Annotated in this window: 106 protein-coding genes and 1 pseudogene (2 of these 107 running past the window's edge); 45 read left to right on the top strand and 62 right to left on the bottom strand. The window is 40.0% G+C overall.

Annotation, left to right across the window (positions count from 1 at the left end; all coding sequences use genetic code 11):
• On the bottom strand, positions 1-607 hold the 5' portion of the coding sequence (hda, locus tag FH971_RS08620; RefSeq protein WP_140234020.1) for a DnaA inactivator Hda. Its footprint begins 104 nt before the window's first position; 607 of the gene's 711 nt are visible here — the first part of the coding sequence; it begins with the start codon at positions 605-607; its stop codon lies off the left edge, out of view.
• A 153-nt stretch (positions 608-760) separates the two neighbouring features.
• Positions 761-1,858 carry a DUF2066 domain-containing protein gene (locus FH971_RS08615; protein WP_140234019.1) on the bottom strand — a complete coding sequence of 366 codons (1,098 nt, stop codon included), beginning with the start codon at positions 1,856-1,858 and terminating at the stop codon, positions 761-763.
• Positions 1,859-2,109: 251 nt separating this feature from the next.
• Between FH971_RS08615 and FH971_RS08610 the strand changes: the two genes are divergently transcribed.
• Positions 2,110-3,339 carry a uracil-xanthine permease family protein gene (locus FH971_RS08610; RefSeq protein WP_140234018.1) on the top strand — a complete coding sequence of 410 codons (1,230 nt, stop codon included), beginning with the start codon at positions 2,110-2,112 and terminating at the stop codon, positions 3,337-3,339.
• A 100-nt stretch (positions 3,340-3,439) separates the two neighbouring features.
• On the opposite strand, the gene grxD is transcribed toward FH971_RS08610, so the two are convergent.
• Positions 3,440-3,781, bottom strand: coding sequence for a Grx4 family monothiol glutaredoxin (gene grxD, locus FH971_RS08605; protein WP_011637214.1), 342 nt, complete (start codon positions 3,779-3,781; stop codon positions 3,440-3,442).
• Positions 3,782-4,016: 235 nt separating this feature from the next.
• On the opposite strand from grxD, the gene sodB reads away from it, so the two are divergent.
• On the top strand, positions 4,017-4,601 hold the full coding sequence (sodB, locus tag FH971_RS08600; RefSeq protein ID WP_137221002.1) for a superoxide dismutase [Fe]: 585 nt from the start codon (positions 4,017-4,019) through the stop codon (positions 4,599-4,601).
• A 300-nt stretch (positions 4,602-4,901) separates the two neighbouring features.
• On the opposite strand, the gene fadR is transcribed toward sodB, so the two are convergent.
• A complete protein-coding gene (gene fadR / locus FH971_RS08595) occupies positions 4,902-5,621 on the bottom strand; it encodes a fatty acid metabolism transcriptional regulator FadR (RefSeq protein ID WP_137227283.1) in 720 nt (239 codons plus the stop codon).
• A gap of 585 nt (positions 5,622-6,206) precedes the next feature.
• Here fadR and nhaB point away from each other — a divergent pair.
• Together nhaB and dsbB are read left to right on the top strand one after the other, a co-directional pair.
• Positions 6,207-7,799 carry a sodium/proton antiporter NhaB gene (nhaB, locus tag FH971_RS08590; RefSeq protein ID WP_137221004.1) on the top strand — a complete coding sequence of 531 codons (1,593 nt, stop codon included), beginning with the start codon at positions 6,207-6,209 and terminating at the stop codon, positions 7,797-7,799.
• Positions 7,800-7,958: 159 nt separating this feature from the next.
• Complete coding sequence (gene dsbB, locus FH971_RS08585; protein WP_140234017.1) at positions 7,959-8,468, top strand: disulfide bond formation protein DsbB; 510 nt, start codon at positions 7,959-7,961, stop codon at positions 8,466-8,468.
• Positions 8,469-8,561: 93 nt separating this feature from the next.
• Here dsbB and FH971_RS08580 read toward each other — a convergent pair whose 3' ends face one another.
• Genes FH971_RS08580 through FH971_RS08570 form a run of 3 tightly spaced genes read right to left on the bottom strand, consistent with a single transcriptional unit; the run spans position 8,562 to position 10,346 of the window.
• Entirely contained in the window at positions 8,562-9,008 is a 447-nt protein-coding gene (locus FH971_RS08580) for a YcgN family cysteine cluster protein (protein ID WP_140234016.1), read from the bottom strand.
• A 59-nt stretch (positions 9,009-9,067) separates the two neighbouring features.
• On the bottom strand, positions 9,068-10,036 hold the full coding sequence (locus FH971_RS08575) for a lytic murein transglycosylase (RefSeq protein ID WP_140234015.1): 969 nt from the start codon (positions 10,034-10,036) through the stop codon (positions 9,068-9,070).
• A gap of 31 nt (positions 10,037-10,067) precedes the next feature.
• Positions 10,068-10,346 (bottom strand): YcgL domain-containing protein, encoded by a 279-nt coding sequence (locus FH971_RS08570; protein WP_137221013.1) that lies wholly within the window; start codon positions 10,344-10,346, stop codon positions 10,068-10,070.
• 118 nt (positions 10,347-10,464) lie between these two features.
• On the opposite strand from FH971_RS08570, the gene minC reads away from it, so the two are divergent.
• Genes minC through minE form a run of 3 tightly spaced genes read left to right on the top strand, consistent with a single transcriptional unit; the run spans position 10,465 to position 12,230 of the window.
• Entirely contained in the window at positions 10,465-11,130 is a 666-nt protein-coding gene (gene minC / locus FH971_RS08565; RefSeq protein WP_137221015.1) for a septum site-determining protein MinC, read from the top strand.
• Between the two features lie 27 nt (positions 11,131-11,157).
• A complete protein-coding gene (minD, locus tag FH971_RS08560) occupies positions 11,158-11,967 on the top strand; it encodes a septum site-determining protein MinD (RefSeq protein WP_137221017.1) in 810 nt (269 codons plus the stop codon).
• 2 nt (positions 11,968-11,969) lie between these two features.
• Complete coding sequence (minE, locus tag FH971_RS08555; RefSeq protein ID WP_011637201.1) at positions 11,970-12,230, top strand: cell division topological specificity factor MinE; 261 nt, start codon at positions 11,970-11,972, stop codon at positions 12,228-12,230.
• 99 nt (positions 12,231-12,329) lie between these two features.
• Here the strand turns inward: minE and rnd are convergent, their stop codons facing one another.
• The 13 genes from rnd to FH971_RS08490 form a co-directional block, all read right to left on the bottom strand.
• Positions 12,330-13,442, bottom strand: a complete 1,113-nt coding sequence (gene rnd / locus FH971_RS08550) for a ribonuclease D (RefSeq protein ID WP_140234014.1) — start codon at positions 13,440-13,442, stop codon at positions 12,330-12,332.
• A gap of 88 nt (positions 13,443-13,530) precedes the next feature.
• Positions 13,531-15,204, bottom strand: a complete 1,674-nt coding sequence (fadD, locus tag FH971_RS08545) for a long-chain-fatty-acid--CoA ligase FadD (RefSeq protein WP_137221020.1) — start codon at positions 15,202-15,204, stop codon at positions 13,531-13,533.
• A 204-nt stretch (positions 15,205-15,408) separates the two neighbouring features.
• Positions 15,409-16,293, bottom strand: coding sequence for an alpha/beta hydrolase (locus tag FH971_RS08540; RefSeq protein ID WP_140234013.1), 885 nt, complete (start codon positions 16,291-16,293; stop codon positions 15,409-15,411).
• Between the two features lie 20 nt (positions 16,294-16,313).
• Positions 16,314-17,183, bottom strand: a complete 870-nt coding sequence (locus FH971_RS08535; protein WP_137221024.1) for a class I SAM-dependent methyltransferase — start codon at positions 17,181-17,183, stop codon at positions 16,314-16,316.
• Positions 17,180-17,857 (bottom strand): M50 family metallopeptidase, encoded by a 678-nt coding sequence (locus FH971_RS08530; protein WP_140234012.1) that lies wholly within the window; start codon positions 17,855-17,857, stop codon positions 17,180-17,182. Before FH971_RS08530 ends, FH971_RS08535 begins: the two co-directional genes overlap by 4 nt.
• The gene (locus tag FH971_RS08525; protein ID WP_137221028.1) at positions 17,850-18,179 is read right to left on the bottom strand and encodes a hypothetical protein; all 330 of its coding nucleotides are present in this window, start codon (positions 18,177-18,179) and stop codon (positions 17,850-17,852) included. The genes FH971_RS08530 and FH971_RS08525 overlap by 8 nt, the downstream gene beginning before the upstream one ends.
• Before the next feature lie 59 nt (positions 18,180-18,238).
• Complete coding sequence (tsaB, locus tag FH971_RS08520; protein WP_137221030.1) at positions 18,239-18,940, bottom strand: tRNA (adenosine(37)-N6)-threonylcarbamoyltransferase complex dimerization subunit type 1 TsaB; 702 nt, start codon at positions 18,938-18,940, stop codon at positions 18,239-18,241.
• 71 nt (positions 18,941-19,011) lie between these two features.
• Positions 19,012-20,937 (bottom strand): DNA repair helicase YoaA, encoded by a 1,926-nt coding sequence (locus FH971_RS08515; RefSeq protein ID WP_140234011.1) that lies wholly within the window; start codon positions 20,935-20,937, stop codon positions 19,012-19,014.
• 225 nt (positions 20,938-21,162) lie between these two features.
• Entirely contained in the window at positions 21,163-21,690 is a 528-nt protein-coding gene (locus tag FH971_RS08510; protein WP_140234010.1) for a hypothetical protein, read from the bottom strand.
• 34 nt (positions 21,691-21,724) lie between these two features.
• Positions 21,725-22,744 carry a YHYH protein gene (locus FH971_RS08505; protein ID WP_140234009.1) on the bottom strand — a complete coding sequence of 340 codons (1,020 nt, stop codon included), beginning with the start codon at positions 22,742-22,744 and terminating at the stop codon, positions 21,725-21,727.
• A gap of 515 nt (positions 22,745-23,259) precedes the next feature.
• The gene (locus FH971_RS08500; RefSeq protein WP_137221038.1) at positions 23,260-23,490 is read right to left on the bottom strand and encodes a thioredoxin family protein; all 231 of its coding nucleotides are present in this window, start codon (positions 23,488-23,490) and stop codon (positions 23,260-23,262) included.
• Positions 23,491-23,546: 56 nt separating this feature from the next.
• Positions 23,547-24,548 carry a permease gene (locus FH971_RS08495; RefSeq protein WP_140234008.1) on the bottom strand — a complete coding sequence of 334 codons (1,002 nt, stop codon included), beginning with the start codon at positions 24,546-24,548 and terminating at the stop codon, positions 23,547-23,549.
• A 382-nt stretch (positions 24,549-24,930) separates the two neighbouring features.
• Positions 24,931-25,293 carry a Fis family transcriptional regulator gene (locus FH971_RS08490; RefSeq protein WP_140234007.1) on the bottom strand — a complete coding sequence of 121 codons (363 nt, stop codon included), beginning with the start codon at positions 25,291-25,293 and terminating at the stop codon, positions 24,931-24,933.
• A 186-nt stretch (positions 25,294-25,479) separates the two neighbouring features.
• Here FH971_RS08490 and FH971_RS08485 point away from each other — a divergent pair, with 186 nt between their 5' ends.
• Entirely contained in the window at positions 25,480-26,823 is a 1,344-nt protein-coding gene (locus tag FH971_RS08485) for a hypothetical protein (protein ID WP_140234006.1), read from the top strand.
• Here the strand turns inward: FH971_RS08485 and FH971_RS08480 are convergent.
• Positions 26,810-27,712 (bottom strand): diguanylate cyclase domain-containing protein, encoded by a 903-nt coding sequence (locus FH971_RS08480; RefSeq protein WP_140234005.1) that lies wholly within the window; start codon positions 27,710-27,712, stop codon positions 26,810-26,812. The two genes, FH971_RS08485 and FH971_RS08480, sit on opposite strands and share 14 nt — an antisense overlap.
• A gap of 809 nt (positions 27,713-28,521) precedes the next feature.
• Here FH971_RS08480 and hisG point away from each other — a divergent pair.
• From hisG to hisIE, 8 genes are all read left to right on the top strand, one after another.
• Entirely contained in the window at positions 28,522-29,421 is a 900-nt protein-coding gene (gene hisG, locus FH971_RS08475) for an ATP phosphoribosyltransferase (protein ID WP_137221048.1), read from the top strand.
• 5 nt (positions 29,422-29,426) lie between these two features.
• Complete coding sequence (hisD, locus tag FH971_RS08470; protein WP_140234004.1) at positions 29,427-30,716, top strand: histidinol dehydrogenase; 1,290 nt, start codon at positions 29,427-29,429, stop codon at positions 30,714-30,716.
• Positions 30,717-30,794: 78 nt separating this feature from the next.
• Positions 30,795-31,883 carry a histidinol-phosphate transaminase gene (gene hisC / locus FH971_RS08465; protein WP_140234003.1) on the top strand — a complete coding sequence of 363 codons (1,089 nt, stop codon included), beginning with the start codon at positions 30,795-30,797 and terminating at the stop codon, positions 31,881-31,883.
• 104 nt (positions 31,884-31,987) lie between these two features.
• Positions 31,988-33,055, top strand: a complete 1,068-nt coding sequence (hisB, locus tag FH971_RS08460) for a bifunctional histidinol-phosphatase/imidazoleglycerol-phosphate dehydratase HisB (RefSeq protein ID WP_140234002.1) — start codon at positions 31,988-31,990, stop codon at positions 33,053-33,055.
• A gap of 9 nt (positions 33,056-33,064) precedes the next feature.
• Positions 33,065-33,727, top strand: coding sequence for an imidazole glycerol phosphate synthase subunit HisH (gene hisH, locus FH971_RS08455; protein WP_137221056.1), 663 nt, complete (start codon positions 33,065-33,067; stop codon positions 33,725-33,727).
• Positions 33,724-34,461, top strand: a complete 738-nt coding sequence (gene hisA / locus FH971_RS08450; protein WP_140234001.1) for a 1-(5-phosphoribosyl)-5-[(5-phosphoribosylamino)methylideneamino]imidazole-4-carboxamide isomerase — start codon at positions 33,724-33,726, stop codon at positions 34,459-34,461. Before hisH ends, hisA begins: the two co-directional genes overlap by 4 nt.
• Positions 34,443-35,216: an imidazole glycerol phosphate synthase subunit HisF gene (gene hisF, locus FH971_RS08445; protein WP_140234000.1), complete on the top strand. Its 774-nt coding sequence runs from the start codon at positions 34,443-34,445 to the stop codon at positions 35,214-35,216. Before hisA ends, hisF begins: the two co-directional genes overlap by 19 nt.
• 57 nt (positions 35,217-35,273) lie before the next feature.
• A complete protein-coding gene (hisIE, locus tag FH971_RS08440; protein WP_137221062.1) occupies positions 35,274-35,900 on the top strand; it encodes a bifunctional phosphoribosyl-AMP cyclohydrolase/phosphoribosyl-ATP diphosphatase HisIE in 627 nt (208 codons plus the stop codon).
• Positions 35,901-36,005: 105 nt separating this feature from the next.
• Here the strand turns inward: hisIE and lpxM are convergent, their stop codons facing one another.
• From lpxM to speA, 13 genes and pseudogenes are all read right to left on the bottom strand, one after another.
• Complete coding sequence (gene lpxM, locus FH971_RS08435) at positions 36,006-36,941, bottom strand: lauroyl-Kdo(2)-lipid IV(A) myristoyltransferase (protein WP_140233999.1); 936 nt, start codon at positions 36,939-36,941, stop codon at positions 36,006-36,008.
• Between the two features lie 319 nt (positions 36,942-37,260).
• Positions 37,261-37,560 carry an integration host factor subunit alpha gene (gene ihfA / locus FH971_RS08430; protein ID WP_137221066.1) on the bottom strand — a complete coding sequence of 100 codons (300 nt, stop codon included), beginning with the start codon at positions 37,558-37,560 and terminating at the stop codon, positions 37,261-37,263.
• 3 nt (positions 37,561-37,563) lie between these two features.
• Positions 37,564-39,951, bottom strand: a complete 2,388-nt coding sequence (gene pheT, locus FH971_RS08425) for a phenylalanine--tRNA ligase subunit beta (RefSeq protein WP_140233998.1) — start codon at positions 39,949-39,951, stop codon at positions 37,564-37,566.
• 15 nt (positions 39,952-39,966) lie between these two features.
• Positions 39,967-40,950, bottom strand: a complete 984-nt coding sequence (gene pheS / locus FH971_RS08420; protein ID WP_137221070.1) for a phenylalanine--tRNA ligase subunit alpha — start codon at positions 40,948-40,950, stop codon at positions 39,967-39,969.
• Between the two features lie 864 nt (positions 40,951-41,814).
• Positions 41,815-42,702, bottom strand: a complete 888-nt coding sequence (locus FH971_RS08415; protein ID WP_137221072.1) for a putative ATP-dependent zinc protease — start codon at positions 42,700-42,702, stop codon at positions 41,815-41,817.
• 53 nt (positions 42,703-42,755) lie between these two features.
• The gene (locus FH971_RS08410; protein ID WP_137221074.1) at positions 42,756-43,106 is read right to left on the bottom strand and encodes a DUF3802 family protein; all 351 of its coding nucleotides are present in this window, start codon (positions 43,104-43,106) and stop codon (positions 42,756-42,758) included.
• A gap of 82 nt (positions 43,107-43,188) precedes the next feature.
• Positions 43,189-43,764, bottom strand: coding sequence for a YceI family protein (locus FH971_RS08405; RefSeq protein ID WP_140235552.1), 576 nt, complete (start codon positions 43,762-43,764; stop codon positions 43,189-43,191).
• Positions 43,765-43,814: 50 nt separating this feature from the next.
• Positions 43,815-44,312, bottom strand: a complete 498-nt coding sequence (locus FH971_RS08400; protein ID WP_137227285.1) for a YaiI/YqxD family protein — start codon at positions 44,310-44,312, stop codon at positions 43,815-43,817.
• Positions 44,312-44,950 (bottom strand): pyridoxamine 5'-phosphate oxidase, encoded by a 639-nt coding sequence (gene pdxH / locus FH971_RS08395; protein WP_140233997.1) that lies wholly within the window; start codon positions 44,948-44,950, stop codon positions 44,312-44,314. Before pdxH ends, FH971_RS08400 begins: the two co-directional genes overlap by 1 nt.
• A 102-nt stretch (positions 44,951-45,052) precedes the next feature.
• Complete coding sequence (locus FH971_RS20525) at positions 45,053-45,181, bottom strand: hypothetical protein (protein WP_338055595.1); 129 nt, start codon at positions 45,179-45,181, stop codon at positions 45,053-45,055.
• A gap of 60 nt (positions 45,182-45,241) precedes the next feature.
• Positions 45,242-45,402: pseudogene (locus tag FH971_RS20705) on the bottom strand (agmatinase); the annotation flags it as partial.
• 31 nt (positions 45,403-45,433) lie between these two features.
• Positions 45,434-46,363 carry an adenosylmethionine decarboxylase gene (locus FH971_RS08385; protein ID WP_140233996.1) on the bottom strand — a complete coding sequence of 310 codons (930 nt, stop codon included), beginning with the start codon at positions 46,361-46,363 and terminating at the stop codon, positions 45,434-45,436.
• A gap of 246 nt (positions 46,364-46,609) precedes the next feature.
• Positions 46,610-48,520, bottom strand: a complete 1,911-nt coding sequence (gene speA, locus FH971_RS08380; RefSeq protein ID WP_137221078.1) for a biosynthetic arginine decarboxylase — start codon at positions 48,518-48,520, stop codon at positions 46,610-46,612.
• A gap of 585 nt (positions 48,521-49,105) precedes the next feature.
• On the opposite strand from speA, the gene FH971_RS08375 reads away from it, so the two are divergent.
• From FH971_RS08375 to FH971_RS08360, 4 genes are all read left to right on the top strand, one after another.
• The gene (locus FH971_RS08375) at positions 49,106-49,939 is read left to right on the top strand and encodes a CvfB family protein (RefSeq protein WP_140233995.1); all 834 of its coding nucleotides are present in this window, start codon (positions 49,106-49,108) and stop codon (positions 49,937-49,939) included.
• A gap of 107 nt (positions 49,940-50,046) precedes the next feature.
• Positions 50,047-50,700 (top strand): YceH family protein, encoded by a 654-nt coding sequence (locus FH971_RS08370; RefSeq protein WP_140233994.1) that lies wholly within the window; start codon positions 50,047-50,049, stop codon positions 50,698-50,700.
• A gap of 35 nt (positions 50,701-50,735) precedes the next feature.
• Positions 50,736-51,569, top strand: a complete 834-nt coding sequence (locus FH971_RS08365; protein WP_140233993.1) for an ABC transporter permease — start codon at positions 50,736-50,738, stop codon at positions 51,567-51,569.
• Positions 51,566-52,465 carry an ABC transporter ATP-binding protein gene (locus FH971_RS08360; protein WP_140233992.1) on the top strand — a complete coding sequence of 300 codons (900 nt, stop codon included), beginning with the start codon at positions 51,566-51,568 and terminating at the stop codon, positions 52,463-52,465. The genes FH971_RS08365 and FH971_RS08360 overlap by 4 nt, the downstream gene beginning before the upstream one ends.
• Before the next feature lie 746 nt (positions 52,466-53,211).
• On the opposite strand, the gene FH971_RS08355 is transcribed toward FH971_RS08360, so the two are convergent.
• From FH971_RS08355 to FH971_RS08345, 3 genes are all read right to left on the bottom strand, one after another.
• On the bottom strand, positions 53,212-53,418 hold the full coding sequence (locus FH971_RS08355) for a cold-shock protein (protein ID WP_011637160.1): 207 nt from the start codon (positions 53,416-53,418) through the stop codon (positions 53,212-53,214).
• A 257-nt stretch (positions 53,419-53,675) separates the two neighbouring features.
• Positions 53,676-54,497 carry a 23S rRNA (guanine(745)-N(1))-methyltransferase gene (gene rlmA / locus FH971_RS08350; RefSeq protein WP_137221088.1) on the bottom strand — a complete coding sequence of 274 codons (822 nt, stop codon included), beginning with the start codon at positions 54,495-54,497 and terminating at the stop codon, positions 53,676-53,678.
• A gap of 24 nt (positions 54,498-54,521) precedes the next feature.
• Positions 54,522-55,328 carry a hypothetical protein gene (locus tag FH971_RS08345; protein WP_137221090.1) on the bottom strand — a complete coding sequence of 269 codons (807 nt, stop codon included), beginning with the start codon at positions 55,326-55,328 and terminating at the stop codon, positions 54,522-54,524.
• Positions 55,329-55,492: 164 nt separating this feature from the next.
• Here FH971_RS08345 and sbcB point away from each other — a divergent pair, with 164 nt between their 5' ends.
• The 5 genes from sbcB to FH971_RS08320 all read left to right on the top strand — a co-directional run bounded on the left by sbcB (position 55,493) and on the right by FH971_RS08320 (position 62,000).
• Positions 55,493-56,908: an exodeoxyribonuclease I gene (gene sbcB / locus FH971_RS08340; protein WP_137221092.1), complete on the top strand. Its 1,416-nt coding sequence runs from the start codon at positions 55,493-55,495 to the stop codon at positions 56,906-56,908.
• 45 nt (positions 56,909-56,953) lie between these two features.
• Positions 56,954-57,850 carry a cytidine deaminase gene (gene cdd, locus FH971_RS08335; protein WP_137221094.1) on the top strand — a complete coding sequence of 299 codons (897 nt, stop codon included), beginning with the start codon at positions 56,954-56,956 and terminating at the stop codon, positions 57,848-57,850.
• A gap of 410 nt (positions 57,851-58,260) precedes the next feature.
• Complete coding sequence (locus FH971_RS08330) at positions 58,261-61,431, top strand: intermembrane phospholipid transport YdbH family protein (protein WP_140233991.1); 3,171 nt, start codon at positions 58,261-58,263, stop codon at positions 61,429-61,431.
• 63 nt (positions 61,432-61,494) lie between these two features.
• Entirely contained in the window at positions 61,495-61,653 is a 159-nt protein-coding gene (locus FH971_RS08325) for a YnbE family lipoprotein (protein ID WP_137227286.1), read from the top strand.
• A 14-nt stretch (positions 61,654-61,667) separates the two neighbouring features.
• Positions 61,668-62,000, top strand: coding sequence for a YdbL family probable chaperone protein (locus tag FH971_RS08320; RefSeq protein WP_140233990.1), 333 nt, complete (start codon positions 61,668-61,670; stop codon positions 61,998-62,000).
• Between the two features lie 49 nt (positions 62,001-62,049).
• Here FH971_RS08320 and FH971_RS08315 read toward each other — a convergent pair whose 3' ends face one another.
• From FH971_RS08315 to FH971_RS08300, 4 genes are all read right to left on the bottom strand, one after another.
• Positions 62,050-62,454 carry a hypothetical protein gene (locus FH971_RS08315; RefSeq protein ID WP_140233989.1) on the bottom strand — a complete coding sequence of 135 codons (405 nt, stop codon included), beginning with the start codon at positions 62,452-62,454 and terminating at the stop codon, positions 62,050-62,052.
• Between the two features lie 19 nt (positions 62,455-62,473).
• Positions 62,474-63,094: a GNAT family N-acetyltransferase gene (locus FH971_RS08310; RefSeq protein WP_140233988.1), complete on the bottom strand. Its 621-nt coding sequence runs from the start codon at positions 63,092-63,094 to the stop codon at positions 62,474-62,476.
• 173 nt (positions 63,095-63,267) lie between these two features.
• Positions 63,268-63,891, bottom strand: coding sequence for a 2OG-Fe(II) oxygenase (locus FH971_RS08305; RefSeq protein ID WP_137221104.1), 624 nt, complete (start codon positions 63,889-63,891; stop codon positions 63,268-63,270).
• A 216-nt stretch (positions 63,892-64,107) separates the two neighbouring features.
• Positions 64,108-65,847 (bottom strand): SulP family inorganic anion transporter, encoded by a 1,740-nt coding sequence (locus tag FH971_RS08300; RefSeq protein WP_140235551.1) that lies wholly within the window; start codon positions 65,845-65,847, stop codon positions 64,108-64,110.
• Between the two features lie 421 nt (positions 65,848-66,268).
• Here FH971_RS08300 and FH971_RS08295 point away from each other — a divergent pair, with 421 nt between their 5' ends.
• The 3 genes from FH971_RS08295 to ilvN all read left to right on the top strand — a co-directional run bounded on the left by FH971_RS08295 (position 66,269) and on the right by ilvN (position 70,096).
• Positions 66,269-67,438, top strand: a complete 1,170-nt coding sequence (locus FH971_RS08295; RefSeq protein WP_137227287.1) for a multidrug effflux MFS transporter — start codon at positions 66,269-66,271, stop codon at positions 67,436-67,438.
• 445 nt (positions 67,439-67,883) lie between these two features.
• A complete protein-coding gene (locus tag FH971_RS08290) occupies positions 67,884-69,602 on the top strand; it encodes an acetolactate synthase 3 large subunit (RefSeq protein ID WP_137221108.1) in 1,719 nt (572 codons plus the stop codon).
• A complete protein-coding gene (gene ilvN / locus FH971_RS08285; protein WP_140235550.1) occupies positions 69,602-70,096 on the top strand; it encodes an acetolactate synthase small subunit in 495 nt (164 codons plus the stop codon). The genes FH971_RS08290 and ilvN overlap by 1 nt, the downstream gene beginning before the upstream one ends.
• Before the next feature lie 245 nt (positions 70,097-70,341).
• Here ilvN and FH971_RS08280 read toward each other — a convergent pair whose 3' ends face one another.
• The 3 genes from FH971_RS08280 to pdsO form a co-directional block, all read right to left on the bottom strand.
• The gene (locus tag FH971_RS08280; RefSeq protein ID WP_137221110.1) at positions 70,342-70,968 is read right to left on the bottom strand and encodes a class GN sortase; all 627 of its coding nucleotides are present in this window, start codon (positions 70,966-70,968) and stop codon (positions 70,342-70,344) included.
• Positions 70,969-70,982: 14 nt separating this feature from the next.
• Complete coding sequence (locus FH971_RS08275; RefSeq protein ID WP_140233987.1) at positions 70,983-73,148, bottom strand: marine proteobacterial sortase target protein; 2,166 nt, start codon at positions 73,146-73,148, stop codon at positions 70,983-70,985.
• 88 nt (positions 73,149-73,236) lie between these two features.
• Complete coding sequence (pdsO, locus tag FH971_RS08270) at positions 73,237-73,998, bottom strand: sortase-associated OmpA-like protein PdsO (RefSeq protein WP_140233986.1); 762 nt, start codon at positions 73,996-73,998, stop codon at positions 73,237-73,239.
• Between the two features lie 248 nt (positions 73,999-74,246).
• On the opposite strand from pdsO, the gene pdsR reads away from it, so the two are divergent.
• The 5 genes from pdsR (at position 74,247) to FH971_RS08245 (ending at position 79,485) form a co-directional block, all read left to right on the top strand.
• Positions 74,247-74,936: a proteobacterial dedicated sortase system response regulator gene (pdsR, locus tag FH971_RS08265; protein ID WP_140233985.1), complete on the top strand. Its 690-nt coding sequence runs from the start codon at positions 74,247-74,249 to the stop codon at positions 74,934-74,936.
• A gap of 3 nt (positions 74,937-74,939) precedes the next feature.
• Positions 74,940-77,111 carry a proteobacterial dedicated sortase system histidine kinase gene (gene pdsS / locus FH971_RS08260; protein ID WP_140233984.1) on the top strand — a complete coding sequence of 724 codons (2,172 nt, stop codon included), beginning with the start codon at positions 74,940-74,942 and terminating at the stop codon, positions 77,109-77,111.
• 164 nt (positions 77,112-77,275) lie between these two features.
• Positions 77,276-78,466 (top strand): cystathionine beta-lyase, encoded by a 1,191-nt coding sequence (locus tag FH971_RS08255; RefSeq protein ID WP_140233983.1) that lies wholly within the window; start codon positions 77,276-77,278, stop codon positions 78,464-78,466.
• Positions 78,467-78,546: 80 nt separating this feature from the next.
• Positions 78,547-78,972: a hypothetical protein gene (locus FH971_RS08250; protein WP_140233982.1), complete on the top strand. Its 426-nt coding sequence runs from the start codon at positions 78,547-78,549 to the stop codon at positions 78,970-78,972.
• A 246-nt stretch (positions 78,973-79,218) separates the two neighbouring features.
• Positions 79,219-79,485 (top strand): hypothetical protein, encoded by a 267-nt coding sequence (locus FH971_RS08245; protein WP_140233981.1) that lies wholly within the window; start codon positions 79,219-79,221, stop codon positions 79,483-79,485.
• 38 nt (positions 79,486-79,523) lie between these two features.
• Here the strand turns inward: FH971_RS08245 and FH971_RS08240 are convergent, their stop codons facing one another.
• Positions 79,524-80,378, bottom strand: coding sequence for a hypothetical protein (locus FH971_RS08240; protein ID WP_140233980.1), 855 nt, complete (start codon positions 80,376-80,378; stop codon positions 79,524-79,526).
• A gap of 225 nt (positions 80,379-80,603) precedes the next feature.
• Positions 80,604-80,975, bottom strand: a complete 372-nt coding sequence (locus FH971_RS08235) for an NAD(P)H-dependent oxidoreductase (protein ID WP_140233979.1) — start codon at positions 80,973-80,975, stop codon at positions 80,604-80,606.
• Positions 80,976-80,993: 18 nt separating this feature from the next.
• Between FH971_RS08235 and FH971_RS08230 the strand changes: the two genes are divergently transcribed.
• A complete protein-coding gene (locus FH971_RS08230; protein WP_206194449.1) occupies positions 80,994-81,536 on the top strand; it encodes a LysR substrate-binding domain-containing protein in 543 nt (180 codons plus the stop codon).
• Between the two features lie 127 nt (positions 81,537-81,663).
• On the opposite strand, the gene FH971_RS08225 is transcribed toward FH971_RS08230, so the two are convergent.
• From FH971_RS08225 to FH971_RS08205, 5 genes are all read right to left on the bottom strand, one after another.
• The gene (locus tag FH971_RS08225) at positions 81,664-82,344 is read right to left on the bottom strand and encodes a class I SAM-dependent methyltransferase (RefSeq protein ID WP_240778460.1); all 681 of its coding nucleotides are present in this window, start codon (positions 82,342-82,344) and stop codon (positions 81,664-81,666) included.
• A gap of 1,017 nt (positions 82,345-83,361) precedes the next feature.
• Entirely contained in the window at positions 83,362-85,038 is a 1,677-nt protein-coding gene (locus FH971_RS08220) for an AMP-binding protein (RefSeq protein WP_140233977.1), read from the bottom strand.
• Between the two features lie 537 nt (positions 85,039-85,575).
• Positions 85,576-87,285, bottom strand: coding sequence for an amidase (locus tag FH971_RS08215; protein ID WP_140233976.1), 1,710 nt, complete (start codon positions 87,283-87,285; stop codon positions 85,576-85,578).
• A gap of 78 nt (positions 87,286-87,363) precedes the next feature.
• Positions 87,364-88,476 (bottom strand): agmatine deiminase, encoded by a 1,113-nt coding sequence (aguA, locus tag FH971_RS08210; protein WP_140233975.1) that lies wholly within the window; start codon positions 88,474-88,476, stop codon positions 87,364-87,366.
• Between the two features lie 475 nt (positions 88,477-88,951).
• Positions 88,952-89,854: a LysR family transcriptional regulator gene (locus FH971_RS08205; protein ID WP_140233974.1), complete on the bottom strand. Its 903-nt coding sequence runs from the start codon at positions 89,852-89,854 to the stop codon at positions 88,952-88,954.
• Between the two features lie 221 nt (positions 89,855-90,075).
• Between FH971_RS08205 and FH971_RS08200 the strand changes: the two genes are divergently transcribed.
• Positions 90,076-90,753: a glutathione S-transferase family protein gene (locus tag FH971_RS08200; RefSeq protein ID WP_140233973.1), complete on the top strand. Its 678-nt coding sequence runs from the start codon at positions 90,076-90,078 to the stop codon at positions 90,751-90,753.
• Between the two features lie 140 nt (positions 90,754-90,893).
• A complete protein-coding gene (locus FH971_RS08195; protein WP_140233972.1) occupies positions 90,894-92,021 on the top strand; it encodes a zinc-binding dehydrogenase in 1,128 nt (375 codons plus the stop codon).
• Between the two features lie 387 nt (positions 92,022-92,408).
• On the opposite strand, the gene FH971_RS08190 is transcribed toward FH971_RS08195, so the two are convergent.
• Together FH971_RS08190 and FH971_RS08185 are read right to left on the bottom strand one after the other, a co-directional pair.
• Positions 92,409-92,978, bottom strand: a complete 570-nt coding sequence (locus tag FH971_RS08190) for a hypothetical protein (protein WP_140233971.1) — start codon at positions 92,976-92,978, stop codon at positions 92,409-92,411.
• Positions 92,979-93,076: 98 nt separating this feature from the next.
• Positions 93,077-93,550 (bottom strand): hypothetical protein, encoded by a 474-nt coding sequence (locus tag FH971_RS08185; RefSeq protein WP_140233970.1) that lies wholly within the window; start codon positions 93,548-93,550, stop codon positions 93,077-93,079.
• Between the two features lie 872 nt (positions 93,551-94,422).
• On the opposite strand from FH971_RS08185, the gene FH971_RS08180 reads away from it, so the two are divergent.
• Positions 94,423-95,439, top strand: a complete 1,017-nt coding sequence (locus FH971_RS08180; protein WP_140233969.1) for a substrate-binding domain-containing protein — start codon at positions 94,423-94,425, stop codon at positions 95,437-95,439.
• Positions 95,440-96,415: 976 nt separating this feature from the next.
• Here the strand turns inward: FH971_RS08180 and FH971_RS08175 are convergent.
• From FH971_RS08175 to FH971_RS08165, 3 genes are all read right to left on the bottom strand, one after another.
• Positions 96,416-97,189: an abortive infection system antitoxin AbiGi family protein gene (locus FH971_RS08175; RefSeq protein ID WP_140233968.1), complete on the bottom strand. Its 774-nt coding sequence runs from the start codon at positions 97,187-97,189 to the stop codon at positions 96,416-96,418.
• A 158-nt stretch (positions 97,190-97,347) separates the two neighbouring features.
• On the bottom strand, positions 97,348-99,270 hold the full coding sequence (locus FH971_RS08170) for an ORC-CDC6 family AAA ATPase (RefSeq protein ID WP_140233967.1): 1,923 nt from the start codon (positions 99,268-99,270) through the stop codon (positions 97,348-97,350).
• Between the two features lie 120 nt (positions 99,271-99,390).
• Positions 99,391-100,128, bottom strand: coding sequence for a hypothetical protein (locus FH971_RS08165; RefSeq protein ID WP_140233966.1), 738 nt, complete (start codon positions 100,126-100,128; stop codon positions 99,391-99,393).
• Positions 100,129-101,364: 1,236 nt separating this feature from the next.
• On the opposite strand from FH971_RS08165, the gene FH971_RS08155 reads away from it, so the two are divergent.
• Positions 101,365-102,111, top strand: coding sequence for an HAD-IIA family hydrolase (locus FH971_RS08155; protein ID WP_137221145.1), 747 nt, complete (start codon positions 101,365-101,367; stop codon positions 102,109-102,111).
• Positions 102,112-102,385: 274 nt separating this feature from the next.
• The gene (locus tag FH971_RS08150) at positions 102,386-104,044 is read left to right on the top strand and encodes a M28 family metallopeptidase (protein ID WP_140233965.1); all 1,659 of its coding nucleotides are present in this window, start codon (positions 102,386-102,388) and stop codon (positions 104,042-104,044) included.
• Between the two features lie 107 nt (positions 104,045-104,151).
• Here FH971_RS08150 and FH971_RS08145 read toward each other — a convergent pair whose 3' ends face one another.
• Entirely contained in the window at positions 104,152-104,550 is a 399-nt protein-coding gene (locus tag FH971_RS08145; RefSeq protein ID WP_140235548.1) for an ACT domain-containing protein, read from the bottom strand.
• A 444-nt stretch (positions 104,551-104,994) separates the two neighbouring features.
• On the opposite strand from FH971_RS08145, the gene asnB reads away from it, so the two are divergent.
• Positions 104,995-106,659 carry an asparagine synthase B gene (asnB, locus tag FH971_RS08140; protein WP_140233964.1) on the top strand — a complete coding sequence of 555 codons (1,665 nt, stop codon included), beginning with the start codon at positions 104,995-104,997 and terminating at the stop codon, positions 106,657-106,659.
• Between the two features lie 398 nt (positions 106,660-107,057).
• Positions 107,058-107,576 (top strand): GNAT family N-acetyltransferase, encoded by a 519-nt coding sequence (locus tag FH971_RS08135; RefSeq protein WP_140233963.1) that lies wholly within the window; start codon positions 107,058-107,060, stop codon positions 107,574-107,576.
• Between the two features lie 3 nt (positions 107,577-107,579).
• Here the strand turns inward: FH971_RS08135 and FH971_RS08130 are convergent, their stop codons facing one another.
• The 4 genes from FH971_RS08130 to FH971_RS08115 form a co-directional block, all read right to left on the bottom strand.
• Positions 107,580-107,783 carry a DUF1289 domain-containing protein gene (locus tag FH971_RS08130; RefSeq protein WP_140233962.1) on the bottom strand — a complete coding sequence of 68 codons (204 nt, stop codon included), beginning with the start codon at positions 107,781-107,783 and terminating at the stop codon, positions 107,580-107,582.
• The gene (locus tag FH971_RS08125; protein ID WP_137221155.1) at positions 107,758-108,108 is read right to left on the bottom strand and encodes a VOC family protein; all 351 of its coding nucleotides are present in this window, start codon (positions 108,106-108,108) and stop codon (positions 107,758-107,760) included. Before FH971_RS08125 ends, FH971_RS08130 begins: the two co-directional genes overlap by 26 nt.
• A gap of 211 nt (positions 108,109-108,319) precedes the next feature.
• On the bottom strand, positions 108,320-109,021 hold the full coding sequence (locus tag FH971_RS08120) for a DUF445 domain-containing protein (RefSeq protein ID WP_137221157.1): 702 nt from the start codon (positions 109,019-109,021) through the stop codon (positions 108,320-108,322).
• A gap of 156 nt (positions 109,022-109,177) precedes the next feature.
• Positions 109,178-109,555 carry a GNAT family N-acetyltransferase gene (locus FH971_RS08115; RefSeq protein WP_140233961.1) on the bottom strand — a complete coding sequence of 126 codons (378 nt, stop codon included), beginning with the start codon at positions 109,553-109,555 and terminating at the stop codon, positions 109,178-109,180.
• A gap of 312 nt (positions 109,556-109,867) precedes the next feature.
• On the opposite strand from FH971_RS08115, the gene FH971_RS08110 reads away from it, so the two are divergent.
• The 4 genes from FH971_RS08110 to FH971_RS08095 all read left to right on the top strand — a co-directional run bounded on the left by FH971_RS08110 (position 109,868) and on the right by FH971_RS08095 (position 114,705).
• Positions 109,868-113,197 (top strand): DUF748 domain-containing protein, encoded by a 3,330-nt coding sequence (locus tag FH971_RS08110; protein WP_167495998.1) that lies wholly within the window; start codon positions 109,868-109,870, stop codon positions 113,195-113,197.
• 120 nt (positions 113,198-113,317) lie between these two features.
• Complete coding sequence (locus tag FH971_RS08105) at positions 113,318-113,674, top strand: glutaredoxin family protein (RefSeq protein WP_140233959.1); 357 nt, start codon at positions 113,318-113,320, stop codon at positions 113,672-113,674.
• Positions 113,675-113,843: 169 nt separating this feature from the next.
• Complete coding sequence (locus tag FH971_RS08100) at positions 113,844-114,290, top strand: hypothetical protein (protein ID WP_140233958.1); 447 nt, start codon at positions 113,844-113,846, stop codon at positions 114,288-114,290.
• Positions 114,291-114,507: 217 nt separating this feature from the next.
• Positions 114,508-114,705 (top strand): DUF2986 domain-containing protein, encoded by a 198-nt coding sequence (locus tag FH971_RS08095; RefSeq protein ID WP_137221165.1) that lies wholly within the window; start codon positions 114,508-114,510, stop codon positions 114,703-114,705.
• A gap of 113 nt (positions 114,706-114,818) precedes the next feature.
• On the opposite strand, the gene FH971_RS08090 is transcribed toward FH971_RS08095, so the two are convergent.
• Positions 114,819-115,343, bottom strand: the 3' portion of a protein-coding gene (locus FH971_RS08090) for an MATE family efflux transporter (protein WP_140233957.1). 966 nt of this gene lie beyond the right edge of the window; only the last 525 of its 1,491 coding nucleotides appear in the window; its start codon lies beyond the right edge, outside the window — the gene reads right to left on this strand; it ends in the stop codon at positions 114,819-114,821.

Here is a 115,343-nt window from a genome sequence, read left to right as displayed (position 1 = left end):
CACGAGCCATACGTGTTAGCAAAAAGCGCCCTACTTCATCAGATAACTGTAAGCCACGCATAGCTGCACGGCGTTGCAAAGCAACCAGTTTTTCTTCATCCGCCATTGGTTGCAGTTGGTAAATCAATCCCCACTGCATACGAGAGACCAGATCTGGCAATAAAAAACCCGTTTCAGAAGGTGAAGCTTTACCGCTGACAATCAAGCGACAATCTTGTTGCTCTGCAATACGATTATACAAGTGAAAAATAGCCTCTTCCCATACCGGATGGCCAGCTATGGCTTCAATATCATCAATACAAATCAATTCAAGAGATTCTAGACCTTCAAATAAGGCTGGGGATATACTTGCATGGATACCCAATGGAATATATAAAGTGCGACGTTCTAAATCGTTGGCAAGAGCACAAGCTGCATGCATTAAATGAGTTCGGCCAGATTTTTCTGGGCCATAAATATATAAAGAAGAAACCAATGTTCCTTCAGCAACCGACTGAAGTTTTTGGATCAACTCATCATTACCCGAGGCAGGATAATAACTTTGAAAGGTTTCATCGTCAGGTAAATAAACGGGTAAAGATAATTGTCTCGGTGAGTTTTGTGTCACTCAGATAGGTCTCAAAATCATAAACGAACTAACATCATTATACCTAAGTCATTTCATTATGCGAGTTTAGGTAATAAGACTACACATAACACTAACTAGATATAGCATTTCACTCTGTACAAATATACTGCACAGAGTGACTATTGATAAACCTTATAGGCTTAACCATTGATAAATCAACTTTGGTTTAGAGTCGCCATCTTTAGGCTCATAAAATGAATCTACGTTACCCACAGTATCCAATTGTGATAGTCGACTATCAATATTAAGTAAGCGTTGTAAGTCATCTACACTGCTAAATAATTCTATTGTATATGTAGCAGAGTCCCCCTTAAACTGGCTGATTTTTATCGACTTTACCGCACTTAATTGACGAAGATAAGTTTCAACATGTACCAATTGAGTCATGTTATTTACCCCAGTAAAGCTAACTCGGGTTGCAACATCACGGCCTGTAGAGGCAATAGCATATTGACTAATATAATAATCAGCCAATGCATTCATCATTCGCTTAGTTGCTTGTTTATAATCAACAGCATTATCTTGCAATGAAACTAATGGTTGTAACACACCATTAGTTCTATTTTTATCAAATAATTTGATAGAAAAACGCACTTCATTGCCAAATGCATCTATATTTGCAATAGCAAAATAATCCGCTTGATAACGAGTCGATGCATTGGCTAATACATCAGTAAACATACCGCGCACATCAGTAATACTGACTCGCATAACATCATCTAAGTCCATAATAGGCAGTAATAATGGTATACCTTTATTACTGGATTCTTGAGCCAACTCAGCGCGAATATCAGCCGAGGACCCATCCGCTAAAATAGTGGGTTCATTGTTTTCTTCAACTGACATCCACAATAGGGTTAATGGACGTTGGCTCCCCCAAACAGGTAAGCCTGCTTGGCGTAATGTTGAAATGACTCTTTGATGATCAAAATTAGCCTTTAGCATTAATTGACCATTTTTTTCATAATAACCATATTGAGTCAGAATAACTTCAGGTGTATCAATTTGAGCTTTAATTAATGGATTTAATACAACACTCGGCAAACCTGAATTTTTCAAAAAAATGGCCGCTAACGCCTCTTTTAAGGCATTATTTTTAACATCGTTTGCACGTGAACTGACCGCAATATCGGCTTCATCCAGTTTGCCAACTTCAGCAGCATGTACAGTCGCAATAGCAGTTAATGCAACCAAAGATAACACAATGAGATTAATTAGTTTTTTCAGCATCTGATAACATAAACGCAGCAAATATAAGTGGACAAATTATATCATAATAAAATTCTATCGAGTAATGAAGAACGTAAACTCTTTTTCATAATACGATTGCAGTAAGGTCACTTTGACCAAACATTGTAGCCATATCGAATAACTATAATCGCTACAGAGTCCTCAAAGTTGTTATGAATATTAATGTTTTTATGTGACAATTCGCGCCGTTTAACCACACGCTAACTTTCTAAATAATGATGGAGAACAATATGAAACGCGTGTTAATTCCGCTACAAGGCGCACAAATGCTATTTGTCGCTTTTGGTGCGCTAGTGCTAATGCCGTTATTAACCGGTTTGGATACAAGTGTTGCCTTATTCACTGCCGGTTTCGGTACCCTACTGTTTCAATTAGTCACTAAACGTCAAGTCCCTGTTTTTCTAGCCTCCTCCTTTGCCTTTATCGCTCCTATTTTATATGGTGTACAAACATGGGGTATTCCCGCCACCATGGGCGGTTTAATGGCTGCCGGTGGCGTCTATATGCTACTGGGATTAACAGTAAAACTTCGTGGTACAGGGTTCATTCATACCTTACTCCCTCCCGTTGTAGTGGGGCCAGTGATTATGATCATTGGTTTAGGTTTAGCCCCTGTTGCAGTTAATATGGCATTAGGTAAAAGTGGCGATGGCGGCATTATCATTGTTGAACAAAATACTGCATTAATGATTTCTCTTTCGGCATTAATAACAACGATAGTGGTGGCCATTTTCGCTAAGGGATTGGTTCGTTTAATGCCTATTCTTGCCGGTATTCTTGTAGGTTATGGTGTCAGCCTTGCTTTTGGTATTGTCGATTTTACCCCAGTAAGCCAAGCAGCTTGGTTAGCTATGCCAAATTTTGTTGCCCCAGAGTTTAACTGGCATGCCATTTTATTTATGATCCCTGTGGCTATTGCGCCTGCGGTAGAACATATTGGTGATATTTTAGCCATTTCCAATGTAACGGGTAAAGACTATTTTAAAAAGCCAGGTTTACACCGTACTCTTATGGGAGATGGTATTGCTACAGTTGCAGCATCGGCATTGGGTGGTCCACCAAATACAACATACAGTGAAGTCACTGGTGCAGTCACATTAACTAAGAGTTTTGATCCTCGGATCATGACTTGGACTGCTATCACTGCTATCACGTTGGCATTTGTCGGCAAATTAGGCGCCATGATGCAAACTATTCCCGTTCCGGTAATGGGCGGTATTATGTGCTTATTGTTTGGTTCAATTGCCGCTGTAGGATTAAATACCTTAATTCGTAATCAAGTCGATTTATCAGAACCCCGTAATCTGAGTATCGTCGGGGTCACGTTAGTATTTGGTATTGGCGGAATGGCGTTTGGTATTGGCTCATTTAGCCTAACAGGTATTAGCTTATGCGGTATCGTCGCTATAATGATGAACTTGATTTTACCTGCGGTGAAAAAGCCACAAACTGAGGCGTAAATTTTTCACCGTTGTACCATGAAATAAATATTAAAAAAGCCCCAACGCTATATGCATTGGGGCTTTTTATTGAGAGTGCAATACACTCGTTTATTGGCAATTACTCTGCGGCATCTTCTGTACGAAATTTGTCAGCAGTTGCTTTAATAATTGGTTGAAGTTCACCTTTTTGGAACATTTCGGTGATAATGTCACAACCACCAATCAACTCGCCTTCTACCCATAATTGTGGGAATGTTGGCCAGTTAGCAAATTTTGGTAATTCAGCACGAATATCTGGATGCTGTAAAATATCTACGAACGCAAATTGTTCACCACAGTTGATCATCACTTGAGCAACTTGAGATGAAAATCCACAGCTTGGTAATTTAGGTGAACCTTTCATGTACACAATAATTGGGTTTTCGCTAATTTGCTGTTTAATCTTTTCTACAGTTTCCATTTGATTTCCTAAGTACGACGACTGAACACATAGTAGCTATTGTACGACACCTAGACAAAGAACAAAATGCCACTGTTTGTAAGGTTAATCTAAAATCCATAAAATCGATTAGTGCAATCCACATAATTCCCTAAACAATGATTCACATCACAAAAATAATCAGTACAATAGCAGTAGAGCAATGTTACCTGATGGGTAAACAAAAACGATAACCTGAATCCATGGAGAGATACTAATGGCTTTCGAACTACCAGCATTACCTTTTGCAAAGAACGCACTTGAACCGCACATTTCACAAGAAACCCTTGAATACCATTATGGTAAGCATCACAACACGTATGTGGTTAAACTAAATGGTTTAGTTGAGGGAACTGAATTCGCTGGCAAAACATTAGAAGAAGTTATTAAAACTTCAACTGGTGGTATGTTCAACAATGCAGCTCAAGTTTGGAACCACACTTTTTACTGGAACTGTTTAGCACCTAACGCTGGCGGCGAAGCAACTGGCGATATCGCTGCTGCTATCAATGCTTCTTTTGGTTCTTTTGAAGAATTTAAAGCTAAATTTACTGATTCTGCAGTCAACAACTTCGGTAGTGCTTGGACATGGCTAGTGAAAAAAGCTGACGGTTCGTTAGCTATTGTTAACACAAGCAATGCAGCAACACCGTTAACTGATGAAACGGTAACACCTTTATTAACTGTAGATGTGTGGGAACATGCATACTACATTGATTACCGTAACGCGCGTCCAGAGTATTTAGCTCACTTCTGGCAGCTTGTTAACTGGGAATTTGTTAATAAAAACTTTGCTGCTTAATTTAGATTAACAGCAAAAACTAAAGGAGCCTTTTAGGCTCCTTTTTTTGTGCTGTTCCGACCATAAGTACGATGACTTATCCGCTTATATTAACATTCACCACAGTACTTCCCGGTTAAATGCTTTAATCAGCATACACAATCCCACTGTTTGTCGACTACTCAAGTACTAGCTCAACATTAATCACATAAAAAAACCAATCAATGTGATTGGTTTTTAGATATGAATTGATATCCCAAGCGGGTAAATCAAAAAGTAATATTCGTAATTAACAATTAATGCATCACGATTAACGACTCGTTAACTGTTGTCATGACCCATTTCAGCGGGTAAATCATCACGTAGCTTTTGCCACATTTTACCGCTTTCAATACCATTAGTGCGCATTAATGCGGGCACATCTAGATAATTTTTATCCTGAGCCAATTTTTCTAATTTAAGATAAAAACGCATTGTTAATTCACGGGCTTCTTGGCTTGAAAAATAATAGCGGCCGACTCGATTATAAAGACCTTTGAATCCGTTTAAAATTAACACATATAGAGGGTTTCCAGATGCGAAAGCTAATGTATGGTGAAGCTTGTAATCGAATGCGGCATACGCTTCTGCATCATTTTCTAAGCTGTGAATACCAGCCAATACATCAACCACTTTTTCAGGATTGTGACGGATTGATGCACGGAAATATATGTTACTTACATTACCTCGCGCAGCCATCAACTGATCGACTAATAATGGAAAACCATCAGGATTTAAATCTGCAATGGTTTCTAAAATATTTAATCCAGATGTTTCCCAAAAGTTGTTCACCTGGGTAGGTTTACCATGTTGAATTTTCAACCAGCCGTCACGTGCTAGGCGCTGCAGTACTTCTCTTAAGGTTGTACGAGTAACACCGATAAGTTCAGAGAGTTCACGTTCAGCAGGTAAAATTGATCCGGGTGGAAATTTATTTTCCCATATAGAACGAACAATATATTTCTCGGCAAAACTCGCGGGCCCTTTGGCATTGATGATCATCAACCTTTATATCCTATTGCAAAAGAATGGCGAACTATTACATCTGATCATACCAGAGCGGTAGAAAATAAAAACCATTGTTTATCTCCATGTTCATTACGGCTGATTTTCGAACAGCTCTGTTATTTAAATATCACAAAAGTTGAATACTTATCACATTACACCATCACTATCATCAACAGATATTCAATTTTAGTGATAATAGTCAATAAGTTTAGTATATACTCATGTAGTTGTTTTGTTAGCATTACGTAATGTTCCCCACAGTGACAACAAGGTTACAAATTATTTTTTTACGTTATATGACAAAAAATACAATATAACCGTTGTCAATTTAGGCAAATTTGTTGTTAACACATTATTCGCTATAACAAGATATTTTATTAATAAGAGAAAAAGTTGGCTAAAGCCCTCAATTCGATTGAATTGAATGTTTAAACTCATTTAACGAAAAGTTGATATTTATCAAGTTTTCAATGTTAAGTTGCCTCTATTCTCCCAAACCTGTTGAAAATAATAATGTGTTGTTAGTTATCAAAACTGGTTGCTATACAAACTTTCACAATCATAATATCGGAGACTGCTATGCAGGTAACCAAAAGCCAGGCGCTATTTGTCAATTTTTTAGGTAATTCACCTGGATGGTACAAATACGCAATTTTGGCATTTTTAGTCATTAATCCCCTGCTGTTCTTTTATGTCAGTCCATTTGTTGCTGGATGGGTGCTGGTGGTTGAATTTATTTTCACCCTTGCTATGGCATTGAAATGTTACCCACTTCAACCTGGTGGACTATTAGCCATTGAGGCCGTCATCATAGGAATGACCTCGCCTTCGCAAGTGTTACACGAAATAGAAGCCAACTTAGAAGTGCTTTTACTTTTAGTGTTTATGGTTGCGGGTATTTACTTTATGAAACAGCTATTGCTGTTTGTATTTACTAAAATGATCACTAAGGTACGCTCAAAAATCATTGTGTCTTTGATGTTTTGTATCGCATGTGCATTTCTCTCCGCGTTTTTAGATGCACTTACTGTCATCGCCGTCATTATCGCTGTTGCTGTTGGGTTTTATTCTATTTACCATAAAGTAGCGTCAGGCATGAGCTATAGCGACACTGATGCACATGATCACACCTCCGATACTAGCGCTCAGCTTAACGAAGAAGAATTAGAATCATTTCGTGCATTTTTACGTAATTTGTTAATGCACTCTGGTATTGGTACTGCGTTAGGCGGTGTTTGCACTATGGTTGGCGAACCACAAAACTTAATTATTGCAGCACAGGCCCATTGGCAATTTGGTGAGTTTTTCTTGCGTATGTCACCCGTGACGATGCCGGTATTATTTGCGGGTATATTCACTTGTTTTCTGGTAGAAAAATTCAAAGTCTTTGGATATGGTGCGCAATTACCTGATGTAGTACATCGTATTCTTTCTGATTACGCCGCTCATGAAGACGCAAACAGAACTAACCAAGATAAAATGAAACTGGTTATCCAAGCCCTTATTGGTGTGTGGTTAATTGCAGGCTTAGCGCTTCACTTAGCCTCTGTTGGTCTCATTGGGTTATCGGTCATTATCTTAGCAACTGCTTTTAACGGTATTACAGATGAACATTCGTTGGGTAAAGCGTTCGAAGAGGCTTTGCCATTCACAGCGTTGTTGGCAGTATTTTTCGCCATTGTTGGCGTAATTATTGACCAAGACTTATTTGCTCCAGTTATTCATTGGGCATTAGGTTATGAAGGCAATATGCAGTTGGTGATTTTCTATATTGCAAACGGTTTACTATCAATGGTGAGTGATAACGTGTTTGTGGGTACGGTGTACATTAATGAAGTGAAATCTGCATTAATGAGTGGCCAAATTACTCGAGACCAATTTGACTTACTAGCAGTGGCAATTAATACCGGTACTAACCTGCCTTCTGTGGCAACCCCGAACGGGCAAGCGGCATTCTTGTTCTTGCTAACCTCAGCCATCGCCCCACTGATCCGTTTATCATACGGTCGGATGGTATGGATGGCATTACCTTATACCATCGTATTATCTCTTGTTGGCGTAATGGCAATTGAGACTGGGTTTTTAGTCGACATGACGGATATGCTTTACGAAACTCAATTAATTATCCATCACTCGGCCAAAGACCTTAGTGGGTTAACTAACGGGCATTAACTACCTGTTACCTTTACGAAACAATTGTTTTGATAGAGTGTAAAAACGATAGGGTATTGGACTTAATAGATAAATTATCTTAAAGTCTTGACTACTCACTCAAACACCCTCACTTGAGGGTGTTTTTTTATCTATTAATACGTTTATTAGGAACTGAAATTGTCGGAATTACAGCAGTTTTGTCATAGTCGTCTCTCTTGGGGATTATTGTTATTATCCGCTATAGGGCTGGAACTAGCGGCCCTATTCTTTCAATATGGTATGGAGTTAGCGCCGTGCGTGATGTGTATTTATATTCGTGTTGCGGTACTCAGTATTATGCTGGCAGGGCTCATTGGTATATTACAGCCTAAGGTGTGGTTACTACGCTTAATCGGTATGGCTGGTTGGGGAGTTGCTGCGATTTGGGGCTTAAAACTTGCGTATGAACTCAACAATATGCAAGTTAACCCATCACCTTTTGCCACATGTTCTTTTTACCCAGAATTCCCTAATTTTATGCCATTAGACACTTGGTTGCCTTCGGTATTTTCTCCAACGGGCATGTGCAGTGATATACCATGGACTTGGCTGTCAGTTAGCATGGCGCAGTGGATGATGGTTGGTTTTGCGGTTTATGGTGTGATTTGGCTATTAATGTTATTGCCTGCACTTAAACTAAAAAAATAAATTGAAAATATTATTGCGAAGATTGAATAAAAAAAGACCTCAATGAGGTCTTTTTTTATTCAACTTAACACCCAATCGATAGATATACTTACATCATTCAATATCCAACATCGGCCACAAAACAATACAGTCTTCTAAATACTTCACTTTCATTTCGTTAACGGTTTTGCCTTGAACAGAAATACCAGCTGCATGCATGGCATCTTTACTCCCTGTGATCAACGGATGCCAGCTAGGTAAACCTTTGCCAACATGCAAGCGACGATACGCACAACTGTCCGGCAACCAAGTAAGCTCTGCGATATTGTCAGGCGTAATGGCGGTACATTCAGGAACATAAGTAAAACGATCAGGGTATTGACGGCAACTACAACTCTCATCATCTAATAAATGACACGCAGCATTGGTGTAATATAACTTGTCAGTATCATCATCGATAATTTTATTTAAACAACATTTACCGCAGCCATCACAAAGTGACTCCCATTGCTCAGGTGTCATATTGTCTAAAGGCGTTGAGGTCCAAAACTGAGTCATCATTTTTATCTAAAGTGGTTTTATTAATATTTGCTCGCATTTTACACATAAACCACGGCAATTTATGGTTTAATTTTTTCAGACAGATAGGTTATTGCTAAAGTATCGTGCAATGTGTCTGTAAATTGGTTCAATAAACGAAAGTTGTCATACACCAAATAAAAGCGGCCTTGGACTCCATCTGGGGCAATTAAAGACACTTTCATGTCATTGCGTTGAGGTAAATCATTACCATCAAAACGCCTGACACCAAAGGCTTGCCACTGTAAAAATGAATACTGAGACTCTAAGCCAAGTAAATTTGGATCTAACTTGATGGTGATTTTTACTTGTCGCCCCCATGTAGAATCATATTGCCACCCTTGTTGATGCAACATGTTGGCGGTAGACGCAAATGCGTCATCCATGCTGTTCCAAACATCAATAACACCGTTTTTATCCGCATCGACACCGTATTTCAGTAATTGGCTTGGCATCATTTGCATCTGCCCCATTGATCCTGATGAGGTACTACGCAATAAATTTTCACTTATTTTTTTCTGTTCGATTAATTTAAGTGCGGCAATAAACTCATTAATATACTGCGCTTCGTTATCACCTTGATATGCAAGTGAAGCTAATACCGATAAACCAGAGAAACGTCCTGAACGTTCTCCAAAATGGGTATTCATGGCCCACAACGCCATCAAAAAACGTGATTGAACTTGATAAGTTTGACTCAGAAGTTTTATTTGAGATTCATGTTGCTGAAACATGGCTCGAGCAGTACTGACAGTAATAGCAGGGACAACTTGGGGAATAAAATTTTCTAGTGTTTTTGATTTGTCTAAATGGGTGGTGAGATTGGCTTTCTTGAAGGTTTTAATATTGGCAATATAACGTTCAGCAATACGTTGATTTACACCAGCGGCTATCGCCTTCTGTTGAAGTTCCAACAGATAGTCAGAAAAATCACGAGTGCTATCATTAGCCATAACCAAGCTAGCAAAAAAGAAGTAACAAAATACGCTTAAAATGATTTTTTTAATCATATTCGTTTCGATTACTCCTTTAAGATTGCGCTTATTTATTAAGCCCTAATTCTTGTTTATGTTGCTCAAGTAAATTAATTTGTGGAGGTGGTATTTGTAAATAATAGCCTTGTTCAATTAAAGCCGACTTCACTTTAGTAATATCTGCAATACCTAGATGATCTCGTTTAGATAATGGCACAACCATTATTAATGCTGGAGTACCAAACATTTCCATTAACTGCTCAGGAACCTCATCAAAAACATCGCGTTTTTTGACAAAAAGGTAAGTATCTGCTCTACGACCGCTTTTATATACTGCACATATCATTTTAGTGTAAATTTCCAAAGGTTCAAACTTGATAGTCAACTAAGCACACTATAACATGGTGGCACTAAAAAATAATTGTAAATCAGTTATCGCTCAAGCATTGGAGAATCACGCCGAGATGGCTAAACAAAATCTCGAATTAAAGGCCACGTCTTTTACATTATCAGTGCTGCATATTAATCATAATGATCTTGATATCATTGCGACTGAATTAGACAACAAATTGGCTCAAGCACCGCAGTTTTTTTTAGGTGCACCATTGGTATTGAACCTATCAGCTGTTAAACAAGCTCACGTAGACTTTAATGCGTTAAAACAATTATTAATTGATCGAAACCTTATTATTGTGGGCATTACCGATGCCAGTCCTGCGCAAGCTGAACAAGCTAAGAGTATGGCTATTGCGGTCGTTAAGTCGGGCAAACAAGCTGCTAAAGCTGAGTTACCCAAACGAGCGACTAAAATTGTTAAACAAAATGTGCGTTCTGGACAACAAATATACGCAAAAAATGCAGATTTAGTCATTTTTGGTGCGGTTGGTAATGGCGCTGAAGTCATTGCTGATGGTAGCATTCATATATATGGCGCTCTTCGTGGCAAAGCCATGGCGGGAGCCGCGGGAGATAATCAAAGTGTGATTATCGCTAACTCGTTAGAAGCAGAATTAGTGTCGATTGCGGGACAGTATTGGTTGACTGAGCATTTGCAACAATACGATCTAAGTCAAAGAGGTTGTGTTCGCCTTGAAGGCGCATCCCTCACTGTTGAAACATTGCCCCAATAATCGGCAAATACAAGGATATTAAAATAAATGGCGCAAATTATTGTTGTCACATCAGGTAAAGGCGGTGTGGGTAAAACAACATCCAGTGCAGCAATTGCTACCGGGTTGGCCTTAAAAGGAAAGAAGACTGTCGTTATCGATTTTGATATTGGTTTGCGAAATCTCGATTTGATAATGGGTTGTGAACGCAGAGTCGTATATGACTTTGTTAACGTTATTAATGGTGAAGCCAATTTGAACCAAGCGTTAATTAAAGATAAACGCTGCGACAAACTGTTTATTTTACCTGCGTCGCAAACACGCGATAAAGATGCTTTAACAAAAGAAGGCGTGGGCAAAGTACTTGAAAATTTAGCTAAAGACTTCGACTACATTGTTTGTGATTCGCCAGCAGGGATTGAACAAGGTGCAATGATGGCACTTTACTTTGCCGACATAGCGATTGTAACCACAAACCCAGAAGTGAGCTCTGTTCGCGATTCAGACCGTATTCTAGGAATGTTACAAAGCCGTTCACGTAGAGCAGAGCTATCGCTTGAACCGATCAAAGAATATTTATTGTTAACTCGCTACTCACCAGCAAGAGTTAAAACAGGTGAAATGCTCAGTGTTGAAGATGTGAAGGAAATTCTGGCAATTGAATTACTCGGTGTTATCCCCGAGTCTCAATCAGTACTCAAAGCGTCAAACTCTGGTATTCCTGTCATTATTGATCAAGAAAGTGATGCCGGTTTAGCATATGGCGATACGGTTGCGCGCTTATTAGGTGACGATGTGCCGGTTCGATTTATTACAGAAGAGAAGAAAGGATTCCTTAAAAGGATATTTGGGAGCTAATTATGTCGATACTTGATTATTTTAGAAGCAGTAAAAAGCCCAATACCGCATCATTGGCAAAAGAACGATTACAAATTATTGTGGCCCATCAGCGTGGAGAGCGCGGTGCACCTGATTACTTCCCAAAGATGAAACAAGAAATCATCGAAGTGATCCGCAAATATGTACAAATTTCAGATGACCAAGTTTCTGTGCAACTTGATCAAAACGATGACAATTTATCGGTACTCGAGTTAAACGTCACCTTACCTGATTCAAAGTAATTAGCTAAGCTAGCGAGTTAGCACCGCTAAATATAAAAAGGATACTGGCATTATGCGAGTATCCTTTTTATTGGGCGTTATTTAATTAAATCATTATCGTTAACTAAAACGCACATCTGCAAGTAAGTCTCCAATAAGTTGACCTCGCCACCCCGTTAGCAATAGCGGCGTCGGCGTTTGTTTATTGTGATACAACCAGAGTAAAAATTCATGAATATGGCGTTTAGATCCCACAAACTCTAATGCAACATCTTCACGTTCACACAATTCAGTTAATGTTGTTTTAATTTCTTTAAATGCCGATTTATAACCAGATTTAAGTGCAACAACATCGACTTCTTCGGGTAAATTAGTTAAATCGGCTGTTGCCATTACCGTTAATAACTCTTTGCCATGAATGCGTTTCTCTTGCTCAGTTAAATCATTTAAACTACTTAATTCTGCTAATGTGGTCGGTTGTTTTTTGGCTAATGCAATTAATGCATGGTCCTTTACCACAAAACCAAGCGCGAGATTACGACTTACCGCCTTGTTTAAGCGCCATTTAGCCAATACTTTTAAGTAAGCTAACTGTGGGCTCGATAACTGGAAAGCATTTTTTACTTTAAGGTAAACACTGTCACCTTCTGGTAATGACAAACGCCCTTCTGTCATACGTTGGCTTTCTTCAAACAACCATTCTAGGCGATTATTGGCAGCAAGCTTCTCTTGTAACTGTGGGTATAATTGGTACAAATAATACACATCATTAGCCGCATACTGTAATTGTGCATCCGACAAGGGGCGTTTCATCCAGTCGGTACGCGATTCGCCTTTATCAATTTCAACTTGTAAACAGGTTTCAGCTAATTTGGCATAACCTAAGCCATACCCCAACCCAGATAGACTAGCAGCAATTTGACTGTCAAAAAGTGGGTTTGGTTGACAGTCACCATAATGAGCAAACACTTCAAGATCTTCACTACAAGAATGTACTAATTTAACAATCTTAGGATCAGTCAATAACTTCCAAAATGGGCTAAGATCTGAAATGGCAACAGGATCTATCAAAGCCAATGTTTTCCCATCGTAAGCTTGAATAAGCCCCAATTTTGCATAGTAAGTACGAGTGCGGACAAATTCAGTATCGAGCACCAATAAGGTGCTTTGTTGGTATTGTTCAACTAATGATAATAAGCTGGCGTTATCACTGATATATTCAAACGTTAACAAAATAGGCTCCGCTATAATATGAATGAGGGCGGTGACAGGTTATCAGATTAACCTCAATAAAAAGCCGGCTAAAGTGCCGGCTATCATTTTACGCTTGCTTAACTTCGTCTCGAAGCTCTCGGCGTAAAATTTTACCCACATTGGATTTTGGTAATTCGTCCCTAAATTCTACCAGCTTAGGTACTTTATATCCCGTTAATTGATGTCGGCAATGCTTAATCAACTCTTCAGCGGTCAGAGATTTATCTTTTGCGACCACAAAAATCTTCACTAATTCACCACTAGCCTCATTTGGAACCCCTACAGCGGCAACTTCAATAACTTTTGGGTGCATGGCGACGACTTCTTCTACTTCATTCGGAAACACGTTAAAACCAGACACTAAAATCATGTCCTTTTTACGGTCAACAATGTAAAACAAGCCCTTTTCATCCATATAACCAATATCACCCGTCGCTAACCAGCCATCTTTATCAATAACTGTCGCCGTCTCTTCTGGTCGCTGCCAATACCCTTTCATCACTTGTGGGCCTTTAGCAAATAATTCGCCAGTTTCACCTTGAGGTAACACATTAGATTCATCGTCACGAATTTGGATCAATGTTGAAGGCGCAGGGAAACCAATAGAACCGTTATAACCGGCTAAGTTGTATGGACAACAAGTCACCAAAGGTGATGCTTCCGTTAAACCATAACCTTCTAGCAAACGTGTTTTAGTGATTTGTTGCCATTTATCAGCAACTGCACGCTGAACAGCCATGCCTCCACCAATTGAAAATTTCAAACCTGAGAAATCAAGTTGAGCAAATCCATCATTATTAACCAAGGCATTAAATAACGTATTAACACCCGTTAACGCGGTAAATGGATATTTCTTAAGTTCAGCCACAAATGCAGGAATATCACGTGGATTTGTGATCAGTAAGTTTTTACTGCCTTTATGTAAAAACAGTAAGCAATTAACCGTTAATGCAAAAATGTGATAAAGCGGCAGTGCAGTTACCACAAACTCGACACCGTCTTTTAATGCTGGTGAATACGCGCCATTAGCTTGTAACACATTACTGACGATATTTTCATGAGTTAACATTGCACCTTTAGACACACCGGTTGTACCGCCTGTGTATTGTAAGAAGGCTAAATCATCGCCGGTAATTTCAGCTTTGATATATTGTAAACGTCGCCCTTTTGTTAAGGCATCACGAAATGATAATGCATGTGGTAAATGGTATTTAGGTACCAGTCTTTTGATGTACTTTACGACAAAGTTAACTAAGGTGCGTTTAGGTGCACTAAGTTGATCACCCAAGCTAGTAATAATCACTGACTCTACCGGAGTTTGATCAACGACTTCTTCCAAAGTATTAGCAAAGTTTGACACCACAATGATGGCTCTGGCGCCAGAGTCGACTAATTGATGCTTTAATTCTCTTGGTGTATACAGCGGGTTAACATTAACTACCACCATACCTGCGCGAAGAATACCAAATAGTGCAATAGGATATTGCAATAAATTAGGCATCATAATGGCGACACGGTCACCTTTGTTTAAATGCAGTTCGTTTTGTAAATAAGCTGCAAATGCTCTACTTCTCTCTTCAAGTTTGCGGTACGTTATCGTTGCACCCATATTTATAAACGCAGGTTGATCGGCATATTTTGCCACTGCATTTTCAAACATATGTACTAAAGAGCTGAATTGAGATGGGTCGATTTCGGCCGGCACATTTTCAGGTAAGTTATTAATCCAAGGCTGGTCCACAGGTGTCTCCTAATAATTACCACTGTGCTAAGACGTGCATTCCCCGTCAGTGGTAAAATTTTTTAGCTACTGCGTATCATTAATTTTGTTATCGCAGGCTTTTTTATGTTTCTTGTAGTGATAAAAATCATACAAGCGTTTTAATTTTTGACCATAATCACATAAATGAATTAAAAATAACAGCGATTTCAGTTAACAGACCGACTAATTTAGAATAAAAGCTCCAATCGTTTCTGCGACTTGATTGGCATTCCCCATATGTAAATGGTGATCCCCCATTAATGTTAGCATTTTAATGTTGGTAAACCAGGCATTTGCATGTTGTTCTGACAAAGTGAGTTGCTTGTAACCATCTTGCGCTGCAATAAATAAAGTATCGGTATCGCTAGTGGTCATTAATGCATCAACTTGTTCAAATGTGAAACGATTCAATGAATCAAGTTTTAACCTAGGGTCACTTCTCCAAGCATATTTATCACCAACTAATTGCATATTACGCTCTGTAATCAATTTACACCAAGGCAAGGCTAATCCGGTTAGTTGATGACGCGCATGAATTGCAACATCAAGAGAAGAATAAGTGGGAATGGGCCGAGCTAATTGACGATTAAAACGTTGTTGTTGCAGTAAACCTTTACGCAAACGGGATTTAGCATTATCTGCAGATTCTGATAATGGTGCTAAAGCTTCTATTAATACTAACTTAGCAATATTTTCACCTAAACAAGCGTTATAAGCGGAAGCAATAATGCCCCCTAAAGAATGTCCCATCAAAATAATAGGTTGATTATCAGAAACAAGTTCAATGACGGCTTGTAAGTCATAAATGTAATCAACCCAATGCAAAGGATAACGTCCAGGACGGTGTTCTGACAATCCATGTCCGGGCCAATCAATACATAATAATTGATACCGTTCAAACAACCCTTGTTGCGAAAAAGCCTCCGCTAAAGGGATGAAGCTGTCGGCATTATCAAGCCAACCATGCAAAGCCAGTATGATTGGCTTATCTGCTTGACCATAGCGTTTAGCTGCGAGCGTAATATGAGCCAACGGCAATTGAATTTGTTCTACGTTAACGTTCAACATTGTTGGCTCACTTTACAGATTTATTTAGCAGCAGTTTTAGTAAACTTAAGTGTCATGCGGTCACTTTCACCTATATCAAGATACTTCTGCTTATCTTGATCGCCCATGGCTAAACTTGGTGGTAATGTCCACACGCCTTTCGGATAATTTTTACTGTCTTTGGGATTGGCATTCACTTCAGAGCTAGCGGTCAGTTCAAAACCGTATTTGTTAGCCAGTTCGACCATTTGATTTTCATCCATATAACCACTTTCTGCAGCCATACCGATATTTGCACGGTGTTCAACAATGCCTAATGAACCGCCGACTTTTAACACATCATGAGCGGCTTTAAACACACCTTCTAACTCCCCTTTCATTGCCCAATTATGCAAATTACGGAATGTTAATACCTGGTCGGCAGAATTATCTTTACCCAGTGAAAGCTTAGCCGGTGGATCAAGGGTAACAAACTGAACATTACCAACGCTGGCTTTATTGTCATTGACCCACTTTTCAAATTTTAAACCTGCTGATTTGTAATAAGCTGCTCTAGGGCTATCTACTGTAGGCTTAGTTTCAAAATTAGCAGCCACATAATGGCCCTTATCAGCTAAGTAAGGCGCTAAAATTTCAGCATACCAACCACCACCTGGCCATAATTCAATAACAGTTTGATCTGGCTTTACATCAAAAAAAGCCAACGTTTCTGCAGGATGGCGATATTGATCACGCAGCTTATTATCTTCTGAACGAAATTGACTCGCGACGGCTTGTGCAAGCGCAGCATTAACCTGCGGCACTGCGACTGATTGGTTTTGCGTGTTATCTGTGCTCGCAGCAAATGCAGCTGCTGACATACCTAAACTTGATAAGCCAATTAAGGCTCCTAACATCATGTTACGTTTCATTTTGACACTCCCTTTTTTCGATCAACTTTACGCCAACAGAGCCACAACATAAACCCACTAAATGCGAGCCATGTCATTACCCACAACCATGCCGGCAACCATGTTATTTTCGCTAACATCACCGCATCGCCTTGGCCACTTAACCCTAATAACACCATAGGGCTGGCCATGGCGTTTAACATAATCATTAAGCCTAATATACGCAATAAACTATTGAGCAGACCACTGTTTTTTAATTTAAGTGGTAACAAAAAAAGTATTATCAAGACGCTAAGAATAATAATGGTTAGCACATCTCGAGCCCAGAAAAGTAGTGAAGCCGCCACCGTTAGGCCTAACAGAGACAAAGTAAATCTGATAGTGTGTTTTTGAGTCGCCAGTAGAAATATCGCATAACCCCATAACGCGGCGCCGAAATAGCCTGCATAAGCAATTAATATACTATTACCGCCTTGACTAAAACAAAGGCCTGCACCGTTTGGAAATAACTGGATATGACTCACAGTGCCACCCGTCAATAACGTCGCGATGCCATGAGATAATTCGTGAAAATAGCTTTCAAACCATTTAAAAGGAATAGAGATATAAGGAAATCGAGTCAGTAAAAAGGCCAATAGTAATTCGATCATAAAACGGCTACGACTGGGGATTGCAGACAAAGGCGGGTTAGGCATACAAATCAATACCAACCATTTGTTGAATTTCGTCTCTTTTAGCAGAATGTTGAGTAGACAAATATTGCGCTATTGCACCACGTTGGCCATTGGTATCACGATCATATTCAACGCGGGCTTGTTGTTTGGCTGACAAGGTTACATCATCAACAATGGCCACATCATTGCTTTCAATACTTTGCAGCTCAATATCATCAGCTGAAGTGTTAACAACTATGGGGTCTTGGGCTGGAGTAATCGGTCGATTTCCAGCAACAGCTTGACTCAAGCTGACTGGGCCAGATTGATTATTTGCCATTGATAATGCTGCATTTATCGTCATTAACGACACCGTTTACCTATAATTCTATTATACACTTTATGTCAAATTAACCTGAATGGCTATTCTCGACCCGGAAGTTTTTTCCATGTGACTGTGTCACGAAGGTAAACAGGGGCGAGTTCATCAACTGTAGTGTGCAAACCTTGTTGATATCCAAGTTGGGCTAACACCAGCATAGATTTAGCATCAGGATATGTAGCTTCGAAGCAACGACTGATACTTGGCGCCAGAGTTAATAACTGCGGATAAACGTCAAACCCAGTTCCACAAGCCGCTATGTTTTGTTGTGAGTCTAAAACCAATGTTACCATTTCTGGCGTTGTAACATGTTCTTCCCCAACCAAAATAGCAATACCGTCTTTAGCAATGTACTGAGCCCAATAGACTTCATTCATTCTAGCATCAATACAACACAATACCTGAGAAGCACCATGTTGACTGACGGCCATTTGAGCCATTGCTGTTAACGTAGAAATACCAATGACGGGTAAATCAAGTCCCAATGCTAACCCTTGGGTCATACTGGTACAAATACGGATACCCGTAAAACTGCCCGGGCCGCGTCCATAAGCAATCATATCGATATCGACGAGAGTCACTTTAGCCTCGGCTAAGACATCATCAACCATAGGCAGCAAACGTTGGCTGTGTTCACGCGGCGCATCTTCAATACGAGCATAAACATCACCATTAATGGTTAATGCAACAGAGCAAGTTTCGGTACAGGTATCAAGAGCAAGAATGGTTAACGGCTTTGGCATTGTGTTGGGTTACTCAATAAAAACGACAGATAATTTTGTAATGATAACTGATGAGCCGTGTTTTAAAAAGCTTAAGGGATGTGTTTTAAAAATTGCAGCGCTCGGTCTAAATCACGAGTACGCTGCATGGGGGGCAATGAATTAATAAATTCTTGTCCGTAAGCACGATTCACAATGCGGTTATCGCACAAAATAAGTACTCCACGATCTTTTTCATCACGAATTAATCGTCCAACGCCTTGCTTTAAACTAATAACCGCTTGCGGCAATGAAATAGAAGCAAAAGGATCAAGTCCTTGACGCTCAGCATTGGCCGCACGAGCTTTATATAATGCATCATCAGGGGACACAAACGGTAATTTATCTATAATCACACAACTGAGTAATTTACCGCGTACATCTACACCTTCCCAGAAACTGCTGGTACCTAACAGCACGGCATTACCTAGCTGCCTAAACTTATTTAATAAACTTTGCTTACTGGCTTGGCCTTGCACTAAAAGCGGATATTTCACCTTGCCTTGTAACATCATAGCCACCTGTTGCAACATCTGATGGCTGGTAAATAGAATAAACGTACGCCCTTGTGCGGCATTAATGGCTTGAACACTGATATCAACCAGTTGTTTTGCTGAATGTTTCGACTGCCCTACTTTACCTAAATGACGTGGTACACAAAATACTGCTTGGTTGGGGTAATCAAATGGGCTGTCTAAAATAAGTTGTTTAGCATCACCCAAACCCATCTCTTTGGCAAAAAGCGCTAGGCTACGATTAACTTGCAATGTTGCCGAGGTAAAAATCCAACGGGTGTTGTGATCAAATAATTGCTGACATTGTTTGGCGACATTAATGGGGCTCATGCGCAGCATAATAAACCGGGGACCAAGCTCAACGCTGTAAGCCGCCTGGGGGTCTTGGCACTCAAAATAATTGCGTAATGTATCAGCCAACGTGAGTAATTGCTCAAAGGCATTATCGAGCTGATCATCACGACCAAGATGATGTTGCATATTATTAGCTAAATCGACTAATGATTGATGCAAGGTCCATGAGGTGCTTGCAAGTATTTTTATTGTCAGTACTTTGCGCCAATCAGACACTTGATGTTCAAACATCATATTGTGCCATTCACTGAGTGCAATTAAGCCACGTTGAGCCAATTGTTCAAGCTGAATACTGTCGCGGATCACCTCTTTATGCAGTTTAATTATCGCGTTGAGTGATTTATCTATTTCGCGGCTGGAAATATGACTGCCAAAATAACTAATACAAATATCGGGCACTAAATGTGCCTCGTCAAATATCACCACATCAGGATTTGGCAGTAACTCCGCAAATCCAGTGTCTTTTAGTAATCGATCGGCAAAAAATAAATGATGATTAACCACCACCACTTTGGCATCCATTGCCCGAATACGCGCTTTACGAGTAAAGCAATCATCGTAATGGTCGCATTTTTTACCCGTACAACTCTCTTTAGTGCTCACCACAGTAGGGATAACCTCAGAATGTTCTGCCACCGAGGTTAAATTACCTATATCGCCGTCTTTGCTTAAATGTGCCCATTGGTTAATTTTTAGCAAGTCATCAATGTAATATTCGCTAAACTGACTGGCATTTTGCATTTGTTTTTCTAGGCGTAATTGGCATAAATAGTTGTTACGCCCTTTTAATAACGCTATAGGCACGTGTACATCTAACATGGTTAACAATGCTGGTAAGTCTTTTAAAAACAGTTGCTCTTGTAAATTTTTACTACCGGTGCTCACCACCACTTGCTTGCCGCTAAGCAATGCAGGCAGTAAATATGCAAAGGTTTTGCCTACACCCGTACCGGCTTCTAAAATCAGATTATGTTTTTTAGCAATAGCATCACTCACCGCAACAGCCATATCGGTTTGACTTTGTCGGTGGTGATAATGATGAACATGTTTTGCTAACGCACCGCGTTCGCTAAATTCATGGATAACGGATTGGGTAAGTGTCGAGCTCAAAGCGTCCTCAAATTATTGCGGTCATGATGGTGTGATGTAATTTGGGCTATTATGCTGATAACGGCTTCATCTTCCAACTCTTTATCGTCAAAAGCACAAAAGCATGTCGATTACACAACAAACATGATGCGCTTAAAAGGCGACATATCAAATAATAAAAAATGCTGACCACCTAAGTGAAACAGCATTTATTGGACTAACATAAAGGCGCGCTATCTTATTGGATTATAAAGAAAAAACTTTTTGCCTGGCATTATTCGGAGTAAGTTCAAATGCCATTTTTTGATTAGTTGCTTTGCGCTTAACACTCATATTCATGACTTTCTCCTCTGCAGATTCACCAAATAAGCCAAATAAAAAAGTCCAACCGGCTGATTTTTCATCAATAGCAAAGCGGCCCATCACAATCAATTGAGTTGCAGTATCTGCATTATGATGATCGTCGCCCAATGAAAACATTAACCCTTCTAAGGGACGCAAACCATTATTATCGTGCAATTGCACTTTTGCCAAAATTTGAGCCATTATTTCAGCTCGATGCGAATTAAACTCAACCGTTGATAAGTGGCCACTATTGTCATCATCGATATTATCAAATGCACTGATAGGCAATGACAACACCATAAAAGCACCATTGTTAACCATATTAATGGTGCCGTGTTGAGCCACCATCATGTGCGACTGCGCCTCTGTTGCCATCAATAAACTCACTATAAAAATAATCACCATGGAATGGTTTCTCAACACGCGCATTTGAGGTCCTCCTTAAGATTGATATAACGCATTATTAAGCTGGAGGTAATTGTCCTGTTGATTCAACTTCACCTTTTACGCAACGTTGAAAAAATGGATAACTATCTGTTGCATAATAATGATAAATGCCATTAGGAAACTCAGGAGTGACACCAACTCGGCCATTACATTCATCCAAATCGCCAGAGCCTTCTACATATTCCCAGTCTTGTTTAAACGTACCTAAGGCATATAAATCGGTTGAAGGTCTGCTATCACTTACCTCTGTGACCAACTGGTAACTGCCTGTGACAACTTTAAGTTCGGAAGTCGCATCATCTGCAGTGGTATAACCATAACGGGCATAAATAGGGAATCCATCAGAAGCCCATGCAATTAAGGTCATGGTGTCACTACTGCCGCCGTGGAGCGTAATAAAACCTTCTGGTATTCCATGGTAATGATATTCGCCACTAGGCTGAACATGAGCATTGTTGTCGTCAGTACCAAAATCAAAACTAGATTGACCCAGTGCCTCAATGTTCCAATTACCGACATTCATAGCTGCATCACAAATTAAACCTGAATCATCACAAGTACCGGCGGTACTGGCATCTATTTTCACCCCGTTTAATACATAACCCTGCGGTCCTGAAGGCCCACCTAATTGAGTAGCCACATCGGTTTGAACTGGCAACAAGGTAATACTCGCTGTGATCACTTGCTCTGTGATCATGTTGGGATTGCCATCATTAGGAAAGGTACCTACTTCGTGGTCTGGAATTCCATTGGCGACTAACTCACGCATATCATCAGCACATGTCCATTGCGATTCGCTGTTATAGCCAATTGACTCAGAATCGTTAAATTCGCTGTATGAATAATCACATATCACACCATCGGTGCTGTTGTCGGTACTCACACCATTATCTGTCGAAGTGTCTACCACAGTTGTACTGTCATCGGTTGACATTGTGTCATCATCACTGCTGTCACAGGCCGTTAATAAACCTGCTAATACCAAAGTACACAATATAGATTGAGTAAACTGACGATGTTTTACGAATAGTTTCATGTCATCGATTCCTTTTAGTGGATCGTAAAGTGGTTTAACGAACGAAATGCTTAATTACCTATCGATGATATAGAGACAATGTGCAGAAAGTGCGCAGAAAAACCACAATAGTGGTGGATATGGTAAATAAGATGTTAATGGAGTAATCCGGTGGGTAATTTTTATGGTTAAACGTCAGCAGTATGATAAACAATAGTTGACGATACTCCCAAGAATTAGCGGTAAATTAATATTAAAAACAATGGATTACAATTAAAAGTGGGTAGGCAGAATATTCACACACCTATTTTTATTTCTAATGGAATAAGATAGCCATAAATGTGAACCGCGTAGACTTGAGTAGAAAGTTTAAAACTAACTTGAGGGTCATCGTCATATCAGTAAGGTTTTAACTTCATAGCTCTGTAATTTAGTCATTGTGCAGCACAATGCCAAGGGCAATAACTGTGTTTTTACAGTTAATAACCCTTAGTCCTTTAATTGCTCAGTCACTCAATTAATGACTTTAGCAGCATTTATATCCACGCTGACATCTGTTCTTTAGTGGGTTTACTGCCTTTATGAACCACTTTCTCATCAACCACCACTGCTGGCGTACTCATAACGTCATAATCCATAATTTTAGCCATATCAGTGACTTTTTCGATTTTTATTGCAACACCCTTTTCATCCGCAACAGCTTGGGCAAGCTCTGCGGTTTCAAGACACTTTTTACAACCAGAACCCAAAATTTTAACCGTCTTCATTGTTTATCCTTATTGATGTTGTTGATGTTGTTGATGTTGTTGATGTTGATAAAAAATCATAATACCGGTGCTAACGCATTAAAGATCCAACCGACGAGAGTGAATGCTACTAATAACACACAAAATAATATTGCCAGCAAACGCCATTGCATCACTTGTTTTAACAAAATAAACTCAGGAAAACTGGCTGCAACCGTGCTCATACAAAATGCCAATGTAGTTCCTATCGGTAGACCATTAATAATCAGACTTTCCATAACCGGAATAACCCCAGTCGCATTGGAATAAAGTGGAATACCCAACAACACCGCAGCAGGAACTGACCACCATTGTCCGTCCCCCAAATGCTCGCCAATCCATCCATCTGGTACAAAACCGTGTAATGCTGCGCCTAAACCGACACCAATAATGACCCATTTCCACACTCGGCCAAAAATATCCAGCATTTCAGTTTTGGCAAACTGGTGTCTTTGTGGGAACGACATTTTTTGCGCATTGGCACCATCAGCAATCGTTGCTTCACCGCCCTTTTTCTGACCGCGCTTTAACGCTTCAGCCGCAAATGATTGCAGCCAACGCTCAGCCTTAATACTGTCGAGAAAGAAACCGCCTAACATACCCACACTCATGCCAACGACAATATAAAGTAAGGTAAACTTAAGCCCTAATAAACTCATCAACAATAATATCGCGACCTCGTTAATTAAAGGTGAGGTAATCAAAAAGCTCATGGTGATCCCCAAAGGGATCCCTGCAGACGTAAAACCTAAAAATACCGGGATACTCGAGCAAGAACAAAATGGCGTCACTACACCAAAGCCAGATCCCATTAAGTAACCTAATCCTCTGTGTTTACCGGCTAAATAATCCCTGACACGTTCCACATTTAACGACGCCCGCACTAAAGCGATGAGGTAAATCATTATCAGAAGCAAAGCAAAAATTTTAGTCACATCTTCAACAAAAAAATGTAGCGCGTCGCCGAGTTTAGTCTCTGCAGACAACCCTATTACACTGAAAACCAGCCAAGATGCAAAATCAGAAAAGATCTGAAACATAACTTTTACCTCAAAACTCACTTAGTACAAAGATAACGGATTTTAACGATACGAGATTAGAGTTAGATCTCGATTTTGTGGATGGTAGGATGAAACAGAGACGATAGTAATTAACATTTTATGATTTGCTTAATAGACTAGACAGTTTGTATCTTACGATGATTGAAATCTTTTTTAATTAGCATATTACAGCTATAGCTTGGATTAATTTTGCTGTCACAATAGAACTAAGTGGATACTGAGTTGTGGGCAATAAGCAATGAACAATAAACAATAATGATGCAGCCTAATGTATCTTAAACAAGATATTAATAGAGTAATACTTCATTAATAGGATCAAACAGCCTCTACAGTAAACATTACTACGGCTTAATGAAGCCGATTATTTAATGCTGTGGCTGCTGCCACTTAAGCGCAATGCCCAGTTACCATTATGTTGCTGTTCACAAGCCGTTTCGGTATCAAAGCTCACATGCTGACTGATATCTTTTAGGTCAATACCAAATTGACTGAGTGTGCGTTTAATCAAGTTTAATAACGTCGTTTTATGGTTCTCCTGATTAAACTGCCTGAGTTGCAGCTCAGTATCGAAAACACAAACAATGCGTAAACTTTTAGGAAATGCAGTGTAATCAACTTTATGGGTAATCCATGCAAAACCAGGATAAACCTCGATTGAATGATCGCACACAAGGGTTAATCCTTGTCTTAGTTGATTGTCTATCTTTTTGTCAGTTTTACGCATTATTACTCGCTTTGGGCCACATAAACCTAAGGTAAAAATATGAATTTATGTTAAAAGTTAATAAGTTAAAATATACTCTATCATATCAAGCACTGAACTATTCATTGCAATATTAACAGCATCATAATAACGTAAGCCAACGAATAGTGATTTGAACGCATGCAGCAAGCTTAAGGAAAAGCAATAATGAAATGGTTAATTGTGGTGGTATTAAGTTGGGGTATCGGATTTATCAGTTATCCTCTTATCTGGCCTAATGAGACTACTCTTGCAGCTGACAACCGACGAATAATCACCTCAACAATACAAAATAATGCCGCTGAATCTTTATCGAATACCAACTCTTCGATTACGTCAAGCAAAGCCCCCAGCCAAAAAGCTCATGACCGAGAAGCGTTTAAAGCTTCATTAAACATTGAAGAAACACCTTACATGTCGATTTTTCGCATCATGCAGTTGGCTGAACAAGATCCTCTGGAAGCATTACTCGTTGCTGAAGAGACTGAACATGAAGACTTATATGGTTTAATTTTAGAAATTGCCGGGAAAATGCAATTTTCAAACATAATGTCATGGCTAGAACAGTTTAAGTCGACACAACAATATGAATCATTACTCGACAGTTATTTGCGCGGCTTAGCATCGGTTAATCCGCAACAGGCGTTAAGCGATATTGAATTCCTAGCCGCAGAGCCGATGAAGTCATCAATAATGATGTCGATTGTTGATTCATGGGCCAGCAACGATGCAATTGCAGCATTTGAATGGTTAAAGCTACAACCAGAAACTCAATCAACATTAAAAATGTACTTAAATACCATGTATTATTATATTGAACAGTCTCCAAATGAAGCTGCAAATCTAATTTCATCGTTGCCATTAAATGAGTCGACTAATTACTTGATTACGTCAATGGTATATCAGTTAGTTGAAAAAAATACCCAAGAGGCTGTTGATTGGTTAGATAGTATTGCCGTTGAACAGCGTGCCAGTGGGGTATTTATTATTTCGCGTAAAATGGCAGAAACAGATCCCGAGGCGGCTTTAGTGTTTTTAAACAATCAAAAGCAAGCCTATGATTTAAATCAGGACTATTTTAACAGTGCCTTAGCTGAAATCGCCAGTGTGGAACCCAATATGATGCTAGCGCGAATTGATAATTACGATACCAATGTTCAACGAGATATTATCATCAATGCTAGCTACGCCCTCGCGGAAAAATCTGAAAGTGATTTTTTTCAAGTCATTAATTCACTATCTGACGACAATAAAGACATTGCCTTTAATCAACGCGCTGCTCAACTAAGCCAAACCGATCCGCAACAAGCTTTTAATGTATCCGAACGTATTAATGATGTTACGACCCGCTTTGAGTCCATTATGAGTACCGTTAATGTGTGGAGTAGTTTTGATAAACGTGCGGCATTATCGGCCATAGATAACTCAACCCAATTAACTGCCAGTCAAAAAGTCGAGATAAGCAATCAAATCCAATTGCAGCTAACATCATCGAATATTATTTACCCATAAATGGCTGTTTTATAGTTTGCTTAACAGCCTCAACTCGATTTCCACCTGCAATTTTTGCTCTATACATTGCTTGATCTGCATGCTTAAGTAATTGCTGCTCATCTTTACCGTTATCAGGGTATCGAGCAACACCAATGCTCGGTGAAAGTTGCAAATAAAGCCTATCTATTTGATAAGGTCTCTCAAGTTCTACACGGATAGTTTCCGCAATAATAAGTACATCATCAAACAAATCAATTCCATTTAACACCACAACAAACTCATCACCACCAAAACGTCCTACCGTGTCAGTTTGACGAACACAAGCATTTAACCTTTGGGCAATAATCTTAAGTAACTTATCACCGGCAAGATGTCCGTAACTATCATTTACATGTTTAAACCCATCAATATCAATAAATAACAATGAAAGATGACAACCTTCACGACGAGCTAATCCTAGCGACGTTTGTAAACGTCCAAACAACAATGCCCTATTGGGTAATTCAGTTAATGGATCGTGTCCTGCAATATAATGAAGTTGTTGCTCCATTAGCTTTCGCTCAGTTATATCGTGGGCAATTGCGATTCTAAACTGGTGATCTTCAGACCAACGAGCAGACCACAGCACGTGTATTATGCTGCCATCCTTACGGACCCAACGATTTTCAAAACGAGGTTGAAGGTTTCCGTTCAATAAACCTTTAACAACATTAAGCGTTACTTCACCATCATCAGGATAAACATAGTCAATCATAGGCTTACCAATAACTTCATCAGGGGGATAGCCAAAAATATCTTCAAATGCTGCACTGACAAAGACAAAGTCACCTTTTTTATCAACCACACAAACAGCATCAAGCATTAAATCCATAACATCTCTAAGCGCCACAAGATCAAAGGTCTTCATACTGTTCATATCTCGAGAAGTTAGTTTAATTAATAAAGCGTAATAAACGCCAGCTTATAAGCAGTGTTGAATAAATTCAATGACTTATAACGATATGGTCTAACCATTACGATGTGTAAAGTCGATGCTGATAAGGCTTCATCACACCAAAGCATAGTTTATTCATTCAATAAATGGCTAACACATGGCTTTAGCTGCATAAAAATCAACCGATTAATCAATACCTTTAACTTAATTGATGTAAAGTTCTAAATAAGAGGGCGTCATTACGTTAAAGTGTAACCTTTGTATTTTTTGACCTCTCAAAATCATTTACTGACAAACAATAGCCCGAGCTTAATACCCAAGACCATTAACAATTCGACTGTTAATCCATTTTATTTTTAATGATGCCTTAATAGCTAATTGGCTACAACAAACAACAATTCACATCTTATGCAAAAAAATTCGTAATAAAATGACATTAATGCTTTATCTGCTCTTGCAAACAAGCATAAATGCGGTTAAGTTAACTGCAAGTCGCTAAACACGACATAAATGAGTGCATAAAACCTCATCAAAACTGAATTAATTAAGATTATATAAAGAGAATTACCATGAACATCCAAGTGACTACATTCCACCATCATCACCATTTGCGGTAGCCTTCGGATGCTTACTGCCGAAGGACGTTATCCTTCTGGTGGTGAACAATATTTCACATAAACCCCTGGAAGGAATTTCAGGGGTTTTTTGTTTTTCTAAATTTATTTTTTTTTAAGCTTTTAAATTTACAACATTTTATATTTAATACATTAAGGAAGTATCACATGAGTGAATCAAAGCGTTTACGTATTGCCATCCAGAAATCGGGCCGTTTATCAAAAGAGTCTCAACAGTTGCTTAGAAGCTGTGGCGTTAAATTCAACGTTAATGAGCAACGCTTGATTGCACACTCAGACAACATGCCAATCGACTTATTACGCGTTCGTGATGATGATATTCCAGGCTTAGTCATGGACGGTGTTGTTGACCTAGGCATTATCGGTGAAAACGTACTTGAAGAAGAGCAAATTGAGCGTCAACTAGCAAGCAAACCCGCTGAATGCAGTAAATTGCGTGAGTTAGATTTTGGTTCATGTCGTTTATCATTAGCCGTACCCAATGAGTTTGCGTATAAAGATGCAACATCTCTTGAAGGTCTTCGTATCGCCACCTCTTACCCGAACTTACTGCGCCGCTTTATGCAAGAAAAAGGCATAAACTACAGCGACTGTATGCTTAAAGGTTCCGTAGAAGTCGCACCTCGCGCAGGTTTATCAGACGGTATTTGTGATTTAGTATCAACTGGTGCCACCCTTGAAGCTAATGGCTTATATGAAACCGAAGTGATTTACCGCTCAATGGCGTGCATCATTCAATCAAATAAAACTCAATCTACTGAAAAACAAGCTCTTATCAACAAAATCTTGTCTCGTATTAATGGTGTTATCCGTGCTCGTGAAAGTAAATACATCTTATTGCACGCCCCACTTGAAACCTTAGATCAAATCGTTGCCCTACTCCCTGGTGCTGAAAACCCAACAGTATTACCACTCAATGACGACACTAATCGTGTGGCTATCCACGTTGTCAGTACTGAAGATTTATTCTGGGACACAATGGAAGAGTTGACCGTATTAGGTGCAAGCTCAATTCTGGTCATGCCTATTGAAAAAATGATGGGGTAACACAAATGCAAATTCTCAATTGGGCATCTTTATCTACAGAGCAGCAACAACAAACCTTGGCACGTTCTCCACTCATTGGGGATGCCAGTGCCTTGCAAGGTGTTCGCGACATTATTGAGCAAGTTAACAGTCAAGGCGATACAGCCTTACTGAAATTTAACCAGCAATTCGATGGCGTTGATCTTACTGAATTGGCATTAACTGCAGCGCAAATTAGTGCCGCATGTTCACGAGTCAGTAGCGACGTGAAGCAAGCGGTAGCGCAAGCAGTAGCAAACATTGAAACCTTTCATAAAGCGCAAGTGTTTCAAGGTGTAGATATCGAAACTCAAGCGGGAATTCGTTGTGAACTCAGAAGCGAGCCTATCGAACGTGTCGGATTATATATTCCCGGTGGCACCGCACCATTAATTTCTACAGTAATGATGTTGGCCTTACCAGCAAGAATAGCTGGCTGCGGCAAACGGGTATTAGTCAGCCCACCACCGATTAATGATGCAATTATTTATGCCGCTAATGTTTGTGGTATTACCGATATTTTCCAAGTTGGTGGAGCACAAGCCATTGCGGCATTGGCTTTTGGTACCGAATCAGTACCCAACGTAGACAAAATATTTGGCCCAGGTAATCGCTACGTGACAGAAGCAAAGCGTTTAGTCTCTCAAGACAGCCGTGTTAGCGTATCTATAGACATGCCTGCAGGTCCGTCGGAAGTACTCGTTATAGCCGACAAAGATGCCAACCCTGCTTTTGTGGCATCCGATCTACTGTCACAAGCTGAACACGGCGTTGACTCACAAGTGATGTTAGTCACTGACTCATTAGCACTAGCAGAGCAAGTAAACCAAGCCTTAACGGAGCAATTAGCACAATTGAGCCGTAAAGATATTGCCGCAGAAGCGCTAGAATGCAGCCGTAGCATTATTGTCAGTAATATGGAACAAGCCGCTAAAGTATCTAACTTATATGGTCCAGAACATTTAATTATTCAAACAGCCGCGCCTCGTGAAGTACTAAAGCAAGTGCGCGGCGCAGGTTCTGTGTTTTTAGGCGCTTATACACCAGAGTCTGTTGGCGATTACGCGAGTGGGACCAACCACGTTTTACCAACTTATGGTTATAGCCGTTCGGTATCAAGCTTGTCATTGGCCGATTTCAGTCGTCGTTTTACGGTGCAAGAGCTCAACAAACAAGGACTGCAAACCTTAGGTCAAAGTGTCATGGTATTAGCTGAAAACGAACTGTTAGATGCGCATAAAAATGCCATTGCCATTCGTTTAGCCAGTTTGCAATAGGGACTATTGTTGAGCTTTAAGCTGAAACTGAAGTGATGAGTTAACACCTTATATAGAATAAAAGTAGAGAGCATAGCCATGAGTCAGACCCTAGCAGCGCCTTTTAATCCAAACACGTTAGCAAGACCCGAATTGCTGACGTTAACACCCTATGAAAGTGCCAGACGTATCGGCGGTAGAGGTGATATTTGGATCAATGCTAACGAATCGCCATTTAATAATAGCGATCTTGATAAAGTAAATCGTTACCCAGAATGCCAGCCTCCTGAACTCATCAATGCTTACAGCCGTTATTCCGGTGTTAAGACGAGTAACATTATTGCCAGCCGCGGTGCAGACGAAGCGATTGAATTACTCATACGTACATTTTGTATCCCTGGTGTCGACAGCATTGTTTGTTTTGGGCCAACTTATGGGATGTATGCTATTAGCGCTGCTACCTTTAATGTGGGGGTGACGGCGTTAAGTTTAACCGATGAATATCAATTACCAGATGCCTGGCCTTCCCTTATTAAAAAAGCACAAATAGGCAACCCCAAAATTGTGTTTATTTGTAACCCAAATAATCCAACCGGAACCGTTATTGCTAAAGATAAAATTGAACAAGCGATTCAAGCGGCACCTAATTCAATTGTAGTGGTAGATGAAGCCTATATTGAATTTTGCCCTGACTACAGCGTGGCTGATTTATTGGGTAAGTACCCTAACCTCGTTGTGTTACGCACCTTATCTAAAGCGTTTGCGTTGGCCGGTGCTCGCTGTGGTTTTATGCTCGCTAATGATGAGATTATAGATTTAGTGATGCGAGTAATCGCGCCGTACCCAGTGCCGTTACCAGTATCAGAGCTTGCGACTAAAGCCTTAAGCCAAGATGGTATTGACACCATGCAAACTCAAGTAGCGACGTTAGTTGTACAAGGTAAACGTTTAAGTGATGCACTACAGGCTTATGGTGCCAAAGTGCTACCAGCAAACGGCAACTACGTGCTGGCTAAATTTGACGATGTCGGCGCTGCCGCTAAACGCTTAAGTGATTCAGGCGTTGTCGCTCGCGCCTATAAAGATCCGCGTCTTGCTGACGCTATTCGCTTTAGCTTTACCAATGAACAACAAACAAATTTGATTATCGCTTTGTTTGAAAAAAGTCTCTCTGAGTCAGTAGCATAGCGTGCAAAAAATCGCTTCGACAGACCGAGTGAACAACAGATTGATAAACGCTTAAATTAATAGATTAATACTAATAAATTTACACCCTATTTAAGGCAGTGAACATGAAACAGAACATATTATTCATCGACCGCGATGGTACCTTAGTTGAAGAGCCAGCAATCGATAAGCAACTAGATAGTTTGGCTAAATTGGTGTTTGAACCACAAGTTATTCCAGCGTTACTTAAATTACAAAAAGCGGGCTTTCGCCTCGTAATGGTCAGTAATCAAGATGGTTTGGGCACGCCTTCTTTCCCAAAAGAAGACTTTGATGCACCGCACGACATGATGATGCAAATATTCGAAAGCCAAGGGGTTAAGTTTGATAATGTGTTGATTTGTCATCACTTTAATGACGAAAACTGCAGCTGCCGTAAACCGAAGCTAGGTCTAGTAAAAGACTATTTAACCCAAGGCAAAGTCGACTTTACGACTTCTGCTGTCATTGGCGATCGCGACACTGACGTTGAACTCGCCAATGCCATGGGCATTAAAAGCTTTAAATACCAACGTGACAGCTTAAACTGGGACGATATTGCCAATGCTTTACTCAGTAAAGGCCGTATTGCGACTGTTGTTCGCACCACTAAAGAAACCAACATCAAAGTCACCATCGATCTTGATAGTCAAACCAAAGGTGAAATTGAAACCGGAATTGGTTTCTTTGACCACATGCTTGATCAAATTCAAACCCACGGTAACTTTAGAATGGATGTGAATGTCGACGGCGATCTAGAAATCGACGACCATCACAGCGTAGAAGACACGGCATTAGCAATTGGTGATGCAATTCGCCAAGCTTTAGGTGATAAACGTGGTATCGCCCGTTTTGGTTTTAGCTTACCAATGGACGAAGCCAGCGGTGAATGCCTCATGGACATTTCTGGTCGTCCATTCATTAAGTTCAGTGCTGATTTCGACCGTCAAATGGTCGGAGAGATGGCCACCGAAATGGTGCCACATTTCTTCCGCTCATTTGCTGATGGCCTACGCTGCACATTACACATTGGCTCACAAGGCGATAACGATCACCATAAAGTTGAAGCCTTATTTAAAGTGTTAGGCCGTACACTTCGCCAAGCGGTGAAAGTTGAAGGTGACATATTGCCATCAAGCAAAGGTGTGCTGTAAGGAGTTCATGTGACACAAGTATCTAATGCTTCAAACGCTGCCAATGATCTTACGGTGATTATTGACACCGGTTGTGCCAATTTAAGCTCAGTACGGTTTGCTTTTGAGCGCCTAAAAGCGAATGTGATTGTCAGCGCTGACTTTGATGTTATTCGCAGCGCTGCAAGAGTGGTACTGCCAGGTGTTGGCACCGCTGGTGCGGCTATGGACGCCCTAAAACAAAAGAACCTAATAGAGCTAATTAAAAGCTTAACGCAGCCAGTTATGGGCGTATGTTTAGGCATGCAAATGCTAGCATCTTTGTCTAATGAACATGGCGGCCGTAGCGAGCAAAACATCGCCTGCTTAGGGCTAGTGCCCACTGACATTGGTGACTTAGACAGCAAAGGCTTACCTTTGCCCCACATGGGCTGGAATCAAATCGAAGTGAGCGATCATCCATTATTTGTCGGCATAGAAAATGGCAGCTACGTGTATTTTGTTCACAGCTACCGTGCGCCAATCAGCGAATATACTTTAGCTAGCAGCACATATGGAGAATCATTCAGTGCCGCCATTGGTAAAGGCAATTTTTTTGGGGTGCAATTCCACCCAGAGAAAAGTGCCAAAGTGGGCGCACAAATTTTACAGAACTTTTTACAGATGGGGTTAAACATGAGGACACCACAGTGATTATTCCTGCCATTGATTTAATTGACGGCCAAGTGGTGCGTTTGTACCAAGGTGACTACGATAAACAAACCACCTTTGACTTAAGCCCGCTGGCACAGTTGCAGTCTTACCAAGCCCAAGGGGCAAAACTGCTGCATATCGTCGACTTAACGGGTGCAAAAGATCCTAATAAACGTCAAACCCAATTAATTGCTGAACTTGCCGCTGGACTTGATGTTGATATTCAAGTCGGTGGTGGTATTCGTAGCGAAGAGCAAGTTGCCGAGCTCCTCAATATTGGTGTTAAGCGTGTGGTTATAGGCTCGCTTGCCGTTAAAGACCCTGAACTGGTTAAAAGTTGGTTTGTAAAATACGGCAGTGATGCAATCTGTTTAGCGCTGGACGTCAACATTAACGATGAAGGCGAAAAGATTGTCGCAGTATCGGGCTGGCAATCTGGTGGAGGTAAATCACTAGAGTCATTAGTCGCCGAATTTGAAACTGTCGGCCTTAAGCATGCTTTAGTGACCGATATTAGCCGTGACGGCACCTTAACTGGCGCTAATACCGAACTGTACACTGAGTTAACGGCAAGTTATCCAAACATTCTGTGGCAAGCCTCTGGCGGTATTGCAACACTAGACAACGTCGCGGCTGTACGCGACAGTAAAGCCTCAGGTATTATTATCGGCAAAGCTTTATTGATTAATCAATTTACCGTTGAGGAGGCAATACAATGCTGGCCAAACGCATAGTTCCGTGTCTTGATGTACGCGAAGGTAAAGTGGTTAAAGGCGTGCAGTTTCGCAATCACGAAATTGTTGGAGATATCGTTCCCCTCGCCGCCCGTTATGCCGAAGAAGGTGCTGATGAATTAGTATTTTATGACATTACCGCCAGTGCGCACAACAGAGTCATTGATAAGTCTTGGGTTAGTCGCGTTGCAGAACAAATCGATATTCCGTTTTGTGTTGCCGGAGGCATTAAAACTATCGAACAAGCACGTGAAAAATTGGCCTTTGGTGCAGATAAAATATCAATTAATTCGCCAGCATTAAGCGACCCGAGTTTAATCTCACGCCTGCAAGATGAGTTTGGTCGCCAGTGTATTGTTATTGGCATTGACTCATTTTACGACGCTACCAGTGATAGCTACAAAGTAAAACAGTTTACCGGTGACGAAACCTCGACCAAAGATACCCAATGGTATACCCAAGATTGGGTCGAAGAAGTGCAAAAACGCGGTTGTGGTGAGATAGTATTAAACGTCATGAACCAAGACGGCGTGCGCGGCGGATATGACATCAAACAGCTCAGCATGGTTCGCGCCATTTGCGACGTACCGTTAATAGCCTCAGGCGGTGCAGGCACTATGGAACACTTTAAAGACGTGTTTGAACTCGCCAAAGTTGATGCAGCATTAGCTGCAAGCGTATTTCATAAAGGCATTATAGATATTGGTGAGCTAAAGCAATATTTGCACGCCAATCACATTGCGATTCGTTTATAAGCTTAGGCTTTAACGACGAAACCAAAAAATATAGCCTCATCCAATAAGAGATTACACATGACAAGCATTACATTTGATAGCACAAACGTGGACTGGGAAAAACAACAAGGATTAATCCCTACTGTTGTACAAAATCACCTAACTGGCAAAGTGCTCATGCTAGGTTATATGGATCAAGCAGCATTAGAAAAAACCTTAGCCACTAAACAAGTCACCTTTTTTAGTCGATCTAAACAACGTTTGTGGACCAAAGGCGAAACCTCTGGTAACACACTTGATCTCATTGCTATTGACAAAGACTGCGACAACGACAGCTTTTTAGTGCAAGTTATCCCTAACGGCCCAACTTGCCATACTGGTACTGAAAGCTGCTGGTCAGATGGCAACGCACACCCTTTTATTGATAATCTGACCAAGTTGATTATTTCTCGTAAAGGTCAAAGTGCAGACTCAAGCTATACCGCATCGCTCTTTGAGCGTGGTACTAAACGTATGGCCCAAAAAGTGGGTGAAGAAGGTCTTGAAACCGCCCTTGCAGCAGCAACTCATGACAAGGAAGAACTTGTTAATGAAGCCTCTGATTTGATGTATCACTTAATAGTGCTACTTGAAGACCAAGGTTTGTCGATGGCAGATATCAATAAGAATTTATTGGATCGCCATAATAAAGCCACCAAGTCTTAAATCGTTTAAGCAACTTTTTTAGCTGCTAGAATAGCGAGTTAACATAAAAAAAGACGCCGCGGCGTCTTTTTTATTATTAATAAAATATCATCAATAAGGTAATTGTTAATAAAGATTTTCTTCACCTGGTGGGCGGGTTTTGAGTAATTTCAAAAACCACATATATTGTGCGGGGTAAGCGTTAATCACTTGCTCAACCGCTTTATTTAGCGCGATAGCTTCGTTCTCTTTGCCAACCATTTCATCAGGATTAATCGCAGGCATCACTGTCATAATAAACTGTTTAGCTTGCTGATCGTATCCAATTTTAACGGGCATGACTTGCGCGTTGCCTGCATGAGCTAACCTCCCAACAACTGGCAATGTGGCTTTAACAGTACCGAGAAAAGGTGTAAATATACTGTGATCTGGGCCTAAATCTTCATCCGGTAAATAGAAAAAACTATTGTCTTTTTTTAACTCGGCCAACAAGGCTCTGATCCCTGCTTCACGCATATATACTCGGCCATTTTGGCTACTGCGCATTCGGTTACTGAACCAATTGAATAATCCATTCTTGTGCGCCTTGGCCATAGTCACAATTGGAATGTCCATGTTGACTCTAAGGCCAGCATACTCCATAGGCCATACATGAGGCATGATAAAAATAATCGGCTGTTTGGCATCTCGTGCGGCCTGAATATGCTCAAAGCCATTGCATTGGATCCGGCGTTTTAGATGAGCATTAGAACGAATAAGCAACTCGGCCTGCGATAATAATGTAATAACAAACAACTCAACATTTTGTTTTATTAACAAATCGACATTTTCAGGCGACATGTCTGGAAAACAATGAGTTATATTAATTCTTGCTATTCGTATTGGCTTTTTAGCAACGATCAATACCCCTCGAGCCAATAATCTCGCAATGGGATCACGTACACTTGCGGGAAGTGCGCCAAAGAAAAATAGCACGCCAATGGCTAACCATGATCCCCAATAACGAGGATGTAATAATGATTTATTAAAACGAGTATCAAAATGTTTTGCTTGTCGTGCCAAAAGAAACTCCGAATAAACTGACCGTGAACCACGGTAAAAAAATAATATTATAACAATGTCATTATACTAGGGATTAATATGTGTGAAATAGAAATTATCCTAAACGACATCAAAACATCAACATCGCATAGTAGGCGTTTTCATATTTATAAAACCGTTTCTGAACGATTTTTCTACCGAGTAATGACAATCTGACCAAACTAATTGCTATAAAACAATAGATTGAAGCTAATGAAATTCAAAAACAAAAGAGCCACTCAATTAAGAGTGGCTCTTCGTGATACAGATCCAAATTGGATTGGCATACTTAACTAATGAGTTATTTTTTACCCAAGTTTGCTGCTTCAACTCGTGCTTTTAACTTCTGTCCAGGACGGAAGGTAACAACACGACGTGCAGAAATAGGTATATCTTCACCAGTTTTCGGGTTCCTTCCCGGTCTTTGATTCTTGTCCCTAAGGTCGAAGTTGCCAAAGCCAGATAACTTGACCTGCTCACCACTTTCGAGTGCTTCACGAATTTCTTCAAAAAAAGACTCGACCATCTCTTTAGCCACACGTTTGTTAATGCCTAATGTTTCAAAAAGATGTTCTGCCATTTCGGCTTTGGTAAGTGCCATACTTTAATCCCTCAACGATGCGTTGAACTCGGTCTTTAGAGCCGATACAACTGAATCCATAGTTTCAGTAATATCTTTATCTTCAAGTGTACGAGTAGTGTCTTGTAATGTAAGTGCGATAGCGAGGCTCTTTTTGCCAGCCTCAACACCTTTACCTTGGTATACATCGAACAAGTTTAAGCCAACCAACTGATTTTCGCCAACTTTTCTTATCAAATTCATAACATCAGTGGCAGAAACTGCTTCATCTACTACTAACGCAATGTCGCGACGATTAGCAGGAAACTTAGATACAGCTTGGGCTAGCGGCAAACGGGCGTGCAATAATGCATCCAGTTCTAACTCAAAAACAATTGTTTTTCCATTGAGTCCAAACGGCTTTTCCAAACTAGGGTGGACAGCGCCGATGTAACCAATGACTCGATTATCTCTTAATATTTCAGCACATTGACCTGGATGCAGCGCAGGATGTGTTGCCCCTTTAAAACTAAATTCTGTTGAGGCAACTGTCAAGCCGATTATTGCTTCTAAATCACCTTTTAAATCAAAGAAGTCGACAGTTTTCGATTCCATTGACCAATGTTCTTCGTTTTGAACACCAGAAATAACCGCGCCCAGCATAGCTTGTTGACGAACACCAGAATCTGCTTGTACATCAGGAACAAAGCGTAAACCAGTCTCAAATAAACGTACTCTATTTTGCTGACGACTCTGGTTATAGCCAACTGCAGTCAATAATCCAGTAAACATTGATAAACGCATTGCTGACATTTCGATAGAAATCGGGTTTGGCAACACCATGGCTTCTTCGCCTGGGTGAACAATATTCTGCATTTTAGGATCAACAAAGCTGTAGGTAACCGCTTCTTGGAAACCTCGAGCGACAAAAATACTGCGCACACGCTTTAACGAAATATCCGCTTCATTGTGTTCTGGCATGCTTAACGCCGCTTGGGGAGCGGTATTAGGAATATTGTTGTAGCCATAAATACGGGCAACTTCTTCGATTAAATCTTCTTCAATCGCCATATCAAAACGGTAAGTAGCCGTTGTTACATTCCATACATCACCGGTGGTTTGTACGCTAAAACCTAAACGCTCTAAAATTTCAACCACGTCAGAATCAGGAATAAAGTGACCTAAGGTTTTATCTAACTTGCTACGACGTAAAGTGATGTTAGCTACTTGTGGTAAGTGCTCGGCAGATACAGTCTCAATCACTTGCCCTGCTTCACCACCACAGATATCCAATACAAGGCGAGTGGCGCGGTCCATCACCTTGTGTTGCAACTCAGGGTCTACACCACGTTCAAAACGGTGTGACGCGTCTGTGTGTAAGCCTAAACGACGAGATTTACCCATGATGGCTAATGGTGCAAAGAATGCACACTCTAAAAGAATGTCTTGAGTGTTTTCATTCACGCCAGTACTTTCGCCACCAAACACACCCGCAAGCGCTACAGGTTGTTTATCATCAGCAATCACTAAGGTATCGCTAGGTACGGTAATTTCGTTGCCGTCAAGCAAGGTTAGCTTTTGAACACCGTCAGCTAAACGCACGGTAATTCCGCCGTTTAAGGTATTTAAGTCAAACGCATGCATTGGCTGACCATATTCGATCAACACATAATTGGTGATATCAACGATTGGATCAATTGAACGAATACCACTGCGACGCAATTTTTCTTGCATCCATAATGGTGTAGCAGCCTTAACATTGATATTTTTAACCACACGACCTAAGTAACGTGGGCATAAATCTGGCGCAACAACATTAATGCTAAATGGCGCGTCAATGGTGGCCGTTACTGCTTCCCAAGAAGGCTCAGTCACTGCTTGGCGATTTAATACACCAACTTCACGAGCAAGACCTGCCATGCCTAAACAATCAGCACGGTTAGCGGTTAAATCAACATCAATAATGGCATCATCTAATTGCAAGAATTCACGAACATTGACACCGATTGGTGCATCTTGAGGTAGCTCAATAATGCCATCGCTTTCGATGTCCATACCTAACTCGCCGTATGAGCACAACATGCCCATTGACGGTTGACCACGCAACTTAGCTTTTTTAATTTTAAAATCGCCAGGTAACACAGCGCCAACCATTGCTACAGCAACTTTTAAGCCTAAACGGCAGTTTGGTGCGCCACAAACGATATCGATAAGCTCATCGCTGCCGACATTAATTTTGGTGACCCGTAATTTGTCTGCATCTGGGTGTTGGCCACATTCAACCACTTCGCCGATGATCACACCGCTAAAGTCAGCAGCCACTGATTCGATACCGTCGACTTCAAGACCGGCCATGGTAATTTGGTGTGATAATTCGTCACGACTTACTGATGGGTTAACCCACTCACGAAGCCAAGATTCACTGAATTTCATCTAATTTTTGCTCCGTTATTTGAATTGCTTAAGAAAACGTAAATCGTTTTCAAAGAAGGCACGTAAATCATTTACGCCGTAGCGCAACATGGTTAAACGCTCAACACCCATACCAAAAGCAAAACCAGAGTATTTTTCAGGGTCGATCCCCACACTGCGCAATACATTTGGATGCACCATGCCACAGCCTAATACTTCTAACCACTTACCGTTTTTCCCCATCACGTCTACTTCAGCAGAAGGCTCTGTAAATGGAAAGTAAGATGGGCGGAAACGTACTTCTAAGTCTTCTTCAAAGAAGTTCCGTAAAAAGTCATGCAAAATGCCTTTAAGTTCAGCAAAGTTGACGTTTTCTGCAACCATTAAGCCTTCAACTTGGTGGAACATTGGCGTATGAGTTTGGTCGTAATCGTTACGATAAACACGGCCTGGAGATATAATTCTCAGCGGTGGCTTTTCGTGTTCCATCGTGCGAATTTGTACGCCCGATGTTTGGGTGCGTAGCATCACTTTAGGATTAAAGTAAAAAGTGTCATGGTCGGCACGAGCAGGATGATGTTCAGATATGTTTAACGCATCGAAATTATGGAAATCATCTTCAATTTCAGGACCTTGCTTAACCACAAAACCAAGTTCCCCAAAGAAAGTTTCAATACGTTCAATGGTACGCGTAACCGGATGTAAACCACCGATTTCTAAGGTACGACCGGGTAAAGTCACATCAATTTTTTCAGCAATTAATTTCGCTTCTAGTTCCGATGCTTTTAATCCGTCAATACGCTCAGTCAACTTTTGTTGTACGGCTTGTTTAGCTTGATTGACGGCTTGACCAAAGGCAGGTTTTTCTTCTGCGCTTAATGATCCCATCATTTTCATCATGTCAGTGATTTTACCTTTCTTACCAAGGTATTCGACACGGATATCATCCAATGTTTTTAGATCACTGGCCTTGTCAATGACCTCTAAGGCTTGTTCTACGATCTCGGTTAACTGCTGCATGTTATCATCCACTGCATTTGTGCATATCAATGCGATTGGGCGTCTGGTCTACTATATTAAAATCGATAGTGACGACGCGGTAGTTTAACTCTTGTCAAAAGCCACAAAGAGCTAAAACTAAGGTTAAAAATAAAGAGTGAAATTTTACGTTAGCGACTACCATTTTACTAGTCATTATTGGTATTTTTAATGGCAAATAGTTGTATTTACCTGCAATTTCTTCTTCTAGATTAGCCGTGATTGCTCATAACCCATCATTCTTAAATAACAACAAAGCTGTTTTTGCCCACTAGCAACAAAAAACTGGCATTATTTAACAGTAAAAATATCAAGTCCAAAGTGAGAAAGTTCAAACCATTCAAAGATTCTGATATTTGTTAGTTTCACCTATTCAATATGTTCATTGAGGGAAGTAACTCATTTATATTGTTAATATAATCTATTGATATTTAACGTTATCATTTTATCGTTGTGATTATACCAATCCGCATTAGAATTTGCTCTTTTAGCGAAAATTATCAGTGCGGTATTCGAGGCAGGCTTTTGAAGACATAGTCGTTCTACGTTAAGAAAGGCTAACAAAGAAGACCACTCTGATAAATTCGCCCTTCGGGGCTGTGTCACAACCCCCATTACTGCTTCAAATGACTTTGGTGTAGAAGATTACTCCTACAGTCATTTTCATTATACTGGGCCTAGTGACGCAGCCTAAAATAGATCATATTCGAATAAGGATTGGTATTATTGATAAACCGAGGCTGACTAAATCTATAGCCGATGACCATTAACTCGCAGAAATGGGTAAGAAGATAAAAAAATACCGCTCTGTGTGAGCGGTATTGTTGGGATCCGTTATCTTAAAAATTAATGTTTCTTCGACACATCTACCAAGTAATGACCTTGTAACCAGTTACGGCCGATCAATAATTTATAGCCCATTTTAGAGCGGTCCTTTAAATTAACGTCGACTAGAAATTCCTTACCCGGTTCACCAACACTCAATCGCACCATGTAACGAGCTTCTGTTCCTTGAGCATTACGGATAAGTGAAGTACCTCGAACTTTTGTGCGCACCTCCACTTTTTCACCTTTTTCATTTTCGGTGGTAAAAGTGATCATTTTGCCGATGTTGTTTCCCATGTCTGTTTTGTTTTCTTTTTCAACATGAATATTAACGGCGTGCAATGAATTTTCAACCGCTCCGGTGTCGATACGCGTATTGAACATCAAACCTGTTTGTTTAACGCTTAGATCAGCAATCGGACCTATGAGCTTTTTATGAGATACATCGACAACATAACCGCGCCTTAAGAAGTTTCGTCCAATGAGTAATTTGTAATTCATGTGGCTACGATCACGCAAATTGACATGGACATTGTGTTGCTTTCCGACAAAGCCAACATCTAATTTCACCATATAACGAGTTTCAGTACCTTGGGAGTTTTTAACCGAAGAGGTGCTGACAATCTCAGCCTGCATTCGTTGTTTTTCACCTTTTTCATTTTCAGTCGTGAATTCAATAACTTTACCAATATTGTTTTTCATCTTTTTTGATGTGCCACCAATAATTTTTAAATCGACAGCATGCAAAGAGGTATTCACTGCACCAGTATCCATACGGGCTTGAAACATTAATCCAGATTTTGCCACTGTCATCATTTCAACTTGACCAACAATGGTCGTTTTATTGCTTGCAAACACCGACATAGACAGCAAACACAACACAGCAGAAATCACAATTTTTTTAAACATGATCAATCCCAAAAATCCACAAACCGCCTCAATAGCGGTCAGTTTATGTGCGTTTATCGCGACAAATGATCAACTTCTTGATCAAATAAATTTTTAATCAAGCCAGAAAACTCAGTAATAAAGATACTTTGTTCAGCTGTGGCTTGCTGATTAGCGACAGAGGCTAAAATCTCTTCCAGATCGTATACTATTGCATCAACTTCTCGAATCACCATATTACGCTGCGCAAATGATAATTGTGGATTTTGACCACATACCATAATGATCTGAGCAGACAATTGCTCTTCAAACAGTTCCATAACAGTTTCAGTTGTAGCCGCATTATTCTCAGACGCCTCAAAAAGCCCTAAATGTTCAGTTAAATACTGAACTAAATGCATATACCCTTCTTTGTCGGTAACCATTTTATCCCACCTTTTTTAATACAACTTAACTGAAAATGGCTCTCAATCTTTATGATTGAAAGCCATTCTTAATCACAAATGACTATTGCGCTAAGGTTAGCACAAATGACACTGGCACTGCCAAGCTGATGCTTGGCAATCCTGCCATTTCTTTGAGTTTTTCGACACCGGACACTAAACCAAATTCATTTGCCTGAACAATCACTGGCGCTAAACTTGTCACTACCATTTTTTTATCCGACAATTTAGCCACTAACACTTCAAAACTCTTCTGTTGTTTCTGACCATGAAAATTAATGGTAGCTTCAATTTGAGTGGTTAAGGTGTCACCGACTTTTAATCCGGCTAACAATTTGGGATTTACTATTGCGTCCAAGGTTAACTTTGGATACTGAGCAACTTCAAATAATACTGTCTGTAATCGCTGATCTCTAATTTCAACTCCAGTATCAACACTGCTTAAATCAATGGATAACGAAAAAGCCCCCGCATCCGTTAATGACCCAGCAATTTGTTTAAAATGATTCACTTCGGCAATATCAGCTTTCTTTATAGAAATAAAGCTCACCCGAGAATGATCTTGATTGATTTGCCAGTCGCCAGCCATCACAGATGTACTCAGCAAACTCGCAGCGAGAAAAGGTAACCATTTTTTCATCATAAAGTCCTTTGTATTGAAAGTAAGATTAAGTATAGTTTAATCTTTGGTTATAACTTGCTGGGGATCAATCTAGCCAGCCATTTGTCTAACGCTTGTGCAAACGCATGTTTATCCGTTTGCGAAAAACTATTCGGACCGCCTGTATGTATACCACTACTGCGCATCTCTTCCATAAAATCACGCATAGTCAGAATCTGTTTAATATTTTCAACTGTATACACAGTACCTCGAGGGTTTAATACTAGTGCGCCTTTATCAACAGCATCTGATGCAAGAGGAATGTCAGCTGTAATAACTAAATCCCCTTTCACTACTTGTTCCACAATGTAGTTATCAGCTTCATCAAAACCCGAACTCACTCGTATCATACTAACTAATGGTGATATAGGAACTTTAATCATTTGATTAGCTACTAACACTAATCGTACCGACTTACGCTCAGATGCCCTAAATAGCATTTCTTTAACTGGATTGGGACAAGCATCAGCATCAACCCAGATTTTATTGGTTATCACAGCTAATTGCTCCACTTCATTAACACTCATTAAGGTGCCAACCGATCTATATTCCAATCAGCATCATTTTTAGTGTAAATAAATCGGTCATGTAACCGATGTTCACCGCCTTGCCAAAACTCAATACTGGTTGGACGCACCAAATATCCCCCCCAAAATTTCGGTAATGGCACATCACCTTGGGCGAACTTGGCTTTCATTTCGGCAAACTTCCCTTCTAGGGCTTGTCTGGCTGAAATTTTACTGGATTGTTTAGATACCCATGCCGCAATTTGACTGTCTTTGGGTCTGGACATAAAATATTTTGCTACATCTAACATAGACAATGGCTCAGCCTGGCCAAGTACAGCCACTTGGCGCTCAAGTGGATGCCAAGGAAACAATAAACTAATTTTGCTGTTAATAGCTATCTGTTTTGCTTTGCGACTTTCTAAATTAGTAAAAAACACAAAACCGTTATCATCAAATTTTTTGAGTAACACAATACGCTGAAATGGCTGACCATCTTCATCAACCGTCGCCACACACATTGCAGTTGGGTCAGTTAATTCAGCGTCTTTGGCTTGTAGCATCCACTTTTCAAATAAATCCATTGGATTGACGGGTAAATCACTACGCCTCAATCCACCTTGGCTATATTCACGGCGAATATCACTTAAATCACTCATCTTGGTTCCTTATTAAACCTTGTATGACCTATTCTACGCTGAGGATACACAAAAAAGCCAACGTCTACAGGTTGGCTTATTAACTTAATGGCAAAGTTTAAATCACTTTTTAATTAAGCCTTTACCTTCTACCCAAACGTGCAGCATTTCAAGTCCCAGAGTGGCCTCTGCGAATGCAGTAATATTAGCTGAGTTATAAGCTGGGGTAACTTCAACCACATTCATACCCACAATATTCAACCCAGGTCATCCACGAATGATTTTTCATCGTTTTATCACTGGTTGAACCATCATTCGACCACCAGAACAACCTGATGTTGCCATGTCAAAAGGTAAAACAACGACCACAACATCTGCGTCAGATTCTATGGTTTAAAATTAAATTATTGGCGTAAACAGCCAAATGCGTTTGAATAAAGCGAATAATCAGCTTTTTCTGCGCAGGTCGTCATAGACTATCCCAAACATGGTAAATGCCGATAATTACAATAATGTGGGTATTAGTACTTCTAAGCTATCTTGCTGATAATGGCTGAAATGTATGTTGTAGCCTTGTTTAATTGTCATCGCGCAATGGCTTAAACACAAGTAATTCAAAAAGGGCTTATCGGCAATATTACTATTAAAGCCAATAAGGTCGCAGCTGTTAGGCTGCAATAATGTTACCAGTTCAGCAAAAATATTAACCTGAGTTGAGTTCATATCAATGTTAGTTTCAACACTCACATAAGAACTGTTTTCTTGGGGTGTAATGTGTATTGTAAAATATTCAGAACCACGAATACCGTTGATCGAATAACCTAACGGACTGAATAAATGCTGATCAATACTAAAACCATCAAATAATTGGTTCAGCTGTAGCATCTGACTAATCTGAACAATTGATTGTTGATCGCCACGTAAATAGTCCGCTACCGTACCAGAAATATGATACATCAGCAGTTCATTGGTGGTATCGAGCTGGCTGGCTTGATAGTTTTTATCGGTGGTAAAAATATAGTGATGATGGCTATCTAAATGACCCATTCGATAGGCTTGTCCGGCGATAAAATGCCTTAACCTAAGTACATCATCACCAAAAGAACTTGCTTGTAAATGGGCATAATATTCATTTTTGCGTTGATAACACACATACGCAATAGCTTGCTCACCTAGACTTTCAATGCAGTAACAAGCCGATTCGACCAAGGTGCTAGCCCCACAAGTGAGCATAACGATATGATCATCCCATACAAATAAACTCGATTCACTCAGTAAATAAGCATCACAATATTCATTACTTATACTAGATAAAATATCTGCATTTGAGGCAGCAACAAGCTCCAGCCAAAATGCTTGATCTAAAGATCGTAATTTAGGCGCGGATGCATTAACAATAATCTCTAATTTTTTTTCTGAACCTTCAAAAAACATTTGTAACTACTCAGTACCGATTCTAATTAAAGATGTTTGTATTAAGATGCAATGTAAATACTTACGCTAACTTAGTTCAAGGTAAAAAACCTAGTTTAGTGGTTCAAATGAGCATTTCTCAACGATGAAATAGACATAAGTGATAGCTATCTGAGTCGTTACAAACATCTTAGCAACTTAAAAGCCTAGCAACCTGAGGTCACTAGGCTTTTTTAATCACAAGTTAACATCACTTAGTCGATAAGATTAAAAATCTTCTAAGTAAGTGTAACCCTTAAGACCTAACTGTAACTCTTCTAGGATGCTGGCACGCTCTTCTTCAACAATATGTTGATTCACAAGCTCTTCATATGTGCGCATAAAGTCAACCGCATCTAAGTTTACATAACGTAAAACGTCAGCTACTGTATCGCCTTCTAAAACAGATTCGATCTGGCTTAATCCCCGCTCATCAATACGCACAACCGCAGAGTTGGTATCACCAAACAAGTTATGCATATCGCCCAAAATTTCTTGGTATGCACCCACCATGAAGAAACCAATCAAATATGGGCTGTCTGCGCTCCATGCTGGCACTGGCAAGGTAGTTTCGATGCCTTGACCATCAACATATTGATCAACAATACCGTCAGAGTCACAGGTAATATCTAACATAACCGCACGCCTCTCTGGTGCCTTATCTAAACCCGATAACGGCAACACTGGGAACACTTGATCAATACCCCATGCATCCGGTAATGATTGGAATAATGAGAAGTTAACGAAAAACTTATCGGCTAACTTTTCATTTAATTCATCGATCACTGGGCGATGATAACGGTTATTGTTACTTAATAACCCCTTCACTTCATGGCAAACACGTAAGTTAGTTTGCTCGGCCCAAGCGCGATCCGCTAAACTCAATTGGCCCACGGCAAACAGAGAGTGAGCTTCAGAAATATCACTCTGACTGTCATGATAAATTTCAATGATTGCACGCTGATCAGAACCACTGCAGATTTCTAACCAAGATTGCCACATGTTATGAAGCAATTGTGGTGAGTCTTCATTTGGTTGCTTAATCTCTTCAGGTATATAGGTTTCAGTTCCAATCACATCAGTAATCAACACCGCATGGTGCGCGGTTAAATGACGACCAGATTCTGAAATAATACGAGGCATTGGTTGCTCGTATTCATTACATAAATCCGTTAATACATTGACGATATTGTTGGCATACTCATTCAAGCCATAGTTCATTGAGTTATTGCTTTGGCTTCGGGTACCATCGTAGTCAACCGCTAACCCGCCGCCGACATCGAAACAATCAATGCTGGCACCAAGTTGGCGTAATTCACAGTAAAAACGACCAGCCTCACTCACACCTTGGCGAATGTCGCGGATATTGGCAATTTGCGAACCTAAGTGAAAATGTGATAACTGTAAAGAATCAAGCATATTAACGCTTTTCAGTTCGGCAACCACTTTCAATACTTGTGCAGCAGACAGGCCAAACTTAGACTTTTCGCCACCACTGGCTTGCCACTTACCTTTGCCTTGGAAAGCCAAACGTACACGTAAACCTAAACGTGGTGTGATACCGAGATTTTTAGCTTCAGCTAATACCATTTTTAGTTCTGACATTTTTTCCAGAACGATATAAACCTTATGGCCAAGCTTTTCGCCAATTAATGCTAAGCGAATATATTCTTTATCTTTGTAACCGTTACATACAATTACTGAGCTGGCTTTTTGTGCCATCGCAAGTACAGCCATTAATTCTGGCTTACTGCCAGCTTCAAGTCCTAACTGTTTTACTTCTTTCGATTTTTGGCTGGCTAAAATTTCTTCAACCACCGTTTTTTGTTGGTTTACTTTAATCGGGTAAACCAGCAAGTAATCATTTTGATAATCGTACTTCTTAATTGCATCATTAAATGCTTCGCATAAACTTTCCACTCTATGGTGTAAGATTTGCGGGAAACGGACTAATACCGGTAACGAAACACCTGCTTCAACCATACTTTTGGCTAATTCATTTAAGCCAACTTTATGATCTGGATTTTGTGGGTTAGGTGACACTGTCACTTCACCATCTTCACGAATACCATAAAAACCTTGGCTCCAGTGAGTCACGTTATAACCCGAGCGAGCATCTTCGATAGACCAATCAGACATAATTATTTTCCGTATTTGTATCAAAGTTAGCAGCGCCTTAATTGGTGGCGGCTACTTGTTAAAAATCCAGATAACCCAAAAGGCTACCTTAGAAAAAAATAGTTTATTCAGCATTGTGATTATGACTGAAAAACCTGTGATAGAAAAAACAAAGGCGCAATGTTATTGCCTAATCTCATATGATCTTTTCTATCATCTTTGGCATCTTCTTACATAGAGCATCTTACGCAGATATTCACAAAGCATGCAAATTTGGCTAACTGAACATCAGATTAAGGCAGTAACAAGTATTTTACTGATTAAGCTCATGCTTAGTTCACTTTACAATAGAAAACGAGTCACCGTATCGCCTTTATAAAAACGGCGCAATTAAAACCTGCAATGAGGTGTATTGCAAGCAAATTACCACGTTAATCATCAGAAAAATTCATCTACAATCGTTGTCATAAACATCAACCAAGATGCAGATAACCACAAATGATTTTAGGTAGTGAATAATTGACACAACGCGATCTAAATTTACGTGTATAATTACGTGTTTTTGCTGCGATCATCTTTTCATTTTTAACTAAAGTAGAGTCATTCATGATACAAATCGGTAAACGTTATTCATTGGAAGTCATTAAACAAGTCAATTTTGGGGTTTATCTAAATGCTCAAGAGCTTGGACAAGTCTTGCTTCCTAATAAATTTGTCCCTACCGGATGTAATGTCGGGGATATGGTAGATGTATTTCTTTACCTAGACTCTGAAGACATTGTGATTGCTACCACCCAAAAATCATTAGCCCAAGTAGGTGAATATGCTTATTTAAAAGTGATTGCCACTGGACCATTTGGTGCCTTTTTAGATTGGGGCTTAGACAAAGATTTGTTACTTCCCTTTGGTGAGCAACACAAACCTGCTGAAGAAGGTCATTCATACTTAGTCTATGTTCATGCTAACCATGCCGATGAGCGCATTATGGCCTCTTCTAAACTGGATAAGTTTGTCGACAAAACTGAAGCTCACTATACAGAAGGTGAACAAGTTAACTTGATCATCGGTGGCACCACAGATTTAGGTTATAAAGCCATTATCAATAATGAGCATTGGGGTGTCATTTATGCTAATGAAGTATTTCAAAAACTTCGTTTTGGTCAGAAGGTGACTGGCTATATTAAAACCATCCGCAGTGACGGTAAAATTGATCTTGTGCTTCAAAAAGGCGACAAAGACGAGCTAGACAAAAATGCCCGTTTAATTATTAATAAACTGCGTAGTGCAAATGGTTTTCTGCCACTGCACGATAAAACCGATGCAGATGTTATTTATGACAAACTCGGTATGAGTAAAAAAGCGTTTAAAAAATCAATTGGTGGCTTATTTAAAGCAGGTGAAATTACTATCGAAAGTGACGGTATTCGGTTAACTGTGTGAACAATAATCGATTAACCTTGCTAAACTAGTCCAATCCTTTGAGAAAAAGCATGGCTCTGTTATAAAAGTAATAGAATCATGCTTTTCTATATAAAAGGATACTGTGTATGGAATTAACCCAACTAGAAGCTAGAGTTATCGGTTGCTTACTCGAAAAAGAACTCACTACTCCAGATCAATATCCTCTGTCATTAAATTCACTCACTTTAGCATGTAACCAAAAAAGCAGTCGTGAACCTGTTATGTCACTTAGCGAATCCCAAGTGCAAACAGTGATAGATGACCTTACAAAAAAACGCCTGATCAGTGAGCAATCAGGTTTTGGCAGCCGAGTGGTAAAATATAAACATCGTTTTTGTAATACCGAGTTCAGTGAGTTGCAATTAAACAGTGCTGAAGTTGCATTAATTTGTGTCTTACTGTTGCGTGGAGCACAAACACCTGGAGAGCTCAAAACTCGCACTAATCGTCTCCACGACTTCATTGATATGTCACAGGTTGAAACAGCATTACTGGCATTAAGCCAACGAGAAAAACCGTTAGTGATTCAACTTGCTAGAGAAGCCAATAAACGTGATTGCCGCTTCCTTGAGTGCTTTAGTGGTAACGTTGAAGACTATCAAGTGAACAGCAGTGATGCCATTGTAGTGTCAACTCACACTCAACAAACTTTACAGCAAGATTCTCGGATTGTAGAACTAGAACAAAGAGTTGAATTACTTGAACAGAAACTCGAAAAACTAGAAAGCTTATTAAACTAATTTACGCTTTCCGTTAAACAGTCAAGGAAAACATTATGGATCGTACCGCCCCACCATCGACACTTACTCATATTTGGTTATTAGCTAAATATGAGCTAACCAAACGTTTTACCAATAAAAGCGGTATGGTCGCATTAATTGCTTTCATGTTAATTTGGGCTATTTTACTTATTTATCCAATTAAAAGTGCCTCTGAATTTATCATGCAGCCGAACTTTAAAGACTTTACAGAAGCTCTCTTTGGAACAGGAAGCTTACAGCATCTGTTCGAATGGCCAGTTGCTGAATTTGCGGTATTCTGGCTAGCGGCACTCTACTTGTTTCCAATGTTCAGTATTTTTATCGCCGCAGATCAATTTAGCTCAGATAAACAACGTGGTAGCTTGCGGTTTTTAACCTTAAGAGTAAGTCGTACCAGTTTGTTCTTTGGTCGTTTTTTAGGTCAAATGTTTATCCAATTAATGCTTATTGTTTTAACATTGTTAGCCACCATTGCATTGGCCTTAACCCGTGACATGTCCTTGTTAGTACCTTCAATAACCACCAGTTTATTAGTCATGATTAATCTTGTGATTGTGTTACTACCTTATACTGCAGCCATGGCGGTATTGTCGTTATATGCAAACTCTGCGAGACAGGCGAGTATATTTGCGATTATTTTATGGGCTGTAGTATCGATTGTTATTGCCATAATTAATATGAATTTCCCACAACTAAGCTGGTTAAACTGGATACTCCCAGGTTCACAAATTTCGAGTTTGATCAATACTCAAGGGTTAAGCTCTTTAGCACTTGCCCCCATTCCCTTACTGCAAACTGCGGTTATTTTATTTATTGGTAAAGTATTAATGAGCCGGAGTGCGCTATGAGTATTATTCAATGTGACAACCTTTCTAAACAATATAGCAATAAACTTGCGCTCGACACCGTATCGTTAACTCTTACCGAAGGTGCCCCTATTGCATTAGTGGGCCCAAATGGAGCAGGTAAAACTACGCTATTTAGTTTACTCTGTGGTTATATTCAACCCACCAACGGTAGTATTAGTATTTTAGGTCATAAGCCCGGTAGCAAAGCATTACAAGGGCTATTGTCGGCATTACCACAAGATGCAGCACTAGATCCCAATTTTAGTATTGTGTCGCAACTACAGTTTTTTGCACAATTACAAGGCATGACCGCATCGGCAGCAAAGCAAGAAGCATTAAGAGTTCTCGCACTTGTCGACCTTAGTGAATCCGCTGAGGCTAAACCTAAAAGTTTAAGTCATGGGATGAGTAAACGAGTCTCTATTGCGCAAGCACTAATAGGTTCACCTAAGATTGTTTTGCTCGATGAACCGACCGCTGGACTTGATCCGGCGAATGCTAAAAAAATTCGTCAAATTGTGAAAGACTTATCTGACCATACAACCTTTGTGATCAGTTCACATAACCTTGATGAACTTGAAAAACTATGTGATCAAGTTGTCTACCTTGAACGTGGTAAGTTGCAGCAATCGGTATCAATTAAAGCAAGTCAAGCGACTGACTTCATCACACTAACAATGAAACAATGTGACATGGACAGCCTCCATCAGCAGTTATTAGGCCTTAATGATATTATTGAAGTAAGGCGCATCGGTGATGAGCAGTATGTTATCGAATACCAAAAACAATCTGGCTTTGCTATTGAAATGCAGTTGTTTGAGCTGTTTACAGCTCACCATTGGCAATATAAAGCATTACTTAAAGGCCGGACATTAGAAGAAACCTTGTTTTCTTAACTCATCATCAAATGTAAAACCACGTATTTGTATTGGTTAAAATAAGTTTGCGTAAAAAGGCCTAACAAAAACGTCATAAGCATCAGTATCTAATGCCATTGTTTATTAATAAGTGAAACTCACCAAATTAATAAACAATGGCATTTTTTGTTTATTACTGACGTATCTAGTCAATATGATTACCCCTTAAACGCCGAAAACTAATACTCAATAAGGCGTCTAAAAAGTGCAATAAAGTGTTCTATCCCTCAGTACCTATAGTAAAAAATAAATATTCTACCCTTAACATCACACTATAGCTCATAGACAAAGTAATCTGAATGACGAGAAGCCTCATAAGCTGACTCAATGCTATGAAATTAACCCAACCCCATTCATACCAGCAAGCTTAATGTTGAACAAGACCTTATTTTATCAGAACATTAAACAAAGGCACTGGAGCTAGGGATGTAAAGGTCTGCCCTGCTTGCTCCCAAAGCAACTGAACTATATTTACCATTTTTGAACGAGGAACTTGAGTGTTTTTGAAACGATCAGTTACCAATGTGCTACAACAATTATTTGGGCGAACGATAAGATGAATAGATTATAAAATGAGGTACAACAAACGATTAGACGATTAGACGATTAGACGATTAGACGATTAGACGATTAGCATGATGACAATACATATTAAAAACACAAAAAAAACTGCAGCAATAAATTGCTACAGTTTTAAATCTTTAACACTTAGCAGAAGCTAAATACTAAACGATTGAAACGTTCTCAGCTTGAGGACCTTTCTGACCTTGAGTCACAGTGAAAGAAACTTTCTGACCTTCGTCAAGAGTTTTAAAACCGTCTGAGTTGATAGCACGGAAGTGAACGAATACGTCTGGACCAGACTCTTGCTCAATAAATCCGAAACCTTTATCAGAGTTAAACCACTTAACAACACCAGTAACTTGAGACATAATATATAAATCCTGTAAAAAAAAATAGTTAAAGCCTTAACGGCAGTAAAGCTGGAAAATGCCGGTATTACTTATGTTTACAGGACGAAACTGATCGTATTGATAAATATAAGCCCAACCTTCAAGCTGAGTAAACTATAAACCATTTTTAGGATAAGTCAACAAACATCCACAAAACAATGGCATTTATTTAGTGACTTGAAAAAATGGTTTATCTTTGAGCATCAAATAGTTATTTATATCAATCATCTGATTGTTTATTGTTCGCGTTGATGAATTTCAATTTTGAAATCTATCTCACACTCGAGTCCTTGCTCTATTATCTGTGCCTTCTGTGAGTCACTTAACTTCCAAGCGTAGGGAGTCATATTAAGAAAGTGATCAATATCTTCCGCACGAGTTAATGTTAATGGATAGGCTAACGCTTGGTGAGCTAAGTAAGTAAAACCATCTAACACCATAGGTTCTTGTGGGTGCAATTTAGGTTCACTATAAATTTTTTGTTTTAAAGCATAGTGATGCATCGGTCCAGGAGAAACAGTAATGAGTATTCCACCCGGTTTGATTACACGCTGTAACTCTTCAATTTTAGACGGCGCATAAATACGGATGGCTAAATCAAAACTATCATCAGCGAAAGGCATTTCAAAAGCACTCGCCACACAAAAATGTAATGCTGAGTAGCGCTTAGCCGCATAACGAATTGCAGACTTAGAAATATCAAGTCCATAAAGCTCACAATTGGGTTTTACCACCGAGTGTAGCGTTTCGAATAATCGATGGCTGTAATATCCTTCGCCACAACCGATATCGAGTATTTTTTGTGCACCACTCGTGTACTCAAGCGCTAACTGATTAACTTTATCGCTTAAGGGTTGATAAAAGCCTTGATTAAGAAACTCTCGTCTGGCGAGCATCATTTCTTTGTTATCGCCGGGATCTTTAGTTTTCTTTTTTTGTACAGGCAATAAATTAACGTAACCTTCTTTAGCACAATCAAATTGATGGCGCTGTTCACATTGCCAAGTGTTCTGTTTTTGTGCTAATGGGGCGTTACAAATAGGGCAAATATAAGACATGGAGGACTCTAAGGTTACTCAAAATTAAAAATCGTCATCGCATAGTTGATTGACCATATCCGACAAATCTTTAGGGGCTAATAGCTCAAAACAATCTAATTTACGTTGTAGTTGTTCAATATTGTAAAGTTGTTCATTCGATGGGCGTCCCAAATTGGGACGTTCCAGCGATTGATGATAAGTATGTAACAACCATTGATGCTTATTTTGCAATAAATGATCGAGTTTTAATAGTTCCGTTGACACTCCAGGATGGATTTTACCCGATTCGCCACTAAGATAATCACGTAAATCTCGACGAACTTGTTCTAACTCACTGATATGAACAGCCAGCATGTTAGATGGCTCATCATAGTCAAACTTACGCCCTAATATTGCTTTGGCCATCACGAGTGCTTGAGGCTCGCTCAGTAATCGTAAGTCATTTTCTAGTGTCACTAATTCAAAACGAGCGTCGGCAGGTAAATTAAAATACACATTTTCATCAGCGTGAATATTAATAGTCAAACCCTTCCTGAGCTGTTCAATACACACTCTAGGTGCTATTCCCATTGAAGGGTATAACTTGATCGCTTGCCCTATACACCGTTGCTGTTTACGCGTGTCAACGAATGACTGCGAATGTTCAAAAATAGATGTTAAGAACGGTTGAAAACGAATAATTAATGTTGCTTGAGTGTGATTAACTTGGCTAACGACAAACTCAACCAAAGGATTGCCCATAGATGATAATACCAATAAATCACTCACACTGTCGGGTAAGCAAAGTGTCAACGCTGTCGGTTGAGTGATTTCAATAACGCACGGTTGAGTATATACATGATGATGCATTGGAAATTCCTTTATTACTTAACCAAACTGTAACGAGTAGAGCGTCATTTGTCATCAATATATAAAGCTATCAAGAAACATTGTATTGATCATTATCTCATTATCATTTTTATGTTGAGAAATGTTAACATGGTTTTAATCGCGAAAAGGATCTTATATTGACTATGACTAACGCAATTCAACCAACATTATTTTGGCACGATTACGAAACATTTGGGGCAATTCCAAGTAAAGATCGTCCATCACAGTTTGCGGGTATTCGAACCGATCTTGAACTTAATATTCTCGGCGAACCTGAAACCTTTTATTGCAAACTCGCACCCGACTACTTACCGTCTCCTGAAGCTATTTTAATTACCGGTATTACCCCGCAACTGGCGAATCTTAAAGGCGTGCCAGAGGCTGAGTTCATGAAACGTATCAATACGTTATTCAGCCAACCCAATACCTGCGTAGTCGGCTATAACTCATTACGTTTTGATGATGAAGTGAGTCGTTACGGCTTTTACCGTAATTTTATTGATCCTTACGCTCGAGAATGGCAAAACGGTAATTCACGTTGGGATATTATCGATTTGGTTAGAGCTTGTTATGCATTTCGTCCAGACGGGATTAATTGGCCATTAAAAGAAGATGGTTCACCCAGTTTTAAATTGGAATTATTGACCCAAGCGAATGGTTTAAGTCATGAAAAAGCCCATGATGCGATGTCAGATGTATATGCAACCATTGCTATGGCTAAATTGATAAAGCAAAAACAACCCAAACTATACGAATACTATTTCAATTTAAGACGTAAACAAGCGGTTGCGGACCATATTGATGTATTAAAAATGCAACCCTTGGTTCATGTCAGCTCAAAAATTAGTGCATTACAAGGTTGTACTACGTTAATCGCGCCTGTTGCATACCATCCGACTAATAAAAACGCGGTTATTTGCGTTAATTTGGCCATGGATATCTCGCCATTGTTGGAATTGTCAGCTCAAGAAATAAGCGACCGCATGTACACGTCTCGTCAAAACTTAGCCGAAAACGAACTTGCTATTCCATTAAAACAAATCCATCTCAATAAATGTCCATTCATTGGTTCGCCAAAATTACTTGACGACGAAGTGGCTGTAAAATTACAGTTTGATAAAGCATTTGCGCGTGAACAATATAAACGCTTAAAAAACCATCCCGAATTGCGTGAAAAGCTTAACCAAGTGTTTGAACTTGAATCAGATCGTAAACCCATTACGGATCCAGATTTAATGCTTTATAGCGGGGGATTTTTCAGCCATGCCGATAAAGCTAAAATGGATATTATTTGCCACACGGCACCACACAATTTAGCGGCATTAGCATTACAATTCGATGATCCGCGGATCAATGAAATGTTGTTTCGTTTCCGGGCTCGTAACTACCCAGAAACATTAAGCGACAATGAGGCACGCAAATGGCGTGAATTCTGCCAACAACGATTATCAGATCCTGATTATGTGATAAAACTCGAGAACTTGGTCGAAGAAACCAGCGAGAATGAACATAAACAAAAGCTATTAAAAGCCCTATATCAATACTTACAGTCATTATAGTGAACTTTCACTTTACCCGATTTATTTCATCTAAGGATTAAGGGAATGCAAAATAGATTTTTAGACAGCATTACTCAACTAGACAAGCCTTTGGCCACTGCGCTAGTGCCATTATTGAATGACCAATTTTGCGGTCATATTGCTAAAGAACAATTTGCGATTTTGGTTAACGCCAGTGGTCAAACAGAGCAACAAGTACTCATGGCGTTATTACCTATTGCTGCTGCACTGGCCAATCCACCTATAAGTGAATTTTATGTTGGCGCTATTGTAAAAGGTGCCAGTGGCGACTTTTACATGGGGGCGAATCTAGAATTACCCGGTGAAGCATTATTCCACTCAGTACATGCTGAACAAAGTGCCATCAGCCATGCTTGGTTAGGTGGTGAGACAGAAATTGTAGATATTATTATTAATTTCAGTCCCTGCGGTCACTGTCGTCAATTTATGAATGAACTTGTTAACGGCAGTAAAATTAACATTCATCTACCACAACAAGAAACTCAAACCTTGGCACATTACTTACCCTATGCCTTTGGACCTGCCGATTTAGACGTGACCGTGCCACTATTATGCAAACGTGAACAAGAATTCTGCTGCGATTCTGATGACCCAATGATCATAGAAGCCATTGACCAGATGGGACTCAGTTATGCTCCCTATACCAATTGCAATGCAGCAGTGGTATTAGAGACCAGCGATGGAGCCACTTTTTGCGGCCGCTATGCCGAAAATGCGGCATTTAACCCATCAATGCAACCGATGCAAATGGCATTATCCAATTTAATCCGCCATAACCGCCAATACTGCGAAATAAAGCGTGCTGTATTAGTAGAATCATCTGTTGGAAAAATCAGTTTAGTCGGTGCAGCAATGGATGCCTTGCATGCAATCGCACCCGTTGAACTGCAACATGTTGTTGTAGAGCCATTGCAAGAATAAATAACTGCAAGCTCGTTATCTAAAAGAGTACCCTCCTTAATTCCGACAAACTAAAGGCGCTAATCAGCGCCTTTTTTATTTGGATTAACACTACATTTAACCTAAATTAATAATGTATTATATTTTGCAATATGTTGCTAATACCATGCTAAGCTAATGAATGTTTTTAATGGTCATAATATTAGACAACTAACTGTTTATTAGTTGAATTGAATTATTCACTAGCCAATAATATCGCATTTACAAAAGCGGTTTAATCAACAACCGCATATGGATAATTTATTTCGTTTAATAATCAGATAACGACTAGAATTGTTAACATGAGAGATGTTAATCAATCTTATATAACAACAATATTATTGACGAGCACATCGTTATCAATGAACAAGAAAATGTAAAGCGAGTCACTATTGCGCATATTTACCCTTAACAAGATTTTACTCTTTATCCTGTTTTGCACAGTCGCTTTAGTGTGGGTCATTATTGAAAATGCCAAACCACTTACGGTTAAAATACTCAACAACTTATTAGCCGAAAATCATATTGAAGTGCTCAATTTCGATGCTGAATATGTGTCATTAGATCATATTCACATTCCTCGACTCATTCTAAAAGTCGAAGACAGCCATATTGCCATCCAAGAATTTAATCTTGAATTACGAGACAGTCTCGAAGTCCTTAAAAATCAACAAATCAATGCCGAAGATATTGTCAGCATCAAAACCCAAAGTGTCTATGTTGATTTAGGTGATAGCTTTTTTATTCGTCAATCACAACAAACAGAAGAATCCCCTGCCACATTACAACTTAACCTCGCCAAATTACCCATGATAGATCTAGGCGCGATTACCATTAAGTTACCTGCATTAGATAAAGATAAAACACAGCAACATACTTTAAAGATGGATAAATTAACGTTGACCCAAAATGGCCAGCTCGATACGTTATGGCGTTTTAACGATTTTCCGCTATTCAGTCTCGATGCCAGCTTAGGTAAACAAGCTTGGCAATTTAATACACTTGTTGATTTAGGTTTAAGTTATCAAGGGCTTGAGTCATTAGAACAATATTTAAATCTATTAAGCAGTAAGCAAAACTCACAGGGTCCACAAAGCAATAATATGCTTTATGGTTTGCACAAACAGCTTTCAAAAATACTGCAACCCATTCATCAACAGCAAGTGACCATTGAAGGTCAATGGACTGCCAACAGTAAAATTGACTTAATCAGCGGCGAGATGAGCAGTCAACAATCAATAGATGGATTATCCCTGCACTCACCACTGTGGCCCAGTGTTTATTTTACGCCGCAACAACCGGTTAAAGCGATGCTTAATTTAGGTAACTACCCTGTAGCAGCCTCTTTAGATAAGAGTAAAACCACTGATGCGTTCGCGATAAAGCTTGATATTGCCCCGCTAAACTATCAACTATCGCCCTCACAAGAAGACAGAAATAAGTTAATTTCATTATTAGCCGATGAAAACGCTAATCAAATAGTTCATATCATTGATAAGTTAACCCCAAAATCAACTTCTCAGTTAGCCAGCATCGATGTAGCTATGGCTTATCCTATTGAAGTCGTAATCCCGCTACAAAATGATGATCTACCAATACAAGCATCAATCCCTGACTTGAGCGTTAGCATTAAAGGGTTATTACTCCAAAGCAAATTGAAACTGGCGCACACTATATTCAACAGCCACCAACAATTTAGCAGTGATTTCGACTGGGGTATGACATTGTCGCCCCTTGAAACAACAGACAAGCCAGAACAACCACTAGTTCAAACTCTCAGCAAAAACGACACTACCGTAACCGTTAGTGAAAATACTCCCGTATCGGCATCTCTAGTGACTCCAATTACTATTGATATTAAAACTTTATTTCCTGAGATCCCTTTTGAACAGTTATCCTTGTCAGATGCGAAGGTCAATTTAGTTGGTAAAATATTCCAGCGACAACAACATCTACTCGAACTGTCATTACTGCCAAGCTCCAACGTAGCCGTGAATAACACGAGTATCTTTAGCAGTATGACCAGTGATAATGAACAACATAACAAACAGACCAAAAAAACGTCTGCACAATTGGGGTCATTCTTACTTGTTCTTAATGACACTTCGACCATGGCATTCAAACAAAAAAATACTCAACTGAATCTGTCTCCGTTTACGCTGCAAGTTGGCCAACTTATTGTCCAGCAAACAACCCAAACGGACAAAAGTAAACTGTCGACCATATTAGCCTCGGTTAATAAAACCGATATAGCTATCAATCAAGGCATAGCGCTAGCAATACATCTGGATGAATCCATCGAAAAGTCGCTAGAACGTTGGTTACAAAAACCTACAACTAATGACATAACTTGGCGTATCAGCAAACTCGATATCACTAAGCAACAGGGAAAAAACCGCCGTCAACCACTGCTTGCTCTTAATAATATAAAAGTCACTCAGCAGCTCAATTTGTCCAAAGGATTGTTAGTGGGAAGTGAGCAGTGGCAATTAGATACGCTTAACTTAAGCAGTTATCACTTATTGAAATTTGCAGATAGTAAAAGTCCGTTATCACTCGCAGGCCAATGGACCTTTGATACCGACATTGAAACCGCACTAAAAACATTGCAAAAAGTCCAACCTTTACCCAATGATTTTACAATTCAGGGTCACAGTAAACTCGTGGCTGGTTTTGCACTGAGTGAAATAGACAACACCAGCCAGTTTGAAATGAAAATTCAACAACAGTTATCATCCTTGTCAGGACAATGGCAAGATAAGTCATTTAATGGCGGTGACGTATTTGCCCAATGCCAATTTAATTGGCAGCAAATTCACGATGGTCCCAATACTCCTGCAGCCGAAAAACACTTTGCTCACAGTCAATTAGTTTGCCCACAGACAGCAATCAGTTTACAGCAAGCCAAGTTGGGATTGTCGCTGACAAACCTGAATTTAAATGCTGATATAGAACTCAATAAAGACGGAAACAAAACCCCGACCAACTGGTTACAACAAGTTACTGGATTAAGTGAAACGAATGTCAGTCTTACCGCCAGTGGTGATATGTTAGATGGACGTTTTTTATTACCTGAATTTGTACTCAAGCTGCAAGATAAATCCTATGGATACCTATTGTTACAAGGCTTAAGTTTAGAGAAATTTTTACAAGAGCAACCTCAGGTAGGCGTTAAAGCAAATGGTTTATTTGATGGAGTATTACCTGCTGAACTGGTTGATGGTAAAGTCACTATTGCAGGCGGGAAACTCGCAGCACGAGCACCAGGTGGATTAATTGAAGTTGCCGGAAACCCTGCAATTGATCGACTAGAATTATCTCAGCCTTATCTTGAATTGGTCTTTACCGCCCTTGAGCATTTAAACTACAGTGAACTAGCAAGCACGTTTGATATGACGCCCAACGGGGATGCAGTGATCAACATTGGTGTAAAAGGAAACAGTCGTGGGGTTGAACGCCCTGTTCATCTTAATTACACCCACCAAGAAAACTTAATTCAGTTGTACCGAAGCACGCAAGTTGGCAATAAGATACAGAACCAAATTGAAATCAAAGTTCAATAGCAGCATAAAAGGATAGCCCACGTGAAATACTCATCAATAATTTTACTCAGTTGCACCACCGCAATGGCATTGTTGTGGCTAACCGCCTGTACGCCCACGGTAAAAATAGAACCACCGGATAAACCTATTGTGATCAATTTAAACGTTAAAATTGAACACGAAATTAAAATCAGAGTGGAAAAAGATCTCGAGAATCTACTTGGTAATGAAGAGTTATTTTAACGGGAGTTTCTTAAATGAAATCATCATTCACTTTAATAACCGCCATATGTTTCGCGAGTATCTTCTGGTGTGCCAATGCATGGGCTATGACATTACAAGACGCTAAGAATGCGAGAATCGTGGGTGAGCAACCTAATGGTTACTTAGGCATTGTTGTCGACTCACCAGAAGCGAAACAGCTGGTATTAAGCGTCAATAGCAAACGAAAATACTATTATCAAATCATCGCTAATCGAAATGGTCTTAGCCTTAATAATGTTGCTGCACTTGCAGCACAAAAGGCCATTGAAGCAGCAGAACCAGGACATATGATCCAAACAAAACAAGGCGAATGGATAAAAAAATAACCACTTGAATAACTTCAATGTGGTTATTTTCTAAAGACTTAGTAACCCATTACATTGTTGCCATAGTCCAATAATCTAAACGTTTTTGTGGGTCAGTCACTATCGATTTACAAGAATCTTTGTATTTTGACATCAAGCCGCCTAAGTTATTAGACCCACCTAGTTGAGCAATTTGTTTTTGTTTAGCTGTTACTACATCTTTATCAACTTGTGCAGGGTCACGATACTTACCAGCAATCTTCACGGCATCAACTGCAGAGGTTTTTAAACGCTCTCCCACAGCTTTCATTTGTGGAGCATTCATCGCGCCTATCGCTTCTGAACTAATTTGATAATATGCTGCACATTCAAGTAACTCATCAGTAAATGCTTTTTCTGCTGCACTTTCCGCTTGTGCAGTGATACTCACACACATAGCCGATACCGTAAAAATCCACATAGCAGGTTTGTTCATGGTTGTTTCCCTTCGTCTTTTAGAAAGTAGTAGATAATGTTAACAATTGATAATGCGCTAAACGAGATGTTAAAAAATGTTCAACTTGAGGCCATTCGGTTTCAATAATCGAAAATATCACCGTGTCACGAATAGTCCCGTCTGCTTGAATTTTATGATTGCGTAATATGCCATCTTGCTTTGCCCCCAAACGCTCAATAGCATTTCGAGAGGCGTGATTGCACCAATGCGTTCTGAACTCAACGGCAATTGCATCTAAAGTGTTAAATGCATAACGGAGTAACAATAATTTGGATTCAGTATTAATGGCACTGCGTTGATAGGATTTCGCATACCAAGTGTAGCCAATTTCGAGTCTGCGATTCGGTTGGTCCCAGTGGCAAATGCGAGTACAACCGATGATATTTCCAGAGACTTTATCACGTACTGCAAACGCAACCGCTTCACCATTATTTTCGCAGGTTAAAGCATATTCAACATACGCTTTCATGCCTTCGGCATTGGGAATTTGTGTAAACCACAGCTTCCATAACTCACCATCGCTGGCAGCTAGAGTTAAACCAGGAACGTGATCTAATGACAGCGGCTCTAAAATCACATGTTCGCCTATCAAGCAATCTAGTCTATTAATCCAGCTCAAATTAACGTTCCTCTAATGTAAAAGGTTACATTACCTTAACTGCATATAGATTTACAGCTAGTAACAGCAATGTTTTTCATCAATAGTGTAAAACAGTATTCTTATCGTAAGATTAAATGCTATTAATAAATAGCGATTGCCAAATAGGTATCGAGAAGCACGTAATCGCTTGATCAAAAACCGTGATTGGCGTGACTCACTCTAAACCAACCAGCAATACTATTGCGGGTTTTCATTGTCGGCCTAACTTCATGTGGGAATCGTTCACTTAAAAACAGCACCAAAGTGCCCATTTGCGGATTAATCACTTCTAAGGGGAAATCGGCTTCATCATAAATAATCAATTCACCGCCGTCATTGTTGTGCCAATCAGGATTCAAAAAAAATACTGTTGATAAAATACGATTTTGGCTACCACTAAGTGCATCGACGTGTTTTTTATAAAAACCACCCGGTTCATAAACAGCATAATGACTTTCAAAATCAAATAACCCCATAAATAGACGTCGGTTTAAACCATCTTTCAATTGGCTCATAATCGCTAAATATTCACGGTCAACATGATCTTGTTCTTCTAACCAACTGATTTTATCCGAACGAATGTCACTGTTGATTTGTTGTTCAACACCACGTCCGATAGCGGCTTTTTTAAAATTTATGTCTTGTTCAGCATGCATTTTTACAAGCAAAGCTGAGCTTACATACTCAGGAATGATGTCAGATAAAAGGATGTAACCCTTTTCGACTAACGCATCTGCGATCACATCCAGCATTGCTTCACTTACTTGCGAAACCATACATGCCATATCCAATAAATAGACTACGCTTTTTACTGTACTCAAGGGCTCAGAAAGGACATCAAGGGCCTGATTTTCGAGGGGGCGTCATAACTCAGTATGATTGCCATACTCAGATCGTTTGCAGCGAGTGTATAGAATAAAGCCACCTGCGACAACACATATAAAAAACTTTAAAATTCAGAAGTTTAAAACAAAATATTTAATATCAAACAGTTAAATCTGACTATGAGTCAATACCGACTCGGTAGATTCATTATCCGAAGCCTTCTTTAATTCCAGCGCTTCGGTTGCAGCAATATGACTTTGGTGAAGTTTTAATGCTAAATATAAGTCAGAACGAATGGTAATCCCCTCGTCCCCAGATACCATATCAGTTTGCTCAAACCAGCTAATCAACTGACGCTTTCGCCCAGCCAATACTAAACTGACACCGCGCTTTCGCAGTAACACGTCTATATCACCCAGCATCGCCATTACACTTAAATCTAAATGAGTAAAACAGGGTACTGCATCAATAATCACACAATCGATGCTTTCCAACTGATTTTGCCTTGCAAAACGTTCAAGTAAACGTCGTTTAAAGTAAGTCGCATTAAAATAGGTTAGCGGAGAATTAAACCGGTAAATAAATATTCCAGGGATCGGAGCGGCTTTGTCACTGCTGTCGATACTGCGAATAATTCCTTTGGCATCAAGCCCAAGTACTTGGTCTGTTGGGCGCATTACGGTTCTAAGAAATTGAAATAAACCCAATAAAACGGCTAAGGTAATACCTGGAATAACGCCGATAAACAGTACGGCAAAGAAAGTCGTTAATGCGAGATAAAATGCTTGGCGGTCGCGTAAACGTAATCCCCAGAGAGATTTCAAATCAATTAAATGTATGGACGCAATCACCAATACAACCCCTAAGGCTGCGCTGGGAATAAACTCTAATGGCGCAGTTAAAAATATTGCCACAAAGGCAATCAACACTGCAGCTATTACCGAGACCAATTGGGTTTTACCACCATTTTCATCATTCACCGCGGTGCGAGAATCTGCACCACTCACCGCAAAACCTTGCGATAAAGCAGAGGCTATATTCGCTAACCCTAATGCTTTAAACTCTTTGTCGGCATCAATTTCGTAACCATTTTTAGCGGCAAAACTACGGGCTGTCAGCATCATACTCACAAAACTAACCATAGCTAAGTTAAGTGCTGGCATCACCAGTTCACGCGCAATACCAATATTAAATACCGGCGCTTGGAAGGTGGGCAAACCAGCCGCTACACTGCCAATAACCGCAATATCATAATCCGTTAAATGGAAAGCCCACACGAGTCCTGCGCCCGCTGTAATAGCAAACATGGACGCAGGCCAATTAGGCTTTAAGCGCTTCATCACAAAATAAACAATGACAGTAAGAATCGCCATTAATAGTGTTGGTATATGAGTTTGCGATAAATAGCTTGGCGCACCACTTAAACGTTCAAGTAAGTATTTTTCATCAAAGGTAAAACCGAAAATTTTAGAAAACTGCCCTACTATAATAGTAATAGCCACACCGTTAAGAAGCCCCATTAAAATCGGCTTAGACAGAAAGTCAGCTAAAACACCTAATTTAAACCGGCTGGCAATTAAGCACCAAAACCCCGTCATCACGGTCATGGTCATCACTAATTGCCAATGTTTAAGGCTGTCTCCGGCTGCTAGAGGTGTAACAACAGCCGCTATAACTGCACACGTTGCAGCATCAGGGCCAACGATAAGTTGTCTTGAGGTGCCAAATAAAGCATAAATTATCATCGGCAATACACAGGAATACAAACCCACCGCAGCATTAACACCCGTTAATTGCGCATAAGCAATGGCCACAGGCAAAGCGACAGCGGCAACAGACAAACCTGCGCGAACATCATCTTTAAGCCAGCTTCGCTCGTAACGAGAAAAGGTCTCTAACCCAGGCATAACACCATACAACCGACTCAGTATCACAACCACCTCAATGATAATAATTTAGACAGTAATCATAGTTTTATTTCAAATTAATTACGACATATTCACGAGTGATTACATCATATTGTATTAAAAATAGAATATTAAGCGTAATTAGGCTTAACTTTAGGTTCAATCACTAAGTCAGTTAACGGAGAGTATTAATTAAAAAATGGGTATTTATGTGCCGTAAATATCCACAGTCAATACATATAAAGACACCACATTTCAACATTATTCATTACAGAATCAACATCAATAAATGTTATTTATCATGTTAAACTATCGCCTGACAAACCGAAATTTCTGCCGTAACGACAAAGCACACGAGGTTCACTTGGTATCGCCATTAAAGTCCAATTCTTCAATTCCTGTTGGTATACCTCATTTAGCAATGCTAATTCCTATGCTTGCCGCCATTGTTGCAATAACGCCATTAGCTATCGACATGTATTTACCAGCAATGTCGGTTTTGGCATTGGGCTTCGACACTGATGTCACCACAGTACAACAGTCTCTCAGTATTTACCTGGCGGGTTATGCATTAGGTATGCTGGTTTTTGGTCCTTTAGCCGATAAAATTGGTCGTAGACCACTGGTCATATTTGGATTATTAGGCTTCACCCTAATCAGTTTGTTAATTTCACTCAGTACCAGTATTGAACAATTTTTAGTATTACGTTTTGCTCAAGCACTCATAGGTGCTGCTGCCACGGTTGTGGTTCCGGGTTATATTAAAGAAATTTATGGTCAAAATACCGCAAAAGGCATGTCTTATGTCAGCTTAATTATGATGTTAGCACCATTACTTGCCCCAACATTGGGCAGCTTAATCATGGAAGTTGGCGATTGGCATATGATCTTTTTAAGCCAAAGCTGTTATGCCATAACCTTATTGGCGTTAATATTGTTTAAACTTAAAATGCCCAGCGATAAAGACCTAGGTGGTCGCAGTCAAAAATCATTTTTAGGGGGCTATTACACAGTGTTTGCCCGTAGCGGCGTTAAACTTAATTTATCTAGCGGCGTATTAACTTCATTTGCATTTTTCTGCTACTTAACCGCTTCACCATTTATCTACATGGAAGTTTTTAAGTTAGATAAGTCATTGTTTGCTATATTATTTAGCACCAACGTGGGAGCCCTAATGCTCGCCAATATTGTGAACTCTAAAGTAGTGACCCAATTCGGCTCAAAACGGATGTTACATGTAGCAACATTTTTCGGCATCCTATCGGCAACAGGCTTGTTAGCGGTTAATGTATTTGAATTAAGTTATCATTTTACGGTGGCAATGCTGATCCCATTAATGGGTTCTCTAGGGATTATGTCGGTTAATGCCGATGCCATTGTGTTAATGAAATTCCAGAAAGAAACCGGTACCGCAACGGCCGTCATTGGCACCCTCAGATTTGGATTTGGCGCCGTTGCAGGGCCCTTGCTAGCATATTTTTATGACGGCAGCGCAGTACCTTTTTCAGCGTTAATGCTTGGCGCAGTAGTATTAGTCGGGGTATGTCAGTTTTTTCAAAGCACACTGCCAAAATCACCTCAACTAGATTAACGCTAATCATTTAAATACTCACCACATTACCAATAATAACCACACATAAAAAGACCACTATTTAGTGGTCTTTTTATGTGTGGTTAAACGTTTTCAGTCTTAAGCATATAACGTATAAGGTAATTTATAGACGTTAATACAACACAATCCAATTAGGTACAGTCATTGCCTTTCGTTGGCCATAACACTCCTACCAAAAAAATCATAAACATGAAACTATTTCAACCTTTAAAAATAATTAACTAAAGTGGTTGCAGTAAATTTAAATTTACATAAGATGGAGGCTAGTTACTTAGTAAGTAGCAATGAAACCCACTATTGAATATTGCGATGGCAACTTCAATCTACGAGTTTGAATTACCCTTCAAACTTATTTTTTAAAGCGATTACCGTCGTTGTATACAAGATACTGTTTACCATACGGTAACTTAAAAGGACTCATTTCATGGAAAAGCTTTCTGGCGCGAGTATGATCGTGCGCTCATTAATAGATGAAGGTGTCAGCCATATCTTCGGTTATCCCGGCGGTTCGGTGTTAGACATCTACGATTCTCTGCATAAAATATCCGGTATCGAACACATCCTAGTTCGTCATGAACAAGCAGCCGTACATATGGCTGATGGCTATGCCCGCGCTACAGGTAAAGTTGGAGTTGTGTTAGTGACTTCAGGCCCCGGTGCTACCAACGCCATTACAGGTATTGCTACCGCTTACATGGATTCAATCCCATTAGTGGTGTTATCAGGTCAAGTACCGAGTAATTTAATTGGTAATGATGCCTTCCAAGAATGCGACATGATTGGTATTTCTCGCCCTATCGTAAAGCACAGCTTTTTAGTCACCGATGCTAAAGACATACCTGAAACAGTTAAAAAAGCTTTTTTCATTGCCGCAACAGGTCGCCCAGGCCCTGTGGTCATCGATTTACCAAAAGACTGTTTAAGCCCAGATATACTGCATGATTATGTTTACCCAGACAGCGTTAAAATGCGCTCATATAATCCAACAACGGTAGGCCATAAAGGTCAAATTCGCCGAGGTTTACAAGCTCTGTTAGCTGCTAAAAAACCGGTATTATACGTTGGTGGTGGCGCGGTTATTTCTGGTTGTGATGCACAGATTCTTGCCCTTGCTGAACGCTTAAACATCCCCGTAGTGAGTACCTTAATGGGCTTAGGCGCGTTTCCTGGCACTCATAAGCAGAGTTTAGGCATGCTAGGGATGCATGGGTTATACGAAGCTAACATGGCAATGCACAACACCGATTTAATTTTTGGTATTGGAGTCCGTTTCGACGACCGTACAACAAACAATGTTGAAAAGTATTGTCCTAATGCGACTATTTTGCACATCGATATTGATCCATCGTCTATTTCAAAAACCATTAGAGTCGATATTCCGATTGTTGGTTCAGCAGACAATATTCTAGACAGCATGTTAGCGCTGCTTGATGAAACCAATAAAACCAATGATGCTGACGCTATGGCTGCATGGTGGAACGATATTGAAATTTGGCGCTCACGCAAGAGTTTAGAGTTTGATCGCACAACAGATAGAATCAAACCACAGCAAGTGATTGAGACCTTGTATAAACTCACCAATGGTGATGCTTACGTGGCTTCAGATGTCGGCCAGCACCAAATGTTTGCCGCCTTATATTACCCGTTTGATAAGCCTCGCCGATGGATTAACTCTGGTGGACTAGGCACCATGGGCTTTGGTTTACCTGCGGCGATGGGCGTTAAAATGGCGTACCCTGACGCTACGGTTGTTTGTGTCACTGGTGACGGTTCTATTCAAATGAATATTCAAGAGCTTTCTACTGCGCTGCAATACGATACTCCGGTTAAAATCATCAATTTAAACAATCGCTTCCTTGGTATGGTGAAACAATGGCAAGACATGATTTACTCAGGTCGTCATTCACAATCTTACATGGACTCAGTACCTAATTTTGCAAAAATCGCAGAAGCTTATGGCCATGTAGGAATGAACATTGATCACCCAGATGAACTTGAATCTAAGTTAGCTGAAGCGTTGGCAATGAAAGACAAGTTAGTATTCGTTGATATCAGCGTAGACGAAACTGAACACGTCTATCCAATGCTCATTCGCGGCGGTGCAATGAACGAAATGTGGCTAAGCAAAACGGAGAAAAGCTAATGCGTCGTATTATTTCTGTATTACTTGAAAACCAACCAGGCGCATTGTCACGAGTCGTGGGATTATTTTCTCAACGTGGCTACAACATCGAAAGCTTAACCGTTGCGCCGACTGAAGATGTGACCTTGTCACGCTTAAATATTACTGTGATTGCCAATGAAAATATCCTTGAGCAAATTGAAAAACAATTGCACAAACTTATCGATATTTTGAAAGTGGCTAACATTACTGAGTCGGCTTATATTGAACGTGAAATAGCCTTAATTAAAGTCAAAGCTCAAGGCGAACAGCGCGAAGAAGTTAAGCGCACAGCAGATATATTCCGTGGTCAAATTGTCGATGTAACAGCAAGCCTGTATACCATCCAAATGGTGGGAACCAGTGATAAAATTGATGCGTTTATCCATGCTATTGGCGATTCAACCAAGGTGATTGAAATATCACGTTCTGGTGTAGTGGGGTTAGCTCGCGGTGAAAAATCAATGAAAGCTTAATATCAATAACGAAAGCGTAGTTGTCGCTTTCTGATATCAAAAAAGCAGAGCCCATTAGCGCTCTGCTTTTTTATTACCCATTTAAGCGAAACACCTTATAAACATTAGCCGCCTGACCTTAGGTTTTACTTTTCCTTCCATTTGTCATTATCTCAAACGACTCAATATTTAAAATACACATATTTATTAGCCACAGATTTATCAAGTCTTGGGTATCGCAATTATGGTTAACTGTATAACTGGAGTTAACTGTATAAAGGGTTGCTCACTACTGGCTTAGCTTCAACAATATAGCGGTATTCGGCATTACCACTCAATTGGTCGAATGGATAACAAGTTATCAAGGTTAAGTGACTTTCGGCTGTAGGTGCCAGCACATCTAAGTCGGTTTCATGCACTACATGGGTGGTAGTAATTTGATATAACACTCGCTCCCCTGCAGTGCTATACAGTTCAATCATGTCGCCGACCTTAACGTACTGTAAACGCATAAAATGACTGTCTCGATGGCCAGCAATAATCATATTGCCCTGCTCACCCAACGAAGCTCCCGCTAACATCAACCCAGGTCCAAACGCTAAATTGCGCCCAGATGCCCCTGCTAATACGTACAAGTCACTGCCTAAAGGTTGCAAGCTATCATTGTGTTGTTGCAACACACGCATCTTAGCCACCGGATGAGTGTCGGCCCAAGACCAGGGTTTATGAGGTTGGCTATCTACCAAGGTTTTTTCAAAAGCACGTTCAATTAAAAATTGGGCAAAATGGGCTTTAGCTTGCATATAACCTCCCTGTAATAATAGTGCGCATCCCACTACGCTTATCAGCGCAATCACAATCCAATGTTTGGTCGGTGATATTGTTTGCGACATATTTACGCTCCTGTTTAATCATGTGATTCAATCACTAACAATTGGCCAGGTAAGCGTTGTCTTAACCATAAATAATGCAACAAACCTAAGCCAAGCAAACTAAAACCAATTAATAACCATAATCGACTAGCTGTACCGGTTTGTGGCAATACTTGCGACGACTGAGCAGCATTTAAACCATGGGGCATATGCGGTTGTAACTGCACATCTATAGGATTATCAATCAATGGATTAACCGGAGTGACATCCACAGCAACTAAACTGGTTTGGCTGGTCACTAAGTGATACAACAAGCCTAATGCTTCAACTTGCTTATTGACGCGATCTCGGCTGGCATTGTCTTTATAAAGCTCAAGTGATGTTATTTGTGCATTTGCCCATAATAAATCGATGCCCTTAGCAGCCTGATTTTCTTCAAAATCAAGTTGTTGCTGCCAATATTGACCATTAATATTGCCAGACACTATGATGGGCTGTTGTTGGTGTGACGCCGATTTAATGCTTACCCAAAGTGGTTCATTTTGGTATAAATCGCTAATAGTCGTCGGCCAATAATCCGGTACGCTGCCATCAAGATAATACAAGCCAATATTGGTCAACACGGGTTGTTCAATTTTATTAAGTAATTGTTCAATTTTTTGCTGCACTTCAGACTCATTGCCAATGTAGGTAAATGTCCCTCGCCCCATTGTTGCCGCCCGACGCATAAAATCTGAGTTAGGCGCAGAGCCAATACCGACCGTGAATAATCGGCTGGCACCCAACTGATCGTTAATAAGCTGATACAACTCATGTTCATTGCCAACGGCACCGTCTGTCATAAAAATCACTTGGCGCAACATATCACTGCGTGTATCGGTTTGATCTGAATCTTGCTGTACGCTATCCACCAGCGCAGTTTGTAATGCACTGCGCATTTCGGTGCCGCCGTCGGCCTCTAATGACTGAATAAATCGGTTTGCTTTACCAATATTACGGCTATTAGCAGGCAATGGCGTTGCAGATAAAAGGGTTACGTCACTATTAAATTCAATAATATTAAAGCTGTCGATGTCACGCAGTCCTGCAAGGGCAAATTGCAATGCTTGCTTAGCTTGAGTGATTGACTGTCCAGACATAGAACCAGAGGTATCGATGACTAAAATTAGCTCGCGGGCAATAAGGTGTTGCTCGCTGACTTCCACACTCGGCGGCATTAACATCAAGAGTGAGTACATATTATTATCAACGGGGTTAGGCTGTCGTAGTGCAGTCTGTTCACGTTCAATACTATTGTTTTTCACATGGGTTTTACCGGTTTGATAAAACGTCGCCGCTTGTGGTACTGCGCCAACATTAGCTTGCCATTGCAGTACAAAATCACGGTCGGCAATTTGTTTGCTGGCAAAGTTCACACTGTAATGATTGCCTACATTAGATTGCTTAATCGGATGATAAAGACTGTCTAATGAGGTTAGTTCAAAACCAGCATCAATATTCACCTGCATCTTCACATCTAGTTCTGGCCTGACGTGTTTAACAGTCGTCGTATTAGCGCTCGATGGCATGGCCAATTGCGGCTGCTCGGTAGTGCTCTCAGCTTGCGGGTTATAACGCGGTGTTATCGCTAATGGAAAACGTAAGCTAAATACCCCATCACGATACTCAACCTTTTGTTGATAACTGATTTCCACCACGAGTTGTTCATGTGGCCCTAAATTGGCCACGTCAGAGGTAAACAAGTTGCGTCGTTGTTGCTGTAACAAACTCGCTTGTTTACCTTGTTTTTTGGCGGTTTCAAACGTTTGTAATGCTTGTTTTTTAGGTTGAATTTGTCCGGCGATAACTTTGTCGCCAATGCGTAATTTCATACTATCGACCGCAGCCGTTTCCGGTAACGGAAATAAGTATCGTCCATTAACCCATTGATCGGAGTCATTGATAAACACTTGCTTAACCGTGACCCGATTGAGTAATCCCGACACATCCATGCTCACTTGTGTATCTAGCGCAAAAGCTTGTATCACTTGATTTTGTTGAAAATACTCTAACGTGCCTTGGGTGATATCGTCATCTTGATAGCCAGACGGAGATGCAAATGCCGTTGTGATACTGGCATAAACGACAAACAACAAACCGAAACACAACAATTTACCAATATAATTAACAGACAAACGTGAGATCAAAAACAACGGGCGCATACTCGCTCCTTACCCATTTAGGCTACAACATCAATGTTTGCGCCTAGATGAGTAATATCAAAACAAAAAGGAAAATCCACGTGTAGATTTAGTTAGCAGCAAGTTCAGCACCGGGTGCCAATAACTTGAGCGTCACGCGACGGTCAAAAAAGTCGTTTTCAAAATTTTGTTCTTGATGCATTGGCAACGTTGAACCATAAGCCTGTCCATGCAAACGCTCACGAGCAATACCTTGTGCCGCTAAGTATTGGGTCACTTCAGCTAAACGCTGTTCAGACAACGCTTGGTTGAAAGCATTATCACCACGGCGATCGGCATAGCCCGTTAAATCAATGGTCAATTCTGGTGACAAACTCATCATGTAAGCCACATTATCTAACTGTTGTTCAAATAACGGCTCAATATGACTCGATCCGGTTTTAAACTGTACATTCATCCCAATGGTTAATTCATTAAGTATTTGTTGTTGATTCGCATTTTGTTCTGCCAAGCTAGACTGTAATTGATAATATTTATCCGACACCTGCTCCAATGACTGCTGCTTAGTGGTCAGAGCCATTAATTGCTCGTTGGTTTGAGTTAATTGTTGTTCTTGCTCCACCAATTGTTGTTTCTGGACGGTGAGCTCTGCTTCATCACCAACTGATTTACCAATAAAGGTGCCCGTAAATGCACCAATAATGGCACCAACAGGCCCAGCAATGACTGCGCCAAGTAAAATGCCCGAGCTCAAACCCACTAGCTCTTCAGTATGTTCACGTTCTTCGGGCACGTCAGTGTCATTGGCCCAGCTGACGTTTGAAATCATCATGGTAGAAATAATTGTTGCTGCGATAAGTTGCTTTTTCATAAAAAGTCCCGTTTAGCGGTGAGTTAAAAAATGATAGTTATCATCAATACATGAGTTAATGCGTTGCTGATTAACTCTATGTCGCTATTAAACACCTCATTGGTGGCTTTATTGGGGAGCAAAAATGGCAATGTGGCGATCAAATGTGGCAACAATATGGCAATTGCCCTCAACGGCTTTTTTGGACCATAAAATCCTGTATAGTCAGCCATGTACTCATTTATCAGCTTATTAATTGAAATTATCCCATGAAACGAATTGCCATTGTTGAAGACGAAACCGCTATCCGCGAAAACTACAAAGATGTCCTGCAACAGCATGGTTATAGTGTCCAAGCCTATGCCAACCGCCCAGCAGCCATGCTCGCCTTTAATGCCCGCTTACCTGACTTAGCCATTATTGATATTGGCTTAGAGCATGAAATTGACGGCGGATTTACCCTATGCCAAGCACTTAGGGCGATGTCGAGCGGCTTACCTATTATTTTTCTAACCGCCAGAGACAGCGACTTTGACACAGTGTGCGGCCTACGTTTAGGTGCCGACGACTACTTAACTAAAGATGTCAGCTTTCCTCACCTAATGGCCCGTATTGCAGCCTTATTTCGCCGCTCTGAATTAATCGGTTCAAGTGCCATTGAAGACAACTTACTCGAGCGCGGTCACCTCACTATTGATGGCAACCGTATTCAGGTGTATTGGAAATCGCTCCCAATAGAACTCACCGTCACCGAATTTTGGATGGTACATGCCATGGCAAAACACCCAGGACATGTACGCAGTCGACAAGATTTAATGCAAGAAGCTAAAATTTACGTCGACGACAGCACGATTACTTCACACGTAAAACGCATTCGTAAAAAATTTATCGCCATCGACACTGAGTTTGACTGTATCGATACCGTTTATGGCATGGGCTACCGCTGGGACAATATCTAACAGATGAATTTACCGATAGGACTACGAGCCAAAGTCGTCATTTTGTCGCTGTTTTTACTCTGTCTACCTTGGCTGGGGTATGAATATGTGTGGGAAATGGAAAAGTACTTACGTTATGGCCAAGAGAAAACCCTTGAAGGCACCACCCAAGCCCTTGCGACGGCCTTGCATGAACGGCCTAAGTTATTTGACAACCAAGCCAGTTTTTTAAAGCAAGTAGAAAAAGGCCGCGACTTATACGCCTACCCCCTAGCAGGGCCTATTCAACTGGACGGTAAACTGAGTGACTGGGACTTATACCGACATCGCACCCTTAACTATTCTGACGAACATGTTATTTATCAACGTAATAAATCCGACCCTGCCAATATCAGCTTTAGCCATATGGTGGGCAAATACGGCGGCTATTTATACGGTTTTTTTAAGGTCAATGATCCAAGCCTAATTTTTCGTAACCGTAAAAGCTTACGAATTGATAGAAACGATCACTTAGTCATGGCAACTCAATCACCAGACGGTCAGTTCAGACGTTATATTGTTGCCAATACCAAAAGTGGTTGGCTCAGTGCATTTGAACTACCCGCCGACCCCAGCCAATCAATGCCCGTTACGCCTGAGTCACGTATTCAAGGCCAGTGGTTAAAAACAGATAAGGGATACAATATTGAATTCAGGCTGCCGCTCGAAATGGTAGGCAGCAAATTAGGTTTTGCGATTCATAATGTTAACGATAGCAAAACACGGCAATTAGTGAATGTCATCGGTACATCGGCCACCGACTCAGTAGCCAGTTTAGGCACAGTATTAGTGCCCTCGCCTGAAATTGAAAATATCATTAAAGGCATGAGCCACAATAGTTCACGAATTTGGGTCGTCGATAATCATGGCCGCGTACTGGCCAAATCTGGTGATATTCGTTCATCGTCCAACACCTGGGCAGATGATATTGAGGTCAATCAACCAGACTCATTTTGGCTGCACTTTAAGCAGCAATATATTCTGCCGTTGTATTACAAAATATTGACCCGTCCACCACAAGACTTTATCGATTCGCTGCAAGACTCAACCGAACTGACTGGCAGCCATATTGAAAAAGCCTTAAGTGGCAAACAAGGCTCTACATGGCGCTTAACGCCAGACAACAAAGCCGTGGTATTAGCCGCTGCAAGCCCAATATGGATTGACGATAAAGTCATGGGGGTGGTTATTGCAGAAGAAACCACTCACGGCATTCGCAGTTTGCGCAACCGCGCCTTAGAAAAACTGTTTAACGTTATTTTGACCATTATGAGTATGGGCACATTAGCCTTGTTTATTTTTGCCTCGAGTATTTCAAGCCGCATCCGCCGTTTGCGTGATCAGGCCGAACTCGCCATCGACAGCCAAGGCCGAGTCAGACAGCAAATTGTCGCTTCCAAAAACCGAGATGAAATCGGTGATTTGTCTCGCAGCTTTTCTAGCATTGTCAGTCGTTTAGGACAATATACTCATTATTTAGAAAACATGTCGTCACGTTTATCGCACGAACTCCGTACCCCTGTAGCCGTGGTACGTAGCTCACTTGAACATTTAGGCTTACAACAACTGGACGATCAATCACAAAAGTACGTCAGTCGCGCCCAAGAAGGTGTGAGTCGCTTGCACCTTATTTTAAATAACTTAAGCGAAGCAACTCGTCTCGAAGCCAGTTTGACCCAAGCTGAAAGCTGTCGTTTTTCATTAAAGAAAGTGATTAGCGGTTGCATGCAAGGCTATCAAATGACTTATCCAGATCAGCTCTTTAGCATCCACATTGAAGATAAAGCCATGTATTGCGACGGTGTACCAGAATACATCGCCCAATTAATGGATAAGTTAATCAACAACGCAATTGAGTTTCATCAGCCCGACAGCGCCATCACCGTCAGCCTGACCCAATATCAAAAACAAGCGATATTAACCGTCAGTAACATTGGTCCTTTACTGCCAAAAGACATGAACAGCCAGATTTTTGAATCTATGGTGTCAATCAGGCCTCAAGGCATTAATGGCAAGCCCCATCTAGGATTAGGCTTGTATATTGCGAGACTAGTCAGTGATTTTCATCATGGCACCATTAAAGCGACTAACATGACAAAAAATGGGGTAGAAGGAGTTGAAATGAGCCTCAGTTTACCGCTAAGTGATGAAAAATAGTCAAGCTTGTCAATTAGGCGGTTTTATTTACGTTTGTTGGTGCTAGGATAATGAACATCAGTAGATCACTCACCGTAGCGCATTTATCCATATCATTGATATTTTGCTAATAAACATTAGCTAAAACGTAAACCGTGGACTCTACACATAATGGAAGTAACAACATGAGCAAAGACGATAAGTTAGCCACCCAAATTGTTAGCGTTGGCCGCGAAAAAAAGTTCACTAAAGGCATTATTAATCCGCCAGTATTCAGAGCATCGACAGTGGTGTTCGACACCATGGATGAGATGCGCTTTGCGATTAAAAATAAAACCAACGGTGAAATGTTTTATGGTCGTCGCGGCACCCCAACCCATTTTTCATTTCAACAGGCCATATGTGAACTTGAAGGCGGTGCTGGCACTGCGTTATACCCTTCTGGTGCGGGCGCAATCAGCAGCGCTTTGTTATCATTTTTAAAAAGTGGCGACCATTTATTAATGGTCGACACAGCCTATGAACCAACGCGCGATTTATGCAATAAAATGCTGGCAGGTTTTGGCATCGAAACCACCTATTACGACCCAATGATTGGCGCAGGTATTCGTGAGTTAATTCGTCCTAACACCAAGGTATTATTTTTAGAATCACCAGGTTCTATCACCATGGAAGTGCAAGATGTACCGACGCTTAGCCGTATCGCTCACGAACATGATGTCATTGTAATGCTGGATAATACCTGGGCATCTCCCATTAATTCTCGTCCATTCGATATGGGTATCGACATCTCTATTCAAGCCGCCACCAAGTACATTGTCGGCCATTCAGATGTCATGATGGGTACGGCAACTGCCAATGAAAAACATTGGGAACAACTGCGCGAAAACAGTTACTTAATGGGCCAAACGACTTCGCCGGATGACGTCTATTTAGCTGCGCGAGGCTTACGAACCTTAGGGGTACGTATGGCACAACATAATAAAAATGCCTTAAAAGTGGCTAATTGGTTAGCGACTCGTCCAGAAGTGGACCATATCCGTCATCCTGCGTTTGATACTTGCCCTGGTCACGAATTTTTCAAACGCGACTTTAGCAGCGGTAATGGCTTATTTTCGTTTGTACTTAAGCAAGGCGACTTAGCGTCTGTCACTGCTTTTGTTGAAAACATGGACCATTTTAAAATGGGCTTTTCATGGGGCGGTTTCGAAAGCTTAATTTTAGGGGTATTTGGTATTAACAATATCCGTACTGCGACCCAATGGGACAGCAGTAAACCATTAATACGCTTACACATTGGACTTGAAGATGCCGACGATTTAATTGCCGATCTCGATGCTGCATTTAGCCGATATAATGCAATATTACAGAAATAACCATTACTCACTATTGACGGTAAAATCTGTACACTGTTTCGAAAAAACGTTTATGGAATATTCACATTAAAAGGAAATAAATGAATATCATCAAATTAGTCTTACTCAGCCTGTGCATTAGCATTGGTTATTATGCATTAAGCATCATGGCAATCGGCCAGTCTGCTGCCGGCAACTTATTGTGGCGATTAAATAGCAGTGAATATCCATTACTGGCTCACCTTGCGCAGAACTTTATTGGTATCGGTTTAGCCGCGTTTATTCCTGCGTTTCTAGTGAAAAGCTACGAGCCAGCAAGACAATGGATAGCCATTACGATTGTGATTTTAGGTGCGATGTTATTGCACGGCAATATTCATTTCATGCCATGGGATCCTATGGGCATTGTGAGATTTGTAAACAACACTTTGTTCTACGGGGATATCGGTGCAAAAGTGTTGTTTTTCTATATCTTGTTGCTCCCTATACTGTGGTTGTTGCTGCTTAAACGTATGGCTCGTATTTAAAAAAGTCCGAATTTGAGCGCAAAAAAAGCAAGTTGAACATATCTTGCTAGTTAAGATAACAAACAATCTAAGCCCTGAGCCGTTATCGCCTCAGGGCTTTTTGTTATCAATAATGATAATTTATACAATGGCTAAACTTACTTGATGATATCGCCCGCCCAATTTAAATTACGCCACAAATGAAATGTTATCTCACTCTTGTCGGTCTTATTAAGTACACCACTATTTGCCAACTAGAATATGACTATGTGTAGCACACCAAAAACCAATCTAGCCGCTGCCACACCCAAAGTTCCTTTTCGGAGCTTTATGGCCAGCATGACATTGGCTCAACGACAACAGTTCGCCGAAGTTGCGAACCTTGCCGATGAACGGCGTAAAATAAGAGAAGATCGACTCAAAGGTCAATCCAATAGCAAAAATGCAGCAAGTACATCAAACACGACTCGAAATCAAAACATGCCATTCATCAAAAAGCTGCTTCAATTTTGTAAGCAACACATTGTGATATAAGCCAATATATCTTTAATGACTAAACGGCTTATTGCAGATTAGTCTTCTAATACTGAGATAAAAATTCTGTCTGAATTCCACAATTCAATTATCTTGCGGGTCTTCTTTGAGTTCCAAAAACATTTCCCAAACAGAATAATCCCCGCACCTTCTAACTGACGCCCTTCCGATACATTAAAACGTTCCAATATTATCGATTTATATTTAGAGATAGGAATGCCAACATCATTACAATCAGATGGGTTTAACCAATCAAGTTCTTTATCTAGATGTGAAATCGTACCCCAATACATTTTAGGCTTTGCTTCTTTGGCATTAGCACTTGGCTCAGCCTCGGCAAAGTTAACAAATAAATTCTTGGCTTTAAATTTGTAGCCCGTATCAAGCTCAATCAAGGTACTTGATTCAGCTAAATCGCTGCCACGCATCAAGCTATTGAGGATTTTCTCTAGCCCTAATACTTTGACTTTGCTTTGTTCAATATTGCGAGTGTGTTTGCCACTTGTATTAGCGTTTTTTGTGGGGGGCGTTGGGGTTGATGTAGGGACTACAGCTTGCTCCTCTATGACTGGCTTTTTGGTGTTTGCTAACATGAAATCAATGCTAATAATATCAGCATCAGAAATGACTTTATTCACTTCTACACTATGCCGAGTCTCTCGGTCTCGTTGAGTTGAAGGATGACCTTCATCGCATCCTGCAACATGATATCGAGAGCCAAAACACGCTACTTTACCGTCTGAGCTTCTCTTACGATAGTAAGCTTTTCCTTCGCACTCAGGGCATTGTAAAAACTGCCTAAATTTTTCAATTTCAGTTTCAGGTAACATCTGAAATTTCAAAATTGAAAAAGTGTGCCTTTCACCACCATAAGTACAAACAGCATCAATCATTTAATATCCACATCTTCTTTAAAAGCGTACCTTTAACATTAGTGATAAAGGTACTTTTAACCCCTACAGAACAATAGCAAGTTATTAATAAAAATCCTATTTTTCAATAATACTAATCTCTGTCGCAGACTTTATAGGTTGAGCTAAACATACTAGAAATAGCGTCGATTTAGACCATTGGTTCCATCAGAGCGTAGGTATGTGCAGACTAATGCTATCGTTACATTACGAAGCAAATAAGCGAGTTAAATGAGCTTTATAACGGCTCGTATCGCTTTCAATATCTGGATTCTTAATCACATCATTACTCATAAAGGTTTCAAGTTGTGACATACCTAAAAACTGATGCGCTTTATGCATAGCCAAATAAACCCCATCAACACCAACACCTTCAAAGAACTGGTTCGGATCGGTAAAGGCTTCTGCAGGCGCGTTCCACGTAACGCTAAGCATGTATTGTTTGCCTTGTATTAGCCCATCAGAGCCATATTTGTGCTCGGCATTTTTACGGGTGCGTCCGTCACTTTGATACAGACGACCATGGCCAATGGTAAATACTTCATCAATATATTTTTTAACAATCCACGGTGCGCCCATCCACCAAGCAGGTGTTTGTTGAACTATGCTGCCGTAAGCTCACAAATTGAGTTAGTAAAAAATGAAAATCTCATCGATTTATTAGAGCAGCGAACCGATATTGCCATTCGAATAGGTGAACTTAAAGACTCGACGTTAACAGCATCTCCACTGGGGTTAAGTCAAATTAGGATCTTAGCTAGCCCTGACTACTTAGCTAAACACGGTACACCAACAACCGTCGAAGATTTAACGCAACATCAGTTATTAGGTTTCAGCTCGTTAGAAAAGTTAAATCATTGGCCGATTTACGATGCATTTAATAACCTGTTGCATATTCAAACCAATATTAAAGCCGACAGTGGAGAAACCTTAAGGCAACTCGCGTTGTGCGGTACGGGAATTGTGTGCTTATCAGACTTTACACAACAAGATATTAAAGTAGGACCCTTGGTGCAGTTATTCACGACTACTACACTCAAAATTGAACAACCTATAAATATTGTTTATTACCGAAATAAAGAGCTGTCAAAGAGGGTCAGCTCGTTTATTGAGCTCATGAAACAAGCGGTCAAATCCTAAAAAACGATTCAATTATTATGTTGAGGGAATATTGGGGATATTTTTGCTAATAGGTATTTTGCTAATGGTCATTAATACCGACATGCTGATTTTTACTATTAAGTCGTTAGGTAACTTTCATCCACTATTACTTCCTCAACGTTACACGAAATAACTTTCTTGGTAACGAACCTTCTTCGAATTCATCAACGGAAACCAATTTATACCCTTTAGCTAATTGTGTTACCTTTTCTTTTGAGAAAAAATGTACAATAAAGCCGCCAACTTCATACATATCCTCTCCTATACAGGTTCCTGTTCCATAATCAGAATCTCCAGTATGCCTTACTGTGTATATGTTAAGCCCGCTCGGCTTTAACACTCGTTTTATCTCGCTTGAGAGAAACTCAAGCTCATTGGTAGTTAATGCCATGCAATAAAGCATATGGGAAAAACAAGCATCAAATGAGTCATTTTCATAAGGAAGTGGATTTCTAATATCATGACATCTCGCGGTGACCAGTTGAGAAAGCGCATTATTTTCTGCTTTTTTTGTTATAGCATGCACACCTGACTGGCAATAATCTAGCACCTGAACACAAATACCATTTTCGGCAAAGAACATGGTATCTCGCCCCTGACCACCGCCAATTTCAAGGACATTAGTTTTACCTTCTTTTTTAAATATTTCTACAGCTTTTACAGCCGCATCACTTGGGAATTCTCCAAACATATTGGGTTTACCGGAAAATATACTTTCCCAGTGTTGTTCTTGCTTGTTTAGATGTTCTACATCCAAATTCGTGTTTACAATTTTTCTATTTGTCACAAAAAGACTCCTTTCATGTGTTCAAATTTATCCTTCGATATTCCGCCTTTGGCGTAATGTGTAGAAGAAATTCAATGCTGATTACGAATCTTTTGACATGAAGTGATATTGTTCAGAACCTTTATACCAATCCTTATTAGAATATGATCTATTTTAGGCTGCGTCACTAGGCCCAGTACAATGAAAATGACTGTAGGTGTAGTCTTCTACATCAAAGTCATTTGAAGCAGTAATGGGGGTTGTGACACTGCCCCGAAGGGCGAATTTATCAGAGTGGTCTTCTTTGTTAGCCTTTCTTAACGTACGACTGCATGGATGCAGGAGGTAGAGCAACGCAGGAGCAGTTGCCGAGAACGACTATGTCTTCAAAAGGCTGCCTCGAATACCTCACTGATAATTTTCGCTAAAAGAGCAAATTCTAATGCGGATTGGTATTAGTTATATTACAGCGAACGACATATTTAAATCCTTTCTCATCTGCTCTGTGAGCAATAGCGCTTTATGTTTGGTTTCCTCACCAAGGTGACTTCTGGCTTTAATTAGCAAGCTTCGTATTTCTGAAGGATGACTAGTGCAATATTGTGACTTAATGAAACTGTACACCGACATGAAGTCAATGAGCCTTAAGAAAAAATAGTATAAAAAGTGTTGTAACGACTCACTTTGCCTACCTAAAAGCGCACCTTGTTTTATCATTACATCATCACTGGCCGTTACAACAAAATAAATCAGAAATAAATAAATCAGGCAAATAAATCAAGCCAGCCATTGTAAAACAATGACAGTTGCCAACCTGAAGCGTTGGCACGACTGATTATAATGTTATTTAAAGGGATGTCGTTACATGCGGCAGAGGGAGCAACTAAAGAAACTAAAGACGAGTTGCACCAAATTTCTGAAATGGTCGTTGACGGGATCCTCTGTCAACATGTGAATGAGGTTTAGTCGGATTTGTTCGGCTGCGCCTCATATCTATGCCAAATATAGTGGTTCTCCTTAGGACCTCAATAATAGCTCTTATGAATCTCGCAATTCTCGACGTAAGATCTTTCCTACATTTGATTTTGGCAATTCATCTCTAAATTCGATTATCCTTGGGTTTTTATAACCGGTAAGATATTTTCTACAATGTTTTTTTATTTCATCAACGGTCACATTACCTTTGCGTACAATAAATAATTTAACTTTTTCTCCTGTAGCGTCATCAGGAATGCCAATGGCCGCAGCTTCGATGATGTGAGGGTGAAGTGTTGCAACTTCTTCAATTTCAGTTGGAAAAACATTAAATCCCGAAACTAGAATCATATCTTTTTTACGGTCTTCAATATAAAAAATCCCATCGTCATCCATTCTTCCAATATCGCCAGAGCTTAACCAACCTCCTGGATGCATTACAATATTGGTTTCGGCTTCTTGTTGCCAATAGCCTTTCATCACTTGGGGCCCTCTAATTTGGATTTCACCAATTTGGTTGGGACCTAAAGGTTCATTTTTTTCATTAACGATACGGAGTTCAGTGCTGGGTAAAGGGACACCAATTGAAGAAATAAATGATTGTTGTTGATGAGTACCTGCAGCGACCACTGGGGAACATTCAGTTAAGCCATAACCTTCTATTACTGGCATTCCAGTGAGCTCTTGCCAACGATCAGCAATATGTTTCTGCGTCGGCATTCCACCTGCAATAGTAAAACGAGCGTGACTAAAATCTAATTTTTGAAAACCAGCATGATTGTTTAGACCATTAAAAAGTGTATTTAAACCAAAAACCATTGTGAATGGATATTTACTTAAATCTGCTACGAAACCGTCTATATCTCTTGGGTTGGTAATGAGTAAATTCGTTGCACCGAGAAAGAGCATAAACATCATACTCACTGAGTTAGCAAAAATATGATAAAGCGGAAGTGGGGTTACTGCATATTCCTTATCATATAAGGTTCTTGGGCTAAAATGAGCATGAACCTGTAGAACGTTAGAAATAATATTACTATGAGTAAGCATTGCCCCTTTCGAAGGACCCGTCGTTCCACCTGTATATTGGAGGTATGCTAAATCATCTACTGTTATTTGGGGATCAATAAAGGGAAGTTTCTTGCCTTCGGTTAACGCTCTACGCAATGAAATAGCGTCGGGAATATGATATTTAGGCACTATTTTTTTGACATGTTTGATAAGAAAGTTAACCAATGTACGCTTATGAATCGCTAACTCATCGCCGATTTTGGTTAAAATAACATGCTTAATATTAGTCTCATGCAGTATTTGCTGAAGGTTATTACCAAAATTTGTTACGGCAACAATAGCACTGGACCCCGAATCTCTTAATTGATGTTTTAGCTCTCGAGGGGTATAAAGTGGATTAACATTGACAATAATGAGTCCTGCTTTTAATGCTCCTAAAATAGTAATGGGATATTGCAATAAATTAGGCATCATCAAGGCGATTCGCTCACCTTTTTTCATTTTTAGTTCAGATTGTAGATAAGCAGCAAAAGCGTTACTTTTACTTTCGAGATCTTGGTAGGATAAGCTATGTCCCATATTAATATATGCTGCTTTTTTAGCATGCGCACTAAAAGACTCTTTAAATAAATCATTGATATTATTATACATACTTGAGTCTATTTTTGTGGGCACATCCTCAGGATATTGTTTTAACCACGGTTTATCATTTGTCATTATAGCCATCATTAATGTTGTTGTTTAAACACCACTATTGTAAATTAATTTACCTAATTAGTATAAAAATAATAGGCTTAATCCAATGAATTAACTACTGTTCTAGGGGGTTAGCAGTAGCAAATTTCTCGGAGTGTGACTCGTCCCTACTTTTATCGCTTTTCCGGTTAACTTTATCGTTCTTCAACAATGAAAAAAGCATTCAGCTACTGCATTATCATGACAGTTTCTACTGTGTATTGTGACTTAATGAAACTGTACACCGATATGAAGTCAATGAGCCTTAAGAGAAAACGGTGTAAACAATGTTGAAACGACTCACTTTGCCTACCTAAAAGCGCACCTTGTTTTATCGTTACATCATCACTGGCCGTTATAAGGTACTTAGCACAGGATGATTAGACTTGTTATTCAAAACACCAACGCCATTTGTTATCAGCGATATCACTGCATCATGTTGATGTTAAGCATGTATTTACGTTGAAATAAAAAAACGGGATTGGCATGCTGGAGCCAATCCCGTTTTGAGTTTTTAATGCTTAGTGTTTGTTACTTATTGCTTAGCACTGGCGTACGTGGAGGAATAACGCGCTTGCTGCCAGTCGCCTCAAATGCCCCCGCAAAACGAAGCAAATCATTGTCATCATAAGCACGACCTGCAAAAGTCAAACCTACTGGCATGCCAATGTCGGCCATTACGCCCATTGGCACAGTCACTGTCGGTACACCTAAGTGGCGAATAGCAAGGTTACCGTTGGCAACCCACACACCATTACTCCACGCAATGTCCGCAGAAGCTGGATTAACCTGTGCATCTGCTGGGCCTACATCAGCCATAGTTGGGAACAACACAGCATCAAGTTTGAGTTCGTCCATCCAATCTTCAAGATCCAACTTGCGTGTCTTCTCTAAGCCACGCAGCCCATCCGGTATGCTGTCGATTTGGTTATACGACTTAAGGCCTCTTTTGGCCATGTTGACGTATTCATCCATGCCTGCGGCGAGGTCACCCTCACGGTTAGGCAAGGTGCCAAGATCATGTGGGAAAATCAAATGGCCGTTGACGTCTTCCAGTTTGTTCAATTTAGGATCATTATTAGCACGCAAGAATTCATCTAAAGCCCAACCCGATAGCGCCCATAGCTCATCGTCGAGAAACTCAGGGGTGACCATGCCACGATTGAACACAGTCGGCGCACCAGGGCGATCACCTTCACAGTTAGAAACCAGCGGAAAGTCCACTTCAATGACTTCAGCTCCGGCAGATTCCAGCGCTGAGCGTGCAGCTTCCCATAAATCGATAACAGACGCACGAGTATGGATGCGCTGGCCAGTCGGGCCGCCAATGCCAGGGTTTTCGCTGGTGCCAGCCAATTCATCTTTATTGATGTACATGCGCGGTACGCCAAAACGCTTACCTTTAAGCGTGTCGGCTTGAGCAGCAAGATCCAGATAAGATTTTGGACGGACGGTTGATGCTTTTGGGATTTCAACCCAAGGTTGTAGACGCCATAAATCACCACGAGTAATAGGGTCGTCTGCAACGATAACGTCCAGCACTTCAAGCATATCTGCCATAGTACGAGTATAAGGCACCACAACATCCATAGTCGGTGTCAACGGCCAGTTACCACGCACAGAAATCACCCCACGTGATGGAGTATAAGCACACAAACCGTTGTTAGATGCTGGCCCACGACCGCTCGACCATGTCTCTTCAGCTAGACCAAAAGCAGAATAACTTGCAGCGGTACCAGTACCTGCACCATTTGAAGAACCAGAGGCGAACGGAGCGGTAAGATAATTAGCATTGTATGGGCTTTCGGCGCGACCGTAGTGACCGCGCTGCATACCACCATTAGCCATAGGTGGCATATTGGTTTTACCCAAACAAATAGCACCTGCATCGCGCAGACGTTCGACGGCAAAGGCATCGTATTGAGCAACCAAGTCCTTAAACGCTGGGCTACCAGAAGCCGCAGTAAGCCCCTTAACTAGGTAGCTGTCTTTGACTGTATAGGGAACACCGTCCAGTGGACTCAGTGTTTCACCACGAGCTCGGCGTGCATCAGAAGCTTCCGCTTCCTTTAACGCATCTGGGTTGCGAACCACTAGCGCATTCAGCTTGGTCTGTGTCGCTGGGCCGTCGTAAGCATCAATCCGTGTTAGATAAGACTTCACCAGTTCAACTGCTGTGGTGCGACCGGATTCGAGAGCTGTACGCAGCTCGGCAATGGGAACCTCAGTGACTTCGAACATGTTACGACCTCTTCTTAAAAGCCAATTGTGTTGAAACAACAGTGACATAAATGGTCACTGTGTTCTGCTTAAGTTTACTTATTTTCCAGAGGGGATCTGTTGGGTAATACAATGGATATTACCACCACCTAATAGGATCTCACGGGCAGGCACACCGACAATCTCATACTCGGGAAAAATCTCTTGCAATTTCTGCGTTGCAATATCATCAGTTGCGGGGTCGAGTAACGGAAAAACAATACGATTGTTGGTAATTAAAAAGTTCGCATAAGAACCCGCTAAACGCTCGCCCGCCGTGCGTGGAACACCAGTCCCCTCTACTACGCCTTGCGCTTCTTCTTCTGTGCAATACAAAGGACCAGGCTGTGGTAGTAAATGGACTTTTAACTTACGCCCCTGTGCATCAACAGTATTTTGCAAAATATCCAAAGCGGCTTTTGAACGAGGATACTGCGGATCGGTTTGATCATCAGTCCAGTGTAAAACCACTTCGCCTGGGCGAGCAAAACAGCATATATTATCAATATGTCCGTCAGTCTCATCCATGTACACGCCTTCTGGTAACCAGATAAACTGCTTAACATTTAAATATTCAGCCAGTAATGCTTCTATCTGTTCACGAGTTAAATCTGGATTGCGGTTACTGTTAAGCAAACATTCAGCCGTGGTCATGCAGGTGCCTTCACCGTCGACATGAATAGAACCACCTTCAAGAATAAGCGGAGCCTGATAACGCTCAAATCCATGCTGGGTCAGCATTTGTTGTGCGACTTGTTCGTCCTTATCCCATGGAAAGTACAAACCACCGTTATTGCCACCCCAGGCATTAAAGCCCCAATCAACACCACGGCATTCGCCCTTGGCATTCACCACAACTGTAGGCCCGGTATCGCGAGCCCAGCAATCATTGCTATCTATTTCGACTAAGGTAACGTGAGAAGGCATGACCGTCTTGGCTTGTGCCAAAAACTCCTTGGGTACCCCCATATAAACAGGGGTAACAGCACCAATGGCATCTGCCACTTTAGCAAACGTCGCCTGAGCATAAGCCCCAGCAGAGCGCCAGTTATCAGGACGATATGGCCAAATCATCCACACAGCTTGCTGCGGGACCCATTCGGCTGGCATGCAAAAACCATCTTGGGATGGTTTAGTCGTTAACTGCGTGGCATCCACATTCATGTTTGTCATGAGTTTTGTCTCCGGTGATGCTAAAAAACGATAAGGGAGTGCGCCCAACATAGGACGACAGAATAAAAATACGCCTAACATTAATCAAATGAATAAATCGAATTACCACATTCATCACGCGGATAGTTAGGCTGAAATTGCCACGTCTACACAAGGTGAGTTTTAGCTTCGATGAAATATCACTTTATATCATATTATTTAAGACTGTTCGCACTAAAGAGTTGTATGCAGGGCATAAATGACCATTTGTAGGACAATAAGGTGCAAGTTCATTGAATGAGTGCAATCACCAAATTGGGATTAATGGCTAAAGACTCTGATCCACTGATGACATCAATGCATTAGCATTAATGCCTATTTTTCTAATGCTAAAATGACTATAAAAATGGTTAATACCCGTAAAGTGATTTCAATCAATAGAGAGATTAGTTGCTTCACAAATTCTTCCGTAGGGTTTTATTGGCTTCTTTAACCCTCATTTCACTTTTATTCTTTCAACTAAAAAATCGACTGCCGCTTTTACTTTTGGCACTAAATAGCGTTGTTTTTGATACAACAAATAAACGGCCATATCAGAATGTTGAGTGATAGCTAACTCGTGCTCAAACTTAAGTTCTACCAATTTTCCAGACTCAAGGTAAGACGCTAATGCCCATCGAGTTGACATTAAAATGCCTTCACCGTCACAAGCCTTTTTCGCCAACCAAGGGCCATTATTTGAAATAGCCACAGCGGGACCTGAAACATCATGCCATTGACCGTTCATATGACATAACCAAGGCGTTGGCCCTGTTGGCGCTTTAAAATACAGGCCATTATGTTGCGTTAATTCCATCGCATTATTTGGAATACCGTGTTTTTCTATGTAACTTGGTGATGCCACAGGAATGAAACCATTGTCCATTAATCTTATCGCTAACACGCGTTCATTTGGCGCGTAACCACCGCGAATAGCAATATCGACATCGTCACGTCCAAGTGTTGATAACTCGTCGCTTAAACTGACATCTAAAACAATTTGAGGATATAACTCACTGAATTCATGTAACAATGGCAGTAATATCTTTTCGCCAAAACCCACCATCGAACTTATCCGCAAACGTCCCATTGGCGTTGTTTGGTAACTACGAACCGTCTCATTGCTTTGCGCTAGTTGATTCAATATTTGCTGTACATCGTTATAATAAATTTGCCCTACTTCGGTTAGTTTAACGATTCGGGTCGAACGCTTTAACAAGGTCGCCCCCAAACTCTTTTCTAAATCAGCAACGCGTCTCGACAGCGATGATGGTGGTACATTAAACACACTCGCCGCTTTGGTAAAACTGCCCGTTTCGACCACTTTACTGAAATACCGCATTGCACGTAGTTGATCCAACTTACTTCTCCATAAAATCTGAGTGTCTTGGCTTTATTGTTGTCTTAAAAGCAATAGTGATTAGCATTTTCCCTTATATATAACCAAATTAAAATAGGTAATAATACAGTTAACTTAAACATTGCAACCTTAACCCTGTTGCCGCGTGTTAAAAATACAGGTGTTAATTGCATTTTTCGGCAATTAACACCTACCTACACGTAAATGATGGACACTGACTTATGATTACTTTGCACGGTTTTGCTGCTAGCAACTATTACAACCTAGTGAAACATGTACTTCTATATAAACAACTGCCATTTCAAGAACACCTTATTTACGGTGGTAGTGACGAGTTACTAAAAGTCAGTCCTGCTGGCAAAGTACCTGCCATAACAACGGCTGAAGGACTGAATATTTCAGAGTCGAGTGTCATTTGTGACTTTATCGAAGAAACTTACCCTGCAATACCGCTATACCCAGAAAATGCTGGTGAGCGTGCAGTTGTGCGTCAAATTATGAAAATGGCAGAGCTTTATTTCGAACTGCCAAGCAGACGACTTATACCTTATGCATTTTCAGGCACTGAAGTTCCAGAATCGGTTAAAGCTGAAGTACGCCAGGTATTAACTCGTGGCATTACCGGCTTAAGTCGTTTGTGTCAGTTTTCACCTTGGATAGCAGGTGAACGATTCACCATGGCTGACATTTACGTTTATTATGTCAACACCATTGTCAGCGCGTTTGGCTCTAGCCAACTGGACTGGGATGTACTGGCAGAAATACCCGGAATGAAACAGTGGAACGAGTCCATGAGCCAATCTGTTATTGCCAAAAAAGTGGAGGCAGATCGCTTAGCAAACATGCCAGAGTTTATGCAAAAAGTGAAAGCTCAAATCCAAGCGGCGAAAGCTACATAAGCTGAACGCGGAATAATAAATGTTAGCAATAAAAACACTCAAGACTGACGTTTGACTTAAATTCAATTACAAACAGAACACAGCCAATACAATAAAGTGATTGGCTCAAAGAATTAATTATTTTGCAGGAGAAAATCCAAATGACAGATACTAATATCCAACTAACTTCGACCATCAGCGAAGACAATAAATTAACACTCGCGTTAAAAAACATCGACATACCACAACCTGGTGCCGATGAAGTGGTTATTCGCATTGAAGCAGCACCATTAAATCCGTCTGATTTAGCGGTTCTGTTCAGCGCTGCTGATATGTCAACTGCGAAACAATCAGGCACTGAACAAAGCCCCGTCATTACAGCTGATGTTCCAGCTAAGTTTATGCCAGCGGTTAAAACCCGTGTGGGTAAAGCCATTCCTGTTGGTAATGAAGGTGCAGGAACCGTTGTCGCAACAGGCTCATCGCCTGCGGCAAAAGCACTTATGGGCAAAACCGTTGCTGTGATTGGCGGTGGAACGTATCGTCAATACCTCTGTGCCAATGTGCAAAGCTGCCTAGAATTAAAGCAAGGCACTACAGCTAAAGAAGGCGCATCTTCATTTGTTAATCCACTCACCGCTTTAGCAATGGTTGAAACAATGCGTGCTGAAGGTCATAAAGCCATTATTCATGCGGCGGCGGCATCTAACCTTGGCCAAATGTTAAACCGTATTTGTATTGCCGATGGTGTCGATTTAATTAACATCGTCCGTAAAGCGGAACAAGAAACACTACTACGTGATATGGGCGCTAAATATGTTGTTAACTCAAGCAGTGATACTTTTCTTGCTGACTTAACCGCGGCGATTATTGAAACAGGTGCAACGATTGCGTTTGACCCTATTGGCGGCGGTAAATTAACCAGTGACATTCTTAACTGTATGGAAGTGGCTGCAGCGCGTGATATGAAAGAACACAGCGTTTATGGCTCCGACACTTTCAAGCAAGCTTATATTTATGGCGCATTAGATCGTGGCCCTATTACCCTAAATCGTAACTTTGGTTTTGCATGGGGTGTTAATGGCTTCTTATTATTCAATGCGCTCGGTAAATTAGGCACTAAAACAGTTATGGCGATGCGTAAACGTGTTGCAGATGAAATCACCACCACGTTTGCAAGCCACTACACCCATGAAGTGTCATTGGCTGAGGTATTACAATTAAAATCAATGGCGGGTTATTCTAAACAAGCTACTGGTGAGAAGTATTTAATTACACCGCAAAAGTAATTAATCCTCAAAGCTTATAACCGCTTAAGTGATTGAGTGATTGAGTGATTGAAACGTATGAAAAAGCAGATACTGATGATGGTATCTGCTTTTTTATTTACTGATTCGTCATAGACACAACAAGGTATTGTAAACATTATTGTTAAACAGGTGCCATTAAGATAATTACTCCAACGAAGCTGCTAACCATCAGTTTGCGGGATAGCTAAGCCAAAGCAATAATTAGTTTGCTAAAGAACTAATTAAGAGGCTCGAATCAATAGCAACACCAATATTATTGGATTTGAGCCTCATAAAAACATATACAAAAGATTAGCCACTTTCATAAACAATAATGCGTAGTGAATTGGAATTCAACCAACTGTTTTAGTAAATAAAAATACCTTACTAGCCATTTTCAATTAATGATATTTGTTTGGCATAAGTTGCTAACACGGGCTTAGAAAACCATGCGGCCTGAGTAAGAGTAGTTTGCTCTCCAGACTTTAAATTGATTGTGATTTTAAATACGTAAATGCTAGCTTTATTTTTAAAAATCCACGGAGTGTTTTCTTTATTTGCATTTATAGGTTCAAGATTAGATATCCAGAGACCATCAACAATTTTAGGATTCTCTACTTTAAGTAACTGTTTAATCACTTTTGTAGGCGCTAACTCTTCAATAATAATACTTTGTACTTTTTCAGTGTTTGTAGAGCTAAATGCAAAATTCCACACTAATTCAGCTTCTCTTTTATGGGCTTTGCTCTCGGCTACACTAAAGCCTGCAACTTTCATCATGAATCCATTATCTTCAGCAGGAATCACACCTGCATCAGTAACCGGTAAATGAACAACATTACCTCCAGCAATATTAAAAGGCATACTTATTACGTCATGTCCCATATAAGTTTTATTAGATTTGCTCGCACAGCCAGCTATTGCAAAGATTAAGAGAACTAAGTAAATTTTTTTCATTTTCATTCCTTGTTAATGATAAATAATTAAAAATTATATTTATGGCTAGCCATAAACAAAACCAACTATATTGATTCTATTTAAACGAATTTATAAGTTTAATTTCCGAAAGTGAATTGCTTTGGTACAGAATGACACTCACCCAATAGAAAGATATCGACACCTCCACCATTTGGGTATTGCTTTAATACTATAGAGATTGAAGATCTTTTATCAGACCTTTTAGATAACTCATCGTTAAATACCCAAACTTCATAATAATAAGGAATGTCAGAACTGACTTTTCTTGTTTCAACCATATCTTCTTTTTTAAAATTACATTTCTCTTTTAAACCTTTAAAAATATCTTTAAGCAACAACTCACTCGATGAAGCTATAGTTTGTTGAGGTATGCCGGCAGGCTCAAGCTGAAAAGTCGTATGAGTTTTATCTTTTTCTGTTTCTATATAACGAAATGGAAATTTATTTTTTTCAAAGCTTTCATTACTGTTATTAATCGTATGCAATAATGGATTTGCACATCCTGCTAAAATAAAGCTAAATACCACCGTTACCAAAATACCACTTTTCATGTAAAACTCCCTTTAAATTTATAACGTTTTAATATTTGTGCGTTATGCAGTTTGGATACCACAAGCCCTTGTTGGACGAGGCCGATGCCTAATCCAGATTAATTGGTATTTTTTATGCTAAAAGGATTTACTTTTGTTGATGCTAGATCTGGTCTGTAGTGTAGTTTCGAATTGATTATGTGGCTTAATTTGTACGTGTATCATTAAGATTCCCTTGTCATTGTTATTATTGTGTTCCATCACATTTTTAAGTCTAACTGATTCAATAAGGATAATATACCCGATTGAGTCTTCATTTTGCTCCGAGCAGCAATACCAATAAAAATATCCCCATTTCGATAATTATAAACGCGCTACAGTTGAAAAGTACATAATTACTCATCAAAGGAATAGTTAAGGCTCAAAAGTAGCGATTTATTAACCGATTGATTATCATCGTATTAAAAATAGATGTCGATAATGGTATCTGCTTTTTTATTAAGCCGTTATCTATAAGTAATGACGGCTATAAAGACGCTAAGGTCCAGTTTGGTTAACCCACTTACGGATAAAGGGTCTTTTTTAGATATGGCCTGCGGCCACTAACGTCGTGGTGCTTCGCCTACACCAGACCAAGAGGAAATCAACGGCTGTCCCTTCTTAACTCTTATAACTCTTTAAAAAAATTGGCCCTGCCGCCCCGCAATATTTTCTCTATTGACTTAAAACAATAACTGCGAAAAGGTCGTCATGGGGGCGTTCAAAACACAACAATATCGATTAGCTCACACTGATATGTTCAGGAATACGTTTCAGCTCGCATCTTTAAATGAATTTCTTTGCTATATGCTAGTATAAGCAGAGTCGCACAATAATTTATTTCAGGAGGGAGTGTGGTGAGATCACTTGTATTGCTTGCGGCCTTTAGTCTACTAATCATACCTTCTGTCTATGGAAAAGAATTGAAACTTGCCGTGGTACCTAAATTTAATAGTGTTTTTTTTGATCAAAGCAAGGCTGGCTGTATAGATGCTGCTGCTCAAATAAAAGGCGTGGAATGCATATATCGGGGACCAGATATAAGTAATGTCAGGATGCAAGATCAGGTAATAAATCAACTGATTGATGAAGGTATAGATGGTATCGCTGTAGCCGTTACACAATCTAAATATCTCGTTCAAAATAGTCTTAAGAGAGCTAAAGAAGCCGGTATCCCGATTATTACCTATGACTCTGATATTGATGCTTCAATCAACGAAGACCCTAATAGTTTACGCCTAGCCTATATAGGCACTGACAATTTTGAATTGGGTAAGTCATTAGGTGAAGAGTTAAAAAAACTTCGGCCCAATGGGGGAACGCTAATCATGCAATCTGGGCGACCAGATTCTCCTAATCTGAATTTAAGACTGATGGGGGTCCGTTCCGCATTATCGGGAAAAAAATACAATGAACCTCCTGGAGAATTGCTTAATAACGATTTGGGATGGACTGAAGTTAGAGAGCCTTTCTTTAATTTTGATCAACTAGCTCAATCTGTTAATCAAATGGAGTCTGTAATGAAAGGTAAGCCTGTAAAAGCAGACTCTTTTATTGCTGTTGGTGGTTGGCCGCAAAATGACCAAGCACTTTACCGTAAAATGATTGCCCCGTACCAGGCAAAAATTAATAACAACAAGGTCATCATTATTATTACGGATACATCCTCTGAACAATTAACGATGTTGGAAGATCATCTTGTTCATATCAATATTGGTCAAGCCCCATATGAAATGGGAAGACAAGCCATTTTGACACTGTATAAAATTGTAACAGACCAAAAATATGACAAAACAATTTACACACCTATCACATTTTGCACACCAGAGAACGTTGATACATGTACCAAGACCAAGGTTTCGGGATTGTAATCATATTTAATTTCGCCTGATCCAAATAACGTTACCGTTACACAACTTGATTAGACTTAGCTTATGCTCATATATGAATAGATGATTGCTAACAGCCTTCTCGTCGTCCCAACTCTCACGTCGTCCCGGTAATGCTTTTGAGCCAGGATCCAGGTGTTTTTTTGTTTTGTACTTATGTACTTATGGCCTGCGGCCACTAACGTCGTGGCGCTTCGCCCACACCAGACCAAGAGGAAACCTACGGCTGTTCCCTCTTGGAACTCCCAGCCGCCACATCAAAATTATCTGAAAAGCGATAATTTCGCGACGTGGTTGAATACAGCTTTTGACTTCGTTTTGGTGTTCTTCGGCCTTATTCGAAAATGCTAACGCTTTCGGTGGTACATCCTGTACCTCGAAAGCTAGCCTGACGTCCTGTCAGGCTCACGCTATTTTCTTCAACGGCCTCAAGTTCAGAGTTGAATTTATCCATTTTCAATCATGGCTTCTGACTCATTTATGGACAGAAGTGTATTAGTGCTTCGGGTTTAGTGCAATGCTGACCCCACTAAATTATAAAGTTTACACTGACTCCACTAAATTCTTGAAGAGCTCGAGCTGACCAAAGGTAGTTAACCCGACTGGGTGATAAGAGCCGCAAGATAGCACATTAAACATTCACCAAGGTTGTTGTTAACGATGAAGAGATGGCTCAGTCCAACCAGTGCTAGCCCGAATAGGCCAAGGATAGGGTAAACCTAATCCGAATGGGTGTTTTACAATTAAAGGCGTAGTGGTACGGATTTCATTAGGGGCCCAGCTTGACTGTTAAGCCCGTATATATGGCAGTAAAACCGCTTCTAGCGGTAAATGAGCCGCATTAAAGCAATGAAAAGTGTGAAGCAATAGAATAGAAAACTAAGGCCAAAAAGCTTTGGGTAAGCAGAGTATTATCTTGACTCACCGGGAGCGTCCATATATGGCCATGTTACATGGTTTATATATCTACATTGATTTGTTCAGCCGTTAATATACGGCTTTTTAATCGTTCGAGGGTTTCCCAACTAAAACGTTCTTTTACAAGCTCTAAATGATTTATGAGCTCTGCTATTTCTTGATCTCGTTCAACCACTAGATAGCGAATATCTTCAGGTTCAAATTGAAGGCCTATATGACGAATAGACTCATTTAATTCTGCTTTTTGTTTTTCTGTTTTTATCGTAGTGATCGGCACAAACGGGGCTAGCCCTTCGGTATTCAAGGGTGGCACATACCTCCATTCACGTTCATCTGCAAATCGATACTTCTCAATTTTCTCATGGTTCTTCCTGTGAAGTGGGGCTTCGTAGTTTTTTACATACCGATAAGTATTAAAGATATTCATATAGTCAGTCGACAGTTCATTAGAATCGCTACTTTGTTCTAGTTTTCGACGATGAGCGTGAATACCGTCTAACCCTTGAATAAGCCCATCAGTAAAAGGGGAGTATTGGCTGATATATAATACGGGGTTAAGACCATTTTTATTAGCCCATTCTTTCGTCAAACCTATTCCATAGTGACCATATTTACTCATATGAGAACTTACTTCCGATAACTTCAAATCACAAAAAGAAACCATCGGAACGCCAATTTCACGAGAACGCTCTTGACCGATGATCTTCTCTCGCGCGTAAGATACTCTAAATGTGCTTTTCAGTATTCCAAACATTCCGTCTTTATTACAAAAATGGAACAATATTTCTGGGTATAAACTCTTATCTTTACTCATAATTCTATACTACTAATCTGAAGTGCCACATAACGCTTTGCTAAGCGGCTAAAAATGGATGGCTATAATAGCGTGTTAGCCAGAAATCGAGGGAGGCCATGTTGAACTTAGGATAAGAACACGGTTTCGCGCGGCCTATTCTTATTAGTTAGAAATTTTTATGTTTCAGCCGTATAATACTTATAAGGGCTATGTAATTTATCTATACTAATTTCACCTTTTTTACCTAAAACCTTTCCTGCCCATGCTGAAACTTTCTGGACTGTGCAACCAACCGAGTCTGCAACTTCCCTTGCGGTCAATGCCTCATTGGGTAATAGCTCTGATATTAAACCTAGTATTCTTATTTCAACTTCGGCAAAGTTACCACTTGTAACAGGCGCCTCTTGATGGATAATTTCTATTAATTTTTCATCATCTTCAAAGCAACGTTTAACTTTTGCATGTTTAACATCTGCTTCAGCGTAAATTTTTTCACATTCAGGACACTTATAACTCTTTTGTTTAGATTCTAAAAAATAGGGATCAAATTCCGAAAGAACAGAATCATAGATGAACCTAATGGGAGTGTATTCATCTTTTTTATCAGCATACTTAATATTGTATTCACTACAAACATCATAATCTATTGAATAGAGATTATATTTCCCACCATGTTTAGATGTTACATTTTCAGACATAAAATGAATTAGAAAATTCTCACATAGAACACTCAAATAATCTTTTCTAATAGGATCAGCCATAAAGTGACTTGCAGGCCTATCAGGAAATTTATTTTTCTCCTCTACAGCCTTGGCTAATATTGCAGCCCACATATCTAAATTAAAACCTGGAACAAGCCTTTTTTTAACGCTTCCAGTAAACTGTTTTTGGTATGTTTTTCTTGCACTGCTAATTCCATAGTTAATTTCAGCCAAACCGATCCTAGCATCAGAGTTAGAGCTTGCTTGAATAAAAGCGTTTTGCAGAATAATCCCTATAGTCCTTGATACACCTAATGTCTCTCTAGTAATCCTATAGATCATCTCAGCAAAGTTAGATTTAAATACATCAGTCACTTTTAAATTTGGACAAAATTTCAATATTCGTTTGGTTATTAAAGTCTCAACAAATGTTTGAGTTTTATTAATAGCAGCAATTGTTCCATCGTATCTATCAGCGTATTCGTTAAAATCGAGAGGAATAGGAAATATATCTCGCCCGACAATAATTTTTTCACCAAAGTCATAACGATCAGTAATAACACCTACTTTAAAAAACATACCAATTTTCGAGCCTAAAAATGACTTCAGAAGAGCACTAAAAGTTGCTTGTGCTTTAGGACTCAGATCTGAATATTCGTCTACAAACACGTAAATAGAATCGATACCTGCTTTTTTCTTTATATCGCTTATTTTATTAAGAAACTCTTGTACATTAAGACCTTTAATCTGCTCTACTGTTTTACTTTGAGCAAGTTCATAAGATTCATTTTGTTTGCCAGCGACTTTTGCTTTAGCGTTTGATATTTCGACTGATACTTCAGAGTTCTCCCCCGCTTTTTTTGCGCTTGTTAAGCTAACTTGCTTCGATGTAGAAAGCGTAATCCCTTCAACCAAAACTTTTTCAATAAAGTCTAAATCATCCAAAGCTGGATTTTCTTTAGAGAAAACAGCTAGGAATTTTTCTTCAAACATCAAATTAAGCTGTTTTTTAAGCGAATCAATAATTTGACGAATAAAATGAATTTCTATTAAATTTAGTTCATTATTCGAATCAAAAAGATCATTACAAGTACTTAAATCTATATAGATAGGAAGTACTTTATTTTGTGACATTAAACTATTTCTATCTTTTAACTTAGGAGCTATTGACTTTAAACATTCGTAATAACCTCTAAGAAGGTTTGTAGTCTTACCAGTTCCTCTTCTGCCACTAACAAAGTTGTCTTGCTTTTGAAGCAAGCTTTGTAGTATCCCGAAAAAATCAATAAAGTATTCTTCTAAATCACCAAGTTCACTTAAATTGTCCAAAGTAATGTAATCCGCTCTCAATATTGAGTCGAAAGCGCTTCTTAACTTTTGTTTTTCTTGTCCATTCATTGTTTATTTCCCAGAGCTTCGACAACAGCCTCAAAATTGATGAATTTCTAACACCTTGCTCAGCGGAAAAATGCGAGCGCTAGCGAGTAGTTTTTCCGATGCAGTAACTTGTTATAACGGTTATTTTGAGTCAATAGTATCTGTCTTTTGTTCATTGCTCGCTATATGAAGTACATTGCCAAACAATGAGAACTCTTTGGCTATTGTTGGGATTGAGCCAAAGCTTTGATTTGGCTTTCCTTTAGAACATTCACATATAGCCTTCATTATTGTTGCTATTGACTCATTACCTTTTTTTAGTAGATTCTCTAAATCACTACGCTCCCATACTTTTTGCGGACTTGTCCGTGAATTATCGAACATTACAGCATTTTCATGCCATACGCATGATGAGGTCTCTTTTTGCATATAGGATGGTTGCTTCCCAAAGGGTATTTCACAGTAAAACATTTCAAATATAGCATGTTGACCAGCAAAGCTTTTTTGGCGTTCAAGTTGGTCAGAAAAATGCGATATCCCTGACGATGTTTGTTCGTAGTCCCAAGAGTAATATGTCTGAGATAAGCGGGGATATTTTGCCTCAAATGTAGCAATCTTGTAATAACCATTACACGTAATGATTATTGTTGCATCACAACCCATAAGCCTTTCTTCTGGTGGCTGTAATAAATATGATGTTGCTACCAATCCTGTCTGGCTATTTGCATTAATTATGCGTCTTAGTGCGCCAGTGAAGTTTGACGTGTAATCATTTTCACTTGATATATAACCCCCAGACAAATCACTCCGAGTTTCTTTATCAGATATGTATGCAAACCGGCAGAGCTCAGAAATCTGACTTGATGGTAGTGAAAACATTAATTGTTACCTTGTAGGTTATAACGTTTTAGTATTTATGTGTTGCGTTGTTTGCATGGCATAAACCGCTTGTTGGACTTGGCAGGAGCCACATCCATATCAATCGGTATGTTTTATGTTATAGGAATTTGCTTTTTAACGGTAGTTGTTTTTTGTACAGTTTTCGGCTAATTGACTGTTCTGATTACACCTTTTAAGGTAGGTTTCATCGTGTTTCATCCTTTACATTGACCAATTATTACTTTTCCCCAGATATATTTTTCTAACTCGTTATGGGGAAGAAATGAGTTAAATACTTTACTTTCAAAGGGTGTGATTCAACTCTGGATTGAGCACGTTGAAGAAAATAGCGTGAGCCTGACAGGACGTCAGGCTAGCTTTCGTTGGCCAGGGATGGCCTATCGGAAGCGTTAGCATTTTCGAATAAGGCCGAAGCAGGATTGAAATGAAGTTAAAAGCTGGATCAATCCCCATTGCGACTTTTCGCTTTTTGAAAAGGTTGCGGGGCGGCAGGGAGATCCAAGAGGGAATAGCCGTTGATTTCCTCTTGGTCTGGTGTGGGTGAAGCGCCACGACGTTAGTGGCCACAGGCCATATCCCAAACTCACTTTGGAGCATCAATAAGTTAAATACTTTACTTTCAACAGGTATGATTCAACTCTGGACTTGAGGCCGTTGAAGACTCTTTATACAAGAGTGCATGAAGCTCACATGGCCTTTCTCGCGCATCTAACCCATATGCATATGGGAAATGTCATTATGATGTCGGGAACATCATAGACCATGTCATCACGACATTCGAGAATCCATTCACATCAGATGTACCATCGGGTGCGGTAGCATTTTCACTATTTATTACAAGATGGGCCAAGGAAAAATCCAAGTGAGTTTGAAAGCTGGATCAGTCTCCGTCGCCACCTTTTCGCTGTTTGAAAATGTAGCCGCAACACTAAAGATTTACTAAGGCTGATTTATAACAAAGAATGCGCTTTGCCCCTTTGCTCTGGTGTGGGTAAAGCGCAACTACCTTAGTGGCCGCTGGCCATATAGACAACAACAAACGCTATAATCAATATTCTTCTCTACTCCCCAAACAATAGTAAGCAATCAACACCTATCGCCTCACAACACAGTAAATCAGTCGCCCAACAGGCATTTTTTATATTTAATCGTTGTTTTCTCAATTGAATTAGCATTAGATGTAAGCAGGTTGTATTTGAAGGAAGAAATGACTGAATGAAAAATATTATTTGCGATATTGATGGTGTTTTATTGCACGACAACAAACTAATCCCAGGAAGTGACAAGTTTATTCACCGCATACTTGAACAAGGCAATCCGCTGGTTATCCTCACCAATTATCCGGTACAAACTGGCATAGACTTACAAAATCGACTCGGCGCTGCAGGTATTAATGTGCCAGAGAATTGTTTTTATACCTCAGCCATGGCCACAGCAGATTTTCTTAAGCATCAAACGGGTAATAAAGCCTATGTTATTGGTGAAGGCGCCCTGACCCACGAGCTCTACAATGCAGGTTTTACCATTACCGATATTAATCCAGATTTTGTCATCGTTGGTGAGACTCGGTCTTACAACTGGGACATGATCCATAAAGCATCTCGCTTTGTTGCTGGCGGTGCACGCTTTATTGCCACCAACCCAGACACTCATGGCCCAGCATTTAGCCCTGCTTGTGGCGCATTATGTGCAGCCATTGAACGTATAACAGGTAAAATGCCATTTTATGTAGGTAAGCCTAGCTCATGGATTATCCGTTCTGCCCTAAATCATATTCAGGGACACTCTGAAGATACTGTGATTATTGGCGACAATATGCGTACTGATATTCTTGCTGGCTTTCAAGCGGGTCTGGAAACTATTCTGGTGACCAGTGGTGTAAGCCAATTAAGCGATATCGACAAAGAACCTTTCAGACCAAACCATGTATTTGCCTGTGCTGGTGATATTGACGTCGTTTAATCACGACGCAATTATGATGCACGAGACACTTTATTAACCAGAGATAAGGTCGTTGATAATAGACAGTATCAAGATGATTTCGGCGTTAAATGGTTAACGTCCTTAGTGGACCATTGATTCACGCCAACAAGATCAACCAGTTAATACGCTGAGTATCGAAGACACAATTTACATTAGGTAACACAATTCCAAGCCAGTGACCTTGTTTTCAAGTACTGGCTTGGCTCATTATGCTTGTCTGAAATAAAAATAAATAACAATAACAGGACATAGCATGAAACGATTATTCCCTTTTTGCGCCATTGCCTTACTGTCCGCATGTAACGGCGATGATGCTAAACACACTGTAACCGCCGATATTATTCCGGCTAAAGTGACAGCAGTAACCTTTGATGAACAACGCTTTAGAACCGATATCGAAACATTATCTTCAGATAAGTTTGAAGGTCGCGCGCCCACAACCCAAGGTGAAAAACTCACCTTAGAGTATTTGTCTGCCGCGTTCACCAAAATGGGGCTTAAAGGCGCCTACAAAGGCAGTTTTTTACAACCAGTCCCAATGGTAAGTTACACCGCCAGCGAACAACAACAGGTTAATTTAGCGGGTTTGGATATGCAGTATCGCCAAGATATCGTGTTAGGCAGTCGTCACGATAACAACCAGGTCAGTATTAAAGATGCGCCGTTAGTGTTTGTTGGTTACGGTATTAATGCGCCTGAATACGGCTGGAATGATTATCAAGACCTCAACATGAAGGGCAAAATTGCCATCATTTTAGTGAACGACCCAGGTTTTGCACATCCTGAAGGTGCCAAGTTTAATGGCAAAGCAATGACCTACTATGGGCGTTGGAGCTATAAGTTTGAAGAAGCCAGTCGCCAAGGCGCATTAGGCGCAATTATCATCCATGATACCAAGCCTGCCTCTTACCCTTGGTCGGTGGTTGAAAATAGCTGGACAGGTGCTCAACAAGATTTAGTCCAAAGCAAAGCAGAACAAGATCAGCGGGTCCAAATTGAAGGTTGGTTAACCTTAGACAGTGCTACTGCCTTGTTCGACAAGGCGGGACTGTCATTAACATCATTAATGGATCGCGCCGCTAACAGTTCACTTAATGTCGATTTAGAACAAACAGCTAACATTGAATTTGCCAATAAAGCAGAATATGCCAACAGTTATAATGTGGTTGCAACGTTAGCGGGCAGCAAACAAGCTGATGAGCAGATTTTATTCACCGCACACTGGGATCATATCGGTAAAGATGAAACCAAAGACGGTGACCAAATTTATAATGGTGCATTAGATAACGCATCTGGCACAGCAGGTATTTTAGAAATTGCCCGACAGTTTGCCCAGCAAGCCAAACAAGGTCACGGCTTAGCCCGTTCGTTAACCTTTATTGCCACTACCGGCGAAGAACAAGGTTTATTGGGCTCACGTTATTATGCCGCTAATCCTATTTATCCAATTGATAAAACCGTGGCAGTATTTAACCTAGACAGCACTAACATTTATGGCAAAACCAAAGATTACACCATTGTCGGTAAAGGCCAGTCCGAATTAGAGAACTATTTAGATCGCGCTGCAGCTAAACAAAATCGAACCAGCCAAGGCGAGCTTAATCCTGCATCTGGCGGCTTTTTCCGCTCAGACCATTTCAGCTTTGCTAAATTAGGCGTACCAGCAGTGTTTGCTGGTGGTGGTAACAAACCGCTTGATGAAGCCACGGCACAATACAAAATGGCCATGAGCAAAAAGATGAAAGGTTGTTATCACAATGTTTGCGACCATTATCACCCTGAGTGGGATTTATCTGGCGCATTACAAGATTTAGACGTGTATTACCAAGCTGCTGCAGAGTTAGGTAATAATCAAGATTGGCCAGGTTACTTTGCAGGTTCTGAATTTAATCAGTTACGTCCAGCAGATTAATACTGCACCACCCTACGCCTTCCCACCCAAGGATTGGCCCATCATGTATTTGATGGGCTTTTTTATCGATATTTATGGCGCTAATACATGAGTTAGATAAACCGCCGTTACACTTGACTGAACTCATTTAACGCTTCAATGGCTAAGGCCGCCTTTTCTGTTTGCACAAAAATATGGTCATGATAATAAGCTGCAATAACATTGGCGCTAATACCTTTTTCGGTGAGCTTATTAGCCACAGCAGCCGTTAAACCAACAGCATCAAGACTAGAATGCACTGTTAAGGTAATGCCTTTAAACACGGATTCAAAAGGCAAGCCACCTTCAATTGCTGCCGCTTTTGTTAACACTAATGTTAGCCCTTCTGATTCACGAAACGTCGCGAGTGGCAATAGGTTTTGATAATCACCATATTGGCCCTGCACTGAGCAAAACACATATTCTTCATCTAATAATAGCGGTGACATTGATGCGAGTAATGCCGTTAAGTTTGTTTCACCAACCATCATTTTTCCTTAAATATGTTTCCGTTAACAATGTATTTTCTTAAAAGTAAGTCGCTTTTAGCTAACAAATTTAAGCCCTGTTATCGTGCATAAACATGCCACACAAGCTTTATTATGGCTAGGTTAAAGCCGTAAAATAACCCTTTCGCCCCATTTATGTTCAATTAAGCGTCAAAAGCACTGCTTTAGTGCAATTATGATTTTAATTGTATTTGATTATGAAATCTTAAAAAAAATCGCCATAAACATAAAAAAAATAAAGTTTCATCAATAATAACACGAAATTGTTAAATATTACTCAAACAAAAAGATAATTGAACGAGATAAAATCACTAAAATGGTCATATTTATAACGTTATCTTAAAAATCATGCTTGGCAGTTAACTAAAATGCTGGCAAAGTAGGAACCAGATAAAGATTAGCCAACGCTGCCGGAGCCGTATTATGTGTTCAATATTTTCAATTTTAGACATCAAAACTGATGCAAGCAAACTTCGCCAAGTGGCGTTAGAAATGTCAAAACTGTTGCGTCACCGCGGCCCAGATTGGTCTGGCATATATGCTGATGACAAAGCCATTTTAGCTCATGAGCGTTTATCAATTGTTGACGTTGACCACGGAGCGCAGCCGCTTATCAGCCTTGATGGCAACATAGTGTTAGCCGTAAACGGTGAAATTTATAACCACAAGCTGTTAAAAGCTCAGCTAGGTGATAAATACCAATATCAAACCAACTCAGATTGCGAAGTGATCTTGTCACTTTACCAAGAATACGGTTGTGACTTTTTAGACAAGCTGAACGGTATCTTTGCTTTTGTACTGTATGACAAAGCTAAAGACACATATTTAATCGGCCGCGATCATATGGGCATTATCCCACTTTATACTGGCCTCGATTCGTCAGGTAACTTCTATGTTGCCTCTGAAATGAAAGCTCTCATGCCTGTGTGTAAAACGGTTGAAGAGTTTTACCCTGGACAGTATTTATATTCTGCCGATGGTAAACCAACACAGTATTATCAGCGTGATTGGCGCGATTTTGATGCCGTTAAAGACAACCCAGCCAGCATTGAAGAATTGCGTGAAGCACTAGAAGCGGCAGTGAAGCGTCAGTTAATGTCAGATGTTCCTTACGGGGTATTATTGTCTGGTGGCCTAGATTCATCAGTGATTTCTGCCATTACTCAAACATATGCAAAACACCGTATTGAAAACGACGGCGAAACTGGCGCATGGTGGCCACAACTGCATTCATTTGCAGTAGGTTTAGCCGAGTCACCAGATTTGGTAGCAGCGCAAAAAGTGGCCGATGCCATTGGCACTATTCATCACCCTATTGTGTATACTTTCCAAGAAGGTTTAGATGCGATTAAAGAAGTGATTTATCACTTAGAAACTTACGATGTAACCACTATTCGTGCGGCAACGCCAATGTACTTAATGGCGCGCAAAATTAAAGCCATGGGCATTAAAATGGTGTTGTCTGGCGAAGGTGCTGATGAATTATTTGGTGGTTATCTGTATTTCCACAAAGCGCCTAATGCTCAAGCATTCCATGAAGAATTAGTCCGTAAGCTAGACAAACTGCATTTATTTGATTGCTTGCGTGCCAACAAATCCATGGCGGCATGGGGACTTGAAGCTCGGGTGCCTTTCTTAGATAAAGAGTTTATCGACGTAGCAATGCGCATTAACCCTGAAGCCAAAATGTCTAAAGATGGCCGCATCGAGAAGCACATTTTACGTCAAGCATTTGAAGATAAATTGCCAAAAGAAGTGGTATGGCGTCAAAAAGAGCAGTTCAGCGACGGCGTTGGTTACTCGTGGATTGATGGCTTAAAAGCCCACGCTGCAGAAAACGTAGATGACGTACAGTTTGCTAACGCAAAATTCCGTTTCCCTTACAACACGCCTGAGTCAAAAGAAGCCTATTTCTATCGCAGCTTCTTTGAAGAGTTTTTCCCATTAGCCAGCGCTGCTGAAACAGTGCCAGGCGGGAAAACAGTAGCATGTTCAACGCCTGAAGCACTATTGTGGGATGCTAGCTTGCAAGGTCTTAACGACCCATCAGGCCGTGCAGTTAAAAACGTTCACGCTAGCGCATATTAATTTTTGCACAACGGTTAAACACCACCCAATTGGGTGGTGTTTTTGTTAGGTGCCCTAGGGCCTGTTGATCTTTCAAGGTTGTTTTTGCAGCGAATTGTTGGTCATTTGTACAAGGCAGAGACTTTGTGGTGTAGTTATTCTACATAAAAAGTCGATAACGCAGTAAAAATGACCAACAAACGCTGCCCGAAGGGTTCGGCTAAAAACGTTTTACTCTTTGTTGAGTTGCTCTTCGTTAAGTAAAAGTAGCTTAGATTGCTAGGCAGCAATCCGCTCGCCTCGATTAAAACGTTTTTATCTCGAACAAAATTTAACCTGCAAAGATCAACAGGCCCTAGTAAAATGATGATATTCGTCACTCTAATAAAACAACAATAATAATAACAATGAGGTTCACCATGACAGATATCAGCATTTTTAACCTTGAGATGACTGACCGCAGTCAATTAAAACCTAAGCACGATGCCAACGGCTTAACTGTGGTTGAGGCGAAAATAAAACAATATCAATTCAATCGTTTTTTATATCAATTTGTGGGTGCTGCCTGGGAGTGGACAGACAAATTAGCATTGTCCGATAGCCAATGGCAGGAATACAGCGAAGCAGATAATTTGCATTTGTTTGTGGCGTATAAAGACGGTGCACCAGCGGGTTACTTTGAGTTGCAGCAACAAGATGAAGATAACGTCGAAATTATGTATTTTGGCTTAGGTGAACACTTTATCGGTAAAGGCTTTGGCGGCTATTTACTGACTCAAGCCATTGAACAAGCGTGGTCGTTACCGAACACTCGCCGAGTTTGGGTACATACTTGCTCGTTAGATCACCCAAGCGCGTTACAAAACTATCAAGATCGCGGATTTAGCTTATTTAGAACCGATATCGAGTCAACAACAAATAAAACTCTAGCGGACTAACTACTATCGATTTTTATACGCTATTGCACGTTGTTTGATTATTTCAAGCGACGTGCTTTTTTGTTGTTCATCCATAGTATGCCAAGCTAGAATTTCGTCTAATGAACGATGACATCCTAAACAGATGTCCTGGGCATCTAAACAACAATTTCGCACACAAGGCGAGTCAAAAAAGTTTGGTTTATTCTGACCATACGGCATATTCATTACCATTAACGTCTGTAAAGTGAAAACGTCTACCACCCGGAAAACTAAATATCGCTTTGGTGATATGTCCACCAGCCTGAATGATTTTTGCTTCTGTAACGGCTAAGTCTTGGCTATAAAGCACGATTAATGGACTGCCTTTTGCTAAGGTAAATTGAGTGTCAGCTTGATAAAAACCACCATCAATACCCACCCGCAAAAAGCAGCTATATTCAGGGCCATAATCCTGAAACTGCCAGCCAAAAACCTGAGTAAAAAAAGCTTTGGTTGCAATGATATCTTTCACGGGTATTTCTAAATAGTTAATACTATGATGCTTACTCATGCTCACCTCTGTTACTCAGGGTTATCACTTAAACTATGCTTATAACAATATCCAATAGTGTCTATCATTTACTTACACAGCGTTAATAGCGCGGTTTTAATAACAATCATCAAGCCGATGATTAAATACATAATCCAAATTAAAACTAATACTATGGCGGAAAGTATAGCGTGTCGCCCTATTGCTGCACTATTGTTGTACTATTGTTGTACTATTGTTGTACCAAGGCCGCAACTGCGCCAATAATCCCGCCAAATACTCCGCCCCATACCACTAACCAACCTAAATGGGTTTTTATCATATCTTGAACGATTTGCTTAACCAATTGAGGTGTCAGCTCATTTAAGCGTTGTTCGACAATATTGGCCACTTTTTCTTGCATATCTGCAATGATATTTGGCTGCTCAAGCTCATTCACTAATATCGCATTAAACTCTTCGCTTTGAGCCAATTCAACTAAAGACAGTTTCATTTTTTCAATAAACGGTTCTTTTAAAGGGATCAATGCTTCTGTACCACCAAACATCGCTAACATGCCGCCAAAAGATGATTTTTCAATGGTATCGACTAATGCGTCAAATGACGGTGCTAAATCAATTTTTTCAATCACTGGGCTTAAATCAATACTGCTAGCGCTGCTGGTTGTTAAAAAGCGATCAATATTCTCTTGAGTAAAAAATTGATCCATCATTAGATGTTTAATACCAACTTTAAACTCTTCAAAACGAGATGGAACCACTCCAGAACCATACAAACCAGGGACTTTTTCAAATAACATATAAATCGCCAACCAGTTGGTTAACGCACCCGATAATGCAAATAATCCTATCGTTAGCACAATATGTTGATCTAACACATACCCGACCAGCATAAATATGGCCGCTATAAGGTTGGTTAATACGCTCTTATTCAATCTCTTGTCCTTAACATCTATAATGGAAAATCAATAAAAAACCTCAGTTATTTTACCAGAAAATAACTGAGGTCTACATAACTGATCTTTCATCACGTCACAGAACCTGACTTTTGACTTAAAGGAATAACAACGACTTTACTGCGAACAACTGACTTATTCAGGCTCGGCAAGCAATTCAGTCCTAAGATGATTAATTAATAAAACGCCAATGCTTTGTGCTAGAAACTGAGCTTTTTGAAACATCTGGCTCACAACATCATCATGTTGATACAGAGGTTTTACAAAAACATCTTCCAAATACCATACTGGTGCAAGACATAATGAAGAAAATGATGGATACAGTTGAATAAAGCCCACCATTTCATCTTCTCTAATGGATACAAAGATCATCGAATCATTTTCAGCTAAGCGGGATTTCAAAAATGCATGACACGCTGGGTAGTCAGATGGTTGGTGTAATTGCTGCCGATACTGATCAAATAGCAGACTTAACGATTCTAGGTCGATGCTCGAAGCGAGGCGGATTTGCATTTATCATCCTTGAAATTGAAAAATGCCCAGATTAAATATCACAAGATGAGATATTCCATCAAGGTTAAAAAAACAACATATAATTATAAGCTGTTAGTTCACAACATAAAAAAAACAGGCGTAAATACAATAAATAAAACCTATTAATTACATGTTCTTAATTATAAAACTAACACCAATTAATTATAAAGCTAACACCAATGTCATTTAATGTAAATTAATCCGTATTTGAACAAAAAAATATCCTTAAAAGGGATTTATTTTGGTAAAATGCACAACTATTACCTCTGTTATACATCAAGATTAGTTTATATGACCTCGTTTTTCACTCAAATGTGCTCTGCGGTTAAACCGCGCTCTCGTCTACAAAAAATCAGCTATTATATTGTCGCTATATATTTATTTGGCTGTGCCTTACTGGGTGGATTAATTCCGTATATTGTCAAACAACAAGCGCCTACATTATTAACTGAACAACTAGGCCGAAGCGTAACCCTGCAAGATATTCGTATTAATCCATTTACATTAGAACTGACGTTATCGGGTTTGGTTATTAAGGAGCTCAATAGCCAACAAACATTTGTCTCATTGGCTAATTTATATGGCAACATTCAAATATGGCAATCTATCACTTCTTGGTCATTAGTGATTAAAGACATCAGTCTAGAACAACCCACTATTAAGGTTTCACGCTCTCAAGCGGATGATAAGCAAGTGGTATTTAACTTTAGCGATATTATTACCCGCTTGAACCAAAATACTCAGCCAGCGACTGCCACTACTGAACCGACGAGTATTTTGCCGTTAAAGATAGGTAAAATAAAAATCCAACAAGGTGTATTCACCTTAGATGACAACGTGACCGATACCCATATCAACTACCCAAATATTAATGTGTCATTGATGCAATTTAATAGCCTGAGTAATGCGTTAACGGATCAACAAGACCGAGTTAATCGCTATGCGCTGAGTATACAAGACCAATTTAACGGTTCCGTGACACTGCAAGGACAATTTCAATTAGCCCCACTGACCATACAAGGTGTTCTCGACGTTGCTGGTGTTGATTTATCGCGTTATTGGTCTTTTGTTGATCAACTTTTTGCAATTAACTTAGCAGAAGGCATGCTCAACTTAAACGGACAGTACAAGGTGAGTTTGCAAGATAAAAACTTAGCACCAATAAATCATATTAATGTATCAAATGCGCAAATAGTGATTGACCATTTTAAAGCGGTGCATCAACAAGATGAAAAGATTGCCATTGATATATTAGCCTTAAAGAACATCAATGTAGACACTCAAACTAAGCACGTTAGTATTGATGAATTTCATACTGACAATGGCAGAATAAAACTCAATATTACTCCAACAGGAGCTGATCTAGTCGCCTTATTGTTGCCAAAAGACACCGAACTGACGACTGATACAGGAGTTAGCAGCCAATCTAGCGAAACGACTACATCATCTGAGACTACACACTCAGATATCAACAAAATTGATAATACCAACGCTAACAGCACAACTACTGATTTCATTGCAGATAACGCTATTGTAACGGTGAACGAAGTAACAACTGAGAAAACGACTGAGCTAGCAACTGAATTAGTAACAAAAGCTTCAATCGATAATCAGATCCAAGAATCACAAACGGATGCTGAGGCACAACTTGCGCAATCAACAGCGACAACGGCACCTAATACATCTGTCGCTGAAGCCCCGTGGTTGGTGACGCTTAACAAAATCAGTGTGGCACAATATCAAGTCGATCTTGGAGAAGGCATTGCCAGTGATAACATCATCCTTTGGCAACTCGGCCCTATTGATATTAGCACTGGCATCATTAATTCAGACCTATCAACAGCCATTGAATACCAATTTTCGACAGGAATAAACGCTCAGAGCCTATTAACGTCTACAGGGCAAGTTGATCCATTAGCCCAAACGCTCAATGCTGAAATTGATTTTAGTAATATGCTGTTGTCACGCTTACAACCTTATATCGCCCCTTACATTAACATCACCCTTGAAGACGGTAAGTTTTCCACTAAGGGCCACTTGCAAGCAGACGCCAAAGGTACCCTTACCTATTCGGGCAGCGCAAACATCAGCCAATTGCACATTAACGATAATGTGCTACATCAGCCTTTATTGACATGGCAAACCATGGACATCAACCAGTTATCCTTTGATCGTCAACACGCAAAAATTGATATTGACGAAATAAACTTTGATAACCTCTTTAGCCGAATCATTATTTCTCCTGACCGAAGTACGAATATCGGTGCGTTAATCCACACTGATGATACTTCAACTGACGCCGAACAAGTTACTGTTAAGGTAGAAGCCAATAAAGTCAAAGCTGCAGAGAAGCTTGTAACAACGGTATCGACCGAAAACGAATCGGCAATTGACGACGAGCCAAAATTGCAGCTCAATATTAATAAAATTGGCATAAAAGACAGCTCAGCGTTTTTTGCTGACAACTCGTTAACACCTAATTTTGCTTCAGGCATTGAAATGCTTAATGGCCAAATAACTAACTTATCCTCTAACCCACAAACCACTGCATCTGTGGATTTAGTGGGAAAAATAGATAAATACGCACCTGTAACCTTAAAAGGTGATGTTAACCCATTACTGGCACAACCCTATTTAGACCTTAATTTGAATTTTGACAAAGTAGAGTTAACCTCGGTTAACCCTTATTCAGGTACGTATGCGGGCTATTATATTGATAAAGGCCAATTGTCATTAGATTTAAAGTATCAGCTTAATAACAATTTATTAGTCGGTAGCAATCATCTGGTAATTGACCAACTCAAACTGGGTAAACCCAGTAATAGTAGTTTAGCAACCAGCCTCCCTGTCACATTAGCGGTAGCATTATTGCAAGACCGTCATGGTGTTATTGATTTAGGTGTCGATGTAACAGGTGATATTGATTCACCCAGCTTTAGCTTTGGTAGCGTCATCATTAATGCATTAGGCAATATTATTACCAAAGCGGTGACCTCGCCGTTTTCATTTTTAGCAGGACTTGTTGGTGATGATGAACAAATGGATAAAATCAGTTTTGATTATGGTCTCAGTAACATTTCGACTAAACAAAAACACACGTTAGACAAACTGGCCGAAGCATTAAAAGACCGGCCACTGCTTAATCTCAATATCAAAGGCAGTATTGACCTAATTAATGATAAACAAGCCCTAGCGGAAATAAAGCTGCAACAACAACTGGCTAAAGCCGCAGCTATACCTTTGACAGATTTGCCAATCAATTTATCCGCCAGTAAATTCCCTACTACTGGGCCGCTAGTTGATGCTCTGTATCAATTGTTTGAACAACAATTGTCGCAACAACCATCTGATATAAAGCAAACGTTACAACAACAAACACCAGAGCTGACAGAGCCGGAATTGATTACTCGTTGGCATATAGGTTTATACAATATGCTTATAAATCACCAGCAATTTACTCCCGACGAGTTTGGTCAATTAGCACATGACCGTGCCAAAGTGGTTAAAGCTTATTTAATTGATCAAGCAGGTATTGATGCTGGTAAAGTGTTTGTACTTGAAAGCCGCATCAACACAGCAGAAAATGCCGCTGAAGCATTGTTGGAACTACAAGTAAAATAAGCTGTCTATACCTGTTAACCGCTACCGACATCGGGTAGACTGCGCATACATTACAAACGTTAAATAACAAGCGTTTGTCATCATGTCGTATTATTAATATTGTTAAGATTGAGGTTATCTATGTTTATCGTTCGCTGGATTTTAGGTCGAATTATTTTGTTGTTGAATTTTGTGTTTGCCCCTAAAAAGCGCCAACGTCCGCAAGATCAACAAGCCATTGTCGATCAACAAACTCAATCACTGGCGTTGTATCAATACGCGGCCTGTCCTTTTTGCGTTAAAGTTCGTCGCGATATGCGTCGCCAAAACTTAACCATTAACCTAGTCGATGCCAAACAAGATGACAACCAACGTGTGTTAGTAAGCCAAGGGGGCAAGTTACAAGTGCCTTGTTTACGCATCGAGCAAGACGGAAACACCCAATGGTTATATGAATCAAAAGCCATTACCAGTTACCTCAACGAACGTTTTGCCTAAATTACTGGTACCGTCATTTGCCACAGCTTATTTCAATGCTGTGGCTAACCGATTGCTATAGAAATCATTTTTCTCTCACGATGTCATTAATCTTTCAATCAATGACTTATAAATGTGTTTTACGGCAGTTTTTCGGATATTGTGTCTTAAAAAAATGATGAGGTTATGTGTGTTAAAAATCAGTTTAATCATCTGTAGTATGATACTTCTCAGTGCTTGTAGTGCCAGCGAACCAGACCCAATGGATTTTGTAGGACAATTTCGCGACTCATTCAGTACTGAAATTAAAGGAAAAGGGATTAAGTTATTTGTCTACAAAGCCAAATTAGCCACGGCACTTGATCGCAGTATTCCTGGAGCTCCGCGCGATCTCAATATGCGTCGAAGCAAACAAGATGCTCAAAGTTACCAAGTACAACAACGTAATGCAGAAGATCGTTTGGAGTTATGGAATCGACAAATCGATCTCGGGCTCAAAAAAACCATTGAAATGAACGGTTATTGTCAAGCAGGCTTTATCGAATTAAGTCGTTATGTTGAAGCTGAGCGCGGTGAAATTCGTGGCGAGTGTAACGATGGTGCCACCGCAGAAGACATCAAAAAATACGGGGCGTAATGTTAAAACCCATCACGTTTTAACCATAAATAAAAAGCAAATAGTGACACTGACGGATAAAAAACTATATCCCGCAGTACAATTAAGCTAAAATTAGCGTCCAAATTTCCTCGTGATGTTGCCGTTGGCTTATAGACCAGTGTCATCACGCTTCGATATGCTGTTTATCATTAAAGAATGAAATGAATAGTGTGTCGTTTTAAAAGTAAGAAATCAGATGAACAGAAAGCAAGAGATGATCAAAAAGCTAGCCAAGCGCGCCAAGGCTCGTAAAAACAAAGTGGTTCCGTCTAACCCGAGCAATAAGCCTGTTGAGCGTTATATCTCTAAAGCTGAACGCGAAAAAATCGCATTAGCAGAAGCCGCTGAACAGACAACAGCAACAGAAAATATCACAGAATCAGATAAAGACTAACATCGTGTAATAAGCGGTTAGTCACAAAAAGCCCCTATCTTGGCCTTGGCCTGATAGGGGCTTTTTTAATGCCGTAAATTGGGATCATTCATTACAACAATTTGGATCCTGCGCTAATTTTTTTCGCTGTTATCTTGTTGGCTTAATTGCTTACACAAGGGTTCTTCGTCTAATTGCGCCATTAGCGTTCGCCCAGGCATGGGTGACGGCGCAGCCACCATATCAATGTTAATCGCATCGTCCTCTAGCAGTTGTTGATTTGCACTAGCCGAAAATAAATCTTGGCGGCTGATTTTATCAACTAATCGATATGCACATAAAATACCTATCACTCCAAAGATAACCGCGCCAATAACCTGACCAATTAACACCCCAAACACACCACCCCATTGCGCACCAAAATACACAAAGGGTATGGTGCCAATAGTGGCTTTACCTACATTAAATAAAGTGGAGTACTTGGCCTTACCTAAATTATTAAACGAGGCATTAGCAATAAACAACATTCCCGAAAAAATAAAGAACACTGCAATATACTGGCAGAAAAATAATATAAGTTCAGCCGCATCACCTTTCATGTCAAAACTACTAATAATGACATTACGTAATAAAAACAGTCCCAGTGACACTACCAATAC

The sequence above is a fragment of the Shewanella polaris genome (assembly GCF_006385555.1).
GTDB lineage: Bacteria > Pseudomonadota > Gammaproteobacteria > Enterobacterales > Shewanellaceae > Shewanella > Shewanella polaris.
The sequence above is the reverse complement of the archived record's forward strand: the minus strand, read 5'-3'. Positions and strand labels throughout refer to the sequence as shown.

Bases quoted from the DNA above. Each gene is read 5' to 3' on its own strand.
- FH971_RS08175 (WP_140233968.1), bottom strand. From the start codon at position 97,189: ATGAGTAAAGATAAGAGTTTATACCCAGAAATATTGTTCCATTTTTGT.
- ilvN (WP_140235550.1), top strand. From the start codon at position 69,602: ATGCGTCGTATTATTTCTGTATTACTTGAAAACCAACCAGGCGCATTG.
- pheT (WP_140233998.1), bottom strand. From the start codon at position 39,951: ATGAAATTCAGTGAATCTTGGCTTCGTGAGTGGGTTAACCCATCAGTA.
- FH971_RS08215 (WP_140233976.1), bottom strand. From the start codon at position 87,285: ATGTTCGAAGTCACTGAGGTTCCCATTGCCGAGCTGCGTACAGCTCTC.
- minC (WP_137221015.1), top strand. From the start codon at position 10,465: ATGGCTAAACAAAATCTCGAATTAAAGGCCACGTCTTTTACATTATCA.
- grxD (WP_011637214.1), bottom strand. From the start codon at position 3,781: ATGGAAACTGTAGAAAAGATTAAACAGCAAATTAGCGAAAACCCAATT.
- aguA (WP_140233975.1), bottom strand. From the start codon at position 88,476: ATGACAAACATGAATGTGGATGCCACGCAGTTAACGACTAAACCATCC.
- FH971_RS08275 (WP_140233987.1), bottom strand. From the start codon at position 73,148: ATGCGCCCGTTGTTTTTGATCTCACGTTTGTCTGTTAATTATATTGGT.
- FH971_RS08195 (WP_140233972.1), top strand. From the start codon at position 90,894: ATGACAGATACTAATATCCAACTAACTTCGACCATCAGCGAAGACAAT.
- FH971_RS08300 (WP_140235551.1), bottom strand. From the start codon at position 65,847: ATGCCTGGGTTAGAGACCTTTTCTCGTTACGAGCGAAGCTGGCTTAAA.
- FH971_RS08480 (WP_140234005.1), bottom strand. From the start codon at position 27,712: ATGAAGACCTTTGATCTTGTGGCGCTTAGAGATGTTATGGATTTAATG.
- asnB (WP_140233964.1), top strand. From the start codon at position 104,995: ATGTGTTCAATATTTTCAATTTTAGACATCAAAACTGATGCAAGCAAA.
- FH971_RS08105 (WP_140233959.1), top strand. From the start codon at position 113,318: ATGTTTATCGTTCGCTGGATTTTAGGTCGAATTATTTTGTTGTTGAAT.
- FH971_RS08280 (WP_137221110.1), bottom strand. From the start codon at position 70,968: ATGTCGCAAACAATATCACCGACCAAACATTGGATTGTGATTGCGCTG.
- pheS (WP_137221070.1), bottom strand. From the start codon at position 40,950: ATGCAGCAGTTAACCGAGATCGTAGAACAAGCCTTAGAGGTCATTGAC.
- FH971_RS08115 (WP_140233961.1), bottom strand. From the start codon at position 109,555: ATGCAAATCCGCCTCGCTTCGAGCATCGACCTAGAATCGTTAAGTCTG.
- FH971_RS08255 (WP_140233983.1), top strand. From the start codon at position 77,276: ATGAGCAAAGACGATAAGTTAGCCACCCAAATTGTTAGCGTTGGCCGC.
- FH971_RS08570 (WP_137221013.1), bottom strand. From the start codon at position 10,346: ATGATATGTGCAGTATATAAAAGCGGTCGTAGAGCAGATACTTACCTT.
- FH971_RS08315 (WP_140233989.1), bottom strand. From the start codon at position 62,454: ATGAACAAACCTGCTATGTGGATTTTTACGGTATCGGCTATGTGTGTG.
- hisF (WP_140234000.1), top strand. From the start codon at position 34,443: ATGCTGGCCAAACGCATAGTTCCGTGTCTTGATGTACGCGAAGGTAAA.
- FH971_RS08095 (WP_137221165.1), top strand. From the start codon at position 114,508: ATGAACAGAAAGCAAGAGATGATCAAAAAGCTAGCCAAGCGCGCCAAG.
- FH971_RS08150 (WP_140233965.1), top strand. From the start codon at position 102,386: ATGAAACGATTATTCCCTTTTTGCGCCATTGCCTTACTGTCCGCATGT.
- FH971_RS08235 (WP_140233979.1), bottom strand. From the start codon at position 80,975: ATGGGCGCACCGTGGATTGTTAAAAAATATATTGATGAAGTATTTACC.
- hisB (WP_140234002.1), top strand. From the start codon at position 31,988: ATGAAACAGAACATATTATTCATCGACCGCGATGGTACCTTAGTTGAA.
- tsaB (WP_137221030.1), bottom strand. From the start codon at position 18,940: ATGCCAAAGCCGTTAACCATTCTTGCTCTTGATACCTGTACCGAAACT.
- FH971_RS08485 (WP_140234006.1), top strand. From the start codon at position 25,480: ATGAAATGGTTAATTGTGGTGGTATTAAGTTGGGGTATCGGATTTATC.
- FH971_RS08500 (WP_137221038.1), bottom strand. From the start codon at position 23,490: ATGAAGACGGTTAAAATTTTGGGTTCTGGTTGTAAAAAGTGTCTTGAA.
- FH971_RS08385 (WP_140233996.1), bottom strand. From the start codon at position 46,363: ATGTTTTTTGAAGGTTCAGAAAAAAAATTAGAGATTATTGTTAATGCA.
- FH971_RS08305 (WP_137221104.1), bottom strand. From the start codon at position 63,891: ATGGTTTCGCAAGTAAGTGAAGCAATGCTGGATGTGATCGCAGATGCG.
- FH971_RS08240 (WP_140233980.1), bottom strand. From the start codon at position 80,378: ATGATTGATGCTGTTTGTACTTATGGTGGTGAAAGGCACACTTTTTCA.
- FH971_RS08525 (WP_137221028.1), bottom strand. From the start codon at position 18,179: ATGACGATAAATGCAGCATTATCAATGGCAAATAATCAATCTGGCCCA.
- FH971_RS08495 (WP_140234008.1), bottom strand. From the start codon at position 24,548: ATGTTTCAGATCTTTTCTGATTTTGCATCTTGGCTGGTTTTCAGTGTA.
- pdsR (WP_140233985.1), top strand. From the start codon at position 74,247: ATGAAACGAATTGCCATTGTTGAAGACGAAACCGCTATCCGCGAAAAC.
- FH971_RS08575 (WP_140234015.1), bottom strand. From the start codon at position 10,036: ATGATTAAAAAAATCATTTTAAGCGTATTTTGTTACTTCTTTTTTGCT.
- FH971_RS08250 (WP_140233982.1), top strand. From the start codon at position 78,547: ATGAATATCATCAAATTAGTCTTACTCAGCCTGTGCATTAGCATTGGT.
- sodB (WP_137221002.1), top strand. From the start codon at position 4,017: ATGGCTTTCGAACTACCAGCATTACCTTTTGCAAAGAACGCACTTGAA.
- FH971_RS08165 (WP_140233966.1), bottom strand. From the start codon at position 100,128: ATGTTTTCACTACCATCAAGTCAGATTTCTGAGCTCTGCCGGTTTGCA.
- FH971_RS08510 (WP_140234010.1), bottom strand. From the start codon at position 21,690: ATGCGCGTGTTGAGAAACCATTCCATGGTGATTATTTTTATAGTGAGT.
- FH971_RS08415 (WP_137221072.1), bottom strand. From the start codon at position 42,702: ATGTTTAAAAAAATTGTGATTTCTGCTGTGTTGTGTTTGCTGTCTATG.
- sbcB (WP_137221092.1), top strand. From the start codon at position 55,493: ATGACTAACGCAATTCAACCAACATTATTTTGGCACGATTACGAAACA.
- minE (WP_011637201.1), top strand. From the start codon at position 11,970: ATGTCGATACTTGATTATTTTAGAAGCAGTAAAAAGCCCAATACCGCA.
- hisG (WP_137221048.1), top strand. From the start codon at position 28,522: ATGAGTGAATCAAAGCGTTTACGTATTGCCATCCAGAAATCGGGCCGT.
- FH971_RS08410 (WP_137221074.1), bottom strand. From the start codon at position 43,106: ATGGTTACCGACAAAGAAGGGTATATGCATTTAGTTCAGTATTTAACT.
- pdsO (WP_140233986.1), bottom strand. From the start codon at position 73,998: ATGAAAAAGCAACTTATCGCAGCAACAATTATTTCTACCATGATGATT.
- FH971_RS08370 (WP_140233994.1), top strand. From the start codon at position 50,047: ATGGAATTAACCCAACTAGAAGCTAGAGTTATCGGTTGCTTACTCGAA.
- FH971_RS08125 (WP_137221155.1), bottom strand. From the start codon at position 108,108: ATGAGTAAGCATCATAGTATTAACTATTTAGAAATACCCGTGAAAGAT.
- rlmA (WP_137221088.1), bottom strand. From the start codon at position 54,497: ATGTCTTATATTTGCCCTATTTGTAACGCCCCATTAGCACAAAAACAG.
- cdd (WP_137221094.1), top strand. From the start codon at position 56,954: ATGCAAAATAGATTTTTAGACAGCATTACTCAACTAGACAAGCCTTTG.
- FH971_RS08110 (WP_167495998.1), top strand. From the start codon at position 109,868: ATGACCTCGTTTTTCACTCAAATGTGCTCTGCGGTTAAACCGCGCTCT.
- FH971_RS08355 (WP_011637160.1), bottom strand. From the start codon at position 53,418: ATGTCTCAAGTTACTGGTGTTGTTAAGTGGTTTAACTCTGATAAAGGT.
- FH971_RS08490 (WP_140234007.1), bottom strand. From the start codon at position 25,293: ATGCGTAAAACTGACAAAAAGATAGACAATCAACTAAGACAAGGATTA.
- FH971_RS08535 (WP_137221024.1), bottom strand. From the start codon at position 17,183: ATGAAACGTAACATGATGTTAGGAGCCTTAATTGGCTTATCAAGTTTA.
- hisC (WP_140234003.1), top strand. From the start codon at position 30,795: ATGAGTCAGACCCTAGCAGCGCCTTTTAATCCAAACACGTTAGCAAGA.
- FH971_RS08190 (WP_140233971.1), bottom strand. From the start codon at position 92,978: ATGAAAAAAATTTACTTAGTTCTCTTAATCTTTGCAATAGCTGGCTGT.
- fadR (WP_137227283.1), bottom strand. From the start codon at position 5,621: ATGATCATCAATGCCAAAGGGCCCGCGAGTTTTGCCGAGAAATATATT.
- FH971_RS08365 (WP_140233993.1), top strand. From the start codon at position 50,736: ATGGATCGTACCGCCCCACCATCGACACTTACTCATATTTGGTTATTA.
- FH971_RS08320 (WP_140233990.1), top strand. From the start codon at position 61,668: ATGAAATCATCATTCACTTTAATAACCGCCATATGTTTCGCGAGTATC.
- FH971_RS08135 (WP_140233963.1), top strand. From the start codon at position 107,058: ATGACAGATATCAGCATTTTTAACCTTGAGATGACTGACCGCAGTCAA.
- FH971_RS08290 (WP_137221108.1), top strand. From the start codon at position 67,884: ATGGAAAAGCTTTCTGGCGCGAGTATGATCGTGCGCTCATTAATAGAT.
- FH971_RS08145 (WP_140235548.1), bottom strand. From the start codon at position 104,550: ATGGTTGGTGAAACAAACTTAACGGCATTACTCGCATCAATGTCACCG.
- hisIE (WP_137221062.1), top strand. From the start codon at position 35,274: ATGACAAGCATTACATTTGATAGCACAAACGTGGACTGGGAAAAACAA.
- FH971_RS08405 (WP_140235552.1), bottom strand. From the start codon at position 43,764: ATGAAAAAATGGTTACCTTTTCTCGCTGCGAGTTTGCTGAGTACATCT.
- FH971_RS08540 (WP_140234013.1), bottom strand. From the start codon at position 16,293: ATGTTGAACGTTAACGTAGAACAAATTCAATTGCCGTTGGCTCATATT.
- FH971_RS08400 (WP_137227285.1), bottom strand. From the start codon at position 44,312: ATGAGTGTTAATGAAGTGGAGCAATTAGCTGTGATAACCAATAAAATC.
- FH971_RS08375 (WP_140233995.1), top strand. From the start codon at position 49,106: ATGATACAAATCGGTAAACGTTATTCATTGGAAGTCATTAAACAAGTC.
- FH971_RS08360 (WP_140233992.1), top strand. From the start codon at position 51,566: ATGAGTATTATTCAATGTGACAACCTTTCTAAACAATATAGCAATAAA.
- pdxH (WP_140233997.1), bottom strand. From the start codon at position 44,950: ATGAGTGATTTAAGTGATATTCGCCGTGAATATAGCCAAGGTGGATTG.
- FH971_RS08530 (WP_140234012.1), bottom strand. From the start codon at position 17,857: ATGCCTAACCCGCCTTTGTCTGCAATCCCCAGTCGTAGCCGTTTTATG.
- ihfA (WP_137221066.1), bottom strand. From the start codon at position 37,560: ATGGCACTTACCAAAGCCGAAATGGCAGAACATCTTTTTGAAACATTA.
- FH971_RS08245 (WP_140233981.1), top strand. From the start codon at position 79,219: ATGTGTAGCACACCAAAAACCAATCTAGCCGCTGCCACACCCAAAGTT.
- nhaB (WP_137221004.1), top strand. From the start codon at position 6,207: ATGCAGGTAACCAAAAGCCAGGCGCTATTTGTCAATTTTTTAGGTAAT.
- FH971_RS08130 (WP_140233962.1), bottom strand. From the start codon at position 107,783: ATGAATATGCCGTATGGTCAGAATAAACCAAACTTTTTTGACTCGCCT.
- FH971_RS08155 (WP_137221145.1), top strand. From the start codon at position 101,365: ATGAAAAATATTATTTGCGATATTGATGGTGTTTTATTGCACGACAAC.
- FH971_RS08615 (WP_140234019.1), bottom strand. From the start codon at position 1,858: ATGCTGAAAAAACTAATTAATCTCATTGTGTTATCTTTGGTTGCATTA.
- minD (WP_137221017.1), top strand. From the start codon at position 11,158: ATGGCGCAAATTATTGTTGTCACATCAGGTAAAGGCGGTGTGGGTAAA.
- FH971_RS08610 (WP_140234018.1), top strand. From the start codon at position 2,110: ATGAAACGCGTGTTAATTCCGCTACAAGGCGCACAAATGCTATTTGTC.
- FH971_RS08200 (WP_140233973.1), top strand. From the start codon at position 90,076: ATGATTACTTTGCACGGTTTTGCTGCTAGCAACTATTACAACCTAGTG.
- FH971_RS08185 (WP_140233970.1), bottom strand. From the start codon at position 93,550: ATGAAAAGTGGTATTTTGGTAACGGTGGTATTTAGCTTTATTTTAGCA.
- FH971_RS08295 (WP_137227287.1), top strand. From the start codon at position 66,269: ATGCTAATTCCTATGCTTGCCGCCATTGTTGCAATAACGCCATTAGCT.
- FH971_RS08170 (WP_140233967.1), bottom strand. From the start codon at position 99,270: ATGAATGGACAAGAAAAACAAAAGTTAAGAAGCGCTTTCGACTCAATA.
- speA (WP_137221078.1), bottom strand. From the start codon at position 48,520: ATGTCTGATTGGTCTATCGAAGATGCTCGCTCGGGTTATAACGTGACT.
- pdsS (WP_140233984.1), top strand. From the start codon at position 74,940: ATGAATTTACCGATAGGACTACGAGCCAAAGTCGTCATTTTGTCGCTG.
- FH971_RS08325 (WP_137227286.1), top strand. From the start codon at position 61,495: ATGGCATTGTTGTGGCTAACCGCCTGTACGCCCACGGTAAAAATAGAA.
- hisD (WP_140234004.1), top strand. From the start codon at position 29,427: ATGCAAATTCTCAATTGGGCATCTTTATCTACAGAGCAGCAACAACAA.
- FH971_RS08345 (WP_137221090.1), bottom strand. From the start codon at position 55,328: ATGCATCATCATGTATATACTCAACCGTGCGTTATTGAAATCACTCAA.
- FH971_RS08580 (WP_140234016.1), bottom strand. From the start codon at position 9,008: ATGATGACTCAGTTTTGGACCTCAACGCCTTTAGACAATATGACACCT.
- FH971_RS08220 (WP_140233977.1), bottom strand. From the start codon at position 85,038: ATGATGGCTATAATGACAAATGATAAACCGTGGTTAAAACAATATCCT.
- FH971_RS08505 (WP_140234009.1), bottom strand. From the start codon at position 22,744: ATGAAACTATTCGTAAAACATCGTCAGTTTACTCAATCTATATTGTGT.